The sequence below is a fragment of the Pelagerythrobacter marinus genome, from assembly GCF_009827515.1.
Taxonomy (GTDB): Bacteria; Pseudomonadota; Alphaproteobacteria; order Sphingomonadales; family Sphingomonadaceae; genus Pelagerythrobacter; species Pelagerythrobacter marinus.
The window spans coordinates 502,523-609,994 of sequence record NZ_WTYO01000001.1 but is presented as its reverse complement, the minus strand read 5'-3'; the positions used below and the strand labels follow the sequence as shown (position 1 = coordinate 609,994).

The 107,472-nt window shown below is 67.3% G+C and carries 127 protein-coding genes and 2 tRNA genes (2 of these 129 only partly in view); 51 read left to right on the top strand and 78 right to left on the bottom strand.

Annotated features, from left to right (window positions below):
* The 24 genes from GRI72_RS02945 to GRI72_RS02830 all read right to left on the bottom strand — a co-directional run.
* On the bottom strand, positions 1-204 hold the 5' portion of the coding sequence (locus GRI72_RS02945) for a M15 family metallopeptidase domain-containing protein (protein WP_160732418.1). It extends 141 nt beyond the left edge of the window; 204 of the gene's 345 nt are visible here — the first part of the coding sequence; it begins with the start codon at positions 202-204; its stop codon lies off the left edge, out of view.
* Positions 179-742 carry a hypothetical protein gene (locus GRI72_RS02940; RefSeq protein ID WP_160732417.1) on the bottom strand — a complete coding sequence of 188 codons (564 nt, stop codon included), beginning with the start codon at positions 740-742 and terminating at the stop codon, positions 179-181. Before GRI72_RS02940 ends, GRI72_RS02945 begins: the two co-directional genes overlap by 26 nt.
* Positions 742-1,590, bottom strand: a complete 849-nt coding sequence (locus GRI72_RS02935; protein ID WP_160732416.1) for a tail fiber domain-containing protein — start codon at positions 1,588-1,590, stop codon at positions 742-744. The genes GRI72_RS02940 and GRI72_RS02935 overlap by 1 nt, the downstream gene beginning before the upstream one ends.
* A complete protein-coding gene (locus GRI72_RS02930) occupies positions 1,580-1,948 on the bottom strand; it encodes a hypothetical protein (RefSeq protein WP_160732415.1) in 369 nt (122 codons plus the stop codon). Before GRI72_RS02930 ends, GRI72_RS02935 begins: the two co-directional genes overlap by 11 nt.
* Positions 1,945-2,148: a hypothetical protein gene (locus GRI72_RS02925; RefSeq protein ID WP_160732414.1), complete on the bottom strand. Its 204-nt coding sequence runs from the start codon at positions 2,146-2,148 to the stop codon at positions 1,945-1,947. Before GRI72_RS02925 ends, GRI72_RS02930 begins: the two co-directional genes overlap by 4 nt.
* On the bottom strand, positions 2,145-3,551 hold the full coding sequence (locus GRI72_RS02920; RefSeq protein WP_160732413.1) for a hypothetical protein: 1,407 nt from the start codon (positions 3,549-3,551) through the stop codon (positions 2,145-2,147). Before GRI72_RS02920 ends, GRI72_RS02925 begins: the two co-directional genes overlap by 4 nt.
* Position 3,552: 1 nt before the next feature.
* Positions 3,553-4,209 carry a phage adaptor protein gene (locus GRI72_RS02915; protein ID WP_160732412.1) on the bottom strand — a complete coding sequence of 219 codons (657 nt, stop codon included), beginning with the start codon at positions 4,207-4,209 and terminating at the stop codon, positions 3,553-3,555.
* 10 nt (positions 4,210-4,219) lie between these two features.
* A complete protein-coding gene (locus GRI72_RS02910) occupies positions 4,220-4,558 on the bottom strand; it encodes a hypothetical protein (protein ID WP_160732411.1) in 339 nt (112 codons plus the stop codon).
* A 197-nt stretch (positions 4,559-4,755) separates the two neighbouring features.
* The gene (locus GRI72_RS02905; protein ID WP_160732410.1) at positions 4,756-5,733 is read right to left on the bottom strand and encodes an SU10 major capsid protein; all 978 of its coding nucleotides are present in this window, start codon (positions 5,731-5,733) and stop codon (positions 4,756-4,758) included.
* Between the two features lie 79 nt (positions 5,734-5,812).
* Complete coding sequence (locus GRI72_RS02900) at positions 5,813-6,820, bottom strand: hypothetical protein (protein WP_160732409.1); 1,008 nt, start codon at positions 6,818-6,820, stop codon at positions 5,813-5,815.
* Positions 6,821-6,885: 65 nt separating this feature from the next.
* Positions 6,886-7,254 (bottom strand): hypothetical protein, encoded by a 369-nt coding sequence (locus GRI72_RS02895; protein ID WP_160732408.1) that lies wholly within the window; start codon positions 7,252-7,254, stop codon positions 6,886-6,888.
* Complete coding sequence (locus tag GRI72_RS02890; RefSeq protein WP_160732407.1) at positions 7,251-9,323, bottom strand: portal protein; 2,073 nt, start codon at positions 9,321-9,323, stop codon at positions 7,251-7,253. Before GRI72_RS02890 ends, GRI72_RS02895 begins: the two co-directional genes overlap by 4 nt.
* Positions 9,320-10,711: a terminase large subunit gene (locus tag GRI72_RS02885; protein ID WP_160732406.1), complete on the bottom strand. Its 1,392-nt coding sequence runs from the start codon at positions 10,709-10,711 to the stop codon at positions 9,320-9,322. Before GRI72_RS02885 ends, GRI72_RS02890 begins: the two co-directional genes overlap by 4 nt.
* A 95-nt stretch (positions 10,712-10,806) precedes the next feature.
* Positions 10,807-11,250, bottom strand: coding sequence for a terminase small subunit-like protein (locus GRI72_RS02880; protein WP_160732405.1), 444 nt, complete (start codon positions 11,248-11,250; stop codon positions 10,807-10,809).
* Between the two features lie 104 nt (positions 11,251-11,354).
* Positions 11,355-11,882, bottom strand: a complete 528-nt coding sequence (locus tag GRI72_RS02875; RefSeq protein ID WP_160732404.1) for a hypothetical protein — start codon at positions 11,880-11,882, stop codon at positions 11,355-11,357.
* A 523-nt stretch (positions 11,883-12,405) separates the two neighbouring features.
* Positions 12,406-13,047 (bottom strand): hypothetical protein, encoded by a 642-nt coding sequence (locus GRI72_RS02870; RefSeq protein ID WP_160732403.1) that lies wholly within the window; start codon positions 13,045-13,047, stop codon positions 12,406-12,408.
* A gap of 183 nt (positions 13,048-13,230) precedes the next feature.
* Complete coding sequence (locus tag GRI72_RS02865) at positions 13,231-13,890, bottom strand: DNA-methyltransferase (RefSeq protein ID WP_160732402.1); 660 nt, start codon at positions 13,888-13,890, stop codon at positions 13,231-13,233.
* On the bottom strand, positions 13,887-14,168 hold the full coding sequence (locus GRI72_RS02860) for a hypothetical protein (protein WP_160732401.1): 282 nt from the start codon (positions 14,166-14,168) through the stop codon (positions 13,887-13,889). The genes GRI72_RS02865 and GRI72_RS02860 overlap by 4 nt, the downstream gene beginning before the upstream one ends.
* 49 nt (positions 14,169-14,217) lie before the next feature.
* Positions 14,218-14,892, bottom strand: a complete 675-nt coding sequence (locus tag GRI72_RS02855; RefSeq protein ID WP_160732400.1) for a helix-turn-helix domain-containing protein — start codon at positions 14,890-14,892, stop codon at positions 14,218-14,220.
* Positions 14,889-15,233 (bottom strand): PDDEXK family nuclease, encoded by a 345-nt coding sequence (locus GRI72_RS02850; RefSeq protein WP_160732399.1) that lies wholly within the window; start codon positions 15,231-15,233, stop codon positions 14,889-14,891. Before GRI72_RS02850 ends, GRI72_RS02855 begins: the two co-directional genes overlap by 4 nt.
* A complete protein-coding gene (locus tag GRI72_RS02845) occupies positions 15,230-15,895 on the bottom strand; it encodes a helix-turn-helix domain-containing protein (protein WP_160732398.1) in 666 nt (221 codons plus the stop codon). Before GRI72_RS02845 ends, GRI72_RS02850 begins: the two co-directional genes overlap by 4 nt.
* 112 nt (positions 15,896-16,007) lie before the next feature.
* Positions 16,008-16,277, bottom strand: coding sequence for a hypothetical protein (locus GRI72_RS02840; RefSeq protein WP_160732397.1), 270 nt, complete (start codon positions 16,275-16,277; stop codon positions 16,008-16,010).
* Positions 16,274-16,747 carry a phage regulatory CII family protein gene (locus tag GRI72_RS02835; RefSeq protein ID WP_160732396.1) on the bottom strand — a complete coding sequence of 158 codons (474 nt, stop codon included), beginning with the start codon at positions 16,745-16,747 and terminating at the stop codon, positions 16,274-16,276. The genes GRI72_RS02840 and GRI72_RS02835 overlap by 4 nt, the downstream gene beginning before the upstream one ends.
* Entirely contained in the window at positions 16,740-16,937 is a 198-nt protein-coding gene (locus tag GRI72_RS02830) for a hypothetical protein (RefSeq protein ID WP_160732395.1), read from the bottom strand. Before GRI72_RS02830 ends, GRI72_RS02835 begins: the two co-directional genes overlap by 8 nt.
* 467 nt (positions 16,938-17,404) lie before the next feature.
* On the opposite strand from GRI72_RS02830, the gene GRI72_RS02825 reads away from it, so the two are divergent.
* Positions 17,405-17,668 carry a hypothetical protein gene (locus GRI72_RS02825; protein WP_160732394.1) on the top strand — a complete coding sequence of 88 codons (264 nt, stop codon included), beginning with the start codon at positions 17,405-17,407 and terminating at the stop codon, positions 17,666-17,668.
* A 45-nt stretch (positions 17,669-17,713) separates the two neighbouring features.
* Here the strand turns inward: GRI72_RS02825 and GRI72_RS02820 are convergent, their stop codons facing one another.
* The gene (locus GRI72_RS02820; RefSeq protein ID WP_160732393.1) at positions 17,714-18,022 is read right to left on the bottom strand and encodes a GIY-YIG nuclease family protein; all 309 of its coding nucleotides are present in this window, start codon (positions 18,020-18,022) and stop codon (positions 17,714-17,716) included.
* Entirely contained in the window at positions 18,019-18,192 is a 174-nt protein-coding gene (locus tag GRI72_RS02815; protein ID WP_202388883.1) for a helix-turn-helix domain-containing protein, read from the bottom strand. The genes GRI72_RS02820 and GRI72_RS02815 overlap by 4 nt, the downstream gene beginning before the upstream one ends.
* 93 nt (positions 18,193-18,285) lie before the next feature.
* Between GRI72_RS02815 and GRI72_RS02810 the strand changes: the two genes are divergently transcribed.
* From GRI72_RS02810 to GRI72_RS02705, 24 genes are all read left to right on the top strand, one after another.
* Positions 18,286-18,891 carry an XRE family transcriptional regulator gene (locus GRI72_RS02810; protein ID WP_160732391.1) on the top strand — a complete coding sequence of 202 codons (606 nt, stop codon included), beginning with the start codon at positions 18,286-18,288 and terminating at the stop codon, positions 18,889-18,891.
* A 258-nt stretch (positions 18,892-19,149) separates the two neighbouring features.
* Positions 19,150-19,386, top strand: coding sequence for a DUF7303 family protein (locus GRI72_RS02805; protein WP_160732390.1), 237 nt, complete (start codon positions 19,150-19,152; stop codon positions 19,384-19,386).
* Entirely contained in the window at positions 19,383-19,685 is a 303-nt protein-coding gene (locus tag GRI72_RS02800; RefSeq protein WP_160732389.1) for a hypothetical protein, read from the top strand. Before GRI72_RS02805 ends, GRI72_RS02800 begins: the two co-directional genes overlap by 4 nt.
* Entirely contained in the window at positions 19,682-20,137 is a 456-nt protein-coding gene (locus GRI72_RS02795; RefSeq protein ID WP_160732388.1) for a hypothetical protein, read from the top strand. Before GRI72_RS02800 ends, GRI72_RS02795 begins: the two co-directional genes overlap by 4 nt.
* Positions 20,134-20,259: a hypothetical protein gene (locus GRI72_RS14820; protein ID WP_272916360.1), complete on the top strand. Its 126-nt coding sequence runs from the start codon at positions 20,134-20,136 to the stop codon at positions 20,257-20,259. The genes GRI72_RS02795 and GRI72_RS14820 overlap by 4 nt, the downstream gene beginning before the upstream one ends.
* Positions 20,256-20,585: a hypothetical protein gene (locus GRI72_RS02790; protein ID WP_160732387.1), complete on the top strand. Its 330-nt coding sequence runs from the start codon at positions 20,256-20,258 to the stop codon at positions 20,583-20,585. The genes GRI72_RS14820 and GRI72_RS02790 overlap by 4 nt, the downstream gene beginning before the upstream one ends.
* Positions 20,585-20,818: a hypothetical protein gene (locus tag GRI72_RS02785; RefSeq protein ID WP_160732386.1), complete on the top strand. Its 234-nt coding sequence runs from the start codon at positions 20,585-20,587 to the stop codon at positions 20,816-20,818. The genes GRI72_RS02790 and GRI72_RS02785 overlap by 1 nt, the downstream gene beginning before the upstream one ends.
* Positions 20,811-21,173, top strand: a complete 363-nt coding sequence (locus GRI72_RS02780; protein WP_160732385.1) for a hypothetical protein — start codon at positions 20,811-20,813, stop codon at positions 21,171-21,173. Before GRI72_RS02785 ends, GRI72_RS02780 begins: the two co-directional genes overlap by 8 nt.
* Positions 21,163-21,462: a hypothetical protein gene (locus tag GRI72_RS02775; RefSeq protein WP_160732384.1), complete on the top strand. Its 300-nt coding sequence runs from the start codon at positions 21,163-21,165 to the stop codon at positions 21,460-21,462. Before GRI72_RS02780 ends, GRI72_RS02775 begins: the two co-directional genes overlap by 11 nt.
* Positions 21,463-21,588: 126 nt before the next feature.
* Complete coding sequence (locus tag GRI72_RS02770; RefSeq protein ID WP_160732383.1) at positions 21,589-21,837, top strand: hypothetical protein; 249 nt, start codon at positions 21,589-21,591, stop codon at positions 21,835-21,837.
* A 1-nt stretch (position 21,838) separates the two neighbouring features.
* Positions 21,839-22,195 carry a hypothetical protein gene (locus tag GRI72_RS02765; protein WP_160732382.1) on the top strand — a complete coding sequence of 119 codons (357 nt, stop codon included), beginning with the start codon at positions 21,839-21,841 and terminating at the stop codon, positions 22,193-22,195.
* The gene (locus GRI72_RS02760; RefSeq protein WP_160732381.1) at positions 22,185-22,808 is read left to right on the top strand and encodes an ERF family protein; all 624 of its coding nucleotides are present in this window, start codon (positions 22,185-22,187) and stop codon (positions 22,806-22,808) included. The genes GRI72_RS02765 and GRI72_RS02760 overlap by 11 nt, the downstream gene beginning before the upstream one ends.
* Positions 22,805-23,440: a lambda exonuclease family protein gene (locus GRI72_RS02755; RefSeq protein ID WP_160732380.1), complete on the top strand. Its 636-nt coding sequence runs from the start codon at positions 22,805-22,807 to the stop codon at positions 23,438-23,440. Before GRI72_RS02760 ends, GRI72_RS02755 begins: the two co-directional genes overlap by 4 nt.
* 1 nt (position 23,441) lies before the next feature.
* Complete coding sequence (locus GRI72_RS14535; protein WP_202388882.1) at positions 23,442-23,708, top strand: hypothetical protein; 267 nt, start codon at positions 23,442-23,444, stop codon at positions 23,706-23,708.
* Positions 23,709-23,962: 254 nt separating this feature from the next.
* Entirely contained in the window at positions 23,963-24,238 is a 276-nt protein-coding gene (locus tag GRI72_RS02750) for a hypothetical protein (RefSeq protein ID WP_160732379.1), read from the top strand.
* Complete coding sequence (locus GRI72_RS02745) at positions 24,235-24,420, top strand: hypothetical protein (protein WP_160732378.1); 186 nt, start codon at positions 24,235-24,237, stop codon at positions 24,418-24,420. Before GRI72_RS02750 ends, GRI72_RS02745 begins: the two co-directional genes overlap by 4 nt.
* 156 nt (positions 24,421-24,576) lie before the next feature.
* Complete coding sequence (locus tag GRI72_RS02740) at positions 24,577-24,954, top strand: DUF968 domain-containing protein (protein WP_160732377.1); 378 nt, start codon at positions 24,577-24,579, stop codon at positions 24,952-24,954.
* Positions 24,947-25,264 (top strand): hypothetical protein, encoded by a 318-nt coding sequence (locus GRI72_RS02735; protein WP_160732376.1) that lies wholly within the window; start codon positions 24,947-24,949, stop codon positions 25,262-25,264. The genes GRI72_RS02740 and GRI72_RS02735 overlap by 8 nt, the downstream gene beginning before the upstream one ends.
* Positions 25,265-25,304: 40 nt before the next feature.
* Positions 25,305-25,667, top strand: a complete 363-nt coding sequence (locus GRI72_RS02730; protein ID WP_160732375.1) for a hypothetical protein — start codon at positions 25,305-25,307, stop codon at positions 25,665-25,667.
* A 115-nt stretch (positions 25,668-25,782) separates the two neighbouring features.
* Entirely contained in the window at positions 25,783-26,091 is a 309-nt protein-coding gene (locus GRI72_RS02725) for a hypothetical protein (protein WP_160732374.1), read from the top strand.
* On the top strand, positions 26,084-26,326 hold the full coding sequence (locus GRI72_RS02720) for a hypothetical protein (protein ID WP_160732373.1): 243 nt from the start codon (positions 26,084-26,086) through the stop codon (positions 26,324-26,326). Before GRI72_RS02725 ends, GRI72_RS02720 begins: the two co-directional genes overlap by 8 nt.
* Before the next feature lie 136 nt (positions 26,327-26,462).
* Entirely contained in the window at positions 26,463-27,680 is a 1,218-nt protein-coding gene (locus tag GRI72_RS02715; RefSeq protein ID WP_160732372.1) for a site-specific integrase, read from the top strand.
* Between the two features lie 27 nt (positions 27,681-27,707).
* Positions 27,708-27,783 (top strand) — tRNA-Val (locus tag GRI72_RS02710).
* Between the two features lie 45 nt (positions 27,784-27,828).
* Entirely contained in the window at positions 27,829-28,293 is a 465-nt protein-coding gene (locus GRI72_RS02705) for a DUF2141 domain-containing protein (protein WP_237486696.1), read from the top strand.
* Here GRI72_RS02705 and GRI72_RS02700 read toward each other — a convergent pair.
* A complete protein-coding gene (locus GRI72_RS02700) occupies positions 28,281-29,066 on the bottom strand; it encodes an AraC family transcriptional regulator (protein WP_160732370.1) in 786 nt (261 codons plus the stop codon). The two genes, GRI72_RS02705 and GRI72_RS02700, sit on opposite strands and share 13 nt — an antisense overlap.
* A 176-nt stretch (positions 29,067-29,242) precedes the next feature.
* Between GRI72_RS02700 and GRI72_RS02695 the strand changes: the two genes are divergently transcribed.
* Together GRI72_RS02695 and GRI72_RS02690 are read left to right on the top strand one after the other, a co-directional pair.
* Entirely contained in the window at positions 29,243-30,217 is a 975-nt protein-coding gene (locus GRI72_RS02695; protein WP_337191119.1) for an alpha/beta hydrolase fold domain-containing protein, read from the top strand.
* A complete protein-coding gene (locus tag GRI72_RS02690; RefSeq protein WP_160732369.1) occupies positions 30,214-31,224 on the top strand; it encodes a histone deacetylase family protein in 1,011 nt (336 codons plus the stop codon). Before GRI72_RS02695 ends, GRI72_RS02690 begins: the two co-directional genes overlap by 4 nt.
* On the opposite strand, the gene GRI72_RS02685 is transcribed toward GRI72_RS02690, so the two are convergent.
* A complete protein-coding gene (locus GRI72_RS02685) occupies positions 31,225-33,378 on the bottom strand; it encodes a TonB-dependent receptor domain-containing protein (RefSeq protein ID WP_160732368.1) in 2,154 nt (717 codons plus the stop codon).
* A 316-nt stretch (positions 33,379-33,694) separates the two neighbouring features.
* Here GRI72_RS02685 and GRI72_RS02680 point away from each other — a divergent pair, with 316 nt between their 5' ends.
* Both GRI72_RS02680 and GRI72_RS02675 read left to right on the top strand, forming a co-directional pair.
* Positions 33,695-35,878, top strand: coding sequence for a S9 family peptidase (locus tag GRI72_RS02680; RefSeq protein WP_160732367.1), 2,184 nt, complete (start codon positions 33,695-33,697; stop codon positions 35,876-35,878).
* Positions 35,875-36,510: an FMN-binding negative transcriptional regulator gene (locus GRI72_RS02675; protein ID WP_160732366.1), complete on the top strand. Its 636-nt coding sequence runs from the start codon at positions 35,875-35,877 to the stop codon at positions 36,508-36,510. The genes GRI72_RS02680 and GRI72_RS02675 overlap by 4 nt, the downstream gene beginning before the upstream one ends.
* Here the strand turns inward: GRI72_RS02675 and GRI72_RS02670 are convergent.
* A complete protein-coding gene (locus tag GRI72_RS02670) occupies positions 36,507-36,956 on the bottom strand; it encodes a TlpA family protein disulfide reductase (protein WP_337191118.1) in 450 nt (149 codons plus the stop codon). The genes GRI72_RS02675 and GRI72_RS02670 overlap by 4 nt on opposite strands.
* 145 nt (positions 36,957-37,101) lie before the next feature.
* Between GRI72_RS02670 and argH the strand changes: the two genes are divergently transcribed.
* From argH to GRI72_RS02650, 4 genes are all read left to right on the top strand, one after another.
* Positions 37,102-38,478, top strand: a complete 1,377-nt coding sequence (gene argH / locus GRI72_RS02665; RefSeq protein WP_160732364.1) for an argininosuccinate lyase — start codon at positions 37,102-37,104, stop codon at positions 38,476-38,478.
* Positions 38,478-38,717 carry a hypothetical protein gene (locus tag GRI72_RS02660; protein ID WP_160732363.1) on the top strand — a complete coding sequence of 80 codons (240 nt, stop codon included), beginning with the start codon at positions 38,478-38,480 and terminating at the stop codon, positions 38,715-38,717. The genes argH and GRI72_RS02660 overlap by 1 nt, the downstream gene beginning before the upstream one ends.
* Positions 38,718-38,822: 105 nt before the next feature.
* Positions 38,823-40,082, top strand: coding sequence for a diaminopimelate decarboxylase (lysA, locus tag GRI72_RS02655; RefSeq protein WP_160732362.1), 1,260 nt, complete (start codon positions 38,823-38,825; stop codon positions 40,080-40,082).
* Positions 40,079-40,858, top strand: a complete 780-nt coding sequence (locus GRI72_RS02650) for a precorrin-2 dehydrogenase/sirohydrochlorin ferrochelatase family protein (RefSeq protein WP_160732361.1) — start codon at positions 40,079-40,081, stop codon at positions 40,856-40,858. The genes lysA and GRI72_RS02650 overlap by 4 nt, the downstream gene beginning before the upstream one ends.
* 41 nt (positions 40,859-40,899) lie before the next feature.
* Here the strand turns inward: GRI72_RS02650 and GRI72_RS02645 are convergent, their stop codons facing one another.
* The 5 genes from GRI72_RS02645 to GRI72_RS02625 all read right to left on the bottom strand — a co-directional run bounded on the left by GRI72_RS02645 (position 40,900) and on the right by GRI72_RS02625 (position 47,450).
* Positions 40,900-41,871: a helix-turn-helix domain-containing protein gene (locus tag GRI72_RS02645; RefSeq protein WP_160732360.1), complete on the bottom strand. Its 972-nt coding sequence runs from the start codon at positions 41,869-41,871 to the stop codon at positions 40,900-40,902.
* A gap of 112 nt (positions 41,872-41,983) precedes the next feature.
* The gene (locus GRI72_RS02640) at positions 41,984-43,273 is read right to left on the bottom strand and encodes an adenylosuccinate synthase (protein WP_160732359.1); all 1,290 of its coding nucleotides are present in this window, start codon (positions 43,271-43,273) and stop codon (positions 41,984-41,986) included.
* A 160-nt stretch (positions 43,274-43,433) separates the two neighbouring features.
* On the bottom strand, positions 43,434-44,546 hold the full coding sequence (locus GRI72_RS02635; protein WP_160732358.1) for an ATP phosphoribosyltransferase regulatory subunit: 1,113 nt from the start codon (positions 44,544-44,546) through the stop codon (positions 43,434-43,436).
* 104 nt (positions 44,547-44,650) lie between these two features.
* Positions 44,651-46,246, bottom strand: coding sequence for a phosphoglycerate dehydrogenase (serA, locus tag GRI72_RS02630; protein ID WP_160732357.1), 1,596 nt, complete (start codon positions 46,244-46,246; stop codon positions 44,651-44,653).
* Positions 46,247-46,322: 76 nt separating this feature from the next.
* Complete coding sequence (locus GRI72_RS02625) at positions 46,323-47,450, bottom strand: phosphoserine transaminase (protein WP_160732356.1); 1,128 nt, start codon at positions 47,448-47,450, stop codon at positions 46,323-46,325.
* Positions 47,451-47,655: 205 nt separating this feature from the next.
* On the opposite strand from GRI72_RS02625, the gene GRI72_RS02620 reads away from it, so the two are divergent.
* Positions 47,656-48,804 (top strand): glycosyltransferase family 4 protein, encoded by a 1,149-nt coding sequence (locus GRI72_RS02620; protein ID WP_160732355.1) that lies wholly within the window; start codon positions 47,656-47,658, stop codon positions 48,802-48,804.
* Here GRI72_RS02620 and GRI72_RS02615 read toward each other — a convergent pair whose 3' ends face one another.
* The 3 genes from GRI72_RS02615 to GRI72_RS02605 all read right to left on the bottom strand — a co-directional run bounded on the left by GRI72_RS02615 (position 48,805) and on the right by GRI72_RS02605 (position 50,121).
* Positions 48,805-49,284 (bottom strand): hypothetical protein, encoded by a 480-nt coding sequence (locus GRI72_RS02615; protein WP_160732354.1) that lies wholly within the window; start codon positions 49,282-49,284, stop codon positions 48,805-48,807.
* A 67-nt stretch (positions 49,285-49,351) separates the two neighbouring features.
* Positions 49,352-49,672, bottom strand: a complete 321-nt coding sequence (locus tag GRI72_RS02610; protein WP_160732353.1) for a DUF2218 domain-containing protein — start codon at positions 49,670-49,672, stop codon at positions 49,352-49,354.
* Complete coding sequence (locus tag GRI72_RS02605) at positions 49,669-50,121, bottom strand: PadR family transcriptional regulator (protein ID WP_337191117.1); 453 nt, start codon at positions 50,119-50,121, stop codon at positions 49,669-49,671. Before GRI72_RS02605 ends, GRI72_RS02610 begins: the two co-directional genes overlap by 4 nt.
* 294 nt (positions 50,122-50,415) lie before the next feature.
* Between GRI72_RS02605 and GRI72_RS02600 the strand changes: the two genes are divergently transcribed.
* From GRI72_RS02600 to GRI72_RS02590, 3 genes are all read left to right on the top strand, one after another.
* On the top strand, positions 50,416-51,735 hold the full coding sequence (locus GRI72_RS02600) for a replication-associated recombination protein A (protein WP_160732351.1): 1,320 nt from the start codon (positions 50,416-50,418) through the stop codon (positions 51,733-51,735).
* A gap of 25 nt (positions 51,736-51,760) precedes the next feature.
* Positions 51,761-52,642 (top strand): hypothetical protein, encoded by an 882-nt coding sequence (locus GRI72_RS02595; RefSeq protein WP_160732350.1) that lies wholly within the window; start codon positions 51,761-51,763, stop codon positions 52,640-52,642.
* Positions 52,643-52,665: 23 nt separating this feature from the next.
* Positions 52,666-52,741 (top strand) — tRNA-Thr (locus GRI72_RS02590).
* 165 nt (positions 52,742-52,906) lie between these two features.
* Here GRI72_RS02590 and fumC read toward each other — a convergent pair.
* A complete protein-coding gene (gene fumC, locus GRI72_RS02585) occupies positions 52,907-54,289 on the bottom strand; it encodes a class II fumarate hydratase (RefSeq protein ID WP_160732349.1) in 1,383 nt (460 codons plus the stop codon).
* Positions 54,286-54,744 carry a preQ(1) synthase gene (queF, locus tag GRI72_RS02580; protein WP_160732348.1) on the bottom strand — a complete coding sequence of 153 codons (459 nt, stop codon included), beginning with the start codon at positions 54,742-54,744 and terminating at the stop codon, positions 54,286-54,288. The genes fumC and queF overlap by 4 nt, the downstream gene beginning before the upstream one ends.
* Positions 54,745-54,875: 131 nt before the next feature.
* Here queF and GRI72_RS02575 point away from each other — a divergent pair, with 131 nt between their 5' ends.
* Positions 54,876-56,114 carry a hypothetical protein gene (locus tag GRI72_RS02575; protein ID WP_160732347.1) on the top strand — a complete coding sequence of 413 codons (1,239 nt, stop codon included), beginning with the start codon at positions 54,876-54,878 and terminating at the stop codon, positions 56,112-56,114.
* Positions 56,115-56,122: 8 nt separating this feature from the next.
* Here GRI72_RS02575 and GRI72_RS02570 read toward each other — a convergent pair whose 3' ends face one another.
* On the bottom strand, positions 56,123-56,356 hold the full coding sequence (locus GRI72_RS02570; RefSeq protein WP_160732346.1) for a hypothetical protein: 234 nt from the start codon (positions 56,354-56,356) through the stop codon (positions 56,123-56,125).
* Between the two features lie 117 nt (positions 56,357-56,473).
* On the opposite strand from GRI72_RS02570, the gene GRI72_RS02565 reads away from it, so the two are divergent.
* A complete protein-coding gene (locus GRI72_RS02565; RefSeq protein ID WP_160732345.1) occupies positions 56,474-56,602 on the top strand; it encodes an entericidin A/B family lipoprotein in 129 nt (42 codons plus the stop codon).
* A gap of 319 nt (positions 56,603-56,921) precedes the next feature.
* Here GRI72_RS02565 and GRI72_RS02560 read toward each other — a convergent pair whose 3' ends face one another.
* The 12 genes from GRI72_RS02560 to GRI72_RS02505 form a co-directional block, all read right to left on the bottom strand.
* Entirely contained in the window at positions 56,922-57,152 is a 231-nt protein-coding gene (locus GRI72_RS02560; protein WP_160732344.1) for a hypothetical protein, read from the bottom strand.
* 106 nt (positions 57,153-57,258) lie between these two features.
* Entirely contained in the window at positions 57,259-57,870 is a 612-nt protein-coding gene (locus tag GRI72_RS02555; protein ID WP_160732343.1) for a DUF938 domain-containing protein, read from the bottom strand.
* On the bottom strand, positions 57,867-58,316 hold the full coding sequence (locus GRI72_RS02550) for an abscisic acid-deficient protein Aba4 family protein (protein ID WP_160732342.1): 450 nt from the start codon (positions 58,314-58,316) through the stop codon (positions 57,867-57,869). The genes GRI72_RS02555 and GRI72_RS02550 overlap by 4 nt, the downstream gene beginning before the upstream one ends.
* A gap of 12 nt (positions 58,317-58,328) precedes the next feature.
* Positions 58,329-59,024 (bottom strand): NAD(P)H-binding protein, encoded by a 696-nt coding sequence (locus GRI72_RS02545; RefSeq protein WP_160732341.1) that lies wholly within the window; start codon positions 59,022-59,024, stop codon positions 58,329-58,331.
* A complete protein-coding gene (locus GRI72_RS02540; protein ID WP_160732340.1) occupies positions 59,017-60,177 on the bottom strand; it encodes a deoxyguanosinetriphosphate triphosphohydrolase in 1,161 nt (386 codons plus the stop codon). Before GRI72_RS02540 ends, GRI72_RS02545 begins: the two co-directional genes overlap by 8 nt.
* Before the next feature lie 74 nt (positions 60,178-60,251).
* Positions 60,252-60,947: an aspartate/glutamate racemase family protein gene (locus GRI72_RS02535; protein ID WP_160732339.1), complete on the bottom strand. Its 696-nt coding sequence runs from the start codon at positions 60,945-60,947 to the stop codon at positions 60,252-60,254.
* Between the two features lie 141 nt (positions 60,948-61,088).
* Positions 61,089-62,138 (bottom strand): SO2930 family diheme c-type cytochrome, encoded by a 1,050-nt coding sequence (locus GRI72_RS02530; RefSeq protein WP_160732338.1) that lies wholly within the window; start codon positions 62,136-62,138, stop codon positions 61,089-61,091.
* Positions 62,135-63,298 carry a parallel beta-helix domain-containing protein gene (locus tag GRI72_RS02525; RefSeq protein ID WP_337191116.1) on the bottom strand — a complete coding sequence of 388 codons (1,164 nt, stop codon included), beginning with the start codon at positions 63,296-63,298 and terminating at the stop codon, positions 62,135-62,137. The genes GRI72_RS02530 and GRI72_RS02525 overlap by 4 nt, the downstream gene beginning before the upstream one ends.
* A 49-nt stretch (positions 63,299-63,347) precedes the next feature.
* Positions 63,348-64,826, bottom strand: a complete 1,479-nt coding sequence (locus tag GRI72_RS02520) for an NAD(P)(+) transhydrogenase (Re/Si-specific) subunit beta (protein ID WP_237486690.1) — start codon at positions 64,824-64,826, stop codon at positions 63,348-63,350.
* Entirely contained in the window at positions 64,826-65,110 is a 285-nt protein-coding gene (locus GRI72_RS02515) for an NAD(P) transhydrogenase subunit alpha part 2 (protein ID WP_047806364.1), read from the bottom strand. Before GRI72_RS02515 ends, GRI72_RS02520 begins: the two co-directional genes overlap by 1 nt.
* A gap of 24 nt (positions 65,111-65,134) precedes the next feature.
* Positions 65,135-66,259: an NAD(P) transhydrogenase subunit alpha gene (locus GRI72_RS02510; protein WP_160732337.1), complete on the bottom strand. Its 1,125-nt coding sequence runs from the start codon at positions 66,257-66,259 to the stop codon at positions 65,135-65,137.
* 14 nt (positions 66,260-66,273) lie between these two features.
* On the bottom strand, positions 66,274-66,399 hold the full coding sequence (locus GRI72_RS02505) for an aa3-type cytochrome c oxidase subunit IV (protein ID WP_160732336.1): 126 nt from the start codon (positions 66,397-66,399) through the stop codon (positions 66,274-66,276).
* Positions 66,400-66,567: 168 nt separating this feature from the next.
* On the opposite strand from GRI72_RS02505, the gene GRI72_RS02500 reads away from it, so the two are divergent.
* The 6 genes from GRI72_RS02500 (at position 66,568) to lexA (ending at position 72,563) form a co-directional block, all read left to right on the top strand.
* Positions 66,568-67,986 carry a sigma-54-dependent transcriptional regulator gene (locus GRI72_RS02500; protein ID WP_160732335.1) on the top strand — a complete coding sequence of 473 codons (1,419 nt, stop codon included), beginning with the start codon at positions 66,568-66,570 and terminating at the stop codon, positions 67,984-67,986.
* 109 nt (positions 67,987-68,095) lie between these two features.
* On the top strand, positions 68,096-68,857 hold the full coding sequence (locus GRI72_RS02495; RefSeq protein ID WP_160732334.1) for an SDR family NAD(P)-dependent oxidoreductase: 762 nt from the start codon (positions 68,096-68,098) through the stop codon (positions 68,855-68,857).
* A gap of 235 nt (positions 68,858-69,092) precedes the next feature.
* A complete protein-coding gene (gene trpC / locus GRI72_RS02490; protein WP_160732333.1) occupies positions 69,093-69,878 on the top strand; it encodes an indole-3-glycerol phosphate synthase TrpC in 786 nt (261 codons plus the stop codon).
* A 225-nt stretch (positions 69,879-70,103) separates the two neighbouring features.
* Entirely contained in the window at positions 70,104-70,589 is a 486-nt protein-coding gene (gene moaC / locus GRI72_RS02485; RefSeq protein ID WP_160732332.1) for a cyclic pyranopterin monophosphate synthase MoaC, read from the top strand.
* Positions 70,586-71,767: a molybdopterin molybdotransferase MoeA gene (locus tag GRI72_RS02480; protein WP_160732331.1), complete on the top strand. Its 1,182-nt coding sequence runs from the start codon at positions 70,586-70,588 to the stop codon at positions 71,765-71,767. Before moaC ends, GRI72_RS02480 begins: the two co-directional genes overlap by 4 nt.
* Positions 71,768-71,849: 82 nt before the next feature.
* The gene (gene lexA, locus GRI72_RS02475; RefSeq protein WP_160732330.1) at positions 71,850-72,563 is read left to right on the top strand and encodes a transcriptional repressor LexA; all 714 of its coding nucleotides are present in this window, start codon (positions 71,850-71,852) and stop codon (positions 72,561-72,563) included.
* Positions 72,564-72,709: 146 nt separating this feature from the next.
* Here lexA and GRI72_RS02470 read toward each other — a convergent pair whose 3' ends face one another.
* On the bottom strand, positions 72,710-74,902 hold the full coding sequence (locus tag GRI72_RS02470; protein WP_160732329.1) for a ComEC/Rec2 family competence protein: 2,193 nt from the start codon (positions 74,900-74,902) through the stop codon (positions 72,710-72,712).
* A gap of 29 nt (positions 74,903-74,931) precedes the next feature.
* On the opposite strand from GRI72_RS02470, the gene gltX reads away from it, so the two are divergent.
* Both gltX and GRI72_RS02460 read left to right on the top strand, forming a co-directional pair.
* Complete coding sequence (gltX, locus tag GRI72_RS02465; RefSeq protein ID WP_160732328.1) at positions 74,932-76,344, top strand: glutamate--tRNA ligase; 1,413 nt, start codon at positions 74,932-74,934, stop codon at positions 76,342-76,344.
* Positions 76,345-76,385: 41 nt separating this feature from the next.
* A complete protein-coding gene (locus GRI72_RS02460; protein ID WP_160732327.1) occupies positions 76,386-77,672 on the top strand; it encodes a citrate synthase in 1,287 nt (428 codons plus the stop codon).
* A gap of 112 nt (positions 77,673-77,784) precedes the next feature.
* Here GRI72_RS02460 and GRI72_RS02455 read toward each other — a convergent pair whose 3' ends face one another.
* The 4 genes from GRI72_RS02455 to GRI72_RS02440 form a co-directional block, all read right to left on the bottom strand.
* The gene (locus GRI72_RS02455; protein ID WP_160732326.1) at positions 77,785-79,203 is read right to left on the bottom strand and encodes a sensor histidine kinase; all 1,419 of its coding nucleotides are present in this window, start codon (positions 79,201-79,203) and stop codon (positions 77,785-77,787) included.
* A gap of 3 nt (positions 79,204-79,206) precedes the next feature.
* On the bottom strand, positions 79,207-80,166 hold the full coding sequence (locus tag GRI72_RS02450; protein ID WP_160732325.1) for a hypothetical protein: 960 nt from the start codon (positions 80,164-80,166) through the stop codon (positions 79,207-79,209).
* 9 nt (positions 80,167-80,175) lie between these two features.
* Positions 80,176-81,447, bottom strand: coding sequence for a hypothetical protein (locus GRI72_RS02445; protein ID WP_160732324.1), 1,272 nt, complete (start codon positions 81,445-81,447; stop codon positions 80,176-80,178).
* 88 nt (positions 81,448-81,535) lie between these two features.
* Positions 81,536-81,844, bottom strand: a complete 309-nt coding sequence (locus tag GRI72_RS02440) for an Hpt domain-containing protein (protein ID WP_160732323.1) — start codon at positions 81,842-81,844, stop codon at positions 81,536-81,538.
* 71 nt (positions 81,845-81,915) lie between these two features.
* Here GRI72_RS02440 and GRI72_RS02435 point away from each other — a divergent pair, with 71 nt between their 5' ends.
* The gene (locus tag GRI72_RS02435; RefSeq protein WP_160732322.1) at positions 81,916-84,576 is read left to right on the top strand and encodes a coiled-coil domain-containing protein; all 2,661 of its coding nucleotides are present in this window, start codon (positions 81,916-81,918) and stop codon (positions 84,574-84,576) included.
* Here the strand turns inward: GRI72_RS02435 and GRI72_RS02430 are convergent.
* From GRI72_RS02430 to GRI72_RS02340, 20 genes are all read right to left on the bottom strand, one after another.
* Complete coding sequence (locus GRI72_RS02430; RefSeq protein ID WP_160732321.1) at positions 84,573-84,842, bottom strand: DUF1467 family protein; 270 nt, start codon at positions 84,840-84,842, stop codon at positions 84,573-84,575. The two genes, GRI72_RS02435 and GRI72_RS02430, sit on opposite strands and share 4 nt — an antisense overlap.
* Positions 84,843-84,846: 4 nt before the next feature.
* Positions 84,847-86,493: a ribonuclease J gene (locus tag GRI72_RS02425; protein WP_160732320.1), complete on the bottom strand. Its 1,647-nt coding sequence runs from the start codon at positions 86,491-86,493 to the stop codon at positions 84,847-84,849.
* Positions 86,490-87,281 (bottom strand): type III pantothenate kinase, encoded by a 792-nt coding sequence (locus GRI72_RS02420; RefSeq protein ID WP_160732319.1) that lies wholly within the window; start codon positions 87,279-87,281, stop codon positions 86,490-86,492. Before GRI72_RS02420 ends, GRI72_RS02425 begins: the two co-directional genes overlap by 4 nt.
* Positions 87,282-87,292: 11 nt before the next feature.
* Entirely contained in the window at positions 87,293-88,003 is a 711-nt protein-coding gene (locus GRI72_RS02415) for a biotin--[acetyl-CoA-carboxylase] ligase (RefSeq protein ID WP_160732318.1), read from the bottom strand.
* Positions 88,000-89,460: an NADH-quinone oxidoreductase subunit NuoN gene (gene nuoN, locus GRI72_RS02410; RefSeq protein ID WP_160732317.1), complete on the bottom strand. Its 1,461-nt coding sequence runs from the start codon at positions 89,458-89,460 to the stop codon at positions 88,000-88,002. The genes GRI72_RS02415 and nuoN overlap by 4 nt, the downstream gene beginning before the upstream one ends.
* Positions 89,460-91,022: an NADH-quinone oxidoreductase subunit M gene (locus GRI72_RS02405; RefSeq protein WP_160732316.1), complete on the bottom strand. Its 1,563-nt coding sequence runs from the start codon at positions 91,020-91,022 to the stop codon at positions 89,460-89,462. The genes nuoN and GRI72_RS02405 overlap by 1 nt, the downstream gene beginning before the upstream one ends.
* Complete coding sequence (nuoL, locus tag GRI72_RS02400) at positions 91,022-93,085, bottom strand: NADH-quinone oxidoreductase subunit L (RefSeq protein ID WP_160732315.1); 2,064 nt, start codon at positions 93,083-93,085, stop codon at positions 91,022-91,024. Before nuoL ends, GRI72_RS02405 begins: the two co-directional genes overlap by 1 nt.
* 6 nt (positions 93,086-93,091) lie before the next feature.
* Positions 93,092-93,397, bottom strand: a complete 306-nt coding sequence (gene nuoK / locus GRI72_RS02395) for an NADH-quinone oxidoreductase subunit NuoK (RefSeq protein WP_160732314.1) — start codon at positions 93,395-93,397, stop codon at positions 93,092-93,094.
* A complete protein-coding gene (locus GRI72_RS02390) occupies positions 93,394-94,017 on the bottom strand; it encodes an NADH-quinone oxidoreductase subunit J (protein WP_160732313.1) in 624 nt (207 codons plus the stop codon). Before GRI72_RS02390 ends, nuoK begins: the two co-directional genes overlap by 4 nt.
* A 15-nt stretch (positions 94,018-94,032) precedes the next feature.
* Positions 94,033-94,518, bottom strand: a complete 486-nt coding sequence (nuoI, locus tag GRI72_RS02385) for an NADH-quinone oxidoreductase subunit NuoI (protein WP_160732312.1) — start codon at positions 94,516-94,518, stop codon at positions 94,033-94,035.
* Positions 94,515-95,573, bottom strand: coding sequence for an NADH-quinone oxidoreductase subunit NuoH (gene nuoH, locus GRI72_RS02380; RefSeq protein ID WP_160732311.1), 1,059 nt, complete (start codon positions 95,571-95,573; stop codon positions 94,515-94,517). The genes nuoI and nuoH overlap by 4 nt, the downstream gene beginning before the upstream one ends.
* Positions 95,570-97,573 carry an NADH-quinone oxidoreductase subunit NuoG gene (gene nuoG, locus GRI72_RS02375; RefSeq protein WP_160732310.1) on the bottom strand — a complete coding sequence of 668 codons (2,004 nt, stop codon included), beginning with the start codon at positions 97,571-97,573 and terminating at the stop codon, positions 95,570-95,572. The genes nuoH and nuoG overlap by 4 nt, the downstream gene beginning before the upstream one ends.
* A complete protein-coding gene (gene nuoF, locus GRI72_RS02370; protein WP_160732309.1) occupies positions 97,573-98,868 on the bottom strand; it encodes an NADH-quinone oxidoreductase subunit NuoF in 1,296 nt (431 codons plus the stop codon). The genes nuoG and nuoF overlap by 1 nt, the downstream gene beginning before the upstream one ends.
* Positions 98,865-99,005 (bottom strand): hypothetical protein, encoded by a 141-nt coding sequence (locus GRI72_RS14530; RefSeq protein WP_202388881.1) that lies wholly within the window; start codon positions 99,003-99,005, stop codon positions 98,865-98,867. The genes nuoF and GRI72_RS14530 overlap by 4 nt, the downstream gene beginning before the upstream one ends.
* Positions 99,005-99,673, bottom strand: a complete 669-nt coding sequence (gene nuoE, locus GRI72_RS02365; RefSeq protein ID WP_160732308.1) for an NADH-quinone oxidoreductase subunit NuoE — start codon at positions 99,671-99,673, stop codon at positions 99,005-99,007. Before nuoE ends, GRI72_RS14530 begins: the two co-directional genes overlap by 1 nt.
* A complete protein-coding gene (locus tag GRI72_RS02360; RefSeq protein ID WP_160732307.1) occupies positions 99,673-100,887 on the bottom strand; it encodes an NADH-quinone oxidoreductase subunit D in 1,215 nt (404 codons plus the stop codon). The genes nuoE and GRI72_RS02360 overlap by 1 nt, the downstream gene beginning before the upstream one ends.
* Positions 100,884-101,732: an NADH-quinone oxidoreductase subunit C gene (locus GRI72_RS02355; RefSeq protein ID WP_160732306.1), complete on the bottom strand. Its 849-nt coding sequence runs from the start codon at positions 101,730-101,732 to the stop codon at positions 100,884-100,886. The genes GRI72_RS02360 and GRI72_RS02355 overlap by 4 nt, the downstream gene beginning before the upstream one ends.
* Before the next feature lie 10 nt (positions 101,733-101,742).
* A complete protein-coding gene (locus GRI72_RS02350) occupies positions 101,743-102,285 on the bottom strand; it encodes a NuoB/complex I 20 kDa subunit family protein (protein ID WP_160732305.1) in 543 nt (180 codons plus the stop codon).
* Positions 102,286-102,288: 3 nt separating this feature from the next.
* Positions 102,289-102,663 (bottom strand): NADH-quinone oxidoreductase subunit A, encoded by a 375-nt coding sequence (locus tag GRI72_RS02345; protein ID WP_160732304.1) that lies wholly within the window; start codon positions 102,661-102,663, stop codon positions 102,289-102,291.
* Positions 102,664-102,815: 152 nt separating this feature from the next.
* Positions 102,816-104,246 carry a coniferyl aldehyde dehydrogenase gene (locus GRI72_RS02340; RefSeq protein WP_160732303.1) on the bottom strand — a complete coding sequence of 477 codons (1,431 nt, stop codon included), beginning with the start codon at positions 104,244-104,246 and terminating at the stop codon, positions 102,816-102,818.
* Positions 104,247-104,418: 172 nt separating this feature from the next.
* On the opposite strand from GRI72_RS02340, the gene GRI72_RS02335 reads away from it, so the two are divergent.
* Both GRI72_RS02335 and GRI72_RS02330 read left to right on the top strand, forming a co-directional pair.
* Positions 104,419-105,615, top strand: a complete 1,197-nt coding sequence (locus GRI72_RS02335) for a thiolase family protein (protein WP_160732302.1) — start codon at positions 104,419-104,421, stop codon at positions 105,613-105,615.
* 93 nt (positions 105,616-105,708) lie between these two features.
* On the top strand, positions 105,709-106,128 hold the full coding sequence (locus GRI72_RS02330) for a hypothetical protein (protein ID WP_160732301.1): 420 nt from the start codon (positions 105,709-105,711) through the stop codon (positions 106,126-106,128).
* Between the two features lie 175 nt (positions 106,129-106,303).
* Here the strand turns inward: GRI72_RS02330 and GRI72_RS02325 are convergent, their stop codons facing one another.
* On the bottom strand, positions 106,304-106,771 hold the full coding sequence (locus GRI72_RS02325) for an SH3 domain-containing protein (RefSeq protein ID WP_160732300.1): 468 nt from the start codon (positions 106,769-106,771) through the stop codon (positions 106,304-106,306).
* A gap of 91 nt (positions 106,772-106,862) precedes the next feature.
* Between GRI72_RS02325 and GRI72_RS02320 the strand changes: the two genes are divergently transcribed.
* Positions 106,863-107,472, top strand: the 5' portion of a protein-coding gene (locus tag GRI72_RS02320) for a 2-hydroxyacid dehydrogenase (RefSeq protein ID WP_160732299.1). 407 nt of this gene lie beyond the right edge of the window; the window shows 610 of its 1,017 coding nt (coding positions 1-610); its start codon is at positions 106,863-106,865; its stop codon lies beyond the right edge, outside the window.

The window sequence follows — 107,472 nt, the reverse complement described above, 5'->3', positions numbered from 1 at the left end:
GGCCTTCGTCATTCCCTTAGGAACCGCGAAGTCCAGTGCATCGCCCCGCGTGTGCGAGCTATGCCGCGTTTTCGTCAGCCCCTGCGCCCGCAGCGCGTCCTGATGCGCTTGCGTGCGAAAACCACTGGTCGGGGTAAATCCCTGCTGACGCGCCCACCCCAGCGGGTCGAAATCGGCATCAAAACCCGCCACCGGCGTTGCCACCGGTGCCTCCCATTGGCTTGAGGCCCCCAACCGGTCGCGCAGGCTGTTCAGCAATGTCGATCCGGTAGAACCGACCGTCCGGCCCTTGGCGGTATTCGTAGTTCGACGTCATGCGCTCAAGGTAGGCGTCGGCAGCGTCGGGATTGGTTTCCCTGAGCCATTCGTAATTCTGCTGCAAAGCGGTTCCGCCGGGATTTTCCCGCTGGTAGTCCTGTTTCCACCGCCAGTCCGCCAGATCGGCCGCCCGCTTGCGCTGCTCGGCCGCAGTCTGCGCCGCTTGCTGGGCCGCCATGTCTTTGCGCTGCTGAAGCATGTAGGCCCCCGAGGGGTCGCCGCGCATCAGCCCGCCCACCGCGAACGCCTTGTCCTCCCACCCCTCGCCCAGCAGGCGGGTGCCGAGGCCGGGCTTTGCGTCCGGTTTCTGGAAACCAAGCCCGTATTCGCCCTGTGGCGTCCGCTGGGGGACAATCGGGGGCATTTGCACGTCTCGTGGCGCGCCGAACAGGCCCCTGCGGGCGTTCCTGAAGCCGACAGCCATTAGGCCACCTCCTCATACCGGACGGTTGCGAAGCCATCGACGACCGGGCCAAGAGCGTTCTCGTTCACTTCGTCGGCCATGACCCCCATGTGGAACGGCCCTTCGCCACCGTAGCGATAGGTGTAGATCGGGGTGCCCGCGTCAGTCCGCCCAACACGGCGCACGTCGGTCTTCAGTCGCCGGTCGCTGAACATGCTCGCCGCCTGAAGCCCCATGCCAAGCATGTCCATGAAGCTGCCGGATTGCTTTTGCGTGCCCTTCACGTTCTGATACTGGCCCAACAGCCCGCCAACGCCAGCAGAGTTGGCAAGCGCACCCTGAAGCGGCAGCATCGCGCCCGCCTGGCCCGCCTCCATCGCACCGGCGACCGGGATATACTCCGCCGCCGTGACGCCCGGAGCCAACCCGGCCGCCTGCGTCTTGCGATCCATCGCCTTGTCATAGTCGGTATAGCGCAGGCCGGTTTCGTTCTTCGCCAGCTCGCGCCCGATCAGGCCGTAATAATCCGAACCGCCGGTAAGCCCCCGCGTGCCCATCTTCGCCTGAAGCTGGTTGCGAACGCTGTCGTTCGTCTGCGCGATCATGTCGTCGAGATAGGGGTTCTGCGTCGGGTCGCCGGTCAGCGTGTCGGTGAGATAGCCCTTTGCGGCATCAATCGCGGGATCGCCCTCGCGAAACCGGGCCAGCAGGTCGTCAGACAGGCCCAGCAGGTTATCCGAAACGTCCGCAATCTTGCCCCTCGACTGGTCATATGCCGCCTGTTGCGCGGCGGCCGCACCCTCGATCTGGCGGCTGTAAATCGGGCGGTTCGTCTGTTCCGTCTTCGTCTTTTTCGAGCTAAGACCCATCGCTCAATTCCTTCACTATTCGCACCTGATCGACCTCGTAGTCGTCGAGCACCCTGACCCACCCCGGACGACTTTCGATGCTCGCCAGGCGGCACCCCTGTTGCTTGCCCCACGCTTCCGCCATCGGGATGAGCGCGACGATCTCCTGCATATCGCCCGCAGCGGCGAGGCCATGCACCTCCCTCAATCCGCTGGGATACGTCTTGATTTCCGCCAGTATCGCGGCGCGGTCGGTTCCCCAGCAGGCCCAGAACCCCGCCCAAACCTGCGCGTCGATGTATTCTGGCGGGTAACGCTCGGGATCGAGCGCAACGAACTGTTCGCGGAATGGCAGATACGCCTGCTCGCCAAACCTCATTTCAGCCTGTCCGAAACCGCTTCAAGCGCATCCGCGATTGCCTGCACCTGCGCCTGTGTCGGCGGATCGCTAATCGTCGGGGCGGTGTAGATCGTCTGCCCGTCCCGCTCGACCGCCTTGCCGATAAGCCGGTTGATCGCCTGCGCCACCTTGCGCGGCCAGTCAGCAGTCTTGTCGTCAACCGGAACGCGCGGCGTCATCGCAGCCCCCCTGCCGACTGTTCCAGCTCCAGCGCTTCGATGTAGGTCCAGCGGTCGTTCGCGATGACCGTCTCAAAATCCATATACTTGCCGCGCGCCTGAAGCGGGATCCGCCCTGAGGGTTGCAAGTTGCTGCCCGTATCGACAATTCCTGCATCGCCCCGGCGCTGGGCCGACGTAACGTTGACCGTCACACCGTCGATTGCGTCAGTGTCGGGCCACACGGCCCTAAGGCGCGTCACCCGGTTGGGGTTCGGCGTAAACCGCCCACCCTTCAGGGTCGCGGTCATGTTCTGGCCTTCAAGCGTGCCCACCTCGCCGTCCTGCACGAAATACAAGCGCGGGGCACCGCCGCTCCAGCGCGGATCGTCCAGCGTGTAAGGCATCGCGTCGAGATCGGGATAAAGGACCGCCAGCGCGTCCAGGTCGATGCTGTTCTCGAAGCCCGCAAACACCCCATCGAACGGCATCTCAATCGTGCTGGCCCGGTCGAGTGCCCAATCGTAAACCCATGCCGTGCCGACCACGCCGGGGATGCCCCAGATAACCAGCGTGCGCTTCGGATCCACCGCAGCCCAGATATTCTCGAAAGCATCCTCGCCAAGCTGCTCGCGAAACGAGCGATCAAACTTTTCGTTGCCGATAGGCCGAATGGCCTGCCCGTCGTCGAGCGCGATAAAGCCGCGGTCGGACAGAAAGAACACCGTGCGCCCGGACTGCACAATCGAGGCCTTCGAAGCGCACCCGAAATTCGTGCTGATCTCGTCAAACTGGAATGGCGCGTCTGCATCCCCTGTGCGGCTCATACGCACCAGCCTTTGACGCTGGAGAATTACCCCGTATTCGCCCCCGGCCACGCCCATGACCTCGCCGCCGGTCAGCATGATTTGCTCACCAGCCTGATCGACACCGGGCGTCCACGAGGTATGATCGTTGAACGCGCTCCACGCCACCTTGAGATTGTCGCCATCCGGCTGCGCGATAATGACGTGATCGCCAATGACCGTTACGTCAGTCCCGGTAGGTGCTCCAGCGATGGCGCTTGCCGAACTGGCCGGCAGGTTCACTTGCTGCGTAATGCCGCCGTTGACGCACACCACGTAATCGCCGAACTGCGCGAACTTCCACCGCGAAGGCACAGTGAGCGACGTAAGAAGATCACTCCAGACCCCGCTGTAAAGCCGCACGAGGCCGTTCGACGTGCCCGCCAGCAGGAAGGCACCCCCGCCGGTGGAAATGAAGCTGGCACCGCCCTTGAAGGTCGCAGGAAGCGGCTGCGAAATGCTTTCGAAGCCCCCGACCGGACGATAGCCGTTCTGTGCGGGATAAACGTTCTTACAGACAGTCAGGATGTCCCCGCGCGGCAACTGGTCGGGCAGGAACGGCGGAAGGGGCCAGCGCATGTCAGATACGCGCGCCGCACACTTGCGTTACGCCCAGCGGGGTCAACGGCCCCGCCCCCCAGCGGTTCTTCTTGCCGCTGTCGTTGATCTGCGTAAGCAGGCTGGTCGCGATGTCGAGATTGAGCGCCGCCCGCTCGCTGTCACCCGTCTTATTGAACAGGATCGACAGAACCTGGTGCAGGTAAACATCGGGGTGTTCGTCCAGCAGCCAATTCGTCGGGTTGCTGTCCGTAAGCGCCGGAATGCGCGCGTAGTAAAGGATCGTCAGGGTCGTCTCGCCAACGGGGGCGATAACGAGGCGGCGGTTTTCGATAGCGCAGGCCATCGGCACGCCCGCCATGCCCCGGTAGAGCTGCCGAAGCCCGTTCGGAGACATCGACGTAAGCGGATTGTCGGGCGAGCCTTCAGCGTAAACCGAGCGCAGCTGGAGAAAGTCCAGCGGCAGGTCCGTTTCCTCTTGCGAGGTAGTGAAGACGTATTCCGTCTCCATCCGGGGGCAGCGCAATTCACGGTTGAACACCGCCTCAGCCCGCCCGATGGCCCGGTTGATCTTGTCGAGCGGATAGGCGTCGTCGTCCATTTCATCGCGGATTTCCGCCACGAGATCGGACAGGCTCGAGATAGAGTTGGCCGGGGAGGTCGAAACAGCAATCGTCATGGCCCACCCCTCAGAGAATTATGTTCTTGCACTTGAGATAGCGATAGTCGGGGTCATTCAGCAGCTTCTTGACTGCATCCGAATGGTCGGGGTTCCAGGCGTCCACGCCGAACTTGACCAGCCATTCATACATGACGCCGACAGGTATCTCTGCGACCTTTTCGAGACTGCCCAGGCGCTTGCCCTGGCTATCGATCTGCGCCCTCTTGTTCCGCTCGATAATGGCATCGATCGACTTCGCGCTTTGCTCATAGCGCACAAGAACGCCGTCAGGGTCGTCGGGATGGTCGCCTACATACTTCCTCAACCCGGTATCGGGGTTGAAGTCGATAAGCTCCCAGTTGGACACTACTCGACCAGCCCCCGCGCCAGCAGCGCTTCGGGATCTACGGGCTTGATCTTGTCGCCCTTGCGGTAGAACCCGCCCTTGCCGTCGCTAATCCGGCCGCTGACTTTGACTGTCATCGTTCCGTCGTCAGTCTTTTTCGTTCGGGCCATACTTGCCTCCTGCGAAATGGGGCCAGCCCGAAGGCCGGCCCCGGTCAATCAGGCCGCCACAGCCTGAACGTCGCGGATCGCACCGCTGGCCGCTTCGTTGCGGCAAACGAGCGCCACTTCCTGATAAAGCGCCTTGCGCTTCGCCAGGCCGGTCTGCGCCAGGTCGATGGTCTTCATCGGGTCCAGCTCGGCAACCGCCCAGTATTCCGGGTCGATCACCAGAACGTCACGGGTCGAGGTGAAGCGTGAGGGCACAAGCTGCACCCGGCCCGCATCGCCGTCGTAAACCTCGGCACCGGCCACGATAGTGGCAGCCGAGGACGTGACAGCGTGACGCTGGGGCGCGATTCCCGCGAACCGAGCCGCCGTGCGCTTCAGCGACATCGACATGAGCGCCATGGTCGGGTTGCCACCAGCGGCCCAGATATCCGCCAGCGTATCGGCAAACAGCGTCTCGGTCAGGTCGCGCAGCGTGCCGTTGCCAGCAGCGGCGTTCACGTAACCGGAGGTGCCGCCCCCCGAATAGGTCGGCGCGGTGCCGGTCGCCCCCATGTCGTTGTTCGTCACGAGGAAGCCCAGCGCGCCAGCGGTTTCACCTTCAGTGCCCGAGGCCGGCGGCACAGCAGCGTAGTTGCCGCAGAAACGCTTTTCGGCGTCGGTCTTCAGTTCGCGCCCCGCCTTCATGACTTCGCGGGCAAGCTCCGAACGGCGGCCCGCAGTGCGCGAGGCCTCCATCGTGGTGGACGAACCAACCACCTTCTTCATGATCTGGGTGTAGTTACCCTGACGGACGGTGTTCGGACGCGCCTCGTTGGCGAGGTCATCGCCCTGAAGCGTCTTGTTCTCCGCATTCGCAGCGGCGAGGGCGTCGGTCTGCCATTCGTGGTAGACCTGCTTTGCGTCCTCGCGCCCAATGGAGCGCTGGAACGGGCAGTCGTCGGGGAACAGCTCGTAGATCTTATCGGACAGGTCTTCGCGGACGCCAACGCGCCCGACCGCCTGGATCGTATTGGTAGGAACAGCCATAGTGAAAATTCCATCTGTTGCGGCCGCAGCCGCGTATTGGGAGGGTCAACGTCTCTCGACGTGGTGAAGTGAAACCTACTCAGAGGTGGCCCGCAGCCTCAAGCCAATCGGCCATCGCGTCGGCTTGAGCAGCACGGTTGCCGCTCGCTTCCTTTACGCGCTGCCATGACTTTTTGGCCTTCGCGGCCCTGCCCAAGGGCTGGGAGCCTGCGCCGGGCTTCAGGGACTTGAATTTCCCCGTTTTCTTGTCGCGACGGCGTTCTTTCGACCTGGCCTTGATCCGCGCCAGTTCTTCGCTGTCCTTCTTATACTTCGCAAAGGTCGCGAGGGCATTGAAATCGGTCGCGTCCATGTTGTCCGCCAGCTCGGCTAGGTCGTAACCGAACTCAGCCGCGACAGACATGGCCGCATCGACCAGTGCCTTCTTGTCCTCAGCCTCCGTATAAATCGGGAGCTTTTCGATTTCAGCGTTGCGGGCCTTGATCCGCTCCACCTTCATCTCGTCCGTCTCGACGCCGACCGTCGCGATTTGCTGCATAAGTTCGTCATGCTGGGCTTTCGCGTGGTCGTAGATGGCCTTGTCGCGCTGGTATGCCTGAATGTCATTATACCGGGCGGGGTCGGGAGCCTGCGGCTCGAAAGCCTTGGTGAACTCCTTAAGTTGCTCGGCATAGCGCGCCTCGGCCTGGCGATTTGCGGATGCTGCGGCCTGTTCGGCTTGTCGCTGGGCATCCCTCGCCTTGGTGGTCGCTTCCTGGACCTGAGTGTTGCGGCGGGTTTCACTGTCGGCCCAAGCGCGCTGGGCTTCCGGGGGAAGCTGCGCGAAGACCTCCTTTTCCTCCGCATTCAGGCTGACGGGCGGTTCGATGGCCGGCTCTTCTTCCGGTTCGTCGTCCTCGTCGTCCTGCTCAACCTCGTCGTCGTCCGCGCCTTCTTCAAGGTCGCTTTCGTCTTCAAGGTCGTCTTCCTGCCCGTCTTCGGGGTCTTCGCCCTCGTCGCCAAACAGGAAATTCTCGAAATCTGCCGCCTTATCTTCCACACTGACAGGTGCGGTCGAAACAGCGGCTTCCGTTTCAGGATGGGCCATTGTCATCGTCCTCATGGGATAGCCGACGCTTCGCAGCGTGGGCGGGTTTGCCCGCTAGGGGCGGCTTAAATGCTCTTGCGGATCGGCGTGACGTTCATCTTCGCCCGGCGATCCTCGTTGACTGCTTCGATCTCGCCCGCCGCGATTACGCTGCGGACCTGCGCGGCCAGCTGATCGGCAACCCGAGCGCCGATTGCCAGCGTCTCCAGCGTCTTTGCATCCCCCGGCTTCACCTGCCCCATTTTGGCGAGGTATTCCGCCTTGATCTTGTCCAGCAGGTCGAACAGGCCGCCTTCCTCGCGGGCGAACTCTTCGAACCGAAGCGAGCGGGCCTTCTTGTCCCCGCCCATGTTGCGACGGGCTTCCTCTACGGGCCAAACGTCGAAACGATTGCAGAGCCACAGGATAAGGCGGACAGCGAGGTTACGCATCATTCTGCCAAGCTCCCACCGGGCCGATTCTGCGACACGTTCGCGTCAGCAAACTCGCGCTTCAGCTCCGCCTCAGCCGCCATGCGTTCACGGGCCAGCCTCAGTTCCTCAGCCGCCTTGTCGCGGGCCAGCTCGCTTTCCAGCGCCGCGCGTTCACGCATGACCTGCATGTCCATCGCGTGCTTCTGGCGCTGCGTCTCGATATCGGCCTCGGTCTTCTGGCGCTGCAACAGCGCTTGCTCTTCGGCCTTCTGCCGCTGGAGCGCCGCATCAGCCCCTGCCTTTTCACGCTCAAGCTCAAGCTTGCCCTGCACCTCGACCAGGTCAGCGTCGGGCTGCTGTTCCTTCGCCGCCATGCGCTGCTGAACCTCGGGATCGGACGGGTCATACATGAAGTCCTCGCCCTGCCCGACGCCGGTATCCCGCGCCATGCCGTCAAACCAGTTGAACGCGTGTTCCGGCCCGGACAATCCCTGTTCGATCGCAGCCTGAAGCGGCCCCAGCAGAGCGGTGCGCGCCATGATGCGCTTATCCTTGCTGCCGTTGCCCAGCCCCACGTTGACCCGGACATTCATGTCTTCGGGCCACTGCGACGGGTCCACGAGGCGATATTTGCCGTCCACCTTGATGCGGAACGGCTCGGCCTCGACACGCATCAGGCGATAGAGCTTGGCGAATGCGCGGGCCATCGCTTCCGCCAGATTGCGGGCGATGTATTCCTGCTGCGTCTCCGCCTTGCCTTCGCGGCCGGCAAACTCAGTGGCAGTCTGATTGTTGAGCGAGTTTTCGTCCAGCGTCGGGGTCGCCCGACCTACACCCGACCGCCCCTCTTTCTCCCGGCTGACCCACTCCATCGCCTGTAGACTGTCGCCAATATTGAAGCCGGTCTGTAGGTTCGTGACCGCCGCCACGCCCCGCCCACGCACCGGGCTACCCGGAATGGGATTAAGCAGGTCGTCCAGCGTCTCGTCCGTAGCCGAGTCCATATCCACGTAAGGACGCGGCATGTTGGCAAAGGCCATCCCGTCGATCAGCTGACGCGCAAAGTGCGAGCGCAGCAACTGAAGATCCATGACCTTGTCGGCCAGCGAATAGCCGATCAGGCGATGCTGACGCGGGAACGGGCAGAAAACACTAAACGGCTGCTCGTCAATCGTCTCAATCGAAGGCTCGCCGGTCTCGGCGTCGATCAGGATTTCATTCTCGACCCGGTAGCTCTTCACCAGCTCGGCAATGCCGTCGCCGTCCACGTCGATATGCGAGTATTCCTCGCACAGCAGCACCTTTTCAAGCGCAGGCGTCGATTCCTCGCGATTGTAGCTGTCGAGCTTGTCGCTTTCCGTTTCCTCGACCGTCGCAACGTCGTAGGTCGGCAGGCCATACACCTGCTCAGGATCGAACCCCATTTCCACCAGGTCCGAACGGGTCATCGGGCGGACGTGCGCCTGATAATCCGCCGTGTCCTCGTGCGCCGCCGCAGGGCTGAAGCGATACTCGTCCGTAGGAACGGAATGGATCGTATATCGCTTGATCGTGCGCTGCGTCTTCACCAGCGCCCGGCCTGAGCCGTCCTCGTTTTCGCGGACGTCCTCGATCTCGCCTTCGATCAGCCCAAGCTGCAACGGGTCATCGAAGGCAACCCACTGCCGCGATACCTTTTCGTCCTCTTCGCAGCTGACCTTGAAAATGCCGATCTTGCGCTGAAGGCCGTCCATGCCCGTATCGTTCAGAACGCGATAGCCGTCCTGCTGGCGCATGAACACGTAATCAATCGCAGCGGTCGCATCGTCCGCCGCCTGTTCGCCTTCCTCGTCAGTAGCCTCGAACTCAACCACGCGGTCGCCCGAGACGAACATCTTGAGGATAATCCCCAACATGCCATCACAGGTTTCCTGCACGTCAGGCAGGACGATCTGCGAACGCCCATCGATCTCGTTACCGAAGGGCTGGGCCTCGTAATAACGAAACGCCTCTTCCTGAAGCTGCTCTATCTGGTCGTGATAGTCGTCGGCCGCCTCGTATTCGCGCTTGAGGATCGCCGCCAGGTCTTCAGGGCTGGTCGGTTCGTTCATACCATCGCCCTCTTCAGCTTGCTCAGATCCAGCGGCTTGCTTGCCTTCGGTTGCGGGCGAATGGCCGCGCTTTCGAACGACTTGTAACCGTGTGAGAACTCGTCATGCCGGGGCCGATCCTTGAACACGCCCAGCTTGTCGTCCCATTCCTTGCGATAGTTATCGAGACACTTGATGAGCCGGTCGCACCGCTCTTCGTCGATGTAGACGTTCGGGAAAAACGTCCGGCTCGCCTCAATACCGTCCTGTTCGGTGCGGATGCGCTTTAACGTGCGTATCGGCCTGATGCCGGCCTTTTCGGCCTCCTGCTTGCGGGTCGTCGCCTCCTTATTCAGGAGGTGAACTTCCACGTCATGCGGCATCCAGTGCTCGCTGTAGTCGTATCCTCGCTCGCGAAGAATGCGGGCATAGTGCCCGAAGCCCTCCCCGCTGTTCTCGTAATAGTCGATCGCGCGGCGCTCCATCCCGACATCCTGCCAGAATGTGATCGTCATGCTGTCGTCGTATCCCAAATCCCAAGTCGTATAGACCGGGGCGTCCAGTATCGGGATGCGACAGATGCGCCCCTGCTTTCGCATCGTCGCCATCTGAGTGCTGAAATACGCACCCTCTACGCTTACCTCGAAAGCCTCCTTCGGCGTCGAAGGAAACTCCCGCTTCATGTCGTCGCCTTGCTGCTCGGCTTTCTTCACATACCAAGCGCGCTGCTCGTCATCGAGCGGCTCACCCTGCACCTCGATGACATACGGCTCGATCTTGTCGAAATACGCGGTCATCTCAGCCGTGATGACGACGCCCTCAGGGTCGAGACGATACTCCGGCGAGGTAAACCAAGGCGAGAAATGAAACTTGAAGTCCAGCGGGCTTAACGGCTCGCCGCTCTGCATCTTGTGCTCAGCTTTCTGGCACATGGCGTAGAAGTCGCCAGCCTGCCCCTCAGCCGTGCTCTCAACCGTTATGCTCTGCCCCGCCTGAACCGTGTTAAACGCACCCGTGCGGACCTCTCGGGCCTTCTCAGGATATTTCGCACACAGCTTACCGTATTCGCTTACGTGCAGCCGCTGGAGCGTGCCAGAGCGCAGAGACGTGCCGACACGAATGCTCGATCCGTTGCCGAACTTCATGCTGTCAGCCGCGTCCTGCTCGGCAGGGACTAGCGACCGGAAGGCCTGCGGCAGATTGTCATATGCGAACTTGATCTTGTCCGCGAAGAACGCCTTCGCATCGTTCAGGTTGTGGGCGATGACGCCCGCCGAAGTGTTCGGAACGAACAGGCAGTCGTCCAGCATGTCGAGCTGGATTACGGTGGTGAAGCCCTTCTGCCGAGCCTTCAGCACCACGTCCATGCCGTGCCGCTCCTGGAGAAACCTCTCCTGGTCGGCGTTCATTCGGAAAGGGACAACCTTCCCGTCCTTACCCTTGATCTTGTAGAAACCGTCCCGAAGGCGCGAGAGCTTATCAGGCCACCGCTTCATCGCCTCCCTTAGGAGGTCTTGCGGCCCAGCCATTCGGCCAAATCCTCATCGACCGCGTGCGTGTGGTCTTGCTGGACCCGCGGACCGTAAACCTTCGGGCGAAGCTGACCGGCGATCCACTTGCGGGTATCGATCCTCAGCTGGCTCCGCCGGATGGCCTCACCATTCTCTTTCCAGCCCGGAGCCTCGTCCTCTTTCCCGTAGCGGACCATCCAATCGTTGGTCGCGTCGTCGGCAATGTCCAGCGTCTCGTCGAACAACGTGTCGGCTTGAAGCTCACGCGCGCTCGCGTATTGCTGCCGAAACTCCTCGTCCTGCCTGAGCCAACGGTAAACCGTCGTCTGCCCCGGCATGTCGTCTTCGCAGCAAATCTTACGCAGACTCTCGCCGTCAGAAATGCGGTCGAGTATCTTGTCCGCCAGCTCTTGATCGAAGATCGTCGGGCGCGCCATCGTCTCTCGCCTTCCCCCGGCTCCGCTAGGCGGTGGGCCGGTGTGTATGCGGTGTGTATGAAACTTTGTCCCGATCGCAGCTGCGATGTGTTCGCGTCGTGCGATCACAGCAACTGAGTGCGTTTCGCGTGCTTTTTCAGATTGTCCTTTGCCCACAGCGGGCGCAGATTGCTCAGCGCCCAGCAGGCGCGAAACTCGGGGTCTTCAACTGATTTAAAATTGAACGACGACACCGGGACAATGTGGTCGATGTGCCACTCGCCGTAGTTCTCCCAAGTCATGCCAGGCGCAAACTGCCTGCCGATGTGTTCCCGAAGGTCATCGGCCGTATAGCCCAGCACCTCCCTCCACGTCCGCTGCTGCGCGTTGACCTCGCGCATCGCTCGCCGCATTTGACAACGGATGGCCTGGTCGAGACGATACGCCGGGTCAGATTGACGGCGCGCCTTCAGATAGGCGTTTCGACGAGCGCGATAATGCGGGGTGTGCACCACCAACCGGTTACGGATCTTTCGGCACTCATAGCAGTCGCCGTTCGGCAACCGCTGGTCCACATGGCCGCGCCGGCAAACGTCCGGCGACTTTTTCTTCTGGGAATCGGCCTTTGCACGCTCTATGCGCTGATTAGCCAAGCGAACCTCCTACGTTCGTTTTGGTCAGGGCCGGAGCGGGTCTAGCCACCCGTTTCGGCCCGCTTGTTCTACCTCATTCCCACTCAATTTCAACCGCCGAAGGTCTTCCGATAGCGACAAAAGGCTGCGCCTCGCTTTTCGTGAGCCGTCGGCGGCGCGACCCGCTTAGGGGCCGAATGCAAAAAGCCCCGCCGGTTAGGGCGAGGCTCTAAGGGGTTGCTGCGCGACCTCAACCTTGGGCGCTGCATCCAAGGCTTATGGCGAGGACCAACTCAGGACCGCGCAGCAATTCGCAAATAGCTGCCGTGGGCATGTCGCCAATCCCAACGCTCTGCGCGGGCAACACGGCAATTAAGGTTGCTGCGGGCCTTCGGACCCGGGCCTGTCATCCGGGCCTTGTGGCGTAGGCGGCTCTATACGCCCGCAGCAATTCGTGAAACTCAGTCGCACCCCTTCCGGGCGCTTCTCTGTATGATTGCAGACATGGCATATTTCGAGGCATGTGTCAACCTTTGTTCGTGATCTAGGCGCACTTTGTTCCAAGCCGCTCGTGCATAGCGTCCACGTCCTCCTGGCCGATCTCCCGCATCGCCTTGCGGTAGATATCTGCCCAGTTGTCCAGCGCCTGCCCAAGCAAACGCTGCGCTTTGGGCCAGCCCATGTTGTAGCGCGAGGCAATGGCCTTCAGCCGGTGGTCGCGAAGCACCATGTCCACGATCATGCGGCGCGGGATCGGGAGAGACTGCCGCCATTGCGTGTAGGCCCGCTCAGCGCGAACGTCATACAGGCTTTCCACCAGCTTGTCCGATGCCGAGCCCGAACAATCCACCCTCGCTTCCATGCTGGCGCACGATACTCCGGCTTCACGTTCGATCCGCTCGGCAATGCGGGCGATCTGCAATGCCGCCCCGAACTGTTCGCTTGATAGGGAGCCACGGTCGTGCATCGCCTTCAGGGCAGAGCGTTGCTTGCGGTGATAGGTCCGCGCGCGTTCCTGCGTGGGGGCATAGCCTTCCACCAGCCCGCCCTGCCGCAGCGTCTCGGGGGTGACAATGCCCTCCCCCTGCCTGCGCTGCGTCTCTCGGGCGCGAGCGACACGGGAGCGCCACTGGAGATAGTTTTCGTCCCGGCGCTTGGCGAGCGGGTCTGTGCGCGTCTTTGCCATCCTATGTGCCTCCCTTAAGCCCTCTTGACCGCAATGATGTCCCAATCGTGCCCGGTGTCGCTCCATCGAAGCTGGGCGGCGGTGTAAGTGTGCTTCCTGTCCACGTAACCGCAGCGAAACTGGACGATGAGGCGGCGCTCGCCAGTGCGGGGCTTTCTCCCGCGTGTGGGGGTGAAGCCCGGTTCATGCTGCATCCGCCCGGCCTATGAACAGGTCGCCTTGGCGCTGGGCCTCTTCGATGCGGCGGCAGGCGATGTCGAAATACTTCGGTTCGCGCTCGATGCCGATGAAGTCGCGGCCCATCTGAACAGCCGCTACGCCAGTCGTCCCGCTGCCCATGAACGGGTCTAGGATGATTCCGCGTGTCCAATCACAAACGGCGCGCATCAATTGGACCGGCTTTTCAGTCGGGTGAAATTCGTTCCCCGTGCGCGGAGCCCTTACAACATCATTCGGACGTCCACGGGGGAAGTCGTGCGCTTCCCCAGGATAGAAGAGGCAGAGTTCCGTTTGACGTCCATGCTCGTGCTCAAGGTCACCCATTGAATGATTGTTCTTAACCCACGTTATAACACTGCGAGGCCTTGGGACGGTGGCCAGATTGTCCCACCTACAAAAGACATAACGACTGTGTGAAACAGGCAAGCCACAAGCCCACACCAGCAATTCTTCGGTATCGTCATTGTCGATAGCTAGGTGCTTTTCCTTTCGATGATTGCTCTGGAACTTCATTCCAAACGGCGGATCGGTCACAACCGCGCCCACCTCCGGCAGCGTCGGCAGAATATCCCGGCAGTCCCCCCGATACAGGGTAGCCCGGCCTATGGTGACAGGGGAGGTCATGCGGCGTTCAGCGCCCGTGTCGCGCCTTCGATCAGGCCCCGAACCTCAGGGGGCGGCAACTGTCGCTCGACCTGGCCCGGCAGACGGCGTTCAAGCGGTTTACCCATCCGCCACGGGGTCGCCTCTTCCATTGCCTTGATAACGGTCGGCACGATCTGTCCGTGGTGCGTGCAGGTCTTGCGCGCCTCCCCCAGACCGATCCGAAGGATGCCAGCGCGATAGCCTTCCAGCTCGTTTGCCGCGACCGCAAGCCATTCCGCCGCCGCGTCGTCTGTCATGCTGACAGGGCGGACTAGCGCGAAACAGGCGGCCAACTCAGGGATAATTTCAGCGGCCGTGCTGAAGTCTTGCGAGCGCTTCCTGTGCTGCATTTCGCGTGCTTCCGCCGGTTGAATTGCGATTTCGGTTGTCATTGCTGGCTCCTTTCACCCAATCTGCCTTGAACCCTTCCCATCCACGCATCGTGGCCTCTTCGATTGCGGCCTCCAGCGTCCAACCGGCCTTGTCCGCCTCTCGCTTGAGGCCCTTCAGGGCTGTCTCGGTGACCGGTTTCTTTCGCTGTCGGGTGAAGTCTCGCCAAATGGCCTCACTCACCTCATCGGGCTTTGCGCATTGCACGCGCGTCTTAGATTTACCGTTAGGTAAATCATTGACGGTTCTTGACGGTTTGGGTGGCAATTTGCCGGGGGTCCGCGTCGTTTTTGTCGCCCCGTCATTTTGCCGGGGGGGCGATTTGTCAGGGGTGGCAATTTGCCGGGGGGTAAACCGATATTTGCAGCCCTTTCCAATCACTTCCTCGCGGCTGATATGGCCAGCGGCTTCAAGGCGGCGGAGATTGCGTTGCACCGTCCTGGCATCGCATCCGCACTTGCGCGCGAGGGTGGCGATCGAGGGCCACGCCAGGCCGTCGTCGTTCGCGCAATCGGCCAGCGCCAGCAGCACCAGCTTGTCCTTTGCGGGCAGGTCCATATCCCAGACCTTGGACATGACGCGGATGCTCACGAGAAGTCCTCCACCGCGAACCCGCCGCCATCTCGCTTCGCGCGCTTGCGAAGGGCGATGAAGCGGAAGGGATACTGGTCGGCAGCGACCTTGATCTTGACCCGCGCGTCGTCCTGCCAGAACCCCTTGACCTCGTGACATTCAAGCTCGCCAGTGCTAAGCATGACGGCGAAATCCGGGGTGTAGAACGTCTTGTCCGCAAGGCGCAGCTTCAGGCCCTCAAAGCGATACCAGGCGATCTCGCCAGCGCTCTTTCTCAGCTCCAGCTCGCGGGCATATTCGGCCTCGGTCTTGTTCATCTGGCCGGTTTTCAGGCGGCCAAGGGCATAGGAGCGGTTCATGCCTGCCACCCCTCAGCGAGGTGGCGCAGATCCTCGTATGCCTCGCGCATTTCCGGGTATTTCCGGGCGCGGTCGTCAAAGGTGTTCCATGCGTAGATGATCGTGGAGTGGTCGCGGCCGTCCAGCACCCTGCCGATGTCAGGAAAGGAAAAGCGGTGCTCGCCGCTGGCAAAGCGCATTTCGCGCAGGATGCGAATGGCGACGAAACGCGCACTAACCTTGTGGTGGGCGCGGGACTTGCCGAGAATGTCCTGCGGCTTCAGGCCAAACCATTCGGCCACAGCGTCGATCACGCGGCGCGACAGGCGGACAGGCGGCCTTACCTTGGCCGGCGGAACGAATGCCACCGGCTTGCGCCTGATGCGCGGTTTGGGCGTCGGCTTGGGCAGGTCCAGACGAACGACCTTGAAATCGTCGCCATCGTTTGCAGCCGGGTCGATCCTGTGGCGGTTTTGAACAACCCGCTTGATTGCCGCGGCATCCCGGTGGCGCTTGTCGATCCATTCCTGGATGCGGTGCACACCGGGCGCGATCCCGTATTCGCGAATGGTGAGAGCGCGGATATAACCAGCGTCGTTCATGTAGCCCGCGAGACGACGCGCATAAGCCGCATGACCGTCCGCCTCGTAATTGCTGGGGCGTTCCCGTGCGATACTCTTCACAGCAGCACCCCCGCGATAATCAGGGCAGCACAGATAGCGATAAGGGCCTTGGGGAAAGGATCGGGTTCAGATTCCCAGCCCACCAGTTCAGCGCCGTTGGTGTCGTGCATGGTTAGACCTCCACCGGCTTGCGGTTCATGAGATCGATTACTTCGCGGTCGAACTCGTCTGCCTTGGGGGGAGTGACCTTGCGGAAGCGATGGGCATAATATCCGAGCGCATTCGGATGATCGATTTCTTCGAACGTTAAACCTAGCGAATCTGCTATTACCACCGAAGCGACGGTGTAGATGCGCCCCTTGATCGCTGGGTGCCGCCCCAGCAGCGGACTTGGCTTATCATCCACGCACAGCGCCAGATCACCTCTCTGCCAATCGCTCATGCCGCCTCTCCCGCGCTGGACAGGGGCATGACGGTCGCGATAATGTGGTCAGCAGCATCCCGGCAAAGCGGGGCCTCGGTATGGTCGATCCGACCGTCAGCAGCAGCCGTGGCGATAATCGAAAAGTGCTGTAGGCCGTTCGCGACGATGGAATGGACGCACAGGTCGTCCGCTTCGTCCAAGGGCTTGGCACCACCGTAACCGATATTGGCCAGCAGGCCGTTAACCCGACGCTGCCCCATGACGACACAGAGCGACAGCATGGCAGCCGGTTTCAGCTTCCTGCGCCCCTCCCCGGTCTTTCTCAGCGCATCCAGGTAATCAACGCTGATGCCAGCAGCCTCGGCGAGTTGTCCGCGCGTCATCAGGCGTTCGATATGAATGAAGCGGTGAATCTCGCCGCAGATCCACTCTTGAAGGCGCTCGTCCGAGAACAGTCCCTCGTCTTGGACAGACTTGCTGTCAGCCATCGGCTATCTCCGAATTATGGAAAGGATGGAGAAACGGCCCGGCGAGATCGTCACCATTGGGGTGGCGGCCGCTCGGGTCGTGCGTGAAATTGGCGAACGTGTCGGGAGCGATCTGCGACCACGGCGGGAACATCAGAGCTTCCCGGTAAGCGCCGTCATCGCTGCCAGTGTCGATGATTGCGGGGATCATTTATGCCCTCCCCGGCCGCAGGGCGATTGCGACAATCGCGAGGATGGCAAAGATGATCGCGATAAGGTCGATGCCGGAGTAGCCAGTCATTTACTGGCTCCGCGCTTGGGCAAGTCGGTTCGCCAATGTCTTGCGCTGCTCGTCAGTCAGGACACGCTTTTTGCGGAACGGGTTCTTGCCCATTCGAAAGGGGTGGAGCGCGCAACTCACGATGGTGCATTCGCGAACCTCGGAGGGCATATCTCCACAGCAATCGAGGCATTTAGCGCGGACAGCCTTAAGGACGCTCATTCAATCCTCCTGTTGCTTGGGCACGATCCCGGCAGCGATTGCGTCGGGTATCTCGTGCAGGATCGGGGGGAGCGGCTTGTCGGGGGTCATGCGGCACCTCCGCCGGGGGCGCTTGCTACACCCCCGGCTTCGGCTATCGTGCGAACTTGCGATGGTGACGCACGAAAGGGACCTACATGGACGCCACGAGTATCGAACTCAGCAAGATCAACTTCATTCTCGAAAACCTTGTGGCCACTTGGCTGCACCGGGTTTCCGACAATCCGATTGACGACTGCGAAGGGCTGGCCGAGGAAATGCACAGGCAATTTACCGCCCTCCCCGCGACAGTTTTCGGAGAGGAATTGTCGCCAGAGCAAACCCGACAAGCACAAGAAGCGGCAGGCCAAAGGATGGACCTTTTTTGGGCGGGCGTGCGCGAGCGCTTGCGTTCCAGTTAGGGTCGAACCATTCGGGCGGGCGATTGCCGACGATATAAGGGTGGGTCATGCTGCTTTCTCCAGTTCGCTCACCAGCCCCTGCCGCTTGAACCACTTGTCGTTCTGGGCACGGCGGCGCTCGGTAATGAGTGCGTCGATTTCGGGGGTCAGCTCGAACCATTCGCCTTGGCGGCGATGCGCGGCGAACCGGCTATGAAGCGCCATTTCCTGCGCCCGACCGCCCTTCATGGTGGCTTCGATAACCAGCGGCATTGGGCAGCCGCTTTGCAGGGTTTCCAGCCTGCGCTGCGGATTGCAGCTGTGGCCGATCTTGACCTGCCCGAGGGAGCGGCATGTCATAAAATAGACGCTCATGCCGCCTCCCTTCCCGCCAGCAGGGCTTGTGCCGCCAGAAGGGTTCGCTTGTCCGTGGGCAGTTCGCCGCGCTCAAATCGGGAAATTGTGGTCTGGTGCAGCCCTAACCGGGCGGCCATTTCCACTTGCGAAAGCCCAAGCGCCTTCCTGATGCCGAGGATGCTATCCATTCCTCGTATATATGCGCATACGCATAGGGGGGTCAAGTGTTGATATGCGCAAACGGTTTCGGGAATCATCGTATCCCGGTTTATGCGGGCGCCATGACCGGGAAGCTCGCCGAAAAAATCAAAGCGATCCGCTGTGCCGCAGGCTTAGGCCAGACAGAGTTTGGCGAAAGAATGGGGGTCAGTCAGTCCACTGTCGTTCGCTGGGAACGTGGCTCCAGGCCCCAAAGCGATGCGCTGCACCGCATTGCGGAGTTTGCCAACACCACGATTGAGCGCCTCATGGATCTTGACGATCTATCCGGCACTTCCCCGGGCGATATACCGGTTGTCGGCTACGTGGGCGCAGGCGCGGAGGTTTTTCCTTACGACGATTACGCTCATGGCGAGGGCCTGGATCACGTCGAGCGGCCGCCTACTGTTACTGGCCGCGCCGTTGCTGTCGAAGTAAGGGGCGACAGCCTCTTACCCACTGCGGAGAACGGTTGGCGCTTGGTTTACACCGGCGAACAAACTATCGTTGAAGACGAGGTTCTTAATCGGATATGCGTCGTGCAGCTTGCTGATGGCCGAATGCTCGTTAAACGCATAATGCGAGGTAGCCGCCCGCAGCGCTATCACTTGGTATCGACCAATGCTCCGATTATAGAGGATGTTGAGATACTTTGGGCGGCTAGGGTTAAGGCGATCATACCAAGATGACTGAGATTATATCAACGTGGCCTTGGTATGATCGCTTGGTGATATTCGCGGTAATTTTCACCCTCCTTTACGCGCCCTACTCCCTGAGCAAGCAGCTCAGCGCCATTACCCAGATACTCAAGGACATTCGGGACAACACGCGCCAGTAGCTGGCTGCAAAAATGCGCTCGCGCATATTTAGCACTTGACTGTATGCGTATGCGCATATAAACCACCTCTCAACAGGTGATGCTCGGCATCACGATAGAGAGGTGAAGCATGGCAGACTTCAAGATCGAAAAGGGCATCGAGATGCCCGCCTCGCATCGGGCGATGCGCCGCTATCCCTTCGCGGATATGGAGGTGGGGGACAGCTTTGCTGTCCCGGTCAATGACGGCGAAGACGATATGACTGTCCGCAGCGCCGCCTGGGATTATGGCCGGCGCCACGGCATGAAATTCACCGGCCGCCTCCTTCGCGATGAAGGCGTTCTCCGCGTGTGGAGGGTGGCATGACCACTCCCAACGAAGAACGCGCAGGGCATACGCCGTGGTCGGTAAAACCGAAGTTCAGCGGCGATGGCTTTCACATCATGTCCGCCCCGATTGGGGGGCGCACGTTTCGCCTATTCTCCAGCGACTGCGCATCCGAGGCGGACGCGCTGAAAGCCGCAGCCGCGCCGGAGTTGCTGGATGCCGCTGAGAAGTGGGGGGTGATCCTTACGGTCGGCATCATGCATAGCGAGCCATCCAAGGTCCGAGAAGCAATGGACGACCTTGCTGCCGCAATCGCCAAGGCACGGGGTGAAGCATGACCCGCTCCAGCAACAAAGCAGCGCGGGAGCTGTTGGCGGAATTGGAGGCGCTTCTTCGCGCCCAGAAGCAGCACTGTGATTGGACGCACGACAAAGCTGTTGCTGGCTTCATGGAAACCAACGGCGACCGCATTCTCTCCGCCCTCCGCGCAACACATAGCCCGAGTGAGGCAGAGGTGGAGCCGCTCGACGAGTGGGGCGATTGCGGAAATCTCGGTTGGTGTGGGATGGGCGACAAGTCCTACTGCACCCGGCACAATCGCGAGGGTTGGGTTGCGGCCAAACGCGCCCTCTCCCTCCCGAGCGATAAGACGGTAGAGCTTCTGAGGGAGCGCGACACTCTGCGCAAACTGCTGGTGGAGTATGGCGACCGCGTGCGCATGGCCAGCGCTGCCGAACATCAAGAAATCATCGATGCCGCCTTCGACTCCCATCTGGGAGAGATGAAGTGAGGAGGGACGAACAAGATCAGGGCGCTTCGAGCAAGCTCGACCGGGCCGAGACGGAAACCGGCTCGGTTCACGAGAGCGCGGTCGGCAACGCCGATGCGCCCAAAGGGGAGCGCGAACAATGACCGCTCAATCCCCCATCAAACCCACCACCCCCGAACACCGCCTAGCAGATGCAGCAGCAGAAGAGCTTATCGCGGACGTTATGCGCCTGCACGGCGAGGTCGGCAATCTCCTTGCTGCTCTGACGCGCTCTGGCGGCGAATGGTCGATCCACGCGCTCCACGCCAACCTTGCCGCTGTTCGTGCAGCCCAGGTCATCTGGAACGACGACCTGGAGGTGGAGGCGGACAACACGGAAGCCGAGTTGCCCGAATACCGGGTGGCAGCGGAGTTCAATCCGTCGCGCGTCCATCCGAACGACCTCTGCCAATCGAAAGGTTACGTGTGATGAGCGACAATCCGCCCGCATTCCCCTGCGTTCACGATAAGCACCTGCAAGAAGGCATGACCCTGCGCGATTGGTTCGCGGGGCAGGCGCTGACAGTTACTGCCAAAATACCCCACCAGCATGGGATGAGCATCGTTCAAGTTGGCTCGCCCATGCACCCCGAAAAGGCTGCGAGCGCGGCATATCGCTTTGCCGACGCCTTGCTCTCCGAACGGGAGAAGAACCATGGCTAATGAAATAGAACAGTGGGCGGCTGAACGAGTGTGTCAGATCGTCAATGAGGACGGCTCTACCTACAAGCCCGAGTGCTTCCTCGAGGAGGGTGCGCTGCTTTCCTACAGCATAGGAAAGGCCTTCGCCCGATACATCATGGAGCACGAAGAGCCGCCGGTTGATCCACTGCTGCTCGAGGCGCGGGAGATTTGTGCTCGCGCATTTGAGCAAGATGACAGTTTCAGCGCGAAGCAGTTCGCACAGAGCGTTCGCAATGGCGATGTGGATGATGTCGGCGCCATGAAGGCGACCCGAGACGCCCTCCGCCGTGGCTTCGAACTCGGCAAGGCCGGGGAGCCTACCGATGGCGAGTAACCGCTCCCACTACGAACGGCTGTGCGCCCGTCAGGACGACATATCCCGCATGTCCCTATCGGACCTGCACTACCGGATTGGCAAGGCCGTAGAGGACCGCCCCGGCGTCCTGAATGCCCCTGATGGCACCAGCAACACGAACGTCCGTCATTTCGAGCGCATGGAAGTAAGCACCCTACCCACGATGGGCCGCCTTCAAGACATTGCTGATCAGGCCCGCGAGGAAATGGGCGAGGCACGTTGGCAAGAACTCCAGGCGGAATGGCCGAAAGAGGAGGAATACCTGTGAACACTTACACCCGCGATCACAAGCCGGGGAACGGTCAGTTCATGTCCCCGCTGCTTTCATTTCGCCGGCCGCCGGTGGGGGAAGCCCCCATGCGGGAGCGCTCCACCACCAGTCAGGGGAACCGTCATGGCGAGTGAGAACAACTTTCCCGCCTTCCCTGCCACCCGCGCTGAAAACATTGGCAATCAACTGGCCAAGGTAACCTACCCCGGCATGACCCTGCGCGATTACTTCGCGGGACAGGTAATGCCCGCCTGCTTCGCTGCCGACTACGGCAACGCCTGGGTCTTGTCCGGCAAGGACCACGCAAAAGCAGCTGCCCGCCGAGCCTACGCTTGGGCTGACGCCATGCTCGCTGCACAAGAGGACAACTAACATGGCACAAGAACAGGTAACGCAGGCGGATCGTGAGGCTGCGGTGGCCGCTGTCGAGGCGAACCTTCACGCCATCAAAGACAGGTTCCTAGAACGGCAATGCGGCGATCTGGATGCCGACGAAGCGCTAGAAGAAATCTCTCGGTTGGCGGAAGTATCGCTCGCCGCGCTTTCACGTACTCGCCACCGCCTCGCATCCACCACAGCACAGGCAGAGGCAGCCGAGAAAATGGCTGAGGCGCTGAGGGAATGCCTACTCGAACACGGCGGATACACCATCCGGGGGCGGTGTGAGCGTCTAGCCCGCGTCGCCCTCTCCACATGGGAATCAATAAAGGAGAATGAACATGGGCGCTGAGTCCAAGGTAGAGGCTGCGACCCTTGCTGGCGCGATGGCGCTCGCGTTCGGGGAAATCGACGCGGCCATGAAGTCGGCCAATAACCCGCACTTCAAGAGCAAGTATGCGGACATCACCGCCGTCATCGAGGCGATCAAGCCGGCCCTTATCAAGCACGGCCTGTTCTTTACGCAGCACCCGGAGCCTTCCGAGCGCGGCGTAACAATCGAGACGATCCTGCACCACGCGAACGGCGACAAGCTATCGCTCGGCAAGCTCTACGTCCCGGCGAACAAGAACGACGCGCAGGGCTTCGGCTCCGCTCTCACCTATGCACGGCGCTACGCCCTTGTAACGGCGTTCGGCGTCCCGGTCGAGGACGACGATGGCAACGCGGCGGCTCGCACGGTGAAGCGCGACGAACCGCGCATTACCGACGAGCAGGTGGTGAGGGTCCAAAGCCTCTTGCAGGCGACCGGGATCGACGCGGTGAACTTTTGCCGGGTGATGCGCTGCAAAGACATTCCCGACCTGCCCGCCTCGCGCTTCGATGAAGCCGTGAACCGGCTCGAAAAGAAGCTGGCCGAAATGGCCAAGGCGGACACGAACGACAAGGCGAAGGAACCGGCATGAGCGAGCATATCGACCAGCGCTCTGAGGATTGGTTTGCCGCCCGCCTGGGCAAGGCAACCGCAAGCCGGATCGTGGACGTTATGGCCACGCTGAAATCCGGCAAGCCCGCCGCCTCGCGCGAGAACTACGCCGCGCAACTGGTGGCGGAGCGCCTGACCGGGGCCAAGTCCGAAGGCTTCACGAACGCCGCTATGCAGTGGGGCGTGGATATGGAACCCGAGGCTCGCGCAGCCTACGCAGAGCACATTGGCGACCAGCCCGTGGAGATCGGCTTCATCGATCACCCGACCATTGCCATGTCCGGGGCCTCCCCTGACGGGCTGGTGGGCTTCGACGGGATGCTTGAAATCAAGTGCCCCAACACCGCCACGCACATTGCCACCCTTCGCGGCGCGCCCATCGAACGGAAGTATGTCCTGCAAATGCAGTGGCAGATGGCCTGCGCTGAGCGGGAGTGGTGCGACTTCGCTTCCTACGACCCGCGGATGCCCGAGGAAATGCGACTGCATGTGCGCCGGGTCGAGCGCGACGACGAGTTGATCGCAGAGATCGAACAAGCGGTGTCGGCCTTCCTGGCCGAGATCGACGAAACCGTGGCGGAACTGTCCGCCGCATACAGAAAGGCAGCATAATATGGAACGTCTCGACGCACTCTCTGTCCGCGAAAACAACGGCAAGAGCTACTTCACCCGCATCGGGGTCGCATTCCCCAACAAGGACGGCAAGGGCTACTCGGTCCTGCTGGATGCAATCCCCGCCCCCGTTGAAGGGCAATTCAAGATCATGCTGCGCGAGCCGCTGCCGAAAGACGAACGTTCCGGCTCTCGCGACCGTCGTGACGCGCAGGATCGCGCAGGTTCGCAGCCCGAATACGACGACGGGGAGGATATCCCATTTTAGGTTCCACAACGAGGGGCCGGGGCGGTGAAAGCCGTCCCGGTGGTTACCGATGAAATACCCGCTCCCACTCCTTCCGCGCACGTTCGCTACGTCGCTTCAGAATAGTGGCCTCGATGCACCGATACCCGGTGAAATCGCGTTGGGAAGCGGGCGCATCATGAGCGCGAGGAATCGGGGCAATAGCGAGAGAAAGTGCGGAAGCGGACCTGTAATCCGGCAGGGGGCTTCCGCCGCTCTCGGGATGGAGATGAAACATGGATAATGGCGCTTGCCCTTCGGGCACCGGGCTTTCGCAAGTCGAGCCGGTTCCCGTCTCGCCCGTTCCGGCTTCAATCCCTAGCGCATTCTCCATCTATGACCTTGATTGCCCCGATTGGGCGGCAGTGAACGATGATGGAATATGGTGCGGCTTTTGTGGCGATCTTTTGGTCGCGGCCTTCCACGCCGATGAAGAAACTGTTGCGCCCGAGTGCTGCCGAGCATGCGGCGCGCCGGACGATGTCGAAGCTATGGCAGAGTATTTCGCATGAACAGCCCCTACCTCAAGCGCTGGCAGAAGATGAACCGTTACCCCCGCGACGGCGAAAGCTGGGACGAGTTCTACAAGCGCACCGCGCAAGGGATCGAAGCGCGAAGCGATGAGACGCGCAGCGGCTCAGCCGAAGGCAAGAGCCCGGTCGCTGAAAGCGATGCGCCCAAAGGAGGCCAGTAACATGCGCTTCCTAGACCTATTCCGCCGCCACCCTACCGCCAGTGAGATTGGCAAGCTGGGCAATGCTGTAAAGCGCGACCGGGAGCGGGAAGCGATCCGCGCACGGTGCGACGAGATACGCGAGCGGCTTGGCCTGGAACCGGCGAGGTGGCCGGAGTGACCTTCCAAGGTCCCCTCCCCAAGGTGCCGCCGCACGGGCGCATTAAGCCGAAATACAATCCGCAGCCCAACAGCGGCGAGCGCGAGCACAAGGCTTATGTCAAAGAACAACCTTGCTACGGCTGCGGAATCCACGGCCAGAGCGAAGCGCACCATATCATGCTCGACTGCCCCGGCAAGCGTTGGAAGCGGCGCGATCACCGGTTTCTCGTGCCGCTGTGCCCGGATTGCCACCGTGGCCCCGAGGGCGTGCATGGGGTCGGCTGCGAAGCGAAATGGTGCGAGCGCAATGGGAAAGACACCGCTGCCGAGGCCGTGCGCCTAGAGGCCGAAAGCGTGGCGATGGGGATACTGCCGGAGAAAGAAGATGCGTAACGACCAGCCCATTAGTGAACAGTATCGGCTTGCGGCGCTGGATTGGTGCCAAGTCGATTCCGCCGCCCGAATGCTTGAGGAAGGCAAGACGACATACCTGGCGCAGCAAATCGCCCAGCTTGGCGAGATGGCCCATGCGAAGGCCGAGCGCATCGTGAAGTCGTCCCCGGAATGGGCGGATTACATCAAGAAAATGGTGAACGCGAGAAGCGCCGCGAACAGGGCCAAGGTCGATCTCGACTACCTGAAAATGCGGCACATGGAAAGAACGAGCGAGGAAGCAAACGCACGTTCGGAACGCAAGCTGTGATCGCGGAAGCGATGGCGCTGGCAGGATAAGGAGACGAACAATGAACTCACTTTCTTGGATGCTCTATCTGGCGGACGTAGCCGGAAGTGTCGCCGCCCTTATGACGAATGTTGCGGTCGTGGTTGCGGTCGTTGGCGGCACTGTCCTGATGATATCAGCAATCATTTTGCACGTTGAGGACGAAGACACGTCCTTCATCTGGCCCTGGGCTCGACGCATCGTTTTTGTGGCCGCCCCCTGCGCGCTGATGGCAGCACTGACTCCCTCGCAGAACACCATCTACGCCATCGCGGCGAGCGAAATGGGGGAAACCGCGCTCGAGACCGAAACCGGAGGCAAGGCCATGCAGGCGCTGAACGCTTGGCTCGACCGTCAGATCGATGGCGAAGAAGAGCCGGAATGACCCGCGATAGCGATGGAAACCCGAAGGGCGGAGACGCGAATGCGGCTCCGGGCGAAGCCTGACAGCGCGGGCCGCAAGGCATCGCCAAACCCCTGTAATCCAGTGAGTAGTAACCATGACACAAGCAGAGATAGCAGAACGTATCGAAGCACTTGAGGGGCTGGCGAAAACTGTTGCCGCCGCGAAGCGCAACCTACACGGCCTGCCGGTAGTAGCCATGCCCAGCGATACGCATAACGGCAAGACAGCTCTTTGGTGCGACAATGGCTTAGTGGGCTGCGGACAAACCTGCGTCGCAGTCAACATAGGCGAATTTTACGACAGCCAGCTTCATGGAATTGCCGCGCTAGCAAATATCGCGGCGTCCCTCGACTTGTCCGGGCTTATCGAAGCCCTCCGCACTCAGGAGGCCCACAATGGATAAGACCATCGCAGAGATAGCGGCAGGGCTGACCAAGGCGCAGCGGCGATGGCTGACGACTGAGGCGGGGCAGCGCGATCCATACGGGACCGGTTCGGAGCGGTTGATGACGTTTCCGCCGCCCAACACGCACCGCGTTCTTCGTAAGCACGGCTTAGTGGATAAGGTGGGCCTTATCAGCGATCTCGGCCTCTCTGTCCGCTCCCACCTCCTTAACAACACGGGAGAGGATAGGTGAGCATCCAGGCCATCGTGTCGAAATACCGCCGCGCAATGCGGAACGGCACCGGGGCGACGTTTACGCACGACCAGTTGTGCAAGCTGGGCGAGTATGGGGTATTGCGCTTCCTGTGTGAGATTGAAGCCGAGGAACTATGTCCCGCGAAGATAGCCCGTTCACCATTGGAAAATATTGGCTCGACAAGCGGCGGGACGGCAAATCGCCCGACATCTGGCAAATCGCAACCTACTCCGAAAAGTCGCGGTCCGTTGTCTATCGCAGCACTAAGCGAAGGACTGTAGATGAAGCCGAGGCCGTCCTGCGCGCTTACGAGGCGAACGTTCGATCGCTGGAGCGGGGGCAGGACGCCGCTGACGCCGAGCTGGTGCCGCACCTGTTCCACTACGTCCGCGAGCGCGGGCCGGACATCCATCGCGTCGATACGATCAAGAGCAGCTTTCGCGCCTGGATCGGCTTTCTGATGCAAGACCCGCTGGGAACCGAGGCGACAGTTGCCGACATCACCCCCGGCGTAATCGCGCGGTTCCGCCGCTGGCGCATGGCCCCGCATTCGTGGGAGGTCGAGTGGGGCGGCAAGACTTTCCGGCACACCTCCCAAGGTGTCAGCGGGCACGCCGTCCAGCGCAATATCGAAGACCTGCGCGCCGCCCTTCACCATGCCGAGGGTGAGCGGCGGATTGAGGCCCCTAAGATCCCCAGCGTCAACAAGAGGCTGAGGAACAGCGCGCCGCCCAAATTGCTGACACCCGAGCAGCTAGGCGCGATATGGGGCTATGCTCGCGAGGACGTGGGGATCTGGCGGGAGATTGCCCTAATGGTCGCCACGGCCTGTCGCCCCGGAACGGCGATGGCGTTCGATCCCGCTTTTCAGTGGGAGGGCGATATACTCGATTTGCAGCCCGCTCGCGAGGAAACCGACAAGCGCAACGCTATCGTCCCGGTGATCGAGCCGCTGCGGCCGATCCTGCGGGAATGGAAGGCGGAACCCCATGAACGGGTTGGCAGCCGCAAACGCTGGTGGCGCACCGCGCGGCGAGTTCTCGATATGCCGAACGTGGAAGCCTATCACATCAGGCACACGATTTCGACGCACCTGGACCGCGCAGGCGTGCCGGGCGCTCAGCTATCGGGCCTGACCGGGCATATCCCCGCGAGCCGGGGTATCGCCCGCACGACCAGCGCCCATTACCTGCATTATGACCCGCGAAACGCGCCCGAAGCGGTTGCGGCGCTGACCACTTTCTTTCAAGAGGTCGAGCGTCATGCCGATCTCTGGTGTGCGGACCATAAGCGGACCATTCCAGTTCGCGGCAAGCCGATTTCACTTGTCACGAAAGCAGGTTTAGGCTAGGGTTTGTGCGAGGTTCAGGCATCCCCGGGGCGGTTAGCTCAGTTGGTAGAGCATCTCGTTTACACCGAGAGGGTCGGCGGTTCGAGCCCGTCACCGCCCACCAGGACCCGGGAGGGGGGAACTTATGCCACTTGCCGCCAGGCGGGGATTGAAGATCGCGCTCGTCGCCGGTCTCGTCACGGGCAGCATTCCCGCGGGTGGAGCCCCTGCCGGCACCCGTCCGGCCCCGGCGGCCGGGACGGTGCCGGCCGAACTGAGCATCGAGCTGGAACAACTGCGCAACCGCAAGGGCATGATCCACGCCTGCCTGACGCGCAGCGAGGCGCATTTCCCCGATTGCGCCGGCGACGCCGATGCCGTGCGGCTGAGCGTGCCCGCCGCGAAGGCCGTTCTGCGCTTCCAGGGCCTCCCGCGGGGAACGTGGGCGCTCTCGATCGTCCACGACGAGAACGGCAACGGCAAGCTGGACAAGTTCGCCGCGATCCCGCGCGAAGGCTTCGGCTTCTCCGGCAATCCGCCGATCCGCTTCGGCCCCCCGCGGTTCGATGAAGCCCGCTTCGAAATGACGCCCGGCCCCAACCGCCAGCAGGTGCGCATCCGCTACCTGCTGTGACCATCGCCCCGGCGCGCGGCATCGAGATACTGGCTGGGGGCGGTGCCGAAGGCTCGCCTGAACATCGATGCAAACCCGCTGGTGCTGTCGTACCCGACCTCGAACGCGACTTGCGTGATCGAAGCGCCGGCGGCGAGAAGCGAAAGCGCCTCCATCAGGCGCACCTGCTGGCGCCAGACCGCCAGGCCCATTCCCGTCTCCTGCTTGAAACTGCGGGTCAGCGTGCGGCGGCCCATGCCGGCGACCTTCGCCCAGTCGTCCAGGTCGCGCGGATCGGACGGATTGGCGAGGATCGCGTTGCATACGCGCAGCAGGCGATGGTCGGTCGGCATGATGACCTGGTAGGGGGCATTGGGCATTCGCGCGATCTCGCCCAGCAGCAGGGAGATGATCGCGCCTTCACGCCCGTCGGGGTCGTAAAACGCGGGAAAGGCCACGACTTCGAGGATCAGCGCGCGCAGGAGGTCCGAGACCTCGAACACGCGACACTGCGCGCCGGCCTGTTCGGGGGTAGGCTCGAGATAGAGGGTGCGCAGCGAGACGGGGCCGCGACAGGCCACCTCGTGCTCGACCCCGGCCGGGAGCCAGACCGCGCGTTGCGGCGGAACGACAAAGCTCACGTCCCGGGTCCGCACCGCCATGACGCCGGAGGAGGCATAGAGGATCTGGATATAGTCGTGGCTGTGCATGGCATCGACGAAGCCGGCCGGATACTCGTCGCGCAGGGCGACCACCGGCCGGCCCAGGGAGAGGACGTCTTCGCTCTTCTTCATGGCCCGTTCCCGTCAAATCTCGCCCGATCCGCTCATGATGGCCAGATGCGCCGCCCTGTGCAAGCAAGCGCGACGGATGGCCTGTCTCGGCGGCAAGTTGGCCCGAAATCGTCGTCTCGTTCGCAGCGTCAGCCGCTATCAAGGCCCTGATAAGCCACAAAGAGGACGCCAGGCACGTGAGCAGCCATCCCGATTCGCGCATCGCCGACGACCCGATCGATCCGGACATCCGGCGCTTCGTGGAAATCGTGAACGCTGCCTATGCCGAGCATGCGACGGGCACCGCGATGGACCATGTCGCGCGGCGCGCCGTGGCCGAACGGGTGCGCGAGCGATGGCGTCGGGGCGGTCCGGAAATGGCCGAAACCCGTGACATGTCGTGGCACGGCCTGCGGCTTCGGCTGCACCGCCCGACGAGCGACCGGCCGGCGCCGGCCATGCTCTACATTCACGGCGGCGGCTGGACCCTGTTCAGCGTCGATACGCACGACCGGCTGATGCGCGAATACGCGGCACGCGCCGGGATCGTGGTTATCGGCATCGATTACAGTCTCTCGCCCGAGAGCAAGTTCCCCGTGGCGCTGGAGGAAATCGCCGGCGCCCTCGACTGGATGGAGGAGAAAGCGGAGAGTCTCGGGATCGACCCGGACCGCATTCTCGTGGGCGGGGATTCGGCCGGGGCCAACCTGGCCGTTTCCGCGTGCCTGCTGCGCCGCGACCGGCACCGTGCGCGGCTGGCGGGCATGGTGCTCAACTACGGCGCCTTTGCCGCAGAGCCGACCGAGAGCTACGATGCCTTCGACGGCCCGCCGTTCTCGCTCGAGGTGCCGGAGATGGACCAGTTCTGGAGCAACTACGTGGATCGCCCCGAAGACCTCGCGAATCCGCTCGTGGCCCCGCTTCATGCCGAGTTGCACGATCTGCCGCCGGCTTTCCTGGCCATCGCGGAATGCGACATCCTCGCCGGCTGCAACCACGCCATGGCGCGCAAGCTCGCCGCGGCCGGCGTCCCGACCGCAGCCGCGACATATGCCGGGGCGACGCACAGCTTCCTGGAGGCCATGTCGATCTCCCCCCTCGCCTCGCGCGCGCTCGACGACCAGGCCGCCTGGATCGCACGCGTCGCGGCCGACCGCGACGACCGGCCATGAGGGTCTTCTTCGACCAGCGTCAGGACGCCCACGCCCCCGCGCGCGAACTGCATAACGGCGAGTGGATGCCCTATTCGGAAAAGCCCTCGCGCACCCGCTCCATTCTCGACCGGCTGGGCAGCCCGGCCGCCGTGTCCGATCACGGGCTCGCGCCGGTTCTCGCGGTGCACGAGCGGGCTTACGTCGGGTTTCTGCAATCCGCGCACGCCCGGTGGCTTGCCGCGGGGCGAGCGGGCGACGCGATCGGATATACCTTCCCGGTCGTCGGGCGCCGGCCGCTTCCGCTCGACCGGATCGACGCGCAGCTGGGCGCCTTCAGCTACGATGCCGGAACCCCGGTGGCGGCCGGGACGTGGGAAGGCGCCTACTGGTCCGCGCAGACCGCGCTTTCCGCGCTCGATGCCGTGGCCGGGGGCGATCGGCAGGCGTTCGCCCTGTGCCGGCCGCCCGGCCACCACGCCGGGCGCGACTACATGGGCGGCTACTGCTATCTCAACAACGCCGCCATCGCGGCCCGGGCGGCACGCCCATTGGGGTACGAGAGGGTCGCGATCCTCGACGTGGACTATCACCACGGCAACGGCACGCAGGACATCTTCCTGGACGATGGCGAGACGTTCTTCTGTTCGATCCACGCCGACCCGGCGACCGATTACCCGTTCTACTGGGGCCATGCCGACGAAACGGGAACCGGCGACGGCGACGGCGCCACGCTCAACCTCCCGTTGCCGCGCGGGACGGCCGGGGAAACCTACCTCGCCGTGCTCGACGGCGCGATGGAGGCGATCGCGCGGCACCGGCCCGACCTCCTGGTCGTCTCGTTCGGCGCCGACACCCATGCCAGCGACCCGATCTGCGCCTTCGATCTCGACCGCGACGATTTTCGCGCCATGGCGCAGAGGATCGCCGGCGCGGCCGTTCCCGTGTTGATCGTGATGGAAGGCGGATACGCGATCGGCGACCTGGGCCTCAACGTATCCGCCTTCCTCTCCGGCTTTTCCGCCTGATCAGTCGAAGCTGAAGCGCAGGCTCGCGCCGATCGTCCGCGGCCGGGTGACCGAGCCGGCGAAGCCGAACGGTGCGTTGAGGATGCCGTAGGTGTCGGTCAGGTTCTTGACGAAGACGCCCAGTTCCAGCCCTGGCGTGACCTCGGCCGACGCGTTGACGTCGATGATATGGTAGTCGCCCTTCTCCAGCGTATCGCCGAAGGCGACCGGGGCTTCCGACAGGTAGCGGTGGGCGAAGGCGATCCGCGGGCGCATCGGCGCGTCGGCGAAGTCGAATGCCACCTGGTTGGCGATCGTCCACTCGGAAGCGCCGGGCAGCCGGGTTCCCTCGGCATAGCCGCCGCCAGGCGCGAAGCTGTCGGGCAGGAGCTGCGACAGGCGCGCATCGTTGTAACTGATGCTGGTCGACAGGTTCAGGAAGTCCACCGGGCGCACGCTGATCGCGGCCTCGATCCCGTCGATATCGGCCCCGCCGCCATTGGTCGTATAGGCATCGAAATCGACCGGGGTGAACAACCGCACCTGGATGTTGTTCCAGTCCATGTGATAGGCGGTGAGGTCGATCGTCACGCGCTCCTGCGCGCCGGTGATCCGCAGGCCCAGCTCGTAGTTCGCCGTGCTGTCGCTGTCGAAGTTGAGCGGCGCGCCCGAGGCCACGGCATAGACGTTGGTGCCCCCGATCCGGAAGCCTTCCGAATAGAGCGCGTAGACCATGATCGTGTCGTTCGGCGTGTAGGTGAGCGAGAACTTGGGAATGAAGCCCGATTCCTTCTTCTCGCCCGGCTGGTAGTCGAACGGGGGGATCAGTTCCGCGTTGGGGAGGAACTGCAGGCGCGGGCTGGAACGATATTCGAACAGGCGCCCGCCGGCCGTCAGCTTGAAGACATCGGCAAAGGTATAGGACGCCTCGCCGAAGAGGGCGATTTCCTTGACCTCGTTGCTGTCCACTGTTCGCTGGACGAAATCGCCCGGTGCGATCTCGCTGGCGGGGCGCCCGTCGAACTCGCCCGGATTGGCGTCGATATAGTCGCCGATCCCCTCGATATGGGCATAGCCGGTCCCCTCGGCATCGAGGCGGGTGTAGTTGGCCCCCACGAGCCATTCCAGCGGGCCGCCGCCCGCGGACGCGAGGCGCAGCTCGGCATAAGTCGTCTCCGACGTGCCCGCCGAACCCGACAGCTGCGGCGTGCCGGTGCGCGGATCGATGCCGACGAAGATCGAATCGTCGAATGCCAGGTCGCTCTCCTTGCGCACGTAGCTGCCCAGCGCGCTCAGCGTGGCGAAGCCCAGCTCCTGCTCCAGCCGCAGGCTGTGAAGCTGGAACTCGGTCTTCTGGTATTCGGGCACGTTGGTATTGCGTTCGAACGTTTCGGGATCGTCGTTGAACACGACGTAAGTCTGGTCGCTGAGATCGTATTCCTGGTACATGCTCAGCGCGGACAGCGTCGTCCCTTCGGCGGGAGTCCAGACGAGCGAGCCGCGCAGCCCGCGCACCCGCAGGTCGTTGCTCCCGTCGATGCCGGTGCCGACATTGTCGAGATAGCCGGCGTCGTACCGCTCCAGCGCCACGAGCCGGACTGCGAGCCGGTCGCGCACGATCGGAACGTTCACCATTCCCTTGACGCCGTAACTGGCCTCGCCCGCCCGGCGCGTGCTCGACAGGATGCCCTCGAACCCGGCCTCCAGCCCGGTGGGGTCGGCCTGGCGCGCGACGTAGTTGACGGCCCCGCCCAACGAAGACGATCCGAACAGCGTGCCCTGCGGCCCGCGCAGGACCTCCACCCGCTCGAGATCGAAGGTATCGACATCGGGGATGACCAGCGGAAAGCCGGGTTCGATCAGCGGGACTTCGTTCAGGTAATAGCCGGTCGTCGCCTGGTTCGCCTCGTGGTAAGTGGTGGAGGCAACGCCGCGGATGACGACTTCGGATACGCCCGGCTGATAATTGTTGAAGACCACGCCGGGCACTCGGGTGATGTAATCCGACAGGTCCTGCGCGTTGAGGTCGTCGAATTCCTCCGCGGTCACGGCCGAAACCGACCCCGCGATCTCGCGCAGGGATTCGTCGCGCTTGGTCGCGGTCACGATGATCTCGGGCCGCGCGGAGGCCGGCGAAGCGGCGGGCTGCGACGGGTCCGCGGACTGTGCGTGCACTGTCGTCGCGGCGCCGAGAGCCAGCAACGAGATTCCGCATGCGGCGGCGGTTCCGACCGAAGAAAAGGCCATGGTAATGCTCCCTGAGTGCTTTTTCGCGTCGGGACGGGAGGCTATCACCTCACCGGGGGCCGGCGGCACGGGCCGGGCCAGTTATCGGACGGATCGGGCCTCTCGGGTCATGCGCCTGTCACACGCGCCGGCCAGGGTTTCGCGTTTTGGCCCGTTCGCTGTGCTCGGCGACCCGTTCTGCACGGTCGGGCGGCGTGGCTAGCATATGCTCTTGCCCGATCGAGACGGGCAGAGGAGACAGCGCATGGACCAATTTCCGCGACCGAGCCGGCGCGGCTTCCTGGCGGGGACCGCGCTGGGCAGCCTGGCTCTGGCCGCGCCCGCGCTTGCCCGCGGCGCGCCCCCGGCCCGGCGCTGGCCGGACGTCGCTGCACCCAGCCCCCCACGCGTCCCCCAGGTGATCGAACAGCTCGGGCGCCGCCGCACCGATCCCTATGCATGGATGAAGTATGTGCCGGAGGCCGGCGTCCGCTCGCCCGACACGCTTCCCCCGCCGGTGGCCGGCCTGCTGAAGGCGGAAAACGACTATGCCCGGGCCATGCTGGCCCCGCTCCGCCCGCTGCAGGACGAGTTGCTGGACCGGATGCTGGCGCGCGCTGGCGGCGGGGTCAGCCCCCCGCCCCTGCCCCGCGACGGGTGGGAATACTCGGCCCCCGTCCCGCCCGGGGCGCTGCACCCGGTTCACGTCAGGCGGCGCGAGGGCCGACCTCCCGAGACCCTGCTGGACGAGGCGGAGCGCGCCAGGGGCCAGGCCTATTACCGCAGCACCGATCACCAGCCGAGCCCCGACCATCGCCATTTCGCCTGGGCCGAAGACGTGATCGGAAACGACCGGCACCGCATCGTCGTGCGCGATACCCGGCACGGCACGACCCGCGTTCTGGTGGAAGGCGACGCCTATGGATACGGCGCGCTTGCCTTTTCCCCCTCCTCGCAGTGGCTCTTCTGGATCTGGCGCGACCGGCACAACCGGCCGACGCGGCTCTACCGCACATCGGTCGAGGACGGCGAAACGCACCTCGTCTACGAAGAGCACGATCCGGCGATCTTCATGAGCCTGCGCCGGACGGCGGCGAACGGCTATATCGCGCTGACGCTATCGGGCCCCGAAGTGGCCGAAGTCCGCCTGATCCCCGCAGCGGCCGAAACCTCCCCGCCGCGAGTGGTCGTGCCGCGCAGCGCGGGCCTGCGCTACGAGATCGACGAGTGGGACGGCAGCCTCGTCGCCCTGACCGACCGCGGCGGCGCCTTCGACCGCAAGATCGAACGGCTCGACCCAGAGACTTTCGAAGCGCGCGAAACCCTGGTGCCCCATCGCCCGGGACAGCCGATCGTCGCCATGGTCCCGTTCCGCTCCGCGCTCGTGCGGCTCGAACGCGTGGATGGGCTGCACACGGTCGCCATGCTGCGCCCCGACGGCAGCGAACGATCGCTGGCATTCGACGATCCGGCCTATGCCCTCGCCCTGCCGGCGGGCCAGGATTACAATGCGCCCCAGGCCATGATCGTCCATCAATCGCCCCGCTCGCCGCGGCGCTGGATACGGATCGATCTCGAGCGGGGAACCCGCGAGGAAGTTCGCCGCGAGGCCGTGGCCGGGTTCGACCCCGACGATTACGAAGTGGAGCGCGTGTTCGCTCCGGCGCCGGACGGCGAGCGCGTGCCGGTCACCATCCTGTCACGCAAGGGCACCCCGCGCGACGGCAGCGCGCCGCTCCTCCTCTACGGCTACGGGGCCTACGGCGTCTCCAGCGATCCGGAGTTCTCGGTGCCGGCCACCGTGCTGGTCGACCGCGGCTGGCGCTATGCGATCGCCCACGTGCGCGGCGGGGGGGAACTCGGCCGGCGCTGGTTCCTCGGCGGCCGCCGCTTTCACAAGCGCAACAGTTTCACCGACTTCATCGCCTGCGCGCAGCACCTGGCGCGCGAGGGCTATTGCTCGCCGGGCCGGATCGTGGCTCACGGCCTCTCCGCCGGGGGGCTTCTGGTCGGGGCGAGCATGAACATGGCGCCGGACCTGTGGGGCGGCGTGATCGCCAAGGTGCCTTTCGTCGACATGCTCAACACGATGAGCGATGCGGATCATCCGCTGGTGCCGCTGTTCCGCCCCGACTGGGGCGATCCCCTCGCCGATCCGGCGGCATACGACTACATCGCCTCGATCTCGCCTTACGAGAACGTGCGCCGCGCGGCCTATCCCCCGCTGCTGTGTACCGCGGGCTTGAAAGACGATCGCGTGGCATATTGGGAACCGGCCAAGCTGGTGGCGCAGGTCAGGCACTTGTCCACCTCATCCGAGCCGTCGCTGCTTCTGACCGACATGCACGCCGGCCACCAGGGCAGCGGCGACATCCGCAGCCACTTTTCGGAGATGGCGCTGTTCTGGGCCTTCGCCGCGTGCTGCCTGGGCCGGGACCCTGCCCGATGACGGGCGCCGCGCACCTCTACGAGCGCTTCGCCCCGGCCGACGTCCGCGCCCTGATCGAGGAATACCCGTTGGCCTGGGTGGTCGCCGGACAGGGCAGCGCGGCGACCACGCTGCCGCTGATCGGCGAATACGATGCCACCGGCCGTCTGGCCGCTCTCGTCGGCCACTTCGCGCGCGGAAACCCGGTGGAAGGGGCGCTGGCAGCCGATCCGCGGGCGAGCCTGCTGTTCACCGGCCCGCAGGGCTATATCCCGACCGATCTCGCCATCCGGCCGGACTGGGCCCCCACGTGGAACTATGCCCGCCTGCAGATCGATGCGCGGGTCACGATCACGCCCGCCGATACCGCGCAGGCGGTCGATCGCCTGCTTCGCGCCATGGAGGGCCCCGGTGGATGGAGCGTGGAGAACCTCGGCCCCCGCTACCGGGCGATGATCGGGCGGGTCGTGGGGTTTCGTGCGCAGGTCACGCGGGTCCGCGGCCGGTTCAAGCTGGGGCAGGACGAAGACCTGCCCACCTTGCGCTCGATCATCGCCGGAACGCCCGATCGCGCGCTCGCCCGATGGATGGAACGGCTCAACGCCGAACGGCTCGGGCCACCGGTCGAAGGCGGCACCGGCGAAGAACGCTAGCCGACGACCTCGGCGATCGCTTCGCGCACGTCGGCGCCGGACCAGTCGTGCTCTCCCACGACGCGCCAGACTTCGCGGCCGCTGGCATCGTAGAGCACGGTGGTCGGCAGGCTCTGGCTTTCCAGCGCGAAGCCCAGTTCGAGGTCCGGCTCCATCCACGGTTCGAGGTGGTCGAAGGCCATGCGTTCGAAGAACGGCGCCACCTTGTCCGCCCCGCCCATGTCCTGGCTGACCGTCACGACCCGCAGGCTGTCGCCATATTCGGCGGCGAGAGCGTCGAGCTGGGGCATTTCCTTGACGCAGGGCGCGCACCAGGTGGCCCAGAGGTTGAGCAGGACCGGCGTGCCCTGGGTCGCGCCGAGGTTCAGGCGCTTGCCATCGGGGGCGGTCACCTCGATCGCGGGCATCAGGTCGCCCGCGCGCCCGCGGTCGAAGGTTTCGCCCAAGTCCCCCTTCTCTGCGGACAATGCGCCCTCGCCTTGCGCGGTCTCCGGCGCTTGCCTATCGCAGCCCGCCAGAAGCAGAGCCAGGGCGACAGACGTGAGCGACAACCGGAACGAAGAGCAGAACGACACGGGCGGATCCAATGCGATGTGGGGCGGGCGCTTCGCCGAAGGCCCTAGCGCGATCATGCGCGAAATCAACGCCTCGATCCCGTTCGACAAGGCGCTCTGGCGACAGGACATCGCGGCCAGCAAGGCCCATGTCGCGATGCTCGCGGCGCAGGGGATCGTCACGCGCGAGGATGCGGGGACGATCGCGCAAGGGCTCGACACGATTGCCGCCGAGTACGAGGCCGACGGGGTTCCGGAAGACTGGGACCTGGAAGACATCCACATGACGACCGAGAGCCGCCTGGCGGAGCTGATCGGCCCGGCGGCCGGGCGGCTTCACACGGCGCGCAGCCGCAACGACCAGGTGGCGACCGATTTCCGCCTCTGGGTGCGCGAGACGATCGACCAGGCCGACGCCGGGCTGGCGGCGCTGCAGCGCGCGCTGGTGATGCGGGCGGGCGAACATGCCGGCAGCGTCATGCCCGGTTTCACCCACCTGCAGACCGCGCAGCCGGTGACCCTGGGCCACCACCTGATGGCCTATTACGAGATGATCCGGCGCGACCGCAGCCGGTTCGCCGATGCGCGCGCGCGGCTCAACGAATGCCCGCTCGGCTCGGCCGCGCTCGCCGGTACCGGCTTCCCGATCGATCGCGACGCGACCTGCGCCGCGCTCGGGTTCGACCGGCCGACGGCGAACAGCCTCGACGCGGTGTCCGACCGCGATTTCGCGCTCGACTACCTCCAGGCCGCGGCGCAGGGCGCGCTGCACCTTTCGCGCCTGGCGGAAGAGATGATCCTCTGGGCCAGCCAGCCTTTCGGCTTCATCCGCATGCCCGACACGCTCAGCACCGGCAGCTCGATCATGCCGCAGAAGAAGAATCCCGACGCGGCGGAGCTCGTGCGCGGCCATGCCGGGCGGATCGTCGGCTGCCTGACCGGGCTGATGGTGACGATGAAGGGCCTGCCGCTCGCCTATTCGAAGGACATGCAGGACGACAAGCCGCCGGTGTTCGAGGCGGCCGGCCTGCTCGCGCTGTCGATCGCGGCGACGACCGGCATGGTCGCCGACAGCACGTTCGACACGGACCGGATGCGCGCGGCGGCCGAAATGGGCTTCGCCACCGCGACCGACCTTGCCGACTGGCTCGTGCGCGAGGCGGACATCCCCTTTCGCGAGGCGCACCATATCACCGGCGCGGCGGTGAAGCTGGCGGAAGAACGCGGCGTGGCGCTCGACCGGCTCTCGCTCGACGAGCTGCAGGCGATCGATACGCGGATCGGCGACGGGGTTTTCGCCGCGCTCTCGGTCGATGCCTCGGTCGCCGCGCGCGCCTCCTATGGCGGGACCGCGCCCGATCAGGTAAGGCAGCGGGTGGACGAAGCGCGCGAGGCGCTCGGCATGGAGCACTGATGCACAGGACCGTTCTCCCCCTGGCTTTCGCGGCCCTGCTGGCCGGGTGCGGCCAGCGCGCCGAGCTCGAACCGCTGGCCGGCAGCACGCTGCCGCCCGCCCCCTACGGGCAGGAAGCGCGCCCGGCGCCGGAGGATCTTCTCGCGCTCGATCCCCAGGCCGCGCCGGAACGCAGCGTGGAACTGCGCAAGCGCTCCGAGGAGCGCGAGGACGACCCGTTCGATCTTCCGCCCGGGTAGGCCGCTGGCCCCGCCCGGGGCACAACCGGCCGCCCACCCCGGCATATCGGGCCGGCAAGCAAGCCTTGCTCGACTGCGATCGCGCCACTCGCTAAGCGCCGCCGCATGGATCATTTCGAACTCAGGAACGGCGTCCTCCACGCCGAGGACGTGCCCCTGCCGCAGATTGCGGACGCGGTCGGCACGCCGGTCTACGTCTATTCGCGCGCCACGCTGGTGCGCCACGCCCGCGTGTTCCGCGAGGCGCTGTCGGACCTGAAAGAGGCGCACGTCGCCTTCGCGGTTAAGGCCAACCCCAACCTCGCCGTGCTCAGCGTGCTGCGCCAGGAAGGCTACGGCGCGGACGTCGTCTCCGGCGGCGAGCTGACCCGCGCGCTGGCGGCCGGCATGGCGCCCGCGGACGTGGTCTTTTCCGGCGTCGGCAAGACCCACGACGAGCTGGTCCAGGCGCTCGAGGCGGGCATCGGGCAGTTCAACATCGAATCGGAGGAGGAAGGATACGAGCTGGCGGCGATCGCCCGGCGGACCGGCCGCCGCGCGGCCTGCGCCCTGCGGGTGAACCCCGATGTCGATGCCCGCACGCACGAGAAGATCTCCACCGGCAAGCGCGAGAACAAGTTCGGCGTCCCGCTCGACCGCGCGGGGGCCGTCTATGCCGCGCTGGCCGGCGAGGACGGGCTCGATATGCGCGGGGTGGCAGTGCACATCGGCAGCCAGCTGGGCGACCTGGAGCCGCTGGAAAGCGCCTTCGCCCGGCTCGGCGCGCTGATCGGCGAACTGCGCGCGCAGGGGCATGCGGTCACCCACGCCGATCTCGGCGGCGGCCTGGGCGTGCCGTACAAGGCGGGCGAGACGATGCCCTCCCCGGCCGCATACGGGGCCATGGTCGCCCGCGTCACGCGCGACTGGGGCGTGAAGCTGACGTTCGAGCCGGGCCGCGTGATCGCCGGCAATGCCGGCGTGTTGCTGACCCGCGTGATCCGCACCAAGCGCAGTGGCAACGGGCCGCCCTTCGTGGTCGTCGACGCGGCGATGAACGATCTCGCCCGGCCCGCGATGTACGGCGCCTGGCACGATATCGAAGCGGTCCGGCCCAGCGGGGAGACGATGGCCGCGCACGTGGTGGGGCCGATCTGCGAAACGGGCGACACTTTCGCCATGGACCGCGAGATCGATGCGCTGTCGGCCGGCGACCTGGCGGTCTTCCGCACGGCCGGGGCCTACGGCGCGACAATGGCTTCCAGCTACAACAGCCGCGGCTTCGTGGCCGAAGTCCTGGTCGACGGCGATCGCTTCGCCGTCGTCGCCGACCGCATCCCGGCCGACGCGATCATGGACGCCGAGCGGGTGCCCGACTGGCTATGAACAGCCTGCCGCTCTTCCACCGGATCGCCGGCACGCGCGTGGTCGTGGTCGGCGATGGCGAGGCGGCGGAGGCGAAACGGCGGCTGGTCGAACGGGCGGGCGCGACCTGCTGTACCGAAGCCGAAGCGCATCACGCGCGGCTGGCCTTCGTGGCGCTCGACGATGCGCGCGAAGCCGCGGCCGCGGTCGCGCGCCTCAAGGCGCGCGGCCTCTTGGTCAACGCGACCGACCGCCCCGAGCTGTGCGATTTCACGGTCCCGAGCGTGCTCGACCGCGAGCCGGTGCTGGTCGCGGTCGGCACCGGCGGCGCCTCGGCCGGGCTGGCCAAGCACGTCCGCCTGCGGCTCGAAGCGCTCCTGCCGCCTTCGCTGGGCCGGCTGGCACGGGCGCTCCACGCGGGGCGCGACCGTCTGCGGGCGCGCTTTCCCGACGGTGGCGACCGGCGGCGCGCGCTCGATGCCGCGCTCGCCCGCGGCGGCCCGCTCGACCCGATGGCGGAAAGCTCTTCCGCGCAGGTCGAGGCCTGGCTCGACGGGGCGGAAATCCCCGCGGAGGCTGCGTGCATGGAGATCGTGCTGCACAGCGACGATCCCGACGACCTGACCCTGCGCGAGGCGCGCTGGCTGGGACAGGCCGACACGATCGTGCACGATCCCGGCGTGCCCGTCGCGATCCTCGACCGGGCGCGGGCCGATGCCGTGCGGCGCCCGGCAGGCGAGCCGCTGCCCATGGGCGGGCAGACGGTCGTCCTGCGCCGGGCGAAAGCGGCAGGCTGAACGCAAGCCGCAGGCCGAGCGCCGACGCGCCCGCCGGGCTGCTAGATCACCCGGTCGGCACCCTGCTCCAGCTCCGCGAAATAGCGGGCCATGGCATCGGCCGTCCGGTCGGAGAGGGCAATGAAGGCCCGCCGCCGGTCCGCCTCGTCCCCGGTCCGTTCGAGCAGGCCCGATTCGACCATCTGGCCGATCCAGCGCAGCGCGGTCGTCGGCGGCACCCCGCTCGCGATGCAGAGGCTGGTGACCGAAACGCGCTTGTGCTCCGCCCGGGCGGCCGTCAGGTCGAGCAGGATATCCCACGCCGGGTCCGCGAAAAGGGAGGGATCGAAGTGCCGATCGCGCAAGCGGCGATGGCGGATGATCTGGCGGACGAGGCGCGGATCGGGCAGCGGGGGGCGCGGCTGGCGCAGCAGCTTGCGCTCCGCCGTCTCGTCCTGCCCGCGAAAGGCCGTGCCCGGCGATTCGAACTGGAACGCGCCCTTGTCTTCCGGCAAGCCCGACGACAGGCGTTCCAGCCGCGCCGCGATCTCGCCGACCTGCTCGGTCAGGCGAAGAAGCGTCATCCGGTCTTCGTCCGACAGCTCGCGAACCCGCGCGCCCGGCAGGTGCGCGAGCGCCCGGCCCAGGGCCACGACGCGTTCGCCCCGGCTCGGCCCGACGAGCACTTGCGCGCGCGACTGGTCGAGGCACCCGAACACGGCGTCGAGCCCTTCCATCGTGGTCGACACGACCAGCTGCGCGCCCGACCGGGCCGCGCGAATATCCAGCCGCGCGAGCGCGGCGAGGCAGGCCGGGTCGGCCGCCGGGCAATCGACGACGACGACATCGGCGAGGGCCCGCACCGGCCCGTCCGCCAGCGCGCCGATCGCGCCGCTTTCGCCCGCGCGCAGGCCGGCGGCGGCCACGTCTTCCCCGATTTCCTGCCTCGTCCGCGCGCAGTCGGCAAAGACCGCCGCGGTCAGCCGCGCATTCGCATCGCCCGCCATGTCGTACGCAAAGTCCACCTGACCCATCTGTCGTTCCCCTGTGTCCCTATCGCAGAACACAGCTAGAACAAAACAGGATTAAGTCAAGAATGGAGCTATCGCGGCAGGCGCCTCGTCCCGGTCGCCCCGGCGCGCGCCGTCAGTCGAGGAACGGGTCGCGCACCAGGATCGTGTCCTCGCGCTCGGGACTGGTGGAAACCAGCGCCACCGGCGTTTCGATGAGTTCCTGCACGCGCTGGATGTACTTGATCGCCTGCGCCGGCAGCTCGGCCCAGCTGCGCGCGCCGGCGGTGGTTTCCCGCCAGCCTTCCATTTCCTCGTAGATCGGCTCCACCGCGGCCTGTTCGGCCGAATGCGAGGGGAAGTAGTCGAGGATTTTCCCGTTCAGGCGATAGCCGGTGCAGATCCGCACCGTGTCGAACCCGTCGAGCACGTCGAGCTTGGTCAGGGCAATGCCGGTGACCCCGCTGATCGCGCAGGATTGCCGGACCAGGACCGCATCGAACCACCCGCAGCGCCGCTGGCGCCCGGTGACGGTGCCGAACTCGTGCCCGCGCTCGCCCAGCCGCTGGCCGGTCGCATCGTCGAGCTCGGTCGGGAACGGGCCGCTGCCGACGCGCGTGGTATAGGCCTTGACAATGCCGAGCACGAAACCGGTGCTGCCCGGGCCGAGGCCCGAACCGGCGGCAGCGGTCCCGCTGACCGTGTTCGAGCTGGTGACGAACGGATAGGTGCCGTGATCGACGTCGAGCAGGACGCCCTGGGCACCCTCGAACAGGATCTTGGCCCCGGCCTTGCGCACTTTCTTGAGCCGTTTCCACACCGGCTGCGCGAACTGGAGCACGAATGGCGCGATCTCGCGCAAGTCGGCCAGCAATGCCTCGCGATCGACCGGCGGCTGGTCGAACCCGGCGCGCAGGGCGTCGTGGTGCGCGCAGAGCCGGTCGAGCTGCGGCTCCAGCTGGTCGAGATGGGCCAGGTCGCAGACGCGGATCGCGCGGCGGCCGACCTTGTCCTCGTAAGCCGGCCCGATCCCGCGGCCGGTCGTGCCGATCTTGCCCGCGCCCGCCGCCGTTTCGCGCAACCCGTCGAGGTCGCGGTGCAGCGGCAGGATCAGCGGGCAGTTGTCGGCGACCGCGAAGTTGTCGGCATCGATCGTAACGCCCTGCCCTTCGAGCTTCTCGATCTCCGCCTTCAGCGCCCAGGGGTCGAGCACCACGCCGTTGCCGATCACCGAGAGCGTGCCGGTCACGATCCCGCTGGGCAGCAGGCTGAGCTTGTAGACCTTGTCCCCCACGACCAGCGTGTGGCCGGCATTGTGGCCGCCCTGGAAACGGACGACCGCGTCGGCGCGGCTGGCCAGCCAGTCGACGATCTTGCCCTTGCCCTCGTCGCCCCACTGGGCACCGATTACCGTTACGTTGGCCATGCTTGCACCTCTTCCCCTGCCGGGGAAATCCTCATGGTCCTTCGACAGGACTCGACCAGGGGACGGGAATGGAGGGGCCGAGCCGGCCCCGAATGCGCCGCGCGCGTTAGAGCGCGGGCGGTGCGCGAGTCAAGCCGCGGCGATCGGCGGCGGGCGCGCGTCATGCCTCGACAGCCACCGCCTCGCTGCCTTCCAGCCGGTGGCTGCAGCCCAGCGCGCGCGCGTCCTCGCCCTCGGCCAGCGCGGCGACCGTGCGCCAGCCGATCGCGCGCAGCCGCGCGGCGACCTCGCGGTCGTGGCCGAGCGGCAGGAACAGGGCCTCGCGCGGGGCCTCCCCCGCATCCGCCGCCGGCAGCGCGTCGAGGTAGAGCGAGAAACCGGTCGCCCGTTCCTCGCTGCCGCGAATGCAGTAAGTTCCGCCGCGCCCGACCGATCCGCGCGCGCCGACGGCATAGAGGGTGAAGCCGAACCACGACTGGTATTCGAAACCGTGCCGCTCGGTCGGGTCGAGCGTGCAGCGAACGCCCGCCGGCACGCGTTCGGCGGCCCGGCGCAGGCCCGCGATGCGGCTTTCGAGCACGCCCCCTTCGTCGAGCGCGGCGACCCGCGCGATCGCCTCGTCGAAATCGCCCGCAGCGTAGAGCAGAGGCACGTAGCCTTCGCCGCCCGCCTCGCGCAGGGCGCCGGCATCCTTCATGTCGAGCTCGCGCCGGATGGCCTCGATCCGGTCGGCCGGCACGGGCAGCGCCTCCGCGGCCAGGGTATCGACCAGGTCGGGCATGGTGAAATCGATCGATATTCCCCGGGCGCCGGCCGCGGCCAGCGCCTCGAGCGCGACGGCGACGACTTCGCCGACCGCCTCCGCCCCGTCGCTGCCGACCAGTTCGGCCCCCAGCTGGAGGCGCTGGCGCGACGGGTCGAGCTGGTCCGCGCTGATCGTCACGACTTCGCCGGCATAGCTGAGGCGCAGCGGACGCGGCGCGGCGGCCAGGCGGGTGGCGGCGATCCGGCCGACTTGCGGCGTCATGTCGCTGCGCAGGGCCAGCGTGCGCAGGCTGGCCGGATCGACGAAGCGGAACATGCGCCGCGGCCTGACCCCGTCCATCCGCCCGGCGAGCGACTGCTCGAACTCCACCAGCGGCGGGCGCACGCGGTCGTATCCGTGCGAATCGAGCACGTCGAGCGCACCGCGCATGGCCGCCGTCATGCGCGCGGCCTCGGCCGGGAGGCGATCCTGGAGCCCTTCGGGCAGGAGATCGTCGGGATCGGTCATGTCATGTCTTCCCTTGCCGCGCGCCCGATGCGCCGGCGGCGTATTACGCGGCCCGCCTGTGCCGGGAACGCCCGCGGGTCAACCCCGCGGGCATTCCGGCCGGGTCAGAACGCCAGCGGCATGACCACCTTCACGCCTTCCAGCGCGCTGGCTTTCTTCACCACGTCCTGCGGGATCGGCTGGTCGACCGAGAGGAGCAGGACCGCCTCGCCCCCGGCATCGGCGCCCTTCGGCCGGCGGCCGAGGTGGAAGGTGCCGATATTGATCCCGTTCTCGCCCAGGAGCGTCCCGATCCGGCCGATGAAGCCGGGCGCGTCCTCGTTGACGATATAGAGCATGTCGCCGTTGAGGTCGGCCTCGATCCCGATTCCGAAGATCTCGACCAGGCGCGGATTGGCGTTGCCGAACAGCGTCCCTGCGACCGAGCGGTCGCCCTGGCTCGTGCCGACGGTGACGCGGATCAGCGTGTTGTAGGCCCCGTCGCGTTCATGCCGCACCGACCGCACGTCGAGCCCGCGCTCGCGCGCGAGGTAGGGTGCGTTGACCATGTTCACGCTGTCCGAATACTGCTTCATCAGCCCGGCCAGCACGGCCGCCTCGATCGGTTTGCCCGCCAGCTCGGCCGCGGCGCCTTCGCGCTCGATGCTGATCTTGTCGAGATTGCCGTGCGCCAGCTGCCCGACGAGGCTGCCGAGCCGTTCCGCCAGAGCCATGTAAGGCCGCAGCTTGGGGGCTTCCTCGGCGCTGAGGCTGGGCATGTTGAGCGCGTTGGTGACCCCGCCGTTGACGAGATAGTCGGACATCTGCTCCGCCACCTGCAGCGCGACGTTGACCTGCGCCTCGGTCGTGCTCGCGCCCAGGTGCGGCGTGCAGATGAAGCCGGGGGTGCCGAACAGCGGCGATTCCTTCGCCGGCTCGGTCTGGAACACGTCGAGCGCGGCCCCGGCGACGTGGCCACTGTCGAGCGCTTCCTTCAGCGCCGCTTCGTCGATCAGGCCACCGCGCGCGCAGTTGACGATCCGCACGCCCTTCTTCGTCTTCGCGATGTTCTCGGCGCTGAGGATATTGCGCGTCTGGTCGGTCAGGGGCGTGTGCAGCGTGATGAAGTCCGCCCGCGCGAGCAGGGTGTCGAGATCGACCTTCTCGATTCCCAGCTCCACCGCCCGCTCCGCGGTCAGGAACGGGTCGAAGGCCACGACCTTCATCCGCAGGCCGAGCGCGCGGCTGGCGACGATAGAGCCGATATTGCCGGCGCCGATCAGGCCCAGCGTCTTGCCGGTCACCTCGACCCCCATGAAGTCGTTCTTCGGCCATTCTCCGTTCTGGGTCCGCGCGTTGGCCGCCGGGATCTGGCGGGCGAGCGCCATGATCATCGCGATCGCGTGTTCGGCAGTGGTGATCGAGTTGCCGAACGGGGTGTTCATCACCACAACCCCCTTGCCGCTGGCATAGGGGATATCGACGTTATCCACCCCGATCCCCGCGCGGCCGATGACCTTGAGATTGGTCGCGGCGTCGAGAATCTCGGGCGTCACCTTGGTCGCGCTGCGAATGGCGAGCCCGTCGTACTCGCCGATCACGGCTTTCAGCTCCTCGGGCGTCATGCCGGGCTTCACGTCGACCGCGCAGCCGCGCTCTGCGAAAATGCGCGCGGCATTGGGGTCCATCTTGTCGGAAATGAGAACTCTGGGCTTGGTCATGATCGGTTCCTTGGCTGGGCCCGCGGGAATGCCTTGCGGCCCGTGCAGAAATTTCGTGCGGAAATGCGAAGGGGGCTCAGGCCCGGAGCGTCGCCCAGGCCCAGTCGAACCAGGGGCCGAGCGCCTCAATATCGGCGGTGTCGACCGTGGCGCCGCACCAGACGCGCAGGCCCGGCGGCGCATCGCGGTAACCGGCGATGTCGTAGGCCGCATCGTGCTCTTCCAGCAGGGCGGCGAATTTCTTGACGAAATCGCTATCCGCGCCCTCGACCGTCAGGCAGACGCTGGTGTTCGACCGCGTCGCCGGGTCGGCCGCCAGGTGGCCGAGCCAGCCGCGCTCGCGCACGATCGCGTCGAGCGCCGCGGCATTGGCGTCGGCGCGCGCCTTCATCGCGGAAAGCCCGCCGATCGACTTGCCCCATTCGAGCGCGAAGATCGCATCCTCCACCGCCAGCATCGACGGGGTATTGATCGTCTCGCCGCGGAAGATCCCCTCGATCAGCTTGCCGCCCTTGGTCAGGCGGAACACCTTGGGCAGCGGCCACTGCGGGGTGTGGCTTTCCAGCCGCTCGACCGCGCGCGGGCCCAGGATCAGCACGCCGTGCGCGCCCTCGCCGCCAAGCACTTTCTGCCACGAGAACGTCAGGACATCGACTTTGTCCCAAGCAATGTCCTGCGCGAAGACCGCGCTCGTCGCGTCGGCGATGGCCAGCCCCTCGCGGTCGGCCGCGATCCAGTCGCCATCGGGCACGCGCACGCCCGAGGTCGTGCCGTTCCAGGTGAAGATGACATCGTGGCCCCAGTCCACCTGGGCGAGATCGGGCAGCTGCCCGTAATCGGCACGGATCACCGTCGGATCGATCCGCAACTGCTTGACCGCGTCGGTGACCCAGCCTTCGCCGAAGCTCTCCCACGCGATCGTCGTCACCGGGCGCGCGCCCAGCATGGTCCACATCGCCATTTCGACCGCGCCGGTATCCGAACCGGGTACGATCCCGATCCGGTGCGTCTCGGGCACTTCGAGCACGTCGCGAATCAGATCGATGCAATGGGCGAGGCGCGCCTTGCCCAGCTTCGAGCGGTGCGAACGGCCGAGCGATTCGGCAGACAGTTTTTCGAGGGACCAGCCCGGCGGCTTCGCGCACGGACCAGAGGAGAACAGCGGCCGCGCAGGTTTGCGCGCCGGAGGCGTAAGGTCAGTCATGTATTCTCTCCTTGCAGAGAGCACGCGCGGCGTTGGGACCGCGTGGCCCACGCGCGGCAATAATGTTGCGCCGCAGCAAGTCAAGGACCGCATTCGATTTCATCGACAGGCCGGGCGACATTGGCCGGCGGGACGCAGGAAGGGGCAGATTTGCCGCGCGAGCCCCTCGCCAATGCCGTGCTCTCCGCTTATGGCCGTGCCGACCATGGATACCGCAGACCTTCGCATCGCCCTGTTCAGCGGCAACTACAACTACGTTCGCGACGGGGCGAACCAGGCGCTCAACCGGCTGGTCGAATACCTGCTGCGGCAGGGCGCGGCCGTGCGCGTCTACGCCCCGACGGTGGAAGAGCCGGCCTTCGCCCCCACCGGCGACCTGGTCGGCGTGCCCAGCGTCGCCATCCCCGGCCGGCCCGAATATCGCTTCCCCCTCGGCCTGTCGCGCGACAACCTGGCCGATCTCGAACGCTTCGCGCCCAATATCGTCCACACGTCCTCCCCCGACCTGACCGGTCATGCCGCGGTCCGCTGGGCCCGCGCGCGGGGGATCCCCGTTCTCGCCTCGGTCCATACCCGGTTCGAGACCTATCCCCGCTATTACGGGCTGGGCTTCACCGAACCCGCGCTGGAGGCGATCCTGCGCCGTTACTACCGCCGGTGCGACGCGCTGGTGGCGCCGTCGCAGAGCATGATCGATACCTTGCGCGAGCAGGGGATGAACGACGACATCTCGCTCTGGACCCGCGGGGTGGACCGCACGGTCTTCGCCTCCGCGCGCCGCGACCTCGCCTGGCGCCGCGAACTGGGCATCGGGGACGATGACGTGGCGATCGTCTTCCTCGGCCGCCTGGTGATGGAAAAGGGGCTCGACATATTCGCCGACGCGATCGTCGAACTGCGCCGGCGCCAGGTGGCCCACCGCGTACTGGTGATCGGCGACGGACCGGCCCGCGCGTGGTTCGAACGTGCCCTGCCCGGGGGAATCTTCGCCGGTTTCCAGACCGGCCCGGACCTCGGCCGGGCGCTCGCCAGCGGCGACGTGTTCTTCAACGCCTCGATCACCGAGACGTTCGGCAACGTCACGCTGGAGGCGATGGCCTGCGGCCTGCCCGTCGTCGCGGCCGGCGCCACCGGCAGCGCCAGCCTGGTGCAGGACGGCACGACCGGGCACCTCGTGCCGCCCGGCTGCCCGCTGGCCTTCGCCGATGCGCTGGCCCCCTATTGCACCGACGCGGCCCTGCGCGCGCGCCACGGCGCCGCGGGCGAGGCGCGGAGCAAGAGCTTTGCGTGGGACGCGATCAACCAGGCGGTTGCCGACAGCTACCTGCGGCTGGTGAACGCCCGGCCGGGCTGATCAGCGCAGGACGCCGCGCCGGCGCATCCGCAGGGCATACCAGAACAGCAGCAGGGCGATCGCGCTGATCACCGCGAACATCGCCTCGTTGTTCATCGCCGCCAGCTCGGGCGGCAGGGTCGCCTGCAACTGGAAGATCCACGATCCCGCGAGCCCCAGGATCGAGGCGGCGAAGGCCGCGATCGCCCAGCGGCTGCGCAGGAGCAGCAGGATCGATCCGGCCAGCCCGCCCCAGACGCCCAGCGCCCAGGCGGCGTCGGCCCAGGCGGGCATTTCGCCGAAGAAGCGCAACGCAGCGTCCGTCGTTTGGGCGTCGAACCCGGTCATCGCGAAGTAATCGCGGTTGCCCATCTGGGTCTGCGTGTAGTCGTTCGCGCCGAAGGCATTCCACAAGGTCGCGAGAATGCCGACGACCCACACGTGCCACGGCGTTCCCGTGGCTGCCTGTTCGGCCTGTTCGACCCGTTCGGCCTGTTCCATCCTGTCTCTCCCCTCTCCGGCGACCCGGGGCGCAGGATACCACTGCCGCCGCCGGCCCGCCAGCGGGTCAGCCGTCGCGCCAGTCGAAGGCCAGCGGCGCCTCGCGGAAGGCGAAGCGGTCGAGATGGCGCGCGACGACGCCCTTGAGCGCTTCCAGCTGGCCGGGTTCGCTCGCCGCGATCGTGCAGTCGAGCGCTTCGGCCCGCGCGGTCATCGTCAGGACGGCCTCCCCCGCCCAGTTGCCGCTGCGGCCCTCGGCCGGGAAAGTCACCCGCCCCTGCGCCGCGTCGTATTCGACCGTCATGTTGTGCGCCCAGTGCTTGCAAAGCTGCTGGAGATAGCGGGATCCGCTGGCTGTCGGCACGCTGGCGCTGCTGCGGGTTGTCATAGGCGTTCGATCCTCCTGGCCATGTCGTCGATCATGTCGACAATGGAGTCGATCGCCGCCTGGTCAAGCTTGCCGGCGCTCGCGCGGTGGCGCAGCACGTTGGCGAGGTTGCCCATCGCGCGCCAGAGGTGGGGCGACCGCCCGCCTTCACCGCTTTCGCCGTGCCGGCCCAGCCGGGCGAACAGGGCCTCGACCTCCTCGGCCCGTTCCGACAGTTCGGCCCGGCCGGCCTCGGTGGTGCGGAAGGCCTTGCGCGGGCCGGGATCGTCCTGCTCGGCGATCAGGCCCTCGTCCGCCAGCAGTTGCAGCGTGGGATAGACCGCGCCGGGGCTCGGCGCGTAGGTGCCCCCGGTCCGCTCCTCAATCGCCTTGATCAGCTCGTACCCATGCCGCGGCTGGTCGGCGAGGAGGCTGAGCAGCGCGAGACGCAGCTCGCCGTGGCGGAACATCCGGCCGCGCCGCTGCCCCCGCCCGCCGAAGGGCCCGCCAGCACCGAAAGGACCCCCGGGGCCGAAGGGCCCTTTCGGGCCGAAAGGTCCCCCCGCGCCGAAAGGCCCTCCGGGCCCGAAGCTCGCCTTCCACGCCCGGCGGCGAGCGCCCGGATCGCGGCGGTGACTGTAATGATGACAATCGCTGTGCATGGCGCAATATCCTTGTCTGCGTTGCATTACGATATATCTTTGAACTATCGAAATACAAGAGCCCTCGCGCTGCGCCGGCGGTGCCCCTATCTAGCGTGGCGCATGGCCGATCTCTTTCCCGATACCCTCCCCGAACAGGCCCCGCCGGACGAGCCGCGCGCCGACGCGCCGCTCGCCGACCGTTTGCGTCCGCGCGCGCTCGACGAGGTCGTGGGCCAGGAACACCTGACCGGGGCCGAGGGCGCGATCGGGCGCATGGTCGCGGCGGGCAAGCTGTCGAGCATGATCCTGTGGGGCCCGCCCGGCACCGGCAAGACGAGCATCGCGCGCCTGCTGGCCGATGCCGTGGGCATGCGCTTCGTCGCGATCAGCGCGGTCTTCTCCGGCGTGGCCGACCTCAAGAAAGCCTTTGCCGAGGCGGACAAGGCGGCCGGGGCCGGCCAGCGCACCCTGCTCTTCGTGGACGAGATCCATCGCTTCAACCGCGCGCAGCAGGACGGCTTCCTGCCCTTCGTCGAGCGCGGCACGGTGACTCTGGTCGGCGCGACCACGGAAAACCCCAGCTTCGAACTCAACGCCGCGCTGCTCAGCCGCGCGCAAGTGCTGATCCTGCACCGCCTCGATGCCGGGGCGCTCGGCCGGCTGCTGGACAAGGCGGAGGCGATCGAAGGCCCGTTGCCGCTGACCGCGGAGGCGCGCGCGGCGCTGGTCGCCAGCGCCGACGGCGACGGCCGCTTCCTGCTGAACCAGGCCGAAACGCTCTATTCCGCGGCGATCGAGGAACCGTTGGGCCCGGCCGAGCTCGGCAGCTTCCTGCAGCGACGCGTTGCCGTTTACGACAAGGACCGCGAGGGTCACTACAATCTCATTTCCGCCTGGCACAAAAGCCTGCGCGGCTCCGACCCGCAGGCCGCGCTCTATTACCTCGCGCGGATGCTGGTCGCGGGGGAAGACCCGCTGTTCGTCCTGCGCCGCCTCGTTCGCGCGGCGGTGGAAGACATCGGGCTGGCCGATCCCCAGGCCCTGGCGCAGTGCCTCGCGGCCAAGGATGCCTACGAGTTCCTCGGCAGCCCGGAAGGCGAGCTGGCGATCGTGCAGGCCTGCCTCTACTGCGCGGCCGCGCCCAAATCGAACGCCGCCTACAAGGCGCAGAAGGCCGCCTGGCGCAGCGCGAGGGAAACCGGCAGCCTGATGCCCCCGCCGTCGATCCTCAACGCGCCGACCCGACTGATGAAAGATATCGGTTACGGCAAGGACTATGCCTACGACCACGATGCCGAGGGCGGGTTTTCCGGGGCCGATTACTGGCCCGAGGAGATGGAGCCGCAATCCTATTACCAGCCGGTCGAGCGCGGTTTCGAGCGCGAGGTGCGCAAGCGGCTCGAATACTGGGAAAAGCGCCGGCGCGAGCTGCGCGGGTGAGGCCGGCGCACATGGCCGGGCGGCGATGAGCCGGTTCCGCCATTTCCTCGCCATCGACTGGTCGGGCGCGGCGGGCGAGCGGCACGCGGGGATCGCGCTCGCGCTCGCCGACGCGCAGGGCGGCGCGCCGGTGCTGGTCGATCGCGGCCGGCGCTGGTCGCGGCCCGAAGTTCTGGCTTTCCTCGCCGAGGGGCTGCCTGCCGATACCCTGGTCGGCCTGGACCTCGGAATCTCGCTCCCCTTCGCCGACTGCGGGGCCTTCTTTCCCGGGCTCGCCGAAAGCCCTGCCGATGCCCGCGCGCTCTGGGCCCTGGTGGACCGGGTGAGCGCGCGCGACCCGCACCTGGGCGCGGGGTCATTCGTCGATCACCCGGCCTTCGCCCCCTATTTCCGCCGCCACGGGGGGCGCGAGGGGGCGCGGTTTCGCTGCGACGGCGCGGCCCATGGGAAAGGGCGGTTCCGCGTGACCGAGAGCGCGCAGGCGGCGATGGGATGTAAACCTTACTCCAACTTCAATCTGGTCGGCGCGGCCCAGGTCGGCAAGGCGAGCCTGACGGGAATGCGCCTGCTGCACCGGCTCGGCCCCGCGCTGCCCGTCTGGCCGATCGATCCGCTGCCGCCGACGGGTTCGGTCGTGGTCGAAATCTACACCTCGCTCGCCGCGCTCGAGGCAGGGCGCAGCGCGGCCCGTGCAAAGATGCGCAGCCATGCCGCGCTGGGCGAGGCGCTGGGCGCGCTCGGCTCCCCCGCCCCGCGCGGGACCGGCGCGATCGACGATCACGCCAGCGACGCCCTGCTCGCCGCCGCCTGGCTGCGCAAGGTGGCCGGCGATCCCGAACGCTGGCGCCCGCGCGCCCTCACCCCCGCCCTCGCGCGCACGGAGGGCTGGACCTTCGGCGCGCTTTGACGCAAAGGGCGGACCTCGCGCGGGCCGGCTTAGCTCAGTTGGTAGAGCACCTGATTTGTAATCAGGGGGCCGCGGGTTCGAATCCTGCAGCCGGCACCATTTTCGCGGAGCGAAAATGGATTCCTTTGTTGCGCTACCGCGCTTCGCGCTACTTGAGCGCGGGATCTCTGCGCTACCGCGCTTCGCGCTGCTCGAGCGCGGGATCTCTGCGCTACCGCGCTTCGCGCTACTTGAGCGCGGGCTCGTGCCGGTTCAGCGCGGGGGTCAGACCATGTCTTCGGGGCGGACGAGGCGGTCGAAGTCTTCGCCCGATACATGGCCGCTGCGCACCGCGGCCTCGCGCAGGGTCAGGCCTTCGGCGTGCGCGGCCTTGGCGATCGCCGCGGCCTTGTCGTAACCGATCGCCGGCGCCAGCGCGGTCACCAGCATCAGCGAGCTTTCCACCCCGCGCGCGATATTCTCGCGCCGCGGCTCCAGCCCTTCGAGCAGGTTCGCGGTGAAGCTCTCGGCCGCATCGGCCAGCAGCCTGGCCGATCGCAGCGCGTTCCACCCCATCATCGGGCGATAGGTATTCAGCTCGAACTGGCCCTGGCTGCCGGCGAACGTCAGCGCGGCATTGTTGCCGAACACCTCGATGCAGACCTGGGTCAGCGCCTCGCACTGCGTCGGGTTGACCTTGCCCGGCATGATCGAGCTTCCCGGCTCGTTCGCCGGCAGGGCCAGTTCGCCCAGCCCCGCGCGCGGGCCGGAGCCGAGGAAGCGGATGTCGTTGGCGATCTTGTAAAGCGCCGCCGCCAGCGCGTTGAGCGCGCCGTGGGCGAAGACCAGCTCGTCCTGCGCGGCCAGCGCGGCGAAGGTGTTGGGCGCCGGACCGAACGGCAGCCCGGTGATCGCGGCTACGCGTTCGGCCACTTTCCCGGCAAAGCCATCGGGCGCGTTGAGACCGGTGCCGACCGCCGTGCCCCCCTGCGCCAGGCGACAGAGCCCCGGCAGCGCCAGCTCGATCCGCTCGATCCCCGCGCCGACTTGCGCGGCGTAGCCGGAAAACTCCTGCCCCAGCGTCAGCGGGGTCGCGTCCTGCGTATGCGTGCGCCCGATCTTGACGATATCGGCCCATTCGCGCGCCTTGTCCTCCAGCACGCCGTGCATCCGGCGCAGCGCGGGCAGCAGCGCGCCGCAGACCTCCCCGGCGACCGCGACGTTGATCGCGCTGGGAAAGGTGTCGTTCGACGACTGGCTGCGGTTGACGTGATCGTTGGGGTGGACCGGGCTCTTCGACCCCGGTTCGCCGCCCAGCATCTGGATCGCGCGGTTCGCGATCACCTCGTTCGCGTTCATGTTCGACTGGGTGCCCGACCCGGTCTGCCACACAACCAGCGGGAAATGATCGTCGAGCTTGCCGTCGATCACTTCCTGCGCGGCATTCGCGATCGCCCCGGCAATTTCCGGGTCGAGCACGCCGAGATCGCGGTTGGCCTCCGCCGCCGCGCGCTTGATCACGCCCAGCGCGCGGATCAGCGGTTGCGGCAGGCGTTCGCCGCCGATCCGGAAATTGGCCAGGCTGCGCTGCGTCTGCGCGCCCCACAGGCGATCGGCCGGGACTTCGACCGCGCCCATCGTGTCGGTCTCGGTCCGCGTCGCGTTCATCCCCGCCCCCGGTAGGACGCGACCCCCTGGTCGGGCACCCACAGTGCCTCCGGCGGGGGGCCGCTTTGCCAGAAGACGTCGATCGGGATGCCCCCGCGCGGATACCAGTACCCGCCGATCCGCAGCCACTTCGGCTTCATTTCCGCCGCCAGCCGCTGCCCGATGCCGACCGTCACGTCCTCGTGGAAACCGCAGTGATTGCGGAAACTGCCGAGATAGAGCTTCAGGCTCTTCGATTCGACGATCGTCTTGCCCGGGGCATAATCGATCACGAGATGCGCGAAATCGGGCTGCCCCGTGACCGGGCAGAGCGAGGTGAACTCGGGCGCGGCAAAACGCACCAGGTACAGCGCCTCGCCGCGCGGGTTGGGAACGTAGTCGAGCTGCGCCTCTTCGGGAGAGGGCGGCAGCGTGCTCGCCTGCCCCAGGTGCAGGGTGCCGGGTGTATCGTTCATCCTGCGCATGTGCCTTCATCGCCGCCCGCACACAACCCGCGGGATTGCGCTTCGCAGTTCAGAGCCTATTCAGCGCCCCGGCCCTTTCGCCACGCCTTCTTGCCATGCATTGCCAGCCAGCATCGGGATCCATGCACGTTCGCCACTCGCTTCCGGCCCTGTTCCTGGCCCTCGCTGCCCCCGCGCTCGCGCAATCGGGCTCGGTGCGCGATTTCCGCCTGCCGCCCGACCCGGAAGCGACGCCCACGCCCGAGGTCCAGGGCCCGGTCGATCCCGAGGCCCCTTTTCCCACGACCCCGCGGGTGATCCCGACCGCGCCGCCCACCGCGGCCCCGTCGCCCACCCCGCGCCCCACCGCCGCGCCGGGCCCGGACGCCCCGCGGGAGGCCGCGCCCTCCCCCGCGCCCGCACCGCCGCAGGGGCCGCAGCAGGAAACGCCCCGCCCCGCCCCGCGCGCCGCACCAGAGCCCGCCGGCCCGGCGAACCCGTCGCCGACATCCGCCGAAGCACCCGCGGCGGCGCCGGCAGCAGCGGAATTTCCCGCGCAACCGGACGAACCGCCCGGCGATGCGGCCGCCACCCCGGCCCCGCCGGCAAGCGCCCCCGCCTCGCCCCCCACGCAGGACAGCGCCTGGGCGACCTGGCTCGCGGCGGTCGTCGCCGTCCTCGTCCTTTCCCTCGCCCTCACCGCCGGGCTGCTCGCCTGGCGCCGCCGTCGCCAGGCCGAGGCGCAGGCTCCGGCCATCGAACCGCCGGTGGCACGCGTGCCCGATCCCGCGCCGCCTGCGCGCATCCCCGACCCTTCGCGGCCCGGCTCCGCCCCGGCGCAGCCTGCGCCCCCTGCTCGCGCCGCGCCGGCCACCCCCGCCGCGCGCGCCAACGCCCCGGCGGCCCCGACCCTCGCGGCCCAGCCCCTGCGGTTCAGCCGCAGCGTGATGAACGCCAGCTTCGCCTGCCGCGTCACGCTCCAGCTCGACGGGGTAGAGGCCTGGCACGACGTCGCGGTCGAGGCGGATCTCGTCACCGCGCACGGCGCTGCCCCGATCGGCGAGCAGCTGGCCGAACCGGCCACGCCGCTCGCGCCGTTCGGCACCCTCGCCACCCTCGCGCCCGGCGAGCCGGCGGCGATCGAGGGCGAAGTGCGCCTGCCGCTGCAACAGGTGCGCGTTATCCGGCAGGGCAGCGCCGCGGTCTACGTGCCGCTGCTGCGTCTGCGGGTCGCCGCCCCGGGCAAGGCCCCGCTCGCCCGAACCTACCTCGTCGGCCAGCTTCCCGACCGCCCGGGCGGCCGGCTGCGTCCCTTCCGGCTCGATGAAATGCCGCAAGTCTATCAGGCCATCGGCATTCGCCCGCTCGACGGGCGGTCCTGACCCCCGGCCTAGCCGGCCAGCAGACCCTTCACCGCCAGCAGGATCAGCCCGCCGCCCATGATCGCGGCGGCGAGGAAGATCGCGCGCCAGGGCACCCAGCCGACGCCGTCGATCCGCGCGCGCTTCTGCCGCCGCACTTCGGCCAGCGTCGCGACCAGCGCCAGCGCGATGAAGCCCAGCCCCCATAGGCCGACGATCTCGGCCTCGCTGGCGAATGTCAGGAATCTGTGCAGCTCGCTCATCGCGGCGCCATATGGGACGGAGGGCCGGGCCGTGCAATCGCAGCGACGAACGCGGAACGGCGCCTGCGCGGGGCCGTTTCTATCGGCAATCCAACCGATACCCGAAAGGAACCGCAAATGGCCCGCAAGATACTGATCGCGTTCGGCATCGCCACGATGTCGCTGGCCGCGACCGCCTGCAACACCGTCAAGGGCGTGGGGCAGGACATCGAATCAGTCGGCGAAGCCGGCGACGACGCGATCTGATCCACCTTGCGCGACCGGCGCCCCGAGTGCCGGTCGCGCGCCCTCCGGCCTGATTGCAGGGGAAATCAGCCCCCGCGGTACACGAGCGCCAGGTTGTCGGCAGGCGTTTCGTCGTCCTCGACCAGGACCCGCACCGCGCGCCGGACAGGCCCGACAGACGCCCCCTCTCTCGGTGATGCGGCCATGTTGACGCCAAGCATCGCCTCAAGCGCACGACTTTCTCTGAAGACCCCACATGAATGGCTTCATGACGTCCGCTCTTCGGGTTCGCAGGGAAAAGCCTGATCGTCCGATTTTTTGGGGGCAAGCGGACGTTCTCTCACTCATCCCGATAAGTGTTTGTGTAATTCAGGTTAACTGACCAGCGGGTCACCAAACCGATGATCACCGGCAGCATCAGCACATGAATAAACATGTCCGGAAAGCCGAGGGTGAAGTGCGAGACGCCAAACAACATGAGCGATAATACCCCAGTCACGACCCCAATCAGATTGGGGCGGATAGGTTTGTCATCCTTCGGGCTGTCGGAGGGTTCGCTATGTTCGGACATCGCAGACTCTGGCACAGGGTTCTAACGTCCGCAACCGGGTCGCTAGCGGACGGGCAGGTTTCAAGCGGAAGAATGTGCAAGGATGTCATTCCGTGCAAGATCTGGCTCAAAGGCCGTTGGCTGAGTTCCTTCTGTAGACGAGCGTGAGATTGTTCACCGGCATCTCGTAACGATTAGCCCGCTCATAATCGAACTCGGCAGCCACGCTATCGACGTCAGCGACCTTACGGAGGCCCCAAGCAGGATTGCGGTCTTTCAGGGAGCGGTCGAACGCCAGGTTGGATGGCGCAGTTTCGACATCATCCTCCAAGTACGGGCCGTAGAGAATGATTGGCGCTTGCCCGGCCAGGAATTTCGCGCATCCCCTGAACAGCCCAACCGTCGCTTCCCATTCGCCGATGTGGACCATGTTGATGCACAGCAGTGCGTCGGCGCGGGTCACCGGCCAGGCATTGGGCTTGCGCGCGTCGAGGGGCAGCGGCGGGCGCAGGTTCGCGGGGCCTTGCTCGTCCCGCCAGGCGGCGATCGAGGCGAGCGCATCGGGGTCGGGATCGCTCGGCTGCCATGCCAGGCCGGGGAACCGCTCGGCGAAGAACAGCGCGTGTTCGCCCGAGCCGCTGGCGATCTCCAGCACCGTTCCGCTTTCGGGCAGTTCCTGCGCCAGCACGTCTGCGATCGGCCCGCTGTTGCGCGCGGCGGCCGGGGCATGGCGCTTCATTGCCAGCGCCCCGAGGCCCGCGCCCGCCGCTCGCGAATCGCGAGCCAGGCGAACAGGCCCAGCGGCCCGGCGAGGAACGTCGCCGCCAGGACCGGCGCCTGCGCCAGGCGCGAGAAGCGCTTCGCATCGGCATCGCGCGCGATCCACAGGCCGACGAAGAGGTCGAAGGCGAGGTAATGTATCCAGCCGAGGACCAGCGCCGCGTCGGAGGCGAAGAGCGCCCGGATCGATTGCAGCGACCATCCGTCCAGCGCGGCGAGGTCCGGCCCGCCCCCGGCGAGCCCGGTCGCCAGCAGGACGAGCAGCACGGCATAGACCGCCGAGAGCAGCCCGGTGCCGAGGTAGAGCACCGCCGCCAGCGCGACCGGGCGGCGCGGGAGGAAGATCAGCAGGATCCAGCCCGCGAGGGCCAGCAGGTTGGCGGCGGCGAAAAGGGCGGTCCACATCGTGCCTTCTCCTCAGGCCGGCAGGGGTTGCGGCAATTCGCGCGCGGCCCGGCGAATCGCGTCGTTGTCGTGCCGGAACCGGCCGCCGGCGCGCCGCATGGCGAGGGCCAGCGCGGCCTCGGCCACCGTGCGCGCGGGGATCGAGCGATAGCCGCGCCAGCTGCCGTGCAGCAGCAGGTCGGTCACCGGGCTCAGCGCGATGCCGATCCGTTCGGCCCGCCGCCGGTCGCCGTCGCGCGCGCCGCGCAGCAGGCCCGGGCGCAGGAGGTCGAGGCGACGGAAGCCGACCTTGGCAAGGTCGCGCTCCATCTCCGCCTTCACCCGCAGGTAGAACGCCCTGGCCGCCAGCGAGGCCCCGGCGGAGCTGATCGCGACCATCCGCTCGACCCCGTGCTCGCGCGCCGCGCGGGCGGTCTCGAGCACGAGATCGCGGTCCACCGCGCGAAAGGCGTCCTCGTCCTCGCCCGCCTTGCGCCACGTGGTCCCGAGCGCGCAGATCAGCGCCGACGGGCGGACCGCCTCCAGCACTTCGCCCCAGCGGCCCGGCTCGGCCACGAACATCTCCATCCGCGCCCCGCGCGGAAGCGGCACCTCGCGCCGTGCCAGCCCGGTCAGGCGAACGTCCTCGCGCCCGACCGACAACGCGATCGCCTCGCGGCCGACCAGCCCGGTGGCGCCGACCAGCGCGATCCGCAGCGGGTCAGACATTGCTCAGCCCTTCCGGCCGCCGGCCGTGGATGCGCGCGTACTGGTCGATCGCGAACCGGTCGGTCATCCCGGCGATGAAGTCGGCGATGTGGCGCGCCCTTTCCGGTTGCTCCGCCGGCAGCGAGCGGCGCCAGTCAGCGGGCAGGAGCGTCTCGTCCGTGGCATAGGCGCGGTAGAGCGCGGCGACGACATCGCGCGCCCGCTCCGCCGTGGCGATCTGTTCGCGGTGGTAATAGAGCCGGTCGTACATGAACTTCTTCAGCCGCCGCTCGCGCGCGGCCATCGCGGGGGAGAACGTCGCCAGCGCGCGCCCTGCCGCGCGCACGTCCCCGGCCGAGGCGAGCGGCGCCGTCGCGCGCCGCGCCTGGGCGATAACATCGTTGACCATCAGACCGATCTGCACCCTCACCAGTTCGCGCAACTGGCGTTCGCGGGGCGCGCGGGGGAAGCGTTTTTCGACCTCGCGCCACTGGTCTGCGACGAAATCCAGCGTCAGCAGGTCGTCGAGCGAGAGGAAGCCCGCGCGCAGGCCGTCGTCGATGTCGTGGTTGTCGTAGGCGATATCGTCGGCCACCGCCGCGACTTGCGCCTCGAGCGAGGAATGCTCGCCCAGCGCGAGGGGGAAATCGCGGTCCAGCCCGGCCAGGGCCCAGCCCGGGTCTTCGACCGGGCCGTTGTGCTTGGCCAGCCCTTCGAGCAGTTCCCAGGTCAGGTTCAGGCCCGGGTGATCGCAATAGGGGCTTTCCAGCCGCATCAGGACGCGCAGGCCCTGGGCATTGTGGTCGAACCCCCCGGCATCGGCGGTCGCATGCTGCAGGGCATCCTCCCCCGCGTGGCCGAACGGCGGGTGGCCGATGTCGTGGGCAAGGCACAGCGCCTCGGTCAGGTCCTCGTCGAGGCCCAGCGCGCGGGCGATGACCCGGCCGATCTGTGCGACCTCCAGGCTGTGGGTCAGGCGGGTGCGGTAATGGTCGCCGTCGGGCGCGATGAAGACCTGGGTCTTCGAACGCAGGCGCCTGAAGGCGATCGAATGGATGATCCGGTCGCGGTCGCGCTGGAACTCGCTGCGCGGCCCGCGGGCCCCGGCGCGGTCTTCGGGGAATTCGCGGCCGCGCGATCGTGCGGGGTCGGCGGCAAGGGGCGAGCGATCCATGCCCGGGCGACTAGGTCAGCCCCGTCGCCGCGACAACCGGAACAATCGGGCAACACCGGCGGGCCGGCGCGCGATCAGGCCCCGTCGACGATCCAGTCCACCGCCGCCTCGCAATGGATGCGCGCCGAATCGAAGATCGGCAGGACGTTGGCATCGACATCGACGATCATCTCCAGCTCGGTGCAGGCGAGCACGATCGCCTGCGCGCCGTCCTGTTCCTTGCGCGTGATCATCGTCTTCAGCGCGCGCTGCGAATCGCGCGTCGCGCGGCCCAGCATCAGTTCCTGGTAGATGATCCGGTCGAGCGCCTCGACGTTGTTCATGTCGGGCGGCAGGAGGTCCACCCCGTGGGCGACGAGCCGCCGGCGGTAGAAATTCTCGGTCATCACGTTGCGCGTGCCGAACAGGGCGGCGCTGTCCACCCCGTCGGCCTTCATCCGCCGGCCGACGCATTCGGCGATATGCAGGATCGGCACGTCGACTTGCGCGGCCACGTCGTCGTAGACCTTGTGCATCGAATTGGCCGCGATCACGATCGCCCCGGCGCCGGCCGCTTCCAGCCGGCGGGCCGATTCCCCCAGGACCTGCGCCGCGCGGGCCCAGTCGTCGGCTTCGTGCAGGCCGTAGAGCTGGGCAAAGTCGAGGCTCTCGATCAGCAGGGGCGCGCTCGCCATCGGCTGCGTGCGGCGCTGCACCAGGCGGTTGATCCACTCGTAATAGATCCGGGTCGAAACCCAGCTCATCCCGCCGATAAGCCCCAGCTTGCGCAAAGTTCGTCCTTCCCCGATCTGCAAGAGGGGGCTGCCTTAGCGAAACCGCCGCCTGCGCGTCCAGCCGGGGGCGGACGCCATCCCCACCGCCGCGCGGGGCCACGGGGCGCGATCCGAAATCACGGCCCGATCACCGGCCGATCACGGCTCCATCGCGGCAATCCAGCGTTCGACCGCGCGCACCCCCTCGGGATCGACCGTCGCCTTGCCCAGTTCGGGCATGGCCACGCCCGGTTCGGCGCTCGCCATGCGGTGCAGCAGGATCGATTCGCGCGGCTTCCCCGGCACGACGGCGAACAGAAGCCCGGCCGAACCGCGCCCGGCGGCGACCGGCCGCTTCATCACGCCCAGCGCGCGCGGATCGCGCTGCTCCCAGCGCAGGTCCAGCCCCGAGTTGGAGGCCATCGCCCCCGGCCGGTGGCAATGGGCGCAGTTGACGTCGAGATAGGCGCGCGCCGCGAGTGTGACCTGCGCCCCGCCCGTGGCATCGGCCGCCCCTTCCCAGCGCGGCAGCGCGTCGGCCCCGTCCGGCACGCGGTCGATCATGCCCCGCGCGGCGATCGCGGCCAGCCATTCCTGCGCCAGGTTGCGCGCCTTCGGCCCGATCGGGACGACCGCGCCGTCGAGGCCGTGGCATTCCTTGCACTGGTTCTTGTTCGGGACGCGGTAGCTGATCGCCTCCCCCCGCGGGGTTACGAGGTCGATCCGCGCCCCGGCCAGCGCGAGGCGGGCCTCGGTCTGCGCCTCGTTCCACAAGTAGGGCAAGGCCAGCCAGCCGTCCGCGCGGTGGAGCAGGACGCGCGTTTCGATCAGCCGCCGCCCGGCCCCCTCGCCGAAGGCGAAAGTCTTGATCAGCGCGGCCCCGACCGGGATCTCGGGCAGGCCGTCGCCCGCGGCGGCGAGGTGCGTGCCTTCGGGCAGGTAGAGGAACCGCAGCTTCTCCGCCCCGTCGGAATAGAGCGGGGTGTTGAGCCGGTAGGGGACGACCCGCGCGGCGGGCACCTGCCCCGGCGCATCGGCGAAGAAGCCGAAGGCGGCGAGCGTGCGCGGAATGCCCTGCTGCACGGCGGCATCGTTCACCCGCGGGGGCTCGGCCGCGGCGGCGGCGGCAGGCCCTGCGCCCGGATGAAATGCCACGGCAGCGGCCAGCGCGAGCGCGCCGGCGGCCAGGACATGCGCGGGCCGGATCACCGGATCCGCGCCTCCAGCTCGGCGCCCGCGCCCCAGTTCTCGGTCGAGATCGCCGGCCCCGGCTCGGGAGCCTCCAGCGGCCCGGGCCGGGCCCCGGCCATGCCTTCGCCCTGCGCGGGAAGATTGAGCGACCAGCCGGGCAGGTCGGGATGGACCCACAGCGTCGCCCGCTCCTCGCCTGCGGAGAGGCCGTCCCACATCACCGGGGGCAGCGCCCCGCCGAAGGCGGCGAGCAGGCTTTCGGCCCCTTCGATCTGCGGATCGGTGCCGCCTTCGTCGACCATGTTCCGATCGATCGTGACGTCGCGCGGGTAAGGGTTGTAGTCCGGGTCGTCGAAGGCCATCGGATAGGCGATGACCATGATCGGCGCGGTCGGGTTGTCGTAGAGAAGGTTCTGGCCGACCCACACGTTCTCGTTCGCCATCACCATGATCCCGGTGCCGCGCGGGACGCTGGCGACGATATTGCCTTCCGGCGCGAAATTGGCAGTCGTGTTCGACGCGACGAGATTGTGGCGCACCAGCACGTTGCCCCCGCCCATCACCGGCAGATCGGGCAGGTCGAACACCAGGATGCCGCCGGTATTGCGGCTGACGAAATTGCGTTCGACGATGGCGTTGCGGCTGTTCTCTATCTCGATCCCCGCGACATTGTCGGTCGCGACCGAGTTGCGCACGGTGATCCGGCTCGACTGCCCGACGTAGATGCCCGCGTCCGACGCGCCGGAAACCTCGCTGCCGTAGACCAGGATATTGGTGCTTTCGACCGGGTAGATGCCATAGGCGCCGTTGCTGGCCCTGGGCCCCGCGGTCCATGTCACCCGGATCGCGTGATAGACGATATCGTCGGCGCCCTTGGACTTGATCCCGTCGCCTTTCGGGTTCTCGACCGCGAAATCGCGCAGGGTCACCCCGTCGGACGTGACGAGCAGGCCCTCGCCCGATCCCTGCTGCCCGCTGAAGTCGAGCACGCTCGCTTCCATCCCCGCGCCGCGCAAGGTGACGTTGTCGACATCGAGCGAGAGGCCGTCGGTCAGCGCGAAGCGACCGGCGGCGAGCACGATCTCGTCCCCCGGCTCGGCCAGGATCAGCGCTTCCTGCAGCCGCTCCTGCGCGCCTTCGCCCGGCGCGACGGTGATGGTCTCGGCCCAGGCGGGCACCGCGGCGGATGCCAGCGCGGCGGCCCCGCGCGCTTGCGGCCGGTCGCCCTCAGTCGAGTGCTTTCACGATCTCCTCGACCATCTTCTTCGCATCGGACAGCAGCATCATCGTCTGGTCCATGTAGAAGACGTCGTTATCGACCCCGGCATAACCGACGCCGCCCATCGAGCGCTTGATGAAGAAGACCTGCTTGGCCTTGTCCACATCGAACACGGGCATGCCGTAGATGGGCGACGACTTGTCGGTCTTGGCCGCCGGGTTGACCACGTCGTTCGCGCCGATGATGAACGCGACGTCGGCCTGGGCGAACTCCGAATTGATGTCCTCCAGCTCGAAGACCTTGTCGTAGTCTACGCTCGCCTCGGCCAGCAGCACGTTCATGTGCCCGGGCATGCGGCCGGCGACCGGGTGGATGGCGAATTTCACCTCGACACCCTTTTCCTCCAGGATGTCGGTCATCTCGCGCAGCGCGTGCTGGGCCTGGGCCACCGCCATGCCGTAACCGGGGATGATGATGACCTTGTCCGCCTGTTCGAGCATGAAGGCCGCGTCGTCGGCGCTGCCCTGCTTGTAGGGGCGCTGCTCCTTCGCCTCGCCCCCCGCGGCGGCATCGTCCGCGCCGAAACCGCCGGCGATGACCGAGAGGAAGCTGCGGTTCATCGCGCGGCACATGATGTAGCTGAGGATCGCGCCCGACGAGCCGACCAGCGCGCCGGTGATGATCATCGCCGTGTTGCCGAGCGTGAAGCCCATCGCCGCCGCCGCCCAGCCGGAATAGGAATTCAGCATCGACACCACGACCGGCATGTCCGCCCCGCCGATCGGGATGATCAGCAGGAAGCCGATGACGAAGGCGAGCACGGTCAGCGCGACGATCAGCGGCAGTGTCTCCGCCGGGCCGGTGGTCATGGCGAAAAGCGCGGTGAGCACGATGATCGCCGCCAGCGTGCCGAGGTTGATGACATGGCGCGCGGGCAGGAGGATCGGCGAACCGCTCATGCGGCCCGAGAGCTTGGCGAAGGCGATGACCGAGCCGGAGAAGGTGATCGCGCCGATCGCGATGCCGAGGCCCATCTCGACCTTGGAAACCGCGCCAATCCCGCCGTCCGCGGTCAGGAGGCCGAAGGCGCCGGGATTGAGATAGGCCGCCCAGCCCACCAGCACCGCGGCAAGGCCGACGAGGCTGTGGAAGGCAGCGACCAGCTCGGGCATCGCGGTCATCGCGATACGCCGGGCGATCAGGAAGCCGATCAGTCCGCCGATGGCGATGGCAATGGCGATCTCGACGAGATTGGCGACGTCGTGCGTCACCAGCGTCGTCACCACCGCGATCAGCATCCCGGCCATGCCGAAGCGATTGCCGCGGCGGCTGGTCGAGGGTGACGACAGGCCGCGCAGCGCGAGGATGAAGAACACGCCGGCCACGAGATAGGCGAGCGCGACCCACGGGTTCACCGGCTCACCGGTGGCGGCATGCGCAGGGGTAGCGAACAGGGCGACTGCGAGGACGGAGACGAAGCGACCCATCACTTCTTCTCCTTCTTCTTGTACATCGCGAGCATCCGCTCGGTCACCGCGAAACCGCCGAAGATGTTGACGCTGGCGAGCACCACGCCCGCCAGCCCGAGCCACTTGGCCGCCGGGCTGCCGGCTTCCGCCGCAGCGATCAGCGCGCCGACGATAATCACCGAGGAGATCGCATTGGTCACCGCCATCAGCGGCGTGTGCAGCGCGGGCGTGACCGACCAGACCACGTAATAGCCGACGAAACACGCCAGCACGAAGATCGACAGGATCGAAATGAAGTCCATGAAGGGCCCCTCCCCGGGCCGGAATTACGCGCTGCCCAACCTCTCGTTCACGATCCTGCCGCCCTGCGTCAGGCGCACGGCATTGCCGATCTCCTCGTCGAGCACGGGCTTGCCCGCTTCCTTGTCCCAGAAGGCGGACAGGAAGTTGTAGTGGTTGCGGGCGAACAGGGCCGAGGCATCGGCAGCAAGATGGCCCGCGGTGTTCGAATAGCCGACGATCTTCACGCCGTGCCTCTCCACCACGTCATCCGCCGCCGCGCCCTCGACATTGCCCCCCTGGGCCACCGCCAGATCGAAGATCACGCTGCCCGCCTTCATGCTGGCGATCTGTTCGTCCGAGATCAGCCGCGGCGCGGGCCGGCCCGGGATCAGCGCGGTGGTTATGACGATATCCTGCTTGGCGATATGGCCCGAAACCAGCTCGGCCTGCGCGGCCTTGTATTCCTCGCTCATCTCGGTCGCGTAGCCGCCCGATCCCTCGCCCTCGATCCCGGCGACGTTCTCGACGAAGATCGGCTTGGCGCCGAGCGAGAGGATCTGCTCTTTCGTCGCCGACCGGACATCGGTCGCCGAAACCTGCGCGCCCAGCCGCTTGGCGGTGGCGATCGCCTGCAGCCCGGCGACGCCCACGCCCATCACGAAGACCTTGGCCGCCTGCACCGTGCCGGCGGCGGTCATCATCATCGGGAAGGCGCGGCCATAGACGTTCGCCGCCGCCAGCACCGCCTTGTAGCCGGCAAGGTTCGACTGGCTGGAAAGCACGTCCATGCTCTGCGCGCGCGTGATGCGCGGCATGAATTCCATCGACAGCGCCTCGAACCCGGCATCGGCATAGGCCTGGACCCGGTCGCCCCGGGCGAAGGGATCGAACAGCGCGGCGACCATGGCCCCCGGCCGGGCGCCGGCCAGCGCCATGACGTCGGGCGCCTGGATGCCGAGGACGATGTCCGCCTCCTCCACCGCCTGCGGGCCGGGCACGACGTCGGCCCCGGCTTCGCGATAGGCGGCATCGGTGATCGACGCGGCAGCGCCCGCGCCTTCCTCCACCGCGACGCCGGCGCCGAGCGCCAGGAACTTCTTGACCGTTTCGGGCGTGGCGGCGACCCGGGTTTCCCCCGGGGCCCGCTCTTTCAGGACCGCGATCCGCAAGGCGCCGGCGGCGGTCAGCTGGCGATCAGGAGGACGATCAGCAGCACGATGGCCGCGACGATCGGCACCGACCACTTGAGAAGGCTGATGAAGCCGCCATACGTCTCGTTGGCTGCCTTCATGTCGTTACCCGAAGCCATTGATGTCGTTTCCCCTGGATAGAACTGTCGGGCAGCGGTCTATCGCGCGCCGCGCCCGGCTTCAAGTGCGGCGCATTCGTTGGCACGCGGCACAACAGCCTTAATCGGACCTTTACCCCCGCGCCCTAGAGCGAAGACCTGTACCGCAACGGGACGGTTTGGGGACCAATGGCCGAAAGCGAATCGCGCCTCTTGATGCTGATCGACGACGAACCGGCCCAGAGCCGGCTCATCACCGCGCTCGCCGCGCGCGAAGGGTGGCGCACGCTGGTGGTGAACGATTCGGAAACCGCGATCGCCACGCTCGGCACCCGCCAGGGCATGCAGCTGGCCGCGATCATCCTCGACCAGTGGGTGCCGGGCGACGATGCCTGCAGCCTGATCGAGGAGCTGAAGAGCCGCCGCCCCGCCCTGCCCGTGCTGATGCTGACGACCAGTTCCAGCCCGCTGCTGGCGGTCGAGGCCATGCGCGCGGGCGCCACCGACTACCTGGTCAAGCCGGTCGCGCCCGACCGCCTGATGCAGGCCCTGCGCAGCGCGACCAGGCACGAGGCCCCGCGCGACGAGCTGCAGCCGCTGACCGAGAAGATGCCGACCTCGCTCGATTTCGACGCGATGATCGGCACCGCGCCATCGTTCCGCACCGCGCTCGCCCGCGCGGCCAAGGCCGCGCGCGGGCACGGCCACGTGCTGATCGAGGGGGAAAGCGGCACCGGCAAGGAAATGCTGATCCGCGCGATGCACGCGGCCAGCCCGCGGGCCAAGGCCCCGATCCGCTCGATCAACATCGGCGGGGTCCCGGCCAGTTCGATCGAATCGATCCTGTTCGGCCACGAACAGAATGCCTTTCCCGGCGCGTTCGAGCGCCAGGTGGGCGCATTGCAGCATTGCGACGGGGGCACGCTGGTGCTGGACGAGATCGACCGGCTCGACCCGGCGATCCAGGGCAAGCTGGCCGAGTGCCTCGAACAGGGCATCGTCCGCCCGATCGGCGCGCGCCACGGCTTCCGCGTCGACGTGCGCCTGATCAGCGCCAGCAACCTGCCGCTGGCCGACCTGGTCGCGACCGGCCATTTCGAACAACGCCTGCTGGAAGCGGTTTCGGCCACCACGATCGTCCTGCCCCCGCTGCGCGAACGGCAGGGCGACGTTCCCGCGCTGACCCGGCATTTCCTCGCCCGCATCGGCGAACAGCCGGGCCTGCGCCACCACGCGATTTCCGACGCCGCGCTGCAATTGCTGGCCGCGTTCGACTGGCCGGGCAACGTGCGCCAGCTGCAATCGGTGCTGTTCCGCGCCGCCGTCTATTGCGACGGCGAAACGCTGACGACAGAGAATTTCCCGCAGCTGGTGGAAATGGTCGGCGAACCCGACGATCCGCCCGCCGCGGTCAACGAGGGGGCCGGCGTCATGCTCTATACCGACGACGGCAACTTGCGCGCGCTGGAGGATATCGAAGCCGACGTGATCCGTCTCGCCATCGGCCACTATCGCGGCCGCATGACCGAAGTCGCCCGGCGGCTCGGGATCGGCCGCTCGACCCTCTATCGCAAGCTCAGCGATCTCGGCATCGACAACGCCGCCTGACGGCGCGCCGCCGGGCACCCGAACGCTCCCCTCAGGGCATCTTTCCCGCAAGGCACGCGCCCCCGAAAAGGCATGGCGCCCGGCCGCCGGGCCGCCTAAGCCGTCCGGCATGACCGCATCGTTCGACTTTTCCGGCCGGGCCGCCCTCGTCACCGGGGCCGCATCGGGCATTGGCGCGGCGACCTGCCGCTGGCTCGACGCGCAGGGGATCGCGCGCCTCGTGCTCGTCGATCGCGACCGCGCGGCGCTCGACCGGCTGGCGCTGTCGTGCGACTGCCGGCGCGTGGTCGGCGACGTCGCCGATCCCGCGCTGTGGGACGGGCTGGACGGAATGGGCCCGCTCGATCATGCGGTCGTCAATGCCGGGATCGCCTCGGGCGCGCCGATCGCGGAATGCGATTTCGCCGAGTGGCGGCGCGTCATGGCGGTCAACCTCGACGGGGCGTTCCTCGCCCTGCGCGCGGCGATGCGGGCCATCCCCGGCGCGGGCAGCGTGGTCGTGACCGCCTCCATCAGCGGGGTGAAGGCCGAACCGGGCACCGCCGCCTACGGCGCATCGAAAGCGGCGCTGATCCAGCTGGCCAAAGTCGCGGCGAAAGAAGGCGCGCCGCAGGGGCTGCGCGTCAATGCGGTGGCACCGGGCGGAGTCGATACCCCGATCTGGGACCAGGCCCCCTTCTTCCAGGATCTCGTGCGCGAACACGGCGGCGACCGCGCGGCGGCGCTGAAGGCGATGGCCGAAATGGCGACCCCGCTCGGCCGCTATGCCGCGGCGGAGGAAATCGCCGGCCAGGTCGGCTTCCTCCTGTCCGACGCGGCCGCTTCCACCACCGGCGCCGTGCTGGTGACCGACGGCGGCTATTCGCTCTAGCGTGATTCTCTTTGGGGCGGCACCGGCCCGCACCCCCACCCGGCCACCCCCTTTGGGGCGGCACCGGCCCGCACCCCCGCCCGGCCACCCCCTTTGGGGCGGCACCGGCCCGCACCCCCGCCCGGCCACCCATAGAATACCCTGTCGTTGGGTGGCCGGGCGGGGGTGCGGGCTGGTGCCGCTTCAACAAACTGCCCGTCGACAGGCGCGCGCGGGCAGGCCATAGGCACACCCGATGAACAAGCTCGACCAGATCTGCGCCGTCAAGCGCGAGGAAGTGGCCGCCCGCCGGGCGCGCGCCACGTTCGACGATCTCGACCGCGCCGCCGCCGCGGGCACGCCCCCGCGCGGGTTCGCCCGCGCCCTGGCCGAAAAGGCGCATCGCGGCTTCGCCCTGATCGCGGAAATCAAGAAAGCATCGCCGTCCAAGGGATTGATCCGGCCCGATTTTCGCCCGGCCGAACATGCCCTGGCCTACCAGGCCGGGGGCGCGGCCTGCCTTTCGGTCCTGACCGACGCCCCCCATTTCCAGGGGCACGAGGATTACCTGGTGGACGCGCGCGCCGCCTGCGACCTGCCGGTACTGCGCAAGGATTTCATGGTCGATCCCTGGCAAGTGGCCGAAGCGCGCGCGATCGGCGCCGACGCGATCCTGGTGATCGTCGCCGCGCTGGACGATGGCGCCATGGCGGAGATCGAGGCGGCCGCGCTCGAACGCGGGATGGACGTGCTGGTCGAAGTCCACGACGAGGCGGAGATGGAGCGCGCCGCGCGGCTGCGCTCGCGCCTGATCGGGGTCAACAACCGCGACCTGCGGACCTTCGAAACCGATCTCGCCACGACCGAGCGGCTCGCCCCGCGGGCGCCCGAAGGGGCGCTGCTGGTGGGGGAAAGCGGGATCGCCACCCACGCCGATTGCCGGCGGCTGGCCGCAGCCGGGGTGCGCGCCTTCCTGGTCGGCGAGAGCCTGATGCGCCAGGACGACGTCGAACGCGCGACGCGCAGCCTGCTCGAAGGCTGAACTTTCCTACACCGGCCGCATCTGGCAAGACCTGCGGCCGATGGCCCTGCCCGCCCCCTCCTCGCCCCCGCGCCTCGCATGCCGCGCGCCCCGCCGCGCCCCCGGCGCCGGCCGCTTCGCGCGCGCCATCGGCGGGGCGGCTGCGGGGGCCGATGCAGCGGCCCCTTTTTTGCTCCAGGACAGTGTAACACGCGGTCCATGTCCAACAGGAAAGCGGGGGCCCCTATGGCCGGGCTGACCCATCTCGATGCAAGTGGCGCGGCCCGCATGGTCGATGTCGGCGGCAAGGCCGAAACCACGCGCTCGGCCACGGCGCGCGGACGAATCGCCATGCGCCCGGAAACGCTCGCCGCGATCCGCGACGGCGACCTGCCGAAAGGCGACGTGCTCGCCGCCGCGCGCATCGCCGGGATCATGGCGGCGAAGAAGACCGGCGACCTGATCCCGCTGTGCCACCCGCTCGCGCTCGACGCGGTGACGATCGACTTCGCGTTCCGCGACGATGGGCTGGACGTCACCGCCCGGGCCTCGCTGACCGGGCGAACCGGCGTGGAAATGGAAGCGTTGACAGCGGCTTGCACCGCGCTCCTCACGATCTACGACATGGCCAAGGCGGTGCAGAAGGACATGACGATCGAACACGTGCGCCTGATCGAGAAGACCGGCGGCAAGTCCGGCGACTGGCGCTACGACGACCGGGCGCGGGGATGAGCGGCCCGGCCCCGTCGCCGATACCGCTGGAAGAGGCCTGGGCCCGCCTGCTCGAAAGCGTCCGGCCGCTGCCGGCGGAAACGCTGCCGGTCGCCGATGCGCTCGGCCGCCATCTCGCCGCGCCGCTGACGGCCGCGGCCACGCGCCCGGCGGCGGACCTCTCGGCGATGGACGGCTATGCCCTGTCGGGCCCGGGGCCCTGGGCCCTGGCCGGCGAAAGCCGCTGCGGCGCGCCGTTCGGCGGCACGCTGTCGGCCGGGCAGGCGGTGCGGATCTCCACCGGCGCCGCCATGCCGGCAGGTGCCGACCGGGTTCTGGTGCAGGAAGAGGCGCTGCGCAACGGCGACCGCCTCTCGCTGGCCGCCGAACCGCCCGAAGCCGGCGCGAACGTGCGCCGGCGCGGGATCGACTTCGAGCGGGGCGACAGGCTGCTGCCCGCCGGCAGCCGGCTGGGTGCGCGGCAGGTCGCGCTCGCGCTGTCGGCCGGGATCGCGCGGGTCGCGGTCCACCACGCGCCGCGCGTGGCGATCCTCGACTGCGGCGACGAGCTGGTCGACGGCTCGGTTCCGGCGAGCAACGGCGCGATGCTCGCGGCGATGGCGGCCGGCCTGCCCTGCACCGTGCGCCGGATCGGGCCGGTCGCCGACGATGCCGGCGCGCTCGGCGCGGCGCTTGCCGCCTGCGCGGACTGCGACCTCGTCCTGACCAGCGGGGGCGCCTCGGTCGGCGACCACGACCTCGTGCGCCCGGCGCTCGAAGCCTGGGGCGCGCGGATCGCCTTCTGGCGCGTGGCGATCCGGCCGGGCAAGCCGCTGCTCGTCGCCCGGCGCGAAGACACCCTCGTCCTCGGCCTGCCGGGCAACCCGGTCTCCGCCTTCGTGACCGGGTTCCTGTTCGCCCTGCCGGCGCTGCGCGCCATGCTCGGCGCGCCCGATCCGCTGCCGCGGGCGGTGCCCGTGCCCGCGGGGGCGGACCTGCCGCCCGGCGGCGCGCGGGGGGAGTTCACGCGCGCCGTGCTGCGCGAAGGCCGGGCCGACCCGATCCGCCAGCGCGACAGCAGCCTGCTCGCCCAGCTCGCCCGCGCCGATGCGCTGATCTGGCACCCGCCGCACTGCGCCGGGACGAAAGGGGGAACGGATGTTCCGGTCTATCGCCTCGAAAACGGCGCAATTGCTTGACTTGCCAAGCCGGGTTGCCTAATTGTTCCGCATTCGTTCGCAACCGCGCACGATCGTGTCAGGCGACCAGGGAGATTTCGCCATGCTGACGGCAAAGCAGCACGAGCTGATCCGTTTCATCCAGCAAAGGCTGGAGGAAACCGGGATATCGCCTTCGTTCGAGGAAATGAAGGAAGCGCTCGATCTCAAGAGCAAGTCGGGCGTTCACCGCCTGATTTCCGCGCTCGAGGAACGCGGCTTCATCCGTCGCCTGCCCAACCGCGCCCGCGCGCTGGAGGTTCTGCGCCAGCCGGAGGATTCGACCCCTGCCGCGCGCGGCGCGAAGGCCGGCGGGGCCGCGGCCGACAATGTAGTGGACCTGCAAGGGGCCGCCGCCGCCCGCGCGGAAAAGGCCGTGCCCGAGCCGGCGAACGACGTGATCGAGATTCCGCTCCACGGCCGGATCGCCGCGGGCGCGCCGATCGAGGCGCTCGAAGGACAGAACAGCCTGCCCGTCCCCGCCGCCCTGCTCGGCCCGGGAGAACACTACGCGCTGGAGGTTTCGGGCGATTCGATGATCGAGGCGGGGATCTTCGACGGCGATTTCGCGCTCGTGCGCCGCACCGATGTCGCGCGCGACGGGGAAATCGTGGTCGCCCTGGTGCGGAACGAGGAAGCGACGCTGAAGTACCTGCGGCGCGAAAACGGCATGGTCCGGCTCGATCCGGCCAACGGCGCCTACGATCCGCAGGTCTACCGGCCGGACGAAGTCCAGGTCCAGGGCAAGCTCTCGGGCCTCCTGCGCCGCTATCACTGATCGCCCGGGCGGGTCGCCGGGGCATCCATCCGCACCGGCCCTGGCCGAAGGACAGCTGTCGTGTCGGCCCTGGCCGGAGGACAGCTATCTTGCCGGCCCTGGCCGGAGGACAGCTATCTTGCCGGCCCTGGCCGGCGGGCAGGCGATCAGTCGCCGAAGCCCCGCCACCAGCCGTGCTGCCCCTGGCCCTGCGCGACCGTGACGACGCGGGGCCGGTCGAGGTGGAGCGCCAGCCCGCCGGTCTGCCGCAAGAGGCGGCGGTCTGCCTTGAGCCAGCGCGGGCGGCAACTGCGCGGCAGGAAGCGATCGGCCACGACCACGTCGGCCTGCGCGCAAGCCCGGGCCAGCGCGCCTTCTTCCACCAGCACCGCGCTGCGCGCCATCAGCAGCGTCCAGCGGCGACTGTCGCGCCTGATGGTGAGGACGCAGAAGTCGCGGCTGCACCGCGCGCCCGGCCACTGCGCGAGCGGGACCGGCTCCCCCTCGATACCGGCGAGTTCGAGCAGGTTGTCGCGCGCATAGGCGCTGCGGCTGTCGCGCAGGACCAGCAGACGCTCGCCTTCCCCGGCGATCCCGACATGCCGCCCGTCGGCCGAAACGAGGACATCGGGCGGCGGGGTCGCCGCCAGCAGGAGGACAGTCGCCATGATCGCCGGGACCAGCCCGAACAGCCGCGCCCGGCCCCGCCACAGCGCCAGCCACAGCCCCCCGGCAACGAACAGCGCCATCGTGCCCGCCCCCATCTGCGGCGCCAGCTTGACCGCCCCGGGGCGCTCGGCGGTGAAATGGGCGATGGCAAGCAGGAGGTCGAGCGACTTGCCCGCCATCCACCAGGCCGGCGCACCGGCGCCCACGACGTCGAGCGCGAGGGCGAGCGCGATCAGCGGCATCGAGGCGAAAGTGACGAGCGGGATCGCCACCATGTTCGCCAGCGCGCCGTAGACCCCGGCGCGATGGAAATGGAACAGCACGATCGGCATCAGCGCGATCTCGATCACCAGGCCGGTCGCCAGCAGCATGGCCGCGCGGCGGGCGAACCAGGCGATCCACCCCTCCTCGCGCGGGGCGAGGAAGGCCTTTACCGGCGCGCTGGTGTGCAGGGCGACGATCGCAAGGACGGCGGCGAAGCTCATCTGGAAGCTCGGCCCGACCAGCGCCTCGGGCCAGAGCAGGAGGACGCAGATCGCGGCCACGGCCACCATCCTGAGCGAGAGCGGCTCGCGCCCCAGCGCCAGCGCGACCAGCACCAGCAGCGCGCCGATGCAGCTGCGCACGGTCGGGACCTGCGCCCCGGTCAGCAGGGTATAGGCCACGCCCGCCCCGGCCGCGAGCGCCGCGGCGACGATCGGCAGGCGAACCCGCAGCGCGAGCCAGGGCCAGAGCGCGAGGAGCCTGATCGCGAGCACGTAGGCCGCCGCGATCACCGCGCTGACGTGGAGCCCGCTGATCGCCAGCAGGTGGGTCAGCCCGGCATCGCGCATCGCCGCCTCGTCGGCCTGGGCGATCGCTCCGCGGTCCCCGCTGGCGAAAGCTGCCGCGATCGTCCCCGGCGATCCGGGCAGGCTGGCACGCACGTGCGCGGCGAGACGGCGCTGCAGCGCCGCCAGCGAGCCGCCCGCCTCGGCCGGCGCGACGACGTCCACCTCCCCGATCAGCGACCCGGTCGCGGCAAGGCCCTGGAACCAAGCCGCGCGGGCGAAGTCGTATCCCCCCGGCAGCATCGGCGGGGCCGGCGGCATCAGCCGCGCGCGCAGCCGCACCACCGCCCCTTCGCCCAGGCCCGGCGCGTCGCGGGCCAGCGGCACGTTCACCCGCACCTTGCGCGCCTGCCCCGTATCGCCCTCGCGATAGGCGAGCACGAGACGCAAGCGCCCTTCGGCCGGCTGCTCGATCCGGTCGAGCACGCGCGCCTCGATCCGTTCGACCCGCGGCCGCTCGATCGGCTCCGCACCGACCGTGGCGGAACGTACCCAGACCACGACGAGCCCGGCGAGGACCATGATCGAAAGCGAGGTGACGGCGAGCCGCAGCCCCGCCCTGTCCTCGCGGCCGCGCCAGGCCGCGGCGGCCCCCAGCGCCGCCATGGCCGCGGCCGCCATCGCCGCGAGCCACTCCGCCGGCCCATCGAGCACGAACCAGGCGCCGATCCCGGCCGCGAAGGCCACCGCGAGCCATGGCCCGCGGTCCACCCCGGCAGCGGCCAGAAAGGCCTCTGCCCGCGCGGCGAGCTTGCCCGGGGCACTGGACAAACGGGCTGCGCTGCGCCAATTGCGCTGCACCGCAACATCGGGCCGCTCGGGCCCGCCCCCCAGCGGAACTTCGGGCACCCCCGTCGCCATGCCCATCATAGGAAAGGAACAGCTCGGATATGGCAAGCAATAGCGGACAGGTCGTTACCCGCTTTGCCCCCTCGCCGACCGGGTTCCTGCACATCGGCGGGGCCCGCACGGCCCTGTTCAACTGGCTCTATGCCCGCCACCACGGGGGCAAGGCGCTGCTGCGGATCGAGGATACCGATCGCAAGCGGTCCACGCCCGAGGCGATCGACGCGATCCTCGACGGGCTGGCCTGGCTGGGGCTCGACTGGGACGAGGACGTCGTGTTCCAGTCCGAACGCGGCGCGCGCCATGTCGAAGTCGCCGAACAGCTGCTCGCGGGCGGCCATGCCTACAAGTGCTATGCCACGCCGGAGGAGCTGGAGGAGATGCGCGCCGCCCAGCGCGCGGCGAAGCAGCCGCTGCGCTACGACGGGCGCTGGCGCGACCGCGACCCGGCCGATGCGCCGACCGGCGCGCCCTACGTGGTCCGCCTGAAGACCCCGCAGGAAGGGGAAACGGCAATCGAGGACCGGGTCCAGGGCCGCGTGACCGTGCGCAATGCCGAACTGGACGATTACGTCCTGCTGCGCGCCGACGGCAGCCCGACCTACATGCTCGCGGTCGTGGTGGACGACCATGACATGGGCGTCACCCATGTCATCCGCGGCGACGATCACCTCAACAACGCCTTCCGCCAGCTCCCGATCTACCGCGCGATGGGCTGGGCGGAGCCGGCATATGCCCATATCCCGCTGATCCACGGCAGCGACGGGGCCAAGCTGTCGAAGCGCCATGGCGCGCTGGGGGCGGAAACCTATCGCGACGAGTTCGGCATCCTGCCGGAGGCGCTGTTCAACTATCTCCTGCGCCTGGGCTGGGGCCACGGCGACCGGGAAGAGATCGACCGGGACGAGGCGATCGCGCTGTTCGACCTCGACGGCGTGGGCAAGAGCCCGTCGCGCTTCGATCTCAAGAAGCTGCAGAACCTCAACGGCCATTACATCCGCGCGGCCGACGACGCGCGCCTGGCGCGGCTGGTCGCGGGGCGGATCGACCTGCCGACCGACGAGGCCCTGCTGACGCAGGCCATGCCGGTGCTCAAGACGCGCGCGCGCGACCTCGACGAACTGGCCGAAGGGGCGGCCTTCCTGTTCAAGACCCGGCCCCTCGCCATGACCGAGAAGGCGCAATCGCTGCTGAACGACGATGCCCGCGCAATTTTGCACCAGGTGAGCACCCGGCTGCGGGCCGAAAATGACTGGACAATCGAGGCTCTCGAAGCCACTACCAAGTCACTCGCCGAAGAACTCTCACTGGGTCTCGGCAAGCTCGCGCAGCCCATGCGCGCGGCGCTGACGGGGACGACGACGTCGCCCGGAATTTTCGATGTGCTGGTCCTGCTCGGACGGGAAGAGGCTCTCGCGCGGCTGGACGCGCAAGCCGCTCCGGCAGCTGAACGATAAGCCGGCAGCCGAACGACAAGATAGCGAGAAGGAGAACGAATTTGGCGGACAAGCAGGCGAAACTCGATTTCGGGGGCAACAGTTACGAGTTCCCGGTCCTCGAGGGCAGCGTCGGACCCGACGTGATCGACATCCGCAAGCTCTACGGCAGCACCGGCGCGTTCACGTTCGATCCCGGCTACAAGTCCACCGCCAGTTGCGAAAGCGCGCTGACCTATATCGACGGGGAGGAAGGTGTCCTGCTCCATCGCGGCTACCCGATCGGGCAGCTGGCCGAACAGTCGAGCTTCATGGAAGTCGCCTACCTGCTGCTCAACGGCGAACTGCCGACGCAGCAGGAACTGGACGATTTCGACTACACGATCACGCGCCACACGATGCTGCACGAGCAGTTGATGACGTTCTATCGCGGCTTCCGGCGCGACGCGCATCCGATGGCGATCATGTGCGGCGTGGTCGGCGCGCTGTCGGCGTTCTACCATGACAGCACCGACATTTCCGATCCGGAGCACCGGAAGATTTCCAGCCATCGCCTGATCGCGAAGATGCCGACGATCGCGGCCATGGCCTACAAGTATTCGATCGGGCAGCCGTTCCTCTATCCCGACAACTCGCTCAGCTACACCGGCAACTTCCTGCGCATGACGTTCGGCGTGCCGGCAGAGGAGTACGAGATCCACCCCGCCATCGAACGGGCGATGGACCGCATCTTCATCCTCCATGCCGACCACGAGCAGAACGCCTCGACCTCGACCGTGCGCCTGGCCGGTTCGTCGGGCGCCAATCCCTTTGCCTGCATCGCCGCGGGCATCGCCTGCCTGTGGGGCCCGGCGCACGGCGGCGCCAACGAGGCCGCGCTCAACATGCTGCAGGAAATCGGGACGCCCGATCGCATCCCGCACTATATCGAGCGCGCGAAGGACAAGAACGACCCGTTCCGCCTGATGGGCTTCGGCCACCGCGTCTACAAGAACTACGATCCGCGCGCGACCGTGATGCAGCAGACGCTGCGCGAGGTGTTCGAGGCGCTGAACGTCGACGACCCGGTGTTCGAGACCGCGCTGAAGCTCGAAGAGCACGCGCTCAACGACGATTACTTCAAGGAAAAGAAGCTTTTCCCGAACGTCGATTTCTACTCGGGCATCATCCTCAACGCGATCGGCTTCCCGACCACGATGTTCACCGCGCTCTTCGCCCTCGCCCGCACGGTCGGCTGGGTCGCGCAGTGGAACGAGATGATTTCCGATCCCGGCCAGGTCATCGGCCGTCCGCGCCAGCTCTACACCGGCCCGACCGAGCGCGACTACGTCCCGATGGACAAGCGCTGAGGCAAGGTTGGCCCCGGGTCGCCGGCATCGCGCTGATGCGCGCCGGCGGCCTGCGGGCGCCTTGGGAAAGATGTTGCGGAGCCGCGCCCTTGGCGGGCGGCAGCCGGCGCCATCAATCCGCCGGTCGCCTGCGCTTCGCCGGGTTGGGCGGCAGGTCGAGACGGAAGCTCGCGCCCTGCCCCGGCTTGCTCTTGACCGACAGGTCGCCACCCATGGCCCGCGCCAGGCGGCGCGAAATGTAGAGGCCGAGGCCCGACCCGCCGTCCCCGCTGCGGCCCAGCCGTTCGAACTTCTCGAACACGCGCGCCTGCTGCTCGGCCGAGAGGCCGGGGCCCTCGTCGATCACGCTGACCCGCGCGCGCCCCTTCCTGTCCGATAGCTTGAGGCGCACGCTCGTCCCCTCGGGCGCGTAGCGGATCGCGTTGCCCAGCAGGTTCAGCAGGATCTGCAGCACGCGCCGGAACTCGGCGATGGCAGGCACGGAAACGTCGTCGGCCGGGCCGGCGATCTCGATGTGCCGTTCCTTCGCCCGGACCGCGAGGATACCCGCGGCCCGGCGCGCGACATCGGCCAGGTCGATCTCGTCCGGCGCGGTGTCGAAATCCTCCGATTCGACAACTTCGAGGTCCGAAAGGTCGTCGAGCAGGGCCAGCAGGTGCTGCCCCGCAGCGGCGATATCCGCCGCGTAATTGCTGTATTCCTCGGCCAGCGGCCCGGCCAGGCGGGTGCGGATCGTTTCCGCGTTGGCGATGATGCGCGCGATCGGCTGGCGCAGGACGGGCGAGAGCTCCTGCCCGATCCGCCGCGAAGGCGGCGGCGGAGCAGCAACGCCGCTGTCCTGCGACTCATCGCCGTCGCGAGTGCTTGTGTCGAGCGCCGAATCGGCCACGAGCAGGAGCTCGAACCCGCCCTTCCCCGCGCTCGCCGGAGCCACCGGGGCAAGCATCGCGCGCCAGGTCCGTTGCGATTCGGCCACCCGCACTTCGGCATCGTCGAGCAGGCGCCAGTGCATCGGCTGTTCGTGAACGGTGCCGGGCAGATCGACGAAGTCGGTCCACGGATGGCCCAGCGCGCCGGCCATGCGCCGGCCGAGCGGCTCGAGATCGCTTGCGCGCACTTCGACCGCCAGCACGCACTGCGCCGAATCGAGCCGGGCCCATAGCTCGGCGACATTGCGGCCGATCTCGAGCCGGCGGCTCGCGGCCTGGGCATCGCTGTCCACCGGCGCGGGCGCGACCTGCCAGTCGGTTATCCCGATCGAGCACGTGCCGTCTTCGCCGGCATGGGGAAATATCTCCACCCGGGCGCTCACGATCTCGCTGTCGGCCTGCGCTTCGAACGCGGTGGCATAACGGGCGCCGGCGGCGCGCGCCTTGCCGATTTCGGCCAGGAGGCCGGGGATCGCCAGCGCGCCGGGCACTTCGCCGCCGCATTCGCGCTGCAGGCTGGCCACGGGCTCGTCCGCCTCGACCAGGCAGTCGTCGCCGTCGATCCGTCCGCGGGCGAGGTATCCGGGGGCCTGCGCGTTCATGGCTCAGCCCAGCTCCTTCCGGCCCGATCCGGCTAGCAGGGTCGCCGCGCGATCCGCCCTCAACGTGTCGAACGCGTCGGGCAAAGTGATTTCGGGATGCACGAGCAGAAACTGCTCGGCCACCTGGTCGTGCTTCAGCCCCGCCGCGCGCAACGCCAGCGCCAGCCGGCCGACCTGGCTTTCATCGGTCGCCAGCGCCACGATCTCGCGTTCCTGTCCCGATTGCTCGGCCAGGACCGAAAGAAACAGGGCCACGCCGAAATGGCCGATGGCCAGCGGCTGGCCCCCGCCCGTCACCGCCGCCGCGGCCTTGGCCAGCAGATCGAGGCGGCGCGCGCGCTCGGCGTGGCCATCGCGAAGCCGCTGGCTCGCCTGTTCGATCGCGTTCTCGTCCGTCCCGTCGGCCTGCCCGCGCCAGGTGGCGAGGACATGGTCGAACAGGGCCCGGGGCAGTTCGTCGAGCGGCAGCTCCATCCGGCGCTGCTGCTGGATGAACCGCGCCTGCGATGCCAGCAATTGCATGGCGAGCCGCGCCGTTTCGCCATCGGGCGAAGCGATCATCGCCTGGAGACCCGGCGACAGGACCGGGTCGATCGTGCTGCGCGCCTCCAGCTTGATCGCCAGCCGGTATTCGAGGGCGAGCGCGTGGCAATGGCCGAGAAACCGCAGCTCGCGCCCGATGGCCTCGGCCAGGTCGTCGCACCGGGGGGCCGCGAATTCGGCGGGGTCCTCCAGCCCGGCGGCATTCGCCTGGGCATAGAGGAGCTGGCGCGCCGCGTGCGACACCATGCCGCGCACGCGGGCGACGACTTCGTCGCTGAAAAGGCCATGGCCATAATTGGCCAGGAGCATGCCGAGCATCGGCCCGGCGGTGCCGAGCACGACGTCGCCGCGCGCGAGTTCGTCGGCGAGAACACTCTCGATCGGCGACTGGGGTGCCTGGTTCATGCCGGATTCGGTCATCGCCCGGCCTTAGCGCGACATAGTTAAGCCAGCGTTATCCGTCGGGCCGGGGCGCGGCCAGGCGAGAACGGCAAGGCCGAGGAGCGTCAGGAGCTGGATCGCCGGCAGGGGCTGGCCCAGCGCCGCCCCCGCCGCGAGAACGACGGCAAGGCTCGCCCGGTCGGAGGCTGTCGCCGCCACCGCGCCGCCGGCAAGCCGCTGAAGCGCGCGCAGCGTCAGGACCAGCGCGCCCGCGGCGAACAGCCATTCCGCCAGCGCAGCGACCGGCGCGAGGAAACCGGCCACGGCCACGAGCGTCAAATCGATCGCGAGGCCGGGCAGCGCGCGCCGGGCCCGCGCGGCAACGCCTTCCGCCACGCGGTCGCGCGACAGGGCCGCCAGGGTCCCGCCCATGCGCAGGAGGAAGGCGCCCAGGGCGACCGCAGCGAAGGCCCCGGCCCCCGTTCCCGCGCCCGCGCCCGTTCCCGTGCCCGCGCCCGTTCCCGTGCCCGTGCCCGTGCCCCAGTGGGCCGCGGCGAGCGCACCGGCCAGTGCGATGGCCCCGCCCGCGAACGGCAGGACCGCGCGCCCCTTCCGCGCGAGGACCCGCGGTGCCAGCGCGGTCGAAAGCCGGTCGGCCACGGCATGGAGAGGCGCGGTGAACGGGGCGGGGACGATCCGCTGGTGCAGCCAGGCGGTCTCGAAAGCGCGCGCGTGCTCCTCGTCGCGCAGCAGGGTCCACCGCCGGTCGGTCAGCACCGCCCGCGGCAACGGGACGAGCCGCACGCCCGATTGCAGCCCCAGGCGCAGGAGCGCCGGGATCGCCTCGACGTCGATCGGCATTTCGGCCAGCCGCTCCACCGCCGCGCCCGGCAGGCGCGCCATGCCGGCCCAGGCATGGTCGCGGTCGATCCGTTCGAACCCCGCCTCCATTCCCGCATCGGCCGGCAGGGCGACGACGCCCGACCGCTCGCCCAGCATCTCGCCCGCCGCGAGCGGATCGGGCACGACCCCCTCGGCGAAGAGGAACAGCTCGTCCTGCGCACGCACGAGGCCCGAAAGCGCACGCGCGCTGGCAAGCGCATGAAAGCTCGCCCCGCCCTGTTCGGCCCGGTGGAGCAGCGGCAGTATCCCGTCGTCCAGCCCCTCGGCGAAGCAGACGATCCGTTCGCACCCGAGCCGCAGCGCCAGATCGAGCTGCAGGGCCGCGGCGCTGCGGCCCGCGACCGCCAGGAGGCCGCGGATCGGCCCCTCGCCGTGCGAGCCGGTGGGATGCATTGCCGAGAGGATGGCGACGCGCAAATGATGACTCCCGCCTGAAAGCGCGCGATTCTAGGCCCGGCCGGGCCTGCTGCCAAGCGGCCTGGCGACCGCCTGCCCACCTGCCCGGTCAGGCCGGGTCGGCGGCGAAGGCGCGGGTAAAATCCTCGAGCTTGCGCAGGATCGCCGGATCGCCGGGCGCGGCGGCCACGGCCTCGTCCGCCAGTTGCAGCAAGGCGGTGGCGTGGAAACTGGCCGCCAACCCCCGCAGCCGCAGGGCGGCGACCTCCCAGTTGCCGTCGCAGCGCGCGCGGCGCAGCAAGTCGATCTGGCGCTCCAGACTCTCGACGAAAGCGGCCCGCAGCTCGGCGAGGAGCGCGGGATCGTCGCCCGCCGCCGCGGCCAGTGTCGCATCGAGAGTGCCGTTTTCGTGGACCATCCTGCCCGCTCTATCGCAAGTCTGGTTAAAGCAGGGTTTCAGCGCGCCGGTTTCGTGATAGATTCAAGGACATGAGCGGGGGAACCAAGATCAGGGCCGTCGGGCCCGAAACACCCGACCAGGTGCGGCCGGAAGGCGGCGCGGGCGGGGAATCAACGCCTGCGGCGCACCTCGGCGCGCCCGGTACGGAACCGGGCGACGGCCACGAGGCGGAGCCGGACGACTGGGCCGAGGCGGTAGTGGAGGATGACGAGAGCCTGCGCCGCCGCTGGGTCGTGCCCACCCTCGCCGTGATCGCGATCCTGGGCTGGACCGCCGCCTTCGCGTGGGTTCACCGCGAGGCCATGCTGGCAGGGGCCTCCCCCGCCCAGTGGACCGGCTGGATCGGCCAGTGGGCGGCACCCGCCGCGCTGGTCGCGGTGCTGTGGATGCTGGCCCGGCACAACAGCCGGCACGAGGCGCGTCGCTTCGGCGAAGTCGCCCGTTCGCTGGCCGCAGAGTCGGACCGACTCGAGACGCGCCTCGGCACGATCAACCGCGAATTGAGCCTCGCGCGCGAGTTCCTCGCTTCGCAATCGCGCGAACTCGACAGCCTCGGCCGCCTGGCGACCGAGCGGCTTTCGACCCATGCCGACCGCCTTCACGGGCTGGTGGAGGACAATGGCCAGCGGGTGGATGCGCTCGCTTCGGTCAGCGCGACCGCGCTGGAGAACATGAACCGCCTGCGCGACGACCTGCCCGTGATCGCCAATTCGGCGAAGGACGTGTCGAACCAGATCGGCAATGCCGGGCGAGTGGCCCGCGACCACGTGGATGCGCTGGCAAGCGGCTTCGCCCGGCTCGACGAGTCCGGGCAGGCGAGCGAGCAGCGGGTCGAATCGCTGTGCAGCCGGGTGGACGAGGCCCTGCGCCTGTTCGAGGAACATGGCGAGCAGCTCGACCGGGCCACGGCCGACCGCTTCGCCGCCCTGCGCGAAAAGAGCGAGGCGTTCCGGGTCGACCTGGAAGGGCGCGAGATCGAGACGCTCGCGGCGCTGCGCCGCCGGGCGGACGCCCTGTCGCAGGAACTTCGCACCGCGCACGAGGCCCTGGCCTCCGAAGAAGAGGAAGCGCTCGTTTCGCTGCGCGCGCGGCTCGGCGGGCTGCGCGACGAGGCGAAGACGATCGGCAATGCCCTGCGCGAAGGCGAAGAAACCGCGCTCGAGGCCTGGAACGGCCAGGTCGAGGCCATGCAGGCGCGCCTGTCCGAGGCGATCGATGTCATCAAGGGGATCGACGAGAACGCGCTCGCCTCCGCCAGCCGCAAGCTGCAGGCCCTGAAGACCGAGGCCGAGGCGATCGATCGCGGGATCGAGGAACGCGACCGCGAGCTGGAGGAACGCATGGCCGAGCGGCTCGCCGCGCTCGAGGCGGCGCAGGGCGAGGTGGCGGAAGCGCTCTCAACCCGGCTTGCCGAACTCGATGCGGCGATCGCCGAACGGCGCGCCGAGCACCTGGCCGAGACCGATGCCCTCGCCGGCAAGGGGGAAGCGATCACCGGGCGGATCACGCAGATGCGCGAGGCGGTGGAGGAAATCGCGCGTCACGGTTCCGAGACCGAGGAAACCCTGGCGGCGAGCCTCGCACGGCTGGAGTCCCGCCTCGACGCGAGCCGCGCCTCGCTGGCCGGGACGGACGAGGCCGTGGCCGGCCTGACCGAGGCAAGCGTGCGCCTGCTCGAACTGCTCCAGGCGAGCAGCCAGCACTCGCGCGAAGAACTGCCGGCCGCGATCGGGGAGGCGGAAACGCGCCTCGCCGAAGTGGAGGAGCGTGCCGCCGCGCTCAAGGCCACCGTCGACGATGCCGGCGCCACGGGCGCCCGCCTGGCCGAGCTGGTCACCGGGACACAGGGCACCGGGCGTGAAACGATCGCGGAGATCGACGCGCTGCACGAGCGGCTGGCGCAGGCCAACGAGACTTACGGCGAGCAGATCGCCCGCCTGCGCGATGCCGTCGCCGGCCTTGGCGACGACGGCGCCGCCGTTGCCGGCAAGGCGCAGGACGATCTTCGCGCGGCGATCGAGGCGCTCGAGATCGCGGCGCGCTCCGCCCGCGCCGCCATCGGAGAGGACGCGAGCGAGAGCATTCGCGAGCTGGCCGAACGGATCGGCGCGGAAACATCGCAAACGCTCGATGCCGTCCTGCGCGAAAAGGCCGAGGAATCGATCGGCCAGCTCGAAAAGGCTGCCTCGCGCGCGTCGGATTCCAGCCGCCAGGCGGCGATCCAGCTGCGCGACCAGCTGGCCAAGGTCGACGAGCTGGCCGGCAACCTCGAGGCGCGCGTCGCGCAGGCGCGGGAGCGGGCCGAGGAGCGGGTGGACAACGACTTCGCCCGGCGCATGGCCCTGATTACCGAGAGCCTCAATTCGAACGCGATCGATATTGCCAAGGCGCTGTCGAGCGACGTGACCGACACGGCCTGGGCGTCCTACATGCGCGGCGACCGCGGCATCTTCACCCGCCGGGCCGTGCGCCTGCTGGACAATACCGAGGCGCGCGCCATCGCCGAGCTTTACGAGAGCGAGCCCGACTTCCAGGAAAACGTCAATCGCTACGTCGCCGATTTCGAGGGGATGCTGCGCACGATGCTCTCCACCCGCGACGGCAACGCGCTGGGCGTGACCCTGCTGAGTTCGGACATGGGCAAGCTCTACGTCGCGCTGGCGCAGGCGATCCGCCGCCTGCGCGGCTAGCCGAACAGGCGGCTGAGATCGAGGTCCGACACGCCGATCCAGCCATACTGGTAATTGAGCGCGAAGAGGCCCGTGAGCACGGCCGCCAGGATGCTCGCCCGCAGGACGACGCGCCAGGGCCGGAAATTGGCCGGCGCGCTGTCGGCCTGGCCCGGCACTTTCTCGATCCCCAGTTCGTCGTGCGTGCGGATGCCGAGCGGCAGCATGACGAAGGCGCTGAGAACCCAGACGAGGAGATAGATCGCGAGGAAGGAAGTCCACTGCATCGCGTCAGCCCCCCACTATCACGACTTTGACCTGGGGGCTCTTGCCCGACCACCGGCGCGCGGCCCGGCGCGCGGCGAGCCGCGCGGCTTCCGAAACGTCCTCCCGGTCGTTGCGCGCGCGGCCGCGCAGCTTGCCGATGGCATCGCGTATGTCGGTTTTCGCCTCGGCCAGGAAATCGTCCATGTCTTCCTCCAGCGGCAGGCCGAACGTCTCCACCTCCACGCTCAACCCCTGCCCCAGCACCACGACCATCGCCCCTTCGGCGGCAATGCGCCGGCGCATCACCACGCCTTCGCCATCGGACGGGGCGATGATGTCGCCGTCGAGCACGAGCCGCCCGGCGCGCACTTGCGCGATCGTCCCCGGCTCGCCCGGGGCCAGGCGCACGATGTCGCCGTTCTTCTGGACGACGGCGCTGGGAATGCCGCATGCCAGCCCCAGCCGGGCCTGTTCCTGCATGTGGCGCATTTCGCCGTGGACGGGCAGCAGGATCTCGGGCCGGAGCCAGTCGTAGAGCGCCTCCAGCTCGGGCCGGCCGGGATGTCCGGAAACGTGGATCTCGCTCTGCCGGTCGGTCACCATCACGATACCGCGTTCGGCGAGCTGGTTCTGCACCCGCCCGATCGCGAGCTCGTTGCCCGGGATCTGGCGGCTGGAAAAGAGCACGACATCGCCCGCGGCCAGCTCGATCGGGTGATTGCCCTCGGCGATCCGGGCCAGCGCGGCGCGCGGTTCGCCCTGCCCGCCGGTGGCGATGAACAGGACTTCCCCCCGCGGCAGGCCCATCGCGGTATCGAAATCGACCAGCTCGGGCAAATCCTCGAGATAGCCGTTGTCCTGCGCCACCTCGATGATGCGGTCGAGCGAGCGCCCGGCGACGCAGAGCCGCCGCCCGGTGGCCTTGGCCACCTCGCCCAGCGTGTGCAGGCGCGCGACGTTGGAGGCGAATGTCGTGACCAGCACGCGCCGCCCGCCGTGGCGCTTCACCTCTTCCATCAGGCCCGCATAGACCGCGCCTTCCGAGCCGCTCGGCGCCGGGTTGAAGACATTGGTCGAATCGCACACCAGCGCGAGCACGCCCTCGTCGCCGATGGCGGTCAGCTCTTCCTCCGTCGTCGGAACGCCGACGATCGGGTCTTCGTCCAGCTTCCAGTCGCCGGTGTGGAACACCCGGCCATGGGGCGTATCGATCAGCACCGCGTGCCCTTCGGCGATCGAATGGGCCAAGGGGAGGTAGGAAACGGTGAAGGGGCCAAGCGCGATGGGATCGCCGTCTTCCACGATCCGCAGGTCGACTTCGCCGGTCAGGCCCGCCTCCGCCAGCTTTCGCAGCACCAGGTCGGCCGTGAACGGCGTGGCGTAGAGCGGCACGCCCAGCTCGGCGGCGAAATAGGGGACGGCGCCGATATGGTCTTCGTGCGCGTGGGTCAGCACGATTCCGACCAAGTCCTTCGCGCGATCCTCGATGAACTCAAGGTCGGCGAAGACCAGGTCGACGCCCGGATATTCCCCGCCGGAAAAGGTCATGCCGAGATCGACCATCAGCCACTTGCCGTTGCAGCCGTAGAGGTTGACGTTCATGCCGATCTCGCCCGAGCCACCGAGCGCGAGGAACAGCAGTTCGTTTTCCGGAGCGAAGTTCTTTTTCATCGTGCGGCCCTTTCGGCCAGTATCGCCAGCCCTTCCAGCGTCAGGTCGGCATCGACCGCATCGAAGATGCGGGTGTGTTCATCGAACAGGATCGCGAGCCCGCCGGTCGCCACCACGTTTGCCGGTCGTCCGATCTCTTCGCGCATCCGGGCGATCAGCCCCTCCATCATCGCGACATAGCCCCAGAAGACGCCGATCAGCATCTGGTCTTCGGTATTGGTGCCGATGACGCTGGCCCCGCGCGGCGCCTCGATCGCGATCCGCGGCAGCTTCGCCGTGTTGCCGACCAGCGCGTCGAGCGACAGGTTGATGCCCGGCGCGATGATCCCGCCCTTGTAGGCGCCGTTGAAATCGACCGCGTCGAACGTCGTCGCCGTGCCGAAATCGACGACGATCAGATCGCCGGGATAGCGCGCGTGCGCGGCAATGGCGTTGAGCGCCCTGTCCGCGCCGAGCGAGCGCGGTTCGTCGACGTCGATCGCGATGCCCCATTCGGCCGCCCCTTCCCCCGCGATCAGCGGCTCGAGACCGAAGTACTTTTCTGCCAGGACGGTGAGGTTGTGCACCGCCCGCGGGACGACCGATCCGAAGATGATCTGCGTGATCGATTCGCGGGCAATGCCCTCGATCTTCATCAGTTGCAGCAGCCAGACGGCATATTCGTCCCCGGTCCGCCGCGGATCGGTGGCAATGCGCCAGCGCGCCCGGATCTCGCGCCCGCCCTCCTCCAGCGTGGAGAAGAGCGCGAAAACGACATTGGTATTCCCGACATCGACGGCGAGCAGCATGACCGTATCCTTCAACCGAGCGTGACGTCACCGGCATGGATGGCACGGGTCGTCCCGTCTTCCAAGCGCAGCAGCAGCGAGCCATCGGCGGCGAGCCCGGCGAAACGGCCGCTGGTCGGCTGCCCTTCGGCATCGTGAACGCGCAGCGCGGTCCCCACCGGGTGCGCGGCGGCCAGCCAGCGCCGGACCAGTGGCTCGATGCCGAACGTGCGCCAGCGTTCCAGTTCGCGGTCGAACGCCTCGGCCAGGGTCGCCGCGAAGGCATCGCGGTCGGGAGCGGGGCCGAGCTGCGCCAGCGCCACGGCCGGCCGGTCGGGCAGGTCCGGCGCCTGGGCAAGGTTCACCCCGATGCCGACCACGACCGCCTCGCCGACCCGTTCGAGCAATATGCCCGAGAGCTTCGCGCCGCGCAAAAGAAGATCGTTCGGCCACTTGATCGCCAGCGCCTGCGGCTCCGCCAGGAGAGGCAGGACCGCGTCGTAAACCGCCAGCGCCGCCATCAGCGTCAACGTATGGACCGGGGGATCGCCCGGCCCCGGCCGCACCAGCGTAGAGCCCATGAAATTGCCGGCGCCATCGGACCAGGGGCGCCCCTGCCGGCCGCGGCCGGCGACCTGGCGATCGGCGATGAGCCAGTCCCCCTCGGCCACGCGCTCGCCATTGCGCAGACGCGCGGCGAGATCGGCATTGGTCGAGCCGGTTTCGGCGACGGTTTCGATCAAGCGACGAACAGCAGGGCCTCTGCCGCGCGGTCGGCGAGGTCGCCCAGCACGCGCGTCAGGAGATAGCCGAGCGGCGACATGGCGGCCGTGGTCACGCCCAGGATCAGCCAGTGCGCCCAGTCGCTCCTGCCCGTGACGACGCCTGCCGGCTCGTCGAAATACATCACCTTCACGACCTTGATGTAATAGAACGCGCCGATCACGCTGGCCGCGATGCCGATGGCGGCCAGGGCGACGAGGTCGGCCTCGACCGCGGCCCAGAACACCACGAACTTGCCCCAGAAGCCGAACAGCGGCGGAATGCCGGCCAGGCTGAACATCATCACCGCCAGGCAGAGCGCCAGCAGCGGGCGCGTGCTCGACAGGCCGGCGATATCGGCAAGCCCTTCGACCTGCTCGCCCTGCGCGTTGCGCAGCATGAGCACGGCGACGAAGCTGCCCAGCGACATCGCGACGTAGATCGCGAGGTAGACCAGCATCGCCGAGACCCCGGCGGCCGTGCCGGCCGCGAGGCCGATCAGGATGAAGCCGACGTTGTTGATCGACGAATAGGCCAGCAGGCGCTTGAGATTGCTCTGCCCGATCGCGCCGAGCGCGCCGACCACGATCGAGGCGAGCGCGGCGAAGATCACGATCTGGCGCCAGGCGTCCATCTGCATGCCGAAGGCATCCAGCGCGACCCGCGCGGTCAGCGCGACGGCGGCGACTTTCGGCGCGGTGGCGAAGAAGGTCGTCACCGGCGTCGGCGCGCCTTCGTAGACGTCGGGCGTCCACATGTGGAACGGCACGGCAGCTATCTTGAACGCCAGCCCGGCCAGCACGAAGATCAGGCCGAACAGCATCCCCATCGACAGTTCGCCCGACATGGCAGCGCGCGCGCCCTCGAACGAGGTCGTGCCGGTGAAGCCATAGACCAGGCTGATGCCGTAGAGCAGGATCCCGCTCGCCAGCGCGCCGAGCACGAAATACTTCAGGCCCGCTTCCGCCGAACGGTCGTCGCTGCGCATGAAGGAGGCGAGGACGTAAGCCGCCAGGCTGTTCAGTTCGAGCCCGATGTAGAGCGTCATGAAGTCGGTCGCCGAGACCATGATCGCCATGCCGAGCGCGGCGAACAGCATCAGCACCGGGTATTCCGCCCTTATCGCCCCGTCGCGATCGAAGAACCGCGGCGCGACCATCAGGCAGGCGATCGCCGAGACGAAGATCAGGATCTTCGCGAACGATGCGAAGGCATCGGCCGCGAACTGCCCTTCGAAGGCCAGCGTGTCGGGGCCCATGGCCCCGCTGCACAGCGCCGGCGCGACGAGGACGCTCGCCCCGCCCAGCGCGACGGCGGCCAGGATCGTGACCAGCCGGCCGGCATTGCGGCTCCACGCCGCGATCAGGAGCAGGGCCAGGCCGGCCAGGCTCAGCACGATTTCAGGCGCGATGAGCGCGAGGGAAGACTGCAGTTGCATCAGTGCGCTCCCTCCGCCTCGCCATCTGCGGCGTCATGTGCGCCGGCAACGGCATTGGCCGCCTCCGCCCGCGGGGTGCCCGCGGCCAGGTCCGCATCGCCATCGGGCGCGGCCCGCGCGAGGCGCGCATCGAGCGCGGCGATATCCTGGCGCATCGGCGCGAGGAAGCTTTCCGGATAGACGCCCATCCACAGCACCGCCGCGGCGATCGGGGCCAGCATGGCCCATTCGCGGGGGTTGAGATCGGGCATGGCCGCGGCATCGGCGTTCTTCTGAACGCCGAAGGCGATCCGCCAGTAGAGATAGAGCATGTAACCGGCCCCGAGGATGATCCCGGTCGTGCAGACCAGCGTGACCCAGGAATTGGCCTGGTAGATCCCGGCCAGGCTGAGGAATTCGCCGACGAACCCGCTCGTGCCCGGCAGGCCGATGCTGGCCATCGTGAAGAGGAGGAAGAACACTGCGTATTTCGGCATGTTGATCGCGAGCCCGCCGTACCGATCGATCTCGCGCGTGTGCAGCCTGTCGTAGATCACGCCGACGCACAGGAACAGCGCACCCGACACGAGGCCGTGGCTGAGCATGACGATCATCGCGCCTTCCAGGCCCTGGACGTTGAACGCGAACAGCCCGACCGTCACGATCGCCATGTGCGCGACCGAGGAATAGGCGATCAGCTTCTTCACGTCCTGCTGCACCAGTGCGATCAGGCTGGTGATGACGACCGCCGCCATCGACAGGCCCCAGACCAGCCAGACGAACTGCGCGCTCGCTTCGGGGAACATCGGCAGGCTGAAGCGGATAAAGCCGTAGCCGCCCATCTTGAGGAGGACACCGGCCAGGATCACGGAGCCGGCCGTGGGCGCCTGGACGTGGGCGTCGGGCAGCCAGGTATGCACCGGCCACATCGGCATCTTCACCGCAAAGCTGGCGAAGAACGCGAGCCACAGCCAGGTCTGCGCCGCCGGCGGGAAATCGTACTGCATCAGCGCGGGAATGTCGGTCGTTCCCGCCTCGTTCACCATCCACAGCATCGCGATCAGCATCAGGACCGATCCGAGCAGGGTGTAGAGGAAGAACTTGTAGCTGGCGTAGATCCGGTCCTGCCCGCCCCAGATGCCGATGATCAGGTACATCGGGATCAGGCCGGCTTCGAAGAAGATGTAGAACAGGAACAGGTCCTGCGCGGCGAAGACGCCGATCATCAGGACTTCCATCAGCAGGAACGCCGCCATGTACTCGCCCACGCGCCGGGTGATCGATTCCCAGCTCGCGAGGATGCAGATCGGCATCAGGAACGTGCTGAGAACGATCAGCAGAAGCGCAATGCCGTCGATGCCCAGCGCGTAGCTGAAGCCGGCGAACAGCTCGTAGCGCTCGGTATATTGCCACTGCGCGCCGCCGATATCGAAGTTGAGCCACAGCACGATGCCCAGGGCCAGGTCGACCAGCGTCGCGGCGAGCGCGATCGTGCGCGCCGCCTTCGCCTCGACGAACAGGCACGCGATGCCCGCCAGAAGCGGGATCGCCAGCATCAGCGAAAGGATCGGGAAGCCCCCCATTACATCAGCACCCAGGTGATCGCGGCGACCAGGCCAAGCAGCATGATCAGCGCGTAGCTATAGAGATATCCGGACTGCACCTTGCGCGCGACGACCGCGCCGCGCGCGACGACCCAGGCGGCCCCGTCGGGTCCGAAGCGGTCGATCAGGCCCTTGTCGCCGCGCTTCCAGAACTGCCGGCCGAACCAGAACGCCGGCTTCACGAACACGAGGTCGTAAAGCTCGTCGAAGTACCATTTCCGGTAGACGAAGTTGTGGACGTAGCGGAACTGCTCGACGAACTTGCCGGGGATCGAGGTGTCGCGAATATAGGCCAGCCACGCGCCGAACAGGCCCAGCAGCATGACGAAGCTCGCCGTCAGCTTCACCCACAGCGGCACGGCGTGCATCTCGTGGATCAGCGCCTCGTTGTAGAAGATCGAGCCGCCCCAGAAGGCCGGATCGTCGAGGAAGGCGTGGCTGAACACCCAGCCCGCGAAGACCGCGCCCACCGTCAGCACGCCGAGCGGGACCAGCATGGAAACCGGGCTTTCGTGGGGATGGTAGCCCGCAGTGCCGTCGCTCTGCTCGGTCGAGGGGACGTGATGCACGGCATCGTCGCCCGCGTCTTCCTGCGCCGGGGGATTGGCGTCTTCCGGATCGTCGTGACCGTGGTGGACGGCGTGCCGGATATGCTCGCTGCCCGCCCAGCGCGGCTTGCCCCAGAAGGTGAGGAACATGAGCCGCCAGGAATAGAAGCTGGTCAGCAGCGCCGCGACCGCGCCCATCCAGAAGGCGAACGTGCCCATCTCCGTGCCGCGGGCAAAGGCCACCTCGAGGATGGCGTCCTTCGAATGGAAGCCCGCGAAGCCGGCGTGCAGCCAGTAGATGCCGACTCCGGTGATCGCCAGCGTGCCGGCCATCATGGCCCAGAACGTCAGCGGGATGTGCTTACGCAGCGCGCCGTAATAACGCATGTCCTGTTCGTGGTGCATCGCGTGGATGACCGAACCCGCGCCGAGGAACAGCAGCGCCTTGAAGAAGGCGTGCGTGAACAGGTGGAACATCGCCGCGCCATAGGCGCCGACGCCCGCCGCGAAGAACATGTAGCCGAGCTGCGAACAGGTGGAATAGGCGATGACCCGCTTGATGTCCCACTGCGTCGTGCCGATCGTGGCCGCGAAGAAGCACGTCGCCGCCCCGATGAAGGTGACCAGCGCCAGCGCGACCGGCGCGGTTTCGAACATCGGCGACAGGCGGCAGACCATGAACACGCCGGCGGTGACCATCGTCGCCGCATGGATCAGCGCGGACACCGGCGTCGGGCCTTCCATCGCGTCGGGCAGCCAGGTGTGCAGGCCGAGCTGCGCCGACTTGCCCATCGCCCCGATGAACAGGAGGATGCACAGCACGTCCATCGTCTGCAGGCGCATGCCGAGGAAGCCGATCGAGCTCCCGCTCATCCCCGGCGCGGCCTCGAGGATCTCGGGGATCGAGGTCGTCTGGAACACGAGGAACGTGCCGAAGATGCCGAGCATGAAGCCGAGGTCGCCGACGCGGTTGACCACGAAGGCCTTGATCGCGGCCTTGTTGGCGCTCGGCTTGCGGAACCAGAAGCCGATCAACAGGTAGCTGGCGAGGCCGACCCCTTCCCAGCCGAAGAACATCTGGACCAGGTTGTCCGCCGTCACCAGCATCAGCATCGCGAACGTGAACAGCGAGAGATAGGCGAAGAACCGCGGCTGGTCCGGGTCCTCCTCCATGTAGCCCCAGCTGTAGAGGTGGACGAGCGCGGAAACGCTGGTGATCACGACCAGCATGACCGCGGTCAGCGTATCGACCCGCAGCGCCCAGTCGAAGCTCAGCGCGCCCGACTGGACCCACTGGAGCACCGGCACGACCTGCGCCTCGGCGGTCCCGGCGACGAAGCCGAGGAAGATCGGCCACGACAGCGCACAGGAAACGAACAGGGCGCCGGTGGTGAGCGATTTCACCACGGTGTTGCCAAGGGCCCGATTGCCCAGCCCGCCGACAATGGCCGCGAGCAGGGGCAGGAAGACGATGAGGAGAATCGACGTTTCCACCGGTGCTTATCCCTTCATCCGGTTGACGTCGTCGACCGCGATCGTGCCCCGGCCACGGAAATAGATGACCAGGATGGCGAGCCCGATCGCGGCCTCGCCCGCGGCGACGGTCAGCACGAACATGGCGAAGACCTGTCCCGTCATGTCGCCGAGGAAGGCGCTGAAGGCGACCAGGTTGATGTTCACCGCGAGCAGGATCAGCTCGATCGCCATCAGGATGACGATCACGTTCTTGCGGTTGAGGAAGATCCCCAGGACGCCCAGCACGAAGAGGACCGCGCTGACCACGATATAGTGTTCGATGCCGATCACAGCTCGACCCCCTTGCCGATTTCCGGCTTCTTCATTTCGGTCGCCTCGCCCGGGCGGCGGCGCACCTGCTTGCCGATGTCCTGGTGGCCGCGCGCGCCCTCGGGCCGGCCGCGGTGGGTCAGCGCGATCGCCCCGACCATGGCGACGAGCAGGATGATGCCCGCGGCTTCGAACAGGAACAGGTACTTGCCGTAAAGCACGGTGCCCAGGTTCTCGAGATTGCTGCGGTCCATCAGCGGGGCCGCGCTGCCATCGGGAACGCCCAGCTCCAGTGCGCCGGCGCGGTATGCGCCGATCCCCAGGATCAGCTCGGCCAGCAGGACGAGCGCGATCGCGATGCCGAGCGGGAAGTTCTTCACGAACCCGGCGCGCAGTTCGGCGAAATCGATGTCCAGCATCATGACGACGAACAGGAACAGCACCGCGACCGCGCCGACATAGACGATCACCAGCAGCGCGGCGATGAATTCCGCACCGACGAGGATCATCAGGCCGGCGGCATTGAAGAACGCCAGGATCAGCCACAGGACCGAGTGCACGGGGTTGCGCGCCAGTATCGTGAACACGCCGCTGGCGAGCACGAGGAACGCGAACAGGTAGAAGGCGAGAGTCTGGATCATGGGTCGGCGCGGCCCCTATCGGTAGGGCGCATCGGCTTCAAGGTTCGCGGCAATCGCCCGCTCCCACTTGTCGCCGTTGGCCAGCAGTTTCGCCTTGTCGTAGAGCAGTTCCTCGCGCGTTTCGGTCGCGTATTCGAAGTTCGGCCCCTCGACGATCGCATCCACCGGGCAGGCTTCCTGGCAGAACCCGCAATAGATGCACTTGGTCATGTCGATATCGTAACGCGTCGTGCGGCGGCTGCCGTCTTCGCGCGGTTCGCTCTCGATCGTGATCGCCTGCGCCGGGCACACCGCCTCGCACAGCTTGCAGGCGATGCAGCGCTCTTCCCCGTTGGGATAGCGACGCAGCGCGTGTTCGCCGCGGAACCGCGGGCTGATCGGGTTCTTCTCGAACGGGTAGTTGATCGTCGCCTTGGGCTTGAAGAAATACTTCAGCGTGAGGGCATGGGCCTTCACGAATTCCCACAGGGTGAACGACTTTATGAGATGGGCGACGCTCATGCGGCGACTCCGTAACGGGTAAGCATCAGCCAGCCGCTCACCAGCACGATGAACAGGAGGCTCAGCGGCAGGAAGACCTTCCAGCCCAGGCGCATCAGCTGGTCATAACGGAAGCGCGGAACGGTGGCCTTCACCCAGCTGAAGATGAAGAAGAACATGAAGATCTTGGCGAAGAGCCAGATCCAGCCCGGGATGTCGAACCACGGGATCAGGTCCACGTTCAGCGGGGGCAGCCAGCCGCCGAAGAACAGGATCGCGTTGAGCGCGCACATCAGCAGGACATTGGCATATTCGCCCAGCCAGAAGAGCGCGAAGCTCATGCTCGAATACTCGGTCTGGTAACCGGCCACGAGCTCGCTCTCCGCCTCGGTCAGGTCGAACGGCGCGCGCGCCGTCTCGGCCAGGGCGGAGATCAGGAACATGACCCAGATCGGGAACAGCAGCGGGTTGAAGAAGAACCCGTTGACGATCCCCAGCCCATGGCCGCGCTGCGCCTCGATGATGCCGTTCATGTTGCTCGTGCCCGCCCACAGGATCACGCAGACGAGGAGGAACCCGATCGAGACCTCGTAACTGATCATCTGTGCCGCAGCGCGCATGGCGGAAAAGAACGGGTATTTCGAGTTCGAGGCCCAGCCGGAAACGACCACGCCGTAAACCCCGAGCGAGCTGATCGCGAGCACGTAGAGCAGGCCGATGTTGATGTCGGCCAGCACCGCCTCGGGCCCGAAGGGAATGACCGCCCAGGCGAGCAGCGCGACGGTGAACGTCACGATCGGCGCGATCAGGAACAGGCCCTTGTTCGCGGCCGAGGGGATGATCGTCTCCTGCAGGAAGACCTTGAGCCCGTCGGCAAAGCTTTGCAGCAGGCCGAACGGGCCGACAACGTTGGGTCCGCGACGCAGCGCGATCGCGGCCCAGACCTTGCGGTCGACGTAGATGATCATCGCGACGGCCAGCATCAGCGGCAGCGCGATCAGCAGGATGCCGGCGACCGTGGCGACGAACCACGCCCACTCGTAATTCATGCCGAGCGATTGGAAGAACGCGGTCATTCCGCCGCCTCCAGAATCTCTTCACCCCGGGCCAGCTCGGCCGAGCACCGCTGCATCACGGCGCTGGCTCGGGCGATCGGGTTGGTCAGGTAGAAGTCCGCGACCGGATAGGAAATCGTGCCCCCCTTGCCCTTGCCGCCTTTCGCGGCCTTGGGCAGCGGGCCGAGATCGGCCAGGCCCTCGACACCCAGCGCGGGGACCTCCGCGATCATCGCGGATTGCAGTTCGGCGAAGCTGTCGAAGCCGACCTCCACCCCCAGGGCGTCGGCCAACGCGCGCAGGATCGTCCAGTCCTCGCGCGCGTCACCCGGCGCGAAGACCGCCTTCTCGGCGAACTGCACGCGCCCTTCGGTGTTGACGTACGTGCCGTCCTTCTCGGCATAGGTCGCGCCCGGCAGGATGATGTCGGCCGCGTGCGCGCCCTTGTCGCCGTGATGGCCGATATAGACCTTGAGGCTCTTGTCGAATGCCGACCAGTCGACCTCGTCCGCGCCAAGCGCGAGGACCACCTTGGGTTCGGCCTTCGCCACCTCGGCCATACCGCCCTTCTGCGCGTAGCCGAGCATGAGCCCGCCCATGCGCGCGGCGGCGGTGTGGAGGACGTTGAAGCCGTTCCACCCTTCCCGGCTCCAGCCCTGGGCAAGCGCGAGAGCCGGCTCGAACGCGCCCGCGGCGAGGCCGCCGGCCCCGACGATCACGGCCGGGCGTTCGGCCTTGTCGAATACCTCGGCGACTTCCGCCGGAAGATTGCCGAGAACGCTCACGTCCTCGCCCAGGAACTCGGCCGGATAAGTCGTTTCCCACTGCGGGCCGACCACGAAGACTTTCGCCCCGCGCCTGGCCGCCTTGCGCAGCCGCACGTTGACCAGCGCCGCCTCGTGCCGGACCTGGCTGCCCACGATCAGGATCGCATCGGCCGTCTCGATCCCGGCGAAGGTGGAATTGAACGCCATCGCGGCCAGGTTGTCGGCCGGGTAGTCCATCCCCGTCTGCCGCCCTTCGAGCAGGCCCGACCCCATCGCGCCGAGCAGCTTCCTGGCCGCGAACATCGTCTCGCAATCGACCAGGTCGCCGGCGATCGCCGCGATGCTCTTGCCCGGCTTGGCGCGGGCAATGGCCTTGAACGCCTCTTCCCAGGTGGCCTGTTGCAGCTTGCCGCGCTTGCGGATCCAGACCTTGTCGAGCCGGCGGCGGGTCAGGCCGTCGACCATGTAACGGCCCTTGTCCGACAGCCATTCCTCGTTGACGTCGTCGTTGATGCGGGGCAGCGCGCGCATGACCTCGCGCCCGCGGCTGTCGAGCCGGATGTTCGCGCCCACCGCGTCGCTGACGTCGATGGAAAGCGTCTTCTTCAGCTCCCACGGCCGCGCCTCGAACGCATAGGGGCGGCTGGTCAGCGCGCCGACCGGGCACAGGTCGATCACGTTGGCAGAAAGCTCGTGCTGGGCCGCCTGCTCGAGGTAGGTCGTGATCTGCATGTCCTCGCCGCGATAGAGCGCGCCGATCTCGTCCACCCCGGCGACCTCTTCGGAGAAGCGCACGCAGCGGGTGCAGTGGATGCAGCGGGTCATGATCGTCTTGATCAGCGGGCCCATGTACTTCTCGGTCACCGCGCGCTTGTTCTCGTGATAGCGCGAGCCGCCGCGGCCATAGGCGACCGCCTGGTCCTGCAGGTCGCACTCGCCGCCCTGGTCGCAGATCGGGCAGTCGAGCGGATGGTTGATGAGCAGGAACTCCATCACGCCTTCGCGCGCGGTCTTGACCATCTGGCTGTCGGTGCGGATTTCCTGCCCCTCGGTCGCCGGCAGCGCGCAGCTCGCCTGCGGCTTGGGCGGCCCGGGCTTCACTTCGACCAGGCACATCCGGCAATTGCCGGCGATGCTGAGCCGTTCGTGATAGCAGAAACGCGGAATCTCCTTCCCCGCCAGCTCGCACGCCTGCAACACGGTCGCGCCGTCGGGGACCTCGATTTCCTGACCGTCTACGGTGACTTTAGGCATTATTCCGCGGCCTCCGCGAATTTCGCGTTGTGTTCTTCGATCCTGCGCTCCAGCTCGGGGCGGAAGTGGCGGATGAGGCCCTGGATCGGCCAGGCCGCCGCGTCGCCCAGCGCGCAGATGGTGTGCCCTTCGACCTGCTTGGTCACCTGGTGCAGCATGTCGATTTCCTCGATCGCGGCATCGCCGGTGCGCAGGCGCTCCATCACGCGCCACATCCACCCGGTGCCCTCGCGGCAGGGGGTGCACTGGCCGCAGCTCTCGTGCTTGTAGAAATAGCTGATCCGGCTGATCGCGCGGACCACGTCGGTGGACTTGTCCATCACGATCACGCCCGCCGTGCCGAGGCCCGAGCCGAGCTCCTTCAGCCCGTCGAAATCCATCGGCGCGTCCATGATCTGCTCTGCCGGCACCAGCGGCACCGACGAGCCGCCGGGGATGACGGCGAGCAGGTTGTCCCACCCGCCGCGAATGCCGCCGCAATGCTTCTCGATCAGCTCGCGGAACGGGATGCTCATCGCTTCCTCGACCACGCAGGGTTTTTCGACATGGCCGGAAATCTGGAACAGCTTGGTGCCCGCGTTGTTCTCGCGCCCGAAGCCGGAGAACCAGCTCGCGCCGCGCCGCAGGATCGTGGGGACGACGGCAATCGATTCCACGTTGTTGACCGTGGTCGGGCAGCCATAGAGGCCGGCCCCGGCCGGGAACGGCGGCTTCAGGCGCGGCTGCCCCTTCTTGCCTTCGAGGCTCTCGATCATCGCGGTTTCTTCACCGCAGATATAGGCGCCGGCGCCGCGGTGCATGAACACGTCGAAATCGTATCCGCTGCCGCTGGCGTTCTTGCCGATCAGACCGGCGTCATAGGCCTCGTCGATTGCCGCCTGCAGCGTCTCCGCCTCGCGGATGAACTCGCCGCGGATGTAGATATAGGCCGCGCGCGCGCGCATCGCGAAACCGGCGCAGAGCGCGCCTTCGATCAGCTTGTGCGGATCGTGCCGGATGATCTCGCGGTCCTTGCACGATCCGGGTTCGGATTCGTCGGCGTTGATCACCAGGAAGCTGGGCCGGCCGTCCTTGCTTTCCTTGGGCATGAACGACCACTTGAGACCGGTCGGGAAGCCGGCTCCGCCACGCCCGCGCAGGCCCGAGGCCTTGATCTCCTCGATGATCGAATCCTGCCCGCGCGCGATCAGCGACTTGGTGTCGTCCCAGTCACCGCGCGCCTGCGCCGCCTTCAGGCCCCAGTCCTGGAAGCCGTAAAGGTTGGTGAAAATGCGATCCTTGTCAGCGAGACTCACGCGAAACCTCCCTGCGAAACGAACCAGACCGCCGCGACGACGATCAGCGCGATCGCGCCGAACTTCACCAGGCCGACGAGAACCTTCCACGCGATAAACACCAGGATCAGCGCGACGATGATGGCGACGATATCCATTACCACTCGCCCCGGTAATCGTGGTTCGCCTCGACCATTTCCTTCAGCGTGGTCGGCCCGCCGAGCGGCTCGCTGGTATGGCGGCCGGGCTCCTGCGTGCCGGTCTTGGGCTGCTCGCCCCGGGCGAGCGCGTCGAGAATGGTATCGAGCCGCTCCGGCGTCAAATCCTCGTAATTGTCGTCGTTGATCTGGACCATCGGCGCGGTCGCGCAATTGCCCATGCATTCGACCTCGGTGAGGGTCCACAGGCCGTCTTCCGACACCGCGCCCTTCTTCATGCCGCGCTTCTTGCAGGTTTCGAACAGGCCGTCGGAGCCGCGCAGCATGCAGGGCGTCGTCCCGCAGACCTGCACGTGGTACTTACCGACCGGCTTCAGGTTGTACATGAAATAGAAGGTCGCGACCTCGAGCACGCGGATCACCGGCATGTCGAGATAGCGCGCGACGTATTCGATCACCGGCAGCGGCAGCCAGCCCTGCGTATCGGTTTCCTCGCCCACCTGGCGCTGCGCAAGGTCGAGCAGCGGCATCACGGCGGAGCGCTGTCGTCCCTCGGGATAACGCGCAATCGCCTTGTCCGCCTTCGCCTTGTAGTCCGCCGTGAATTCGAACGATCCCCAGCGCTCGCGCAGCTCGGGGGTGTCGGGTGCGGGGGTGCGGTCGGCCATTAGCGGTCACACTCCCCGAAGACGACGTCGATGGCGCCGAGGATGGCGGTGGCATCGGGCAGCATGTGGCCTTTCGACATGAAATCCATTGCCTGAAGATGGCTGAAGGCCGTCGGGCGGATCTTGCAGCGATAGGGTTTGTTCGACCCGTCGCTGACCAGGTACACGCCGAATTCGCCCTTGGGGCTCTCGGTCGCGACGTAGACTTCGCCCGCGGGCACGTGGAAGCCCTCGGTATAGAGCTTGAAGTGGTGGATCAGCGCTTCCATCGACTGCTTCATCTCACCGCGCCTGGGCGGGGAGACCTTGCCGTCGGTGCTGGCGACCGGCCCTTCGGGCATTTCGGCCAGGCACTGCTTGATGATCTTCGCGCTTTCGTAGACTTCCTTCACCCGCACCATGAACCGGTCGTAGCAGTCCGAATTGGTGCCGACGGGAATCTCGAAATCCATCCGGTCGTAGACGTCGTAGGGCTGCGACTTGCGCAGATCCCACGGGATGCCGGCGGCCCGGATCAGCGGGCCGGAGAAACCCCAGCGCAGCGCGTCTTCCTTGCTGACCACCGCGATATCGACGTTGCGCTGCTTGAAGATGCGGTTGTCGAGCACGAGGCTCATCGCGTCGCCGAACAGTTCGGGCAGGCGCCCCTCGACCCAGTCGCCGATGTCGGTCAGCAGCTTCAGCGGCACGTCCTGGTGGACGCCGCCGGGGCGGAACCACGCGCTGTGCATCCGCGCGCCAGAGGCCCGCTCGAAGAAGTTCATGCAGTCTTCGCGCAGCTCGAACACCCACAGGTTGGGGGTCATCGCGCCCACGTCCATCACGTGCGCGCCGATGTTCAGCATGTGGTTCGAAATGCGCGTCAGCTCCGCGAACAGGACCCGCAGATACTGGGCGCGCAGCGGCACCTCGAGGTTAAGGAGCTTCTCGATCGCGAGGACGTAGCTGTGTTCCTGACACAGCGGCGAGCAGTAATCGAGCCGGTCGAAATAGGGCAGAGCCTGGAGGTAGGTCTTGTGCTCGATCAGTTTCTCGGTGCCGCGGTGGAGCAGGCCGACATGCGGATCGATCCGTTCGATGATCTCGCCGTCGAGCTCCATCACCATGCGCAGCACGCCGTGCGCGGCAGGGTGCTGCGGCCCGAAGTTGATCGTGTAGTTGGAGATCACCTCGCCTTCGGTGGTCGGCGAGCTCTCGGCTACGAGGCCGCTCATTCGCCCTTCTCCTTCGGCTCTGTCGCGGACTTGGTCTCGCTCGTCCCGCCTTCGCGCGCCGGGCGATCGGCACGGTCTTCGGTCGGCTCCGGAGCGGTCTCGTCGATCGCGGTATCGTCTTCGGCCGGCGGACCGGCACTGACCTTGTCGGCGGCTTCCTCGTCGGCCTTCGCCCCGGCGCCGGTCTCGCCCGGCTTGCCGGTCGTCTTCGGCTCGGCGACCGGCGGGGTGGCGGCCTTTTCGTCGCCGGGCAGGACGTAGTCCGCCCCTTCCCACGGGCTCATGAAATCGAACTGGCGCAAGTCCTGCGGCAGGTCGACCGGTTCGTAGACCACGCGCTTTTCCTCCTCGGAATAGCGCAGCTCGTGGTACCCGGTGAGCGGGAAATCCTTGCGAAACGGATGCCCTTCGAACCCGTAGTCGGTGAGGATGCGGCGCAAGTCGGTGTTGCCTTCGAACAGCACGCCGTAGAGGTCGAACACCTCGCGTTCGAGCCACCCGGCATTGGGCCACAGCGTCGTCACCGTCGGCACCGGCGTCTTTTCCGAGGCGGTGACTTTCACCATGACCCGGTGATTGCGCGTGACGCTGAGCAGCATGTAGACGACTTCGAACCGCTCGGCCCGCTGGGGATAGTCGACCCCGGCGATTTCCATCAGCTGCTGGTATTCATGCTCGTCGCGCAGCAGGCGCAGCGCGTCCTCGATCGAATCGCGCTTCACGGTCAGCAGGATCTCGCCATGCTCCTCGTGCGCATCGACGAGCATCGCGCCGAGCGCCGCGGACAGCGCGTCCTTCACGCCTTCGTTGGAGGCGAACCTGGGGGCGGAATGGAGAACGGTCATTGTCGGGCAATCACCTTTCGATCGTCCCTTCGCGCCGGATCTTCCGCTGCAGCTGCATCACGCCGTACAGCAGCGCCTCCGCAGTCGGCGGGCACCCGGGGACATAGATATCGACCGGCACGATCCGGTCGCAGCCACGCACGACGGAATAGCTGTAGTGGTAGTAACCGCCGCCATTGGCGCAGCTGCCCATCGAGATGACGTATTTCGGGTCCGACATCTGGTCGTAGACCTTGCGCAGCGCCGGGGCCATCTTGTTGCACAGCGTGCCGGCGACGATCATCACGTCGCTCTGCCGCGGGCTGGCGCGCGGGGCGACGCCGAAACGCTCCATGTCGTAACGCGGCATGTTGACGTGGATCATTTCGACCGCGCAGCAGGCGAGGCCGAAAGTCATCCACCAGAGCGAGCCGGTGCGCGCCCACTGGAACAGCTCCTCGGTGCTGGTGACGAGGAAGCCCTTGTCGTTCACCTCGGTCTGCAGCGCGCGGAAATAGTCCGCGTCGGGCTGGCGTACCTCGCCGGGGCGGGCTGCGGGTGTGACTTGGTTCATAACTTATTCCCAATCCAGCGCGCCGGACTTCCATTCGTAGACGAAGCCGACGGTCAGGATGCCGAGGAAGATCATCATCCCGATCCACGCGGACCAGCCGAGATCGAACACCGTGACGGCCCAGGGAAACAGGAAGGCCGCCTCGAGATCGAAGATGATGAACAGGATCGCGACGAGGTAGAATCGCACGTCGAACTGGCTGCGCGGATCCTCGAACGCGGGAAAGCCGCACTCGTACTCGCTCAGCTTCTCCGCATCGGGGTTGTGCGCCCCGGTCAGGCGCGCGACGCCCATCGGCAGGAACACGAACAGGGCCGAGAGTCCCAGCGCGATGATCAGGAAGATCAGGATCGGAAGATATTGGCTCAGGTCGACCACGATTGTTCCTTGAGCGGTTTTCCCAGGGGCGATTCCCGCGAGGCGGATATTTCGCGCCCGCCTCTAGGCCCGTCGCGCGAGTGGCGCAAGGGCGCGGAAATGCGAACCTTTCGCAATAAAATGGGCCCGGCGCGGGCCGCCCGCCGGGGCGCCTATTTCATCAGGCCGCGAACCGCCTTTTCGGTCGCCGGGCCATAGGGCGGCTTGAACCCGCCGAGCTTGGCCACGTCGATCTTCGGCTGGGTATAGACGGCGCGCGCATGGCTGAACTCGCGGAAGCCCTCGACCCCGTGGTAGGCGCCGATCCCGCTGGGCCCCACGCCCCCGAACGGCAGGTCTTCCATCGAGACATGGAAGATCACGTCGTTCACCGTCACCCCGCCCGAAATCGTGCGCGTCAGCACCTCTTCGCGCTCGCCGGGGTCGCCCCCGAAGTAGTAGAGGCCGAGCGGCCGGTCGCGATCGTTGACGTAATCGATCGCCTCGCCGATCTCGCGGTATGTCCTGACCGGCAGGACGGGGCCGAAAATCTCCTCCTGCATCGCCTGCATCTCGTCGGTCACGTTGCGCAGGATCGTCAGCGGCATCTTGCGGGCATTGGTGTTCGAGAAATCTTCCTTGCCGGGATTGACCTCGATCACCTCGGCGCCCTTGTCCCGGGCATCCTCGACCATGGCCTTGAGCCGGTCGAAATGGCGATCGGTCACGACCGAGGCATAGTCGTCGTTCTCAAGCAGGGTCGGGTACATCCGGTGGACGCCCAGCTCGACCGCGGCGATCGCCGCATCCTCCTGGTCGTGCGGGACGTACATGTAATCGGGCGCGAGGCAGATCTGGCCCGCGTTCATCATCTTGCCCATCGCGATTCGTTCGCCCGCGCGCTCCAGGTCGGCCCCGCGCCCAAGAAAGACCGGCGACTTGCCGCCCAGTTCCAGCGTGACCGGGCACAGGTTCCGCGCGGCGGCCTCCATCACCTTGCGTCCGGTGGCGGTCGAGCCGGTGAAGACGAGGTGATCGAAAGGCAGCGAGGAGAATTCCTGCGCCACCTCCGGCCCGCCGGTCACGAAGGCGACCTCGCGCTCGTCGAAATATTTCGCGCAGAGCTCCGCCGAAAGCGCGGACGTGCGCTCGGTGAACTCGCTCGGCTTGATCATCGCCCGGTTGCCCGCGGCCAGCACCTGCATCAACGGGCCGAAGCTCAGGTTGACCGGGAAGTTCCACGGGCTGAGGATGCCGACGACGCCCTTGGGCTCGTATCGCAGTTCCGCCTTCGCGCCGAGCAGGCCGAGCGGGAACTGCACGTGCCGTTTCTCGCTCCGCGCCCACTTTTCGAGGTGCTTCAGGCAGTACTTGCCGAAGGCGACGGTGCCGGCGATGTCGGTGATCATCGACTGGTGCGGGCTGCGATTGCCGAAATCGGCGCTCATCGCCTGGCACAGGGCATCCGCGTTCTCCTTGAGGAGCGCGATGGCCCGCCCGATCCGGTCGCGCCGCAGGTCGAGGCCTTCGGGCCTCGCCAGGGTAAAGGCCTCGCGCTGCTTCTGCAGAAGCTCGCGCAGCGCGGTCTTGTCCTGCTGGCTCATCGATATCTCTCCCAATCGTCTCGGCCCAGTCATCCGGCCCATTCGTTTCGCTTTGCCACCGAATGTCCACCACCCGGCCCCTCTTGGCAAGCGCTGCCGGGCATTTGCCTTTGCCGCAGTGCAACATTAGGTAGCACGCCGATAAGGACTTCCAGCGAAAGGCATTGTTTCCATGGCCCAGTTTTCCGCCAACGATCCCGTCGTCATTCTTTCCTACGCCCGCACACCGATGGGCGGAATGCAGGGGGCGCTGGCACCGGTCAGCGCGACCGAGCTCGGCGCAACCGCGGTCAAGGCCTCGGTCGAGCGGGCCGGCGTGGCCGGCGACGATATCGATCGCATCTACATGGGCTGCGTCCTGCCCGCGGGCCTGGGCCAGGCCCCGGCGCGCCAGGCGGCGATCAAGGCGGGCCTGCCCAAGTCGGTCCAGGCGACCACGGTCAACAAGGTCTGCGGCAGCGGAATGCAGACCGTGATCATGGGCGCCGAAGCGCTTGCCGCCGGGACGATCGACGTGGTCGTCGCGGGCGGGATGGAAAGCATGACGAACGCCCCCTACCTGCTGAAGAAGCACCGGTCGGGCGCGCGGATCGGCCACGACACGGCTTACGACCACATGTTCCTCGACGGGCTGGAAGATGCCTACGAGGAAGGCCGGGCGATGGGCACTTTCGCCCAGTCCACCGCGAACGATTACCAGATGTCGCGCGAGGAGATGGACGATTACGCCATCGAATCGCTGCGCCGGGCCAATGCCGCGATCGACAGCGGCGCCTTCGCGGACGAGATCGTTCCGGTTTCCTTCACCACCCGCGCGGGCGAAACGGTGGTCGATACCGACGAGCAGCCCGGCCGCGGCAAGCCGGACAAGATCCCGACCCTGAAGCCCGCCTTCGCGAAAGACGGCACGATCACGGCCGCCACCTCCAGCTCGATCTCCGACGGTGCGGCCGCGGTGGTCCTCGCGCGCGAGAGCGTGGCCGCGGCGAAGGGGGTGGAGCCGGTCGCCCGGATCGTGGCCATGGCCGCCCATGCCCAGGAACCGGCGCAGTTCACGGTGGCACCGATCGGCGCGATCCAGAAGGTGCTCGACAAGTCCGGCTGGTCGGTTGACGAGGTGGACCTGTGGGAAGTGAACGAGGCCTTCGCCTGCGTCGCGATGTTCGCCATGCGCGACATCGGGATCCCGCACGACAGGATCAACATCAACGGCGGGGGAACCGCGCTGGGCCATCCGATCGGCGCCAGCGGGACGCGGATCCTGGTAACCCTGCTGAACGCGCTCAAGCGCCAGGGCAAGAAGCGAGGCGTGGCCTCGCTCTGCATCGGGGGCGGTGAAGCCACCGCCGTCGCGGTAGAACTGGCCTGAGCCACCGGGGGACAAGCGCGCCGGTGCCGTTTGCCGCCGCGGTTCGAGCGGAGTATCATCGCCCGACCTCCACGAGATAAGGAGTTCTGGGAGATGAGAAATATCGTTCTGACCGCGGCCGTCGCGGCACTGTGCGCCTGTTCCGGACAAGGGGACGAAACGCCCGCCGACGCGCCTGCTGCCGATACCGCCGCGGCCCCTGCCGCCGGCAGCGGCACTGCCGCCCTCGCCAGCGACGATGCGGCCGGGGATTACGAGGTGACCTGGGCCGACGGCACGGTGACCACCACCACGATCAATGCCGACGGCACTTACGTCGACACGATGGACGGGGAAGAGACGGCGCGCGGCAGCTGGGTGGTCAGGGACGACCGGAACTGCCTGACGCCCGAAGGCGGGGCCGAGCTGTGCTGGACCGACAGCCCGCCGGCGGAAGACGGCAGCTGGACCGCCACGGCCGAAGACGGGACGACGGTGACCGTGGCCCGCAAGACGGCTGACGACGGGGTCTGAACGGGTCGGCGCAGGCCGCCGGCCGCCCGACTGCCAAGCCGATCATCGCATGGGAACATCGCATGGAAGCAGGGGCGGCCGCGTGCCGCCCCTCGTTTCCGGCCATCGTTCCGGCCCGTCGTTTCTGGCCTTCGTTTCTGGCCTTCGTCTCTGGCGCCCGGGCCGGCGGCCAGTGTCAGGGTTCGCCCGCGCCCCAGAGCCGTTCGGCCCTGATCCAGCCGACCCGCCCGGCGACATCGAAGCGGCACCACCCGGCCTCGCATTCGCCGAGCTTGCCGACCACGCCGGGCTCGGCATTCCATTTCAGCTGCGCGTTGTCGGCCGGCGCCTCGCGCAGCGCGGCGAGGCCTTCGCCGACGACGATCGCCCCCCGCCTCGCGCTGAGCAGGCGGGCGACGACCCACCCCTGGGCGCCGTCGGGATCGCGGATCAGCCGCCAGCCGTCGATCACGCGGACGACTTTCACCGGCAGCCCTTCGCGGCGATAGACCCACTCGATCCTGTAATTGACGCTCGGGCCGACGCGCATGTTCAGCTCGCTCGTATCGATCGTCGCCCAGTAGGGCACCTCCCGCTCCTGCCCGAAGGCGGGTGAAGCTCCGGCGATAAATGCCGCGAAAAGAACGATAAACAGCCTATGCATGCGCGACGTCCATAAATCGTGACGGGGGCGGTCATCAAGGGACCTTGAACGCCGCTTGACCGCGAGGCCCCCGGCGTCCTAGCGCGAAGGCATGGAAAAGGCGGGATCGGACTCGAACCGGCGCGTCGCGGGCAAGCCGCGCGTGATCGTGACACGACATCTCCTTCCCTCGGTCGAAGCCCGGATGGAGGAGCTGTTCGACGTCCGGCTCAACCGCGAAGACACGCCGATGTCCCGCGACGACCTGGCCGCCGCCATGCACGAATGCGACGTGCTGGTCCCCACCGTCACGGACCGGATCGACGCGGAACTGATCGCGGGGGCCGGCGACCGGCTGGGCCTGATCGCCAGCTTCGGTGCCGGCACCGATCATATCGACCTGGCCGCCGCGGCCGCGCGCAGAATCATGGTCACCAATACCCCGGGCGTCTTCACCGACGACACCGCGGATCTCACCATGGCGCTGATCATCGGTGTGCCGCGCCGACTGCGCGAAGGCACGGCCCTGATCCGGCGCGAACGCTGGACCGGCTGGGCCCCCTCGGCCATGCTGGGCCGCAAGCTTGGCGGCAAGGTCCTGGGCATCGTGGGCATGGGGCGGATCGGACAGGCCGTGGCCTCGCGGGCCCGCGCCTTCGGTCTCGAAATCCGCTATCACAATCGCCACCGCCTGCCCGAGGCGGTCGAAACGATGTTCGGCG

Excerpts from the sequence above, each read along its gene's own strand:
- GRI72_RS02505 (WP_160732336.1), bottom strand. The coding sequence starts at position 66,399 with ATGGCTTCGGGTAACGACATGAAGGCAGCCAACGAGACGTATGGCGGC.
- argH (WP_160732364.1), top strand. The coding sequence starts at position 37,102 with ATGTGGGGCGGGCGCTTCGCCGAAGGCCCTAGCGCGATCATGCGCGAA.
- GRI72_RS02940 (WP_160732417.1), bottom strand. The coding sequence starts at position 742 with ATGGCTGTCGGCTTCAGGAACGCCCGCAGGGGCCTGTTCGGCGCGCCA.
- GRI72_RS02635 (WP_160732358.1), bottom strand. The coding sequence starts at position 44,546 with ATGACCGATCCCGACGATCTCCTGCCCGAAGGGCTCCAGGATCGCCTC.
- GRI72_RS02325 (WP_160732300.1), bottom strand. The coding sequence starts at position 106,771 with ATGCATAGGCTGTTTATCGTTCTTTTCGCGGCATTTATCGCCGGAGCT.
- GRI72_RS02330 (WP_160732301.1), top strand. The coding sequence starts at position 105,709 with ATGAGAAATATCGTTCTGACCGCGGCCGTCGCGGCACTGTGCGCCTGT.
- serA (WP_160732357.1), bottom strand. The coding sequence starts at position 46,246 with ATGACCAAGCCCAGAGTTCTCATTTCCGACAAGATGGACCCCAATGCC.
- GRI72_RS02745 (WP_160732378.1), top strand. The coding sequence starts at position 24,235 with ATGAACAGCCCCTACCTCAAGCGCTGGCAGAAGATGAACCGTTACCCC.
- GRI72_RS02800 (WP_160732389.1), top strand. The coding sequence starts at position 19,383 with ATGACCACTCCCAACGAAGAACGCGCAGGGCATACGCCGTGGTCGGTA.
- GRI72_RS02720 (WP_160732373.1), top strand. The coding sequence starts at position 26,084 with ATGGATAAGACCATCGCAGAGATAGCGGCAGGGCTGACCAAGGCGCAG.
- GRI72_RS02605 (WP_337191117.1), bottom strand. The coding sequence starts at position 50,121 with ATGTTCCGCCACGGCGAGCTGCGTCTCGCGCTGCTCAGCCTCCTCGCC.
- GRI72_RS02390 (WP_160732313.1), bottom strand. The coding sequence starts at position 94,017 with ATGATCCAGACTCTCGCCTTCTACCTGTTCGCGTTCCTCGTGCTCGCC.
- GRI72_RS02595 (WP_160732350.1), top strand. The coding sequence starts at position 51,761 with ATGAGCCGGTTCCGCCATTTCCTCGCCATCGACTGGTCGGGCGCGGCG.
- nuoG (WP_160732310.1), bottom strand. The coding sequence starts at position 97,573 with ATGCCTAAAGTCACCGTAGACGGTCAGGAAATCGAGGTCCCCGACGGC.
- GRI72_RS02895 (WP_160732408.1), bottom strand. The coding sequence starts at position 7,254 with ATGATGCGTAACCTCGCTGTCCGCCTTATCCTGTGGCTCTGCAATCGT.
- GRI72_RS02435 (WP_160732322.1), top strand. The coding sequence starts at position 81,916 with ATGAGCGGGGGAACCAAGATCAGGGCCGTCGGGCCCGAAACACCCGAC.
- GRI72_RS02420 (WP_160732319.1), bottom strand. The coding sequence starts at position 87,281 with ATGCTGCTCGCCGTCGATGTCGGGAATACCAATGTCGTTTTCGCGCTC.
- GRI72_RS02730 (WP_160732375.1), top strand. The coding sequence starts at position 25,305 with ATGAACTCACTTTCTTGGATGCTCTATCTGGCGGACGTAGCCGGAAGT.
- GRI72_RS02350 (WP_160732305.1), bottom strand. The coding sequence starts at position 102,285 with ATGAACCAAGTCACACCCGCAGCCCGCCCCGGCGAGGTACGCCAGCCC.
- nuoH (WP_160732311.1), bottom strand. The coding sequence starts at position 95,573 with ATGACCGCGTTCTTCCAATCGCTCGGCATGAATTACGAGTGGGCGTGG.
- GRI72_RS02830 (WP_160732395.1), bottom strand. The coding sequence starts at position 16,937 with ATGATCCCCGCAATCATCGACACTGGCAGCGATGACGGCGCTTACCGG.
- GRI72_RS02455 (WP_160732326.1), bottom strand. The coding sequence starts at position 79,203 with ATGAACGCGCAGGCCCCCGGATACCTCGCCCGCGGACGGATCGACGGC.
- GRI72_RS02550 (WP_160732342.1), bottom strand. The coding sequence starts at position 58,316 with ATGTGGACCGCCCTTTTCGCCGCCGCCAACCTGCTGGCCCTCGCGGGC.
- GRI72_RS02850 (WP_160732399.1), bottom strand. The coding sequence starts at position 15,233 with ATGAACCGCTCCTATGCCCTTGGCCGCCTGAAAACCGGCCAGATGAAC.
- GRI72_RS02735 (WP_160732376.1), top strand. The coding sequence starts at position 24,947 with ATGCGTAACGACCAGCCCATTAGTGAACAGTATCGGCTTGCGGCGCTG.
- GRI72_RS02335 (WP_160732302.1), top strand. The coding sequence starts at position 104,419 with ATGGCCCAGTTTTCCGCCAACGATCCCGTCGTCATTCTTTCCTACGCC.
- GRI72_RS02935 (WP_160732416.1), bottom strand. The coding sequence starts at position 1,590 with ATGGGTCTTAGCTCGAAAAAGACGAAGACGGAACAGACGAACCGCCCG.
- GRI72_RS02450 (WP_160732325.1), bottom strand. The coding sequence starts at position 80,166 with ATGACCGAATCCGGCATGAACCAGGCACCCCAGTCGCCGATCGAGAGT.
- GRI72_RS02900 (WP_160732409.1), bottom strand. The coding sequence starts at position 6,820 with ATGGCCCATCCTGAAACGGAAGCCGCTGTTTCGACCGCACCTGTCAGT.
- GRI72_RS02865 (WP_160732402.1), bottom strand. The coding sequence starts at position 13,890 with ATGACCTCCCCTGTCACCATAGGCCGGGCTACCCTGTATCGGGGGGAC.
- GRI72_RS02640 (WP_160732359.1), bottom strand. The coding sequence starts at position 43,273 with ATGGCCAACGTAACGGTAATCGGTGCCCAGTGGGGCGACGAGGGCAAG.
- nuoE (WP_160732308.1), bottom strand. The coding sequence starts at position 99,673 with ATGGCCGACCGCACCCCCGCACCCGACACCCCCGAGCTGCGCGAGCGC.
- GRI72_RS02470 (WP_160732329.1), bottom strand. The coding sequence starts at position 74,902 with ATGGCGACGGGGGTGCCCGAAGTTCCGCTGGGGGGCGGGCCCGAGCGG.
- GRI72_RS02500 (WP_160732335.1), top strand. The coding sequence starts at position 66,568 with ATGGCCGAAAGCGAATCGCGCCTCTTGATGCTGATCGACGACGAACCG.
- GRI72_RS02915 (WP_160732412.1), bottom strand. The coding sequence starts at position 4,209 with ATGACGATTGCTGTTTCGACCTCCCCGGCCAACTCTATCTCGAGCCTG.
- GRI72_RS02920 (WP_160732413.1), bottom strand. The coding sequence starts at position 3,551 with ATGCGCTGGCCCCTTCCGCCGTTCCTGCCCGACCAGTTGCCGCGCGGG.
- GRI72_RS02675 (WP_160732366.1), top strand. The coding sequence starts at position 35,875 with ATGACGGGCGCCGCGCACCTCTACGAGCGCTTCGCCCCGGCCGACGTC.
- GRI72_RS02835 (WP_160732396.1), bottom strand. The coding sequence starts at position 16,747 with ATGGCTGACAGCAAGTCTGTCCAAGACGAGGGACTGTTCTCGGACGAG.
- GRI72_RS02650 (WP_160732361.1), top strand. The coding sequence starts at position 40,079 with ATGAACAGCCTGCCGCTCTTCCACCGGATCGCCGGCACGCGCGTGGTC.
- GRI72_RS02405 (WP_160732316.1), bottom strand. The coding sequence starts at position 91,022 with ATGGGGGGCTTCCCGATCCTTTCGCTGATGCTGGCGATCCCGCTTCTG.
- lexA (WP_160732330.1), top strand. The coding sequence starts at position 71,850 with ATGCTGACGGCAAAGCAGCACGAGCTGATCCGTTTCATCCAGCAAAGG.
- GRI72_RS02925 (WP_160732414.1), bottom strand. The coding sequence starts at position 2,148 with ATGACGCCGCGCGTTCCGGTTGACGACAAGACTGCTGACTGGCCGCGC.
- GRI72_RS02785 (WP_160732386.1), top strand. The coding sequence starts at position 20,585 with ATGAGCGACAATCCGCCCGCATTCCCCTGCGTTCACGATAAGCACCTG.
- GRI72_RS02820 (WP_160732393.1), bottom strand. The coding sequence starts at position 18,022 with ATGAGCGTCTATTTTATGACATGCCGCTCCCTCGGGCAGGTCAAGATC.
- GRI72_RS02780 (WP_160732385.1), top strand. The coding sequence starts at position 20,811 with ATGGCTAATGAAATAGAACAGTGGGCGGCTGAACGAGTGTGTCAGATC.
- GRI72_RS02610 (WP_160732353.1), bottom strand. The coding sequence starts at position 49,672 with ATGACAACCCGCAGCAGCGCCAGCGTGCCGACAGCCAGCGGATCCCGC.
- GRI72_RS02765 (WP_160732382.1), top strand. The coding sequence starts at position 21,839 with ATGGCACAAGAACAGGTAACGCAGGCGGATCGTGAGGCTGCGGTGGCC.
- GRI72_RS02520 (WP_237486690.1), bottom strand. The coding sequence starts at position 64,826 with ATGGGTCGCTTCGTCTCCGTCCTCGCAGTCGCCCTGTTCGCTACCCCT.
- GRI72_RS02560 (WP_160732344.1), bottom strand. The coding sequence starts at position 57,152 with ATGTCCGAACATAGCGAACCCTCCGACAGCCCGAAGGATGACAAACCT.
- lysA (WP_160732362.1), top strand. The coding sequence starts at position 38,823 with ATGGATCATTTCGAACTCAGGAACGGCGTCCTCCACGCCGAGGACGTG.
- GRI72_RS02515 (WP_047806364.1), bottom strand. The coding sequence starts at position 65,110 with ATGGACTTCATTTCGATCCTGTCGATCTTCGTGCTGGCGTGTTTCGTC.
- trpC (WP_160732333.1), top strand. The coding sequence starts at position 69,093 with ATGAACAAGCTCGACCAGATCTGCGCCGTCAAGCGCGAGGAAGTGGCC.
- GRI72_RS02755 (WP_160732380.1), top strand. The coding sequence starts at position 22,805 with ATGAGCGAGCATATCGACCAGCGCTCTGAGGATTGGTTTGCCGCCCGC.
- GRI72_RS02565 (WP_160732345.1), top strand. The coding sequence starts at position 56,474 with ATGGCCCGCAAGATACTGATCGCGTTCGGCATCGCCACGATGTCGCTG.
- GRI72_RS02555 (WP_160732343.1), bottom strand. The coding sequence starts at position 57,870 with ATGAAGCGCCATGCCCCGGCCGCCGCGCGCAACAGCGGGCCGATCGCA.
- GRI72_RS14530 (WP_202388881.1), bottom strand. The coding sequence starts at position 99,005 with ATGGATATCGTCGCCATCATCGTCGCGCTGATCCTGGTGTTTATCGCG.
- gltX (WP_160732328.1), top strand. The coding sequence starts at position 74,932 with ATGGCAAGCAATAGCGGACAGGTCGTTACCCGCTTTGCCCCCTCGCCG.
- GRI72_RS02570 (WP_160732346.1), bottom strand. The coding sequence starts at position 56,356 with ATGAGCGAGCTGCACAGATTCCTGACATTCGCCAGCGAGGCCGAGATC.
- GRI72_RS02805 (WP_160732390.1), top strand. The coding sequence starts at position 19,150 with ATGGCAGACTTCAAGATCGAAAAGGGCATCGAGATGCCCGCCTCGCAT.
- GRI72_RS02795 (WP_160732388.1), top strand. The coding sequence starts at position 19,682 with ATGACCCGCTCCAGCAACAAAGCAGCGCGGGAGCTGTTGGCGGAATTG.
- nuoI (WP_160732312.1), bottom strand. The coding sequence starts at position 94,518 with ATGAGCGTCGCCCATCTCATAAAGTCGTTCACCCTGTGGGAATTCGTG.
- moaC (WP_160732332.1), top strand. The coding sequence starts at position 70,104 with ATGGCCGGGCTGACCCATCTCGATGCAAGTGGCGCGGCCCGCATGGTC.
- GRI72_RS02725 (WP_160732374.1), top strand. The coding sequence starts at position 25,783 with ATGACACAAGCAGAGATAGCAGAACGTATCGAAGCACTTGAGGGGCTG.
- GRI72_RS14535 (WP_202388882.1), top strand. The coding sequence starts at position 23,442 with ATGGAACGTCTCGACGCACTCTCTGTCCGCGAAAACAACGGCAAGAGC.
- GRI72_RS02750 (WP_160732379.1), top strand. The coding sequence starts at position 23,963 with ATGGATAATGGCGCTTGCCCTTCGGGCACCGGGCTTTCGCAAGTCGAG.
- GRI72_RS02870 (WP_160732403.1), bottom strand. The coding sequence starts at position 13,047 with ATGGCAAAGACGCGCACAGACCCGCTCGCCAAGCGCCGGGACGAAAAC.
- GRI72_RS02860 (WP_160732401.1), bottom strand. The coding sequence starts at position 14,168 with ATGACAGACGACGCGGCGGCGGAATGGCTTGCGGTCGCGGCAAACGAG.
- GRI72_RS02645 (WP_160732360.1), bottom strand. The coding sequence starts at position 41,871 with ATGGGTCAGGTGGACTTTGCGTACGACATGGCGGGCGATGCGAATGCG.
- GRI72_RS02540 (WP_160732340.1), bottom strand. The coding sequence starts at position 60,177 with ATGGATCGCTCGCCCCTTGCCGCCGACCCCGCACGATCGCGCGGCCGC.
- GRI72_RS02690 (WP_160732369.1), top strand. The coding sequence starts at position 30,214 with ATGAGGGTCTTCTTCGACCAGCGTCAGGACGCCCACGCCCCCGCGCGC.
- GRI72_RS02880 (WP_160732405.1), bottom strand. The coding sequence starts at position 11,250 with ATGGCGCGCCCGACGATCTTCGATCAAGAGCTGGCGGACAAGATACTC.
- nuoN (WP_160732317.1), bottom strand. The coding sequence starts at position 89,460 with ATGCAACTGCAGTCTTCCCTCGCGCTCATCGCGCCTGAAATCGTGCTG.
- GRI72_RS02625 (WP_160732356.1), bottom strand. The coding sequence starts at position 47,450 with ATGACTGACCTTACGCCTCCGGCGCGCAAACCTGCGCGGCCGCTGTTC.
- GRI72_RS02790 (WP_160732387.1), top strand. The coding sequence starts at position 20,256 with ATGACCGCTCAATCCCCCATCAAACCCACCACCCCCGAACACCGCCTA.
- GRI72_RS02890 (WP_160732407.1), bottom strand. The coding sequence starts at position 9,323 with ATGAACGAACCGACCAGCCCTGAAGACCTGGCGGCGATCCTCAAGCGC.
- GRI72_RS02680 (WP_160732367.1), top strand. The coding sequence starts at position 33,695 with ATGGACCAATTTCCGCGACCGAGCCGGCGCGGCTTCCTGGCGGGGACC.
- GRI72_RS02840 (WP_160732397.1), bottom strand. The coding sequence starts at position 16,277 with ATGAGCGATTGGCAGAGAGGTGATCTGGCGCTGTGCGTGGATGATAAG.
- GRI72_RS02620 (WP_160732355.1), top strand. The coding sequence starts at position 47,656 with ATGGATACCGCAGACCTTCGCATCGCCCTGTTCAGCGGCAACTACAAC.
- GRI72_RS02700 (WP_160732370.1), bottom strand. The coding sequence starts at position 29,066 with ATGAAGAAGAGCGAAGACGTCCTCTCCCTGGGCCGGCCGGTGGTCGCC.
- GRI72_RS02615 (WP_160732354.1), bottom strand. The coding sequence starts at position 49,284 with ATGGAACAGGCCGAACGGGTCGAACAGGCCGAACAGGCAGCCACGGGA.
- GRI72_RS02430 (WP_160732321.1), bottom strand. The coding sequence starts at position 84,842 with ATGCAGTGGACTTCCTTCCTCGCGATCTATCTCCTCGTCTGGGTTCTC.
- GRI72_RS02775 (WP_160732384.1), top strand. The coding sequence starts at position 21,163 with ATGGCGAGTAACCGCTCCCACTACGAACGGCTGTGCGCCCGTCAGGAC.
- GRI72_RS02575 (WP_160732347.1), top strand. The coding sequence starts at position 54,876 with ATGCACGTTCGCCACTCGCTTCCGGCCCTGTTCCTGGCCCTCGCTGCC.
- GRI72_RS02810 (WP_160732391.1), top strand. The coding sequence starts at position 18,286 with ATGACCGGGAAGCTCGCCGAAAAAATCAAAGCGATCCGCTGTGCCGCA.
- GRI72_RS02480 (WP_160732331.1), top strand. The coding sequence starts at position 70,586 with ATGAGCGGCCCGGCCCCGTCGCCGATACCGCTGGAAGAGGCCTGGGCC.
- GRI72_RS02600 (WP_160732351.1), top strand. The coding sequence starts at position 50,416 with ATGGCCGATCTCTTTCCCGATACCCTCCCCGAACAGGCCCCGCCGGAC.
- GRI72_RS02340 (WP_160732303.1), bottom strand. The coding sequence starts at position 104,246 with ATGAGCCAGCAGGACAAGACCGCGCTGCGCGAGCTTCTGCAGAAGCAG.
- GRI72_RS02440 (WP_160732323.1), bottom strand. The coding sequence starts at position 81,844 with ATGGTCCACGAAAACGGCACTCTCGATGCGACACTGGCCGCGGCGGCG.
- GRI72_RS02930 (WP_160732415.1), bottom strand. The coding sequence starts at position 1,948 with ATGAGGTTTGGCGAGCAGGCGTATCTGCCATTCCGCGAACAGTTCGTT.
- GRI72_RS02825 (WP_160732394.1), top strand. The coding sequence starts at position 17,405 with ATGGACGCCACGAGTATCGAACTCAGCAAGATCAACTTCATTCTCGAA.
- GRI72_RS02815 (WP_202388883.1), bottom strand. The coding sequence starts at position 18,192 with ATGGATAGCATCCTCGGCATCAGGAAGGCGCTTGGGCTTTCGCAAGTG.
- GRI72_RS02360 (WP_160732307.1), bottom strand. The coding sequence starts at position 100,887 with ATGAGCGGCCTCGTAGCCGAGAGCTCGCCGACCACCGAAGGCGAGGTG.
- GRI72_RS02885 (WP_160732406.1), bottom strand. The coding sequence starts at position 10,711 with ATGAACGCCGACCAGGAGAGGTTTCTCCAGGAGCGGCACGGCATGGAC.
- GRI72_RS02770 (WP_160732383.1), top strand. The coding sequence starts at position 21,589 with ATGGCGAGTGAGAACAACTTTCCCGCCTTCCCTGCCACCCGCGCTGAA.
- GRI72_RS02425 (WP_160732320.1), bottom strand. The coding sequence starts at position 86,493 with ATGAAAAAGAACTTCGCTCCGGAAAACGAACTGCTGTTCCTCGCGCTC.
- GRI72_RS02760 (WP_160732381.1), top strand. The coding sequence starts at position 22,185 with ATGGGCGCTGAGTCCAAGGTAGAGGCTGCGACCCTTGCTGGCGCGATG.
- GRI72_RS02905 (WP_160732410.1), bottom strand. The coding sequence starts at position 5,733 with ATGGCTGTTCCTACCAATACGATCCAGGCGGTCGGGCGCGTTGGCGTC.
- GRI72_RS02355 (WP_160732306.1), bottom strand. The coding sequence starts at position 101,732 with ATGACCGTTCTCCATTCCGCCCCCAGGTTCGCCTCCAACGAAGGCGTG.
- queF (WP_160732348.1), bottom strand. The coding sequence starts at position 54,744 with ATGAACGATACACCCGGCACCCTGCACCTGGGGCAGGCGAGCACGCTG.
- GRI72_RS02495 (WP_160732334.1), top strand. The coding sequence starts at position 68,096 with ATGACCGCATCGTTCGACTTTTCCGGCCGGGCCGCCCTCGTCACCGGG.
- GRI72_RS02715 (WP_160732372.1), top strand. The coding sequence starts at position 26,463 with ATGTCCCGCGAAGATAGCCCGTTCACCATTGGAAAATATTGGCTCGAC.
- GRI72_RS02545 (WP_160732341.1), bottom strand. The coding sequence starts at position 59,024 with ATGTCTGACCCGCTGCGGATCGCGCTGGTCGGCGCCACCGGGCTGGTC.
- GRI72_RS02660 (WP_160732363.1), top strand. The coding sequence starts at position 38,478 with ATGCACAGGACCGTTCTCCCCCTGGCTTTCGCGGCCCTGCTGGCCGGG.
- fumC (WP_160732349.1), bottom strand. The coding sequence starts at position 54,289 with ATGAACGCGACGCGGACCGAGACCGACACGATGGGCGCGGTCGAAGTC.